Origin of the sequence: Providencia sp. PROV268, assembly GCF_028477805.1 — a bacterium.
GTDB classification, from domain to species: Bacteria; Pseudomonadota; Gammaproteobacteria; order Enterobacterales; family Enterobacteriaceae; genus Providencia; species Providencia stuartii.
This window is the reverse complement of sequence record NZ_JAMPLW010000013.1, coordinates 1-106713: the sequence shown is the minus strand read 5'-3', so window position 1 is coordinate 106713 and position 106713 is coordinate 1. Positions and strand designations below refer to the sequence as shown.

Genomic DNA, 106713 nt, shown 5'->3' with positions numbered 1-106713 from the left:
AGTTAAATTAGTAAATCATTCAGTTTCATGAGGAGGATTTTATGCAATCTAACTTATCTCCTAAAGAAATTGTTGGGAGCAATATACATAAAGCTCGCCGAGCTAAAGGGCTAAGTGGTTCTGAGTTAGCTGATTTACTTTTATGCTCTCAGCAACATGTTTCACGTATTGAGCGCGGAGTTATTCGACTACACCTAGAGCAGATTAAGCAAATTGCGAACTCGCTTGATATTGATATTAATTGTTTATTAGATGGCGTTGGATTTCAAAATAACTCAATAAATTATATCCATAATATGGAATGTTATTTTAAAGCTGAAGGATGGTTTTCTGGAACTAGTCAATTTATGAAATAGGCTTAACCTTATGTCAGGAAATATAATAAAACCAACATTTAATATTATTGTAGGAAAGAAAATAAAAAGATACAGAAAAGAAATGAATTTAACTGCTGAGGAGTTAGGGAGATATATCGGCGTAAGTCAGCAGCAAATTTCCCGTTATGAATCAGGAGTTAACCATATTAATATTGATTTTCTTTCTCAATTATCTGAGTTATTTAAAGTACCAATTCAAGTTTTTTTGATAGAAGACTAAATATGTTATTTTAATTATTAATAATTAAATTTTAATTTTTAGCATTTGATTTTTTTAAATCAAATGCTAGTGCTCTGCTTTTTTCCAGTTCATTGCAAATAGAGTGTCTGCAATGAGCAATGAGCAATAAAAATTGACACTCATTCTTTATTTAACAAAAAACATAGGACTTTATATTCATGAAAATGAAATCTATTGCAATGGCAACTTTTATGGCTCTGGGATTAGCTTCTGCAGCAAATGCAGCGGATCAAGGCCACGGTAAAATAACGTTCAAAGGCGCTATTATCGATGCACCATGCTCAATCTCTCCTAACTCAATCGACCAAACAGTTGAATTAGGCCAAATTTCTAACATGGCATTAGTTGATGGCGGTAAATCAACTCCACGTCCATTCGAAATCACTTTAGATAATTGTGATATCACTAAACTGGCTAAAGGTGTTCAATTAACCTTTAGTGGTGCTGCTGCATCTTTCGACAATACCAATAAAACACTGGGTATTGTTGGTACTGGTGCTGGCGCTGGTGTTCAGATCACTAATGGTAGCGGCAATGTGGTGACTTTAGGAACAGCTACACCATTCCAACAAATTCAAAATGGTAACAACACACTGAATTTCGCTGCTTACTTAAAAGGTAATGGTGGCGATATCGACACTATCACTGCCGGTGACTTTAGCTCAGTAGCGGATTTCACTTTGTCTTACGAGTAATTCATCTTGAGCCAACAAATTAATTTGTTGGTTCATTCCGACTGAATTGGGTGTAAGAGAGGAAGCAATGAATCATTCGATAACCAGTGGAGTGTTTTCATTGATCTTAAGTATAGGCACGTTGACTGCGGTATCAACTGCACATGCTCAAGGCTCAGTGAGTATGAATGGAAGCATTATTGAAACAGCATGTGCAATTGATGTCGGCAGCCGTGATCAAACTATTGATATGGGAAGTATTGCACTGACTCAAATTCGCCGTGATGGACAAGGACCGGCTCGCCCTTTTGTTATCCGATTAGTGAATTGTGTTCTTGAACGCCAAAATCCTGACAAACCGAATTGGCAATACTTTCGCGTAACATTCGATGGCTCCCATGACAGGGGGTTATTTGGTGTAAACGGACAAGCTCAAGGTGTTGGATTACAAATTCAACGTGAGGGAGATGGTGAAATTGCCATACCAGGCCAAGGAATGTCAGTGAGCGCACTAACAGCTGGAACAAAAGATCTCACCTATCGGCTACGGTTGGTGGCGAATAACCGCCCATTGGTATCAGGCCAATACTACAGTCAATTACGTTTCAAACTGGATTATGAATAGTCGGTTCCTCTTATAAATGAAACTCCCTTTGTAGGATGAGCTTCGTGAGCGAAATGACATTACGGATAAAAGAACGCAAAAGAAGGTCGAGATGATGACCCTGAATTTCATTCACACGCCTGTGTTACAGATAACTCGGCCTTGCAGATTAGGGCTTTTAGTCGCGTTGGCTATTAGCTTTGGTGGTCACGCATCCGATATTACATTTAATATGGATATGCTAGACGTCAATGATCGTAACAACATTGATCTAAGCCAATTTGCGCGTCCAGGCTATCTCATGCCTGGTGAATACAGTTTTACGGTCTTCTTAAACAAGCAAAGCATGCCGGAAGAAACTGTCTTTTACTATGCACCTGAAGGTGAGTCGAATGAAAGCCTCCCTTGCCTGAGTCCTGCTTTAGTTGAAAAATTCGGTATCAAACCTGAATTGATGTCGACATTGAAGTGGTGGCACGAAGGACAGTGTTTATCACTTGAAAGTTTGCCTGGAACTGAAGTTAAAGCCGACCTTGCGACTTCGGCTATGTATATTAGTTTGCCGCAAGCCTACCTCGAATATACCGCTGAGAATTGGGATCCTCCTGCACGCTGGGAAGAAGGATTACCCGGCGCATTGTTTGATTACAACTTAAATGCACAAGTGGGCCAACAAACCCGCTCAGGACAACAAACTAACTACAGTACCAGCGGTAATGGGGTTGCTGGTGTTAACTTGGGTGCTTGGCGTGTTCGTGCTGACTGGCAAATGCGTATTGATAAGCAACAAGGGCAAAGCACGACCACATCACTAGATTGGACTCGTTATTATGTCTACCGAGCAATCAAATCCTTAGGCGCAAAACTCACCTTAGGTGAGGATTATTTAACCTCTGATATTTTTGATAGTTTCAGGTTTACAGGGCTTAGCCTGATTACCGATACCAATATGCTACCACCTAATCTACGTGGATACGCACCAGAAATTACTGGGGTAGCAAAAAGTAATGCAACCGTCATCGTGAGCCAACAAGGACGCATTATTTATCAAACTCAAGTCGCTGCGGGCCCATTTCGTATCCAAGACCTAAATGATGCATTAGCTGGGCAAATCGATGTTGAAGTTAAAGAACAAGACGGCTCAACACAGAATTTCACTGTAAATACTGCAAGTGTTCCGTATTTAACACGCCCGGGGCAACTGCGTTACAAATTAGCCGCAGGGCGCCCAACAAATTGGCGCCATCATGTTAGTGGCGATACCTTTGCAAGTGGCGAATTCTCTTGGGGGGTTAACAACGGCTGGTCACTGTATGGTGGTGGAATTGGTGCAGAAAACTATGCATCCGCGGCTATAGGGATTGGTCGTGACTTAATGGTATTCGGTGCATTGTCATTTGATGTCACTCATGCTCGGGCACATTTAACCAACTTAAGTGGTATTGACGATAAAACGTATCGTGGGAGCTCGTATCGTTTAAGTTACTCTAAACGTTTTGATACCTATAACAGCCAAGTGACATTTGCAGGATATCGATTCTCTGAGCAAGGTTTTATGAGTATGTCTGAGTATTTGGATGCGCAGGAAACAGGTGCTCGCCAATACAACAGCAAAGAAATGTATACCATCTCTTATAACCAACAGTTTTCAGAGTTAGGGCTGAGTGCGTTCATCAACTATTACCATCAAACCTATTGGGATCAACCCGATAACGACCGCTATAGTATTTCGTTAGCACGCTATTTTGATATTGGTAAATGGAAGAATCTTAGCCTCAACTTGACGGCCTATCGAAATCGTTATCGTGAAAGTAATGATGATGGCGTATATGCGTCACTCACAGTGCCTTGGGGTGAAAAAAGCTCCGTTAGTTATAACAGTAGTTGGGATAAAAATGATAACTCACAGCGTGTGAGTTACTACAGTACCATCGATGAGAGAAATAACTATCAGCTAAGTACCGGATGGGCGCGTTCAGGTGCGCTCGTGAGTGGCTATTACACTCATCAGGGAGACTTAGCACAGCTCAACGCAAACGCAACTTACCAACAAGACCGTTATCGATCTGCAGGGTTCTCTTTGCAAGGTGGTTTCACCGCAACAGAGAAAGGTGCCGTACTACATCGTGGTAGTCAAATTGGTGGTACTCGCATATTTGTTGATACCGATGGTGTGCCTAATATCCCATTACGTGGTTACGGCTCCATTGTACGTACCAACCGCTTTGGACAAGCCGTTATTAGTGACGTGAATAGCTATTACCGCAACCAAATTAGCGTTGATTTGAATGCATTACCAGATGAAGCACAAGTGTCTCAATCTATAAAGCAAGGCACTTTAACAGAAGGGGCAATTGGCTACCGTCAATTTGATGTTGTCGCAGGAAACAGTGCGATGGCGTTGTTAAGGCTATCGGACAATAGTACACCACCTTTCGGAGCAATAGTCTTAAACGGTCGTGGTCAGCAAGTCGGTATGGTGGGTGATGATGGAAATACCTATCTCACTGGTTTAAATGCAAAAGATACCTTGCAAGTTCGTTGGGATGACCAAGTGCAGTGTGAAATCACACTCCCTAATACCTTGCCAGAAGATGATTATTTACAGGCAAGCTGGTTACTACCGTGCCACAAACCGGGAGCAAAAGCCGCATCGCCAGCGACCATAAAGACACAATCAGCCAGTCGTGCATTAGAAGCAATGCCGAAAACAGCAGAACTTGTTGTGCCTGTTGTTGAAAGAACGGCGCCAAAGGAACTAAGTCGCTGGTTACAAAAATAATAAAAATGGTGGTACGCAAAGAGCGATGAGTGTTCCTTAACCATAGAAGATAACAATATGATGAATAACATGATGAAAAACAAATTGATGAACAAAAAAAATGCCCATAGAGCAGTATTCGCATTGGCTAGCGTTGTGTTGACTTCAACAACGCTATCTTCTGCTCAAGCAGCAGTTGCCTTAGACAGAACTCGAGCGATTATTACAGGAGACGAAAAATCGATCAGTTTAAATATCAGTAATGAAAACAAACAATTACCTTATCTCGCTCAAGGTTGGGTGGAGAATGAGAAAGGTGAAAAAATAAGCGACCCATTTACGGTATTGCCACCGGTGCAGCGTGTTGAACCAGGGGCAAAAAGCCAAATCAAAATCCAAGCGCTGCCAAGTGCTGCTGCACTGCCGCAAGACAGAGAATCCGTGTATTACTTTAATTTGCGTGAGATTCCACCAAAAAGTGATAAGCCCAATACACTGCAACTGGCGTTACAGACACGTATCAAATTGTTTTATAGACCGAAAGCAATCATTCCGACACGTGAGCAAATGGATAACCCATGGCAGGAAAAAGTAACTCTTACGCGTCAGGGTAACCAGTATACGATTAATAACCCAACTGCCTATTACGTTTCTTTTGTCGATGCTGTTCCCAACAAAAATGGACAAACGGTCGCAGGGTTTGAGCCAGTGATGGTGGCACCAAAAAGCAGCAAAGCACTGAACGTCAGTGCAGACGCATTAGGTAATAAACCTGTGCTGACCTATATCAATGATTACGGTGGTCGTCCAACACTGTCGTTTACATGTCAGGGAAATAGCTGCCATGTGGTACCTGAAAAAAAAATAGACTGATTTGAAATGCGCGATGAGATAGCAGGAGAATATCATGACAAACACAAGCAGGATGCTCCGTTATGTGGGCTTAGGAAGTTTAGCGCTGAATTTATTCAGTAACATGGCGATGGGAACAGCCCTAAATAAAGTTGATAACTGGGATGTAGATGGTTCACATGGCTCGCTATATGTCCATGGAGCCTTGACGGAAAGTGCTTGTCGTTTAGCAATGTTATCAGCATATCAAACTATTAATTTAGGTACTGTGGGAACAGGACAGCTTCAGCATGTCGGGCAAACAGGTAACCCTGTTGCGATTGAGCTGCGTTTAGAGGATTGTTTAAGTGGTGAAAGCCGCAGCCGCACTGCACAGGGGAATCTTTTGTGGAGCCAACAAATGCCGTCAATGAAGGTCCGCTTTTTGGCTCCTATAGATATTCAAGACCCGCGCTTGGCAGCTGTTATCGGTGTTCAGGGGGTTGGCCTGCAATTAAGTGATGCAGCGGGTTCACCAATTAACTTAGGTGAGTACAGTACACCACAGTTGGTTTCACCTGGGCAAAACCAATTAACTTACTATGTAACGCCAGTACGTACCTCTGCTCAACTAAATGCTGGAGCTTATCAGGCGTTAATTAGATTTCAGGTAAGTTATGAATAGGAGCATGGAGATGAGAGGAGCTTATTTTTTTACTATAGGCTTGAAAGCGTGTGTTCTAGCTGAGGTAATTCTCTTTGGTACTCTGATTTCACTCAGCTTTTCTTACAATGCTATCGCTGCAAATCTAAGCTCTAATATCCAAATTCGCGTGACGGTATACGGTGAGCCGGAATGTACCCTTGGCGGTGCAACAACGACCTCTGTAGATTTTGGCGATATACATCAGGCAAAGATTGATGGTGCTTATGGGCGCTCACCTATTAATTATAACTTGATATGTAATGGCTTATATAAGAATACATTAAAGATGACGCTGAAATGGACTGATAGGCAAATTAATGGTGAGTCATCCGTGACGACCAATCTCCCGAATTTAGGTATTGCCATTTACCGTGATGGAACCCGCCTTAGTAATGGTGCGACATTCAATTTTAATTATGGGAGTTCGCCTGCTTTGTATGCCGTCCCTGTTAAACCTACAGGCGTAAACTTAACATCAGGTGGGGATTTTACGGGCAATCTCACGATGGTATTGGATTACCAATAGGATGATATCAATGAAATTATTCCGTTATCTTCTCTCGGTCTGCATGATTCTTAGCCTGTTTAGCCAAAGCCAAGCAGCAACACTTGGTATCCAGCTAAAAGGTCGATTATTGGTGACACCGCCCGTGTGCATTTTGAATAACAACCAGCAAGAAACTATACATTTTGGCGATATATTGCTTCCACGTATCGATGGAGTTCAATACAAGCGTACTGTACCAATGAGACTCAGCTGCACAAATCTAGCGAAAAACGCTATAAAGCTCACGCTTGTCGGCGATGGAACATCATTTAATAGCAATGGCGCATTAAAAACGAGTAACCCAAAACTCGGGCTTTCCTTTTATGTGAACAATGCTAAGCAAGTTATTAACCAGCCTTTCAATGTGTTATATACAGCGCTGCCAACCTTGGAGGTTGCTCCAGTAAAAAACAGTGATGCCAATTTTACGAATACCGATGGCGGATTTTTTACAGCGCTGGCAACACTGAAAATTGAGTATCAGTGAGAATGATTATGTGGAATAACAATCAAATTAAGCATTGGATGGCAGGATTTATAATGGTGATGTCCATATCTTCAGCGCAAGCAAATTGGGCTTGGGCATTTGATGGCACGTTAATTATTCCTCCTGTTTGCCAATTAAGCCATGACGACCCGATAAAAGTTTCATTTGGTAAAGTCGGTGTACGAAAAATCAATGGTACCGCCTTCAAGCAACCTATTCCTTTTCAATTAAATTGTGTTGGCGATATGACACAACCGTGGGATATCAGCTTGATATTCGGAGGAACACCTGCGGGAAGTGGATTTGATAATGCGACATTAAGAACGGTGACACCGTTGAATAATGGCAAATTAGGAATTCAAATTCAGAAAAATGGCCAACCTCAACCATTGAATGAACCCTTTTTGATTAATGCGGCTTCACTACCATCCCTTTCAGCAGTTCCTGTCATGCGATCAGGAAGCGAGCTCGTAGGGGATAATTTTACTGCATCAGGCACGTTAACCATTATTTTTGAATAGGAGGCGGCAGTCATAACTATGAATATTAAACGTAATATGAGCTTTGCCTTTGGCTTATGGTTTTTGGGGGTCACTGCCACTTTTTCTGCAAATGTGGAATTTGATGGCACGCTAATTGAAGATGCTTGTGACGTTTATCCTGGCGACGAATCGATTGAATTAGATTTCGGTACGATAGTGGATAAATACCTGTATTTGAATACTCAAACAAATAGCCAGCCTTTTACCATTCGCTTAATCAATTGCGATTTAGCATTAGGCCATGAAGTGAAAGTCACATTTATGGGCGCAGAAAGTTTGGCTTTACCTGGTTTATTAGCGTTAGATGCTGGAAGCCAAGCAACAGGTGTGGCGGTTGGTATTGAAAGTATTTCCGGTACGGCAATCAAAATTAATAGTGGCAGTTATACCCAAGGGTTGTATGCCGGAAATAATAATGACCTACGATTTCAAGCGTATGTGAGAGCTGAGCCAGTTGCATTGCAAAATAAATCAATTGTGCTTGGTTCATGGGCTGCGAGTGCCACGTTCAAATTAGATTATGAGTAAATCATTATGTATGCGAAAAAAGCAAAAATATACGGAATGTTAAATACAAGCCGTTTGAGTATTTTATTATTAATCATCGCATTAGCGTCTCTATTTCCTTCTCGCCCTGCCAATGCGATTGCGTATGTAATGCCTGTGAGTATGACCTCTGGAGCTTGGCCTCGTGTTGCGATGGACATTCTTTCTTGGAGTGAAGCAAGTGGTGTTACTAACCCTTGTTATGGATCAACCGAATGTTGGGTAGGCCCTGATGTTCTGTATGCATCTGGTGCGCCGTCGTTGAGTGGATCTTGCTTAGATTATGGTAACTGCATTCGAATTAACCAGTATCGAACAGCGGAAGAAGTCGCAGCGGCTTTTCGTAGCGCAAAAGGAATTCCTTATCGTGCATCGTTTGTCATTGATAGCCCAAATGCAACTTGTATTGGATTATTCTATGTTAACCATAAACCAACCCCAGGCGTTAGGAATGCAATCCAGTGGCCAGGTAGCGTCTGTGGTAAAATCCCACCTACAAATCAAACATGTAGTATTTCTTTGCCTGCTTTTGTTAATCACGGGGCTCTCAGTAACACAAGTTTGAATGGTAAAACAAACTCAGTTTCTGGCAATATCACTTGTACACAGGCTACAAATATCAATTTATTTGCTCGTTCAACCACGGGTGAGCGTTATGTATATTTAAATTCGACTTCTAACTTTTATTCAAATCCATTAATTAACAATCAAAATGGCTGGAATGGCGTGAACATGAACATTTCTGGAAATAATGCGGCGAATTCATTTACATTCACTTCTGAATTACATGCATCAGGAACGGTAACACCTGGGTATTACACTGGAAATGCAGTCGTCATTATTGCATTTAATTAGTTAATCAAAACCTTCGAACCCAATTCACTGACTTGATAGTTGAGCTTTACTGGTAGTTATGGGGGTAGTGTTCTTTTTATTGTATGAGTGCGGATCAATTGAAATTACTGGCTTATTTAGAAGCTCGTAATTGCGCTTTCCTTGATATAGATACACCCTCAGTACAAAGAAAGGATCAATTGACTGAATTGGCACAACGTTGGTTAGCTCAACGTTTGGAGGAGAATTAACGAACCACCTGCTAAACTAATAATTCTTTGCCATTGGTTGAGGAGTTCGTAGAGTTTTCGGACTCCATAAAAAAGGGTAGCTATTTAGCTACCCAATTCGGCCAGTTCTTTAACTCAATGCCACGGCTTTGTAATTCTTTTCTGATTATATGCTTAATCCAAGCCGATACAGACGATGTCCACTCCCTACTAATTGAGACACACCCATTTAGAATTTTCTAGTTGCTGACAATTTGCGTTTCAGTAAAACGAACGTTTTCATAACGGCTTCTGTAATTTTTGGGCAGAAACTCTAATTATAGCTATCTTATTTTAGGGGAAGTGGACAGTTGAGATATCGTTTTTTAAAAAGTAATAACTAAAAAATGCCAGACGCGTTACTTAAAAAAATCATGAACAGTATCATTCCATTCGTGTCCTAAAATAGACCATTTATGATTTGTTGGTGGCGGAAAACCACTACGACAATACCCATTTTTAGTCTCAAAATTAAATATACCATGTGGGTAATTATTAATTAACAGAACGCACTTAAGACTATCTTCTGACCAGCCAATTTTGACATCAGATGGAATGTTTCTATCTGAAATATCCTCTACATTGTAAATATGGAGGGCGTCCTGAATTGGGTTGCCTTCAGCAGATTCATCTAGCGCATAGAAGTATCCTGTTTCTCCATCATCTTCAAATACAGCTGCAAATGTACCTTCAGGGGCCAAGCTTTCGATTACTTTTTCCTGCCCCACGATAATTTGCTCTTGAGCTGTAACTAGTATTGTCATATGCGGTTCCTTAATTTATGCACCTGTAAAGTAAAAAAACTGTCAAAACTCAGTATAGAAAAAGCTCTTCATATGTAAAAATATTTATCTTACAATCCTACATATGTATAAATGCGCTAGTCTTAGTGGTGGCAGTTTTTGTTAGGGATTCATTTTATTATAATCGCTCAAATCTATTAATACCTGAATTTAATTGGTAATGAGTGGAAATGCCTATGGCTGTTTCTCCATTAGTGCAAAACGTTATCGACGGTTTACTTGGACGATAATTGTGATGTGCTTGATTAAATACTAATTACTCTTGTACCAATCATCGTGGCTTGCCCTCCAACTCTAACACGACGAATCGCCTGTGCTTGTCTATCAATCGTCACTTGGATCATCGAAGAACAGCCCATTGCTCGCCCTTGCTCTAACAGAAAGTGAGTTTCATTAGGTAAGACATGATTGACCAAATAGCACCCTAGCGCGCCGCTGGCACTGCCAGTTGCCGATTCTTCATCTATGCCATATAGAGGGGCAAAATTTCGGCAGTGGGCCGTGATGGGGGCATGGTGGCTCAGCTCAAAGACATGGAAACCGATAGTACCGAATTCACGACTTAAGTTTGCGATAGCGTCATGATCGGGGTACAGAATATCTAATTGGCCAGCCTGCACGGGAATGATGATATCAGGCAAACCTGTTGAAATGATTTCAATGGGAAAGCCAGTTCCTGTAATAGCCTCGGGCCGTATACCGATGGCAGCGGCGATATCTTCAACATCAGGCCCATGCCGCGTGATAGGTAAAGCTTGATCCATAACGATACTGTCAGGACTGACGGTTACGTTTAGAATACCAGCTTTGGTTTTTTGTGTATAAGAGCCTGGTGTAAGCAAATTAAGTGAGGCTAGAGTGAAAAAAACGGCTAGTGTTGCATGCCCGCAAAAATCGACTTCCCCTTCCGATGTGAAAAAATCCACTTCAAAATCCGTCTCCTCGCCAGTATAGACAAATGCAGTCTCGGAAAAACCAACTTGACGTGCGATAGCTATTTTTTGTGCAATGCTTAGGTTTGGGGGATTGAGAACCACCCCAGCAGGATTACCGCCAGAATTATTCTGGGTAAATGAGTTCACAAGGTATACCTTGACGCCGTGCTCAACCGAGTATGTTGCCTCGTTTTGCATTAACTGCTCCTGTGTAATAAATAGGTTCTATACGTTTTGTGTATCGTTAATAGGTTGGATATCTTCAATGTGAGGTTGGGCATGGTCGCTTTTGTGTCGTGCCTAAAACATAAAATAGATTACATAGACGTTGCGGTAGCTCGGAAAAGTACCAATATTTTCAAAGCAACCTCTGCCCCAATATACCCAGATATTTTTCAATGCCACAGACAGCTAAATGCTTTCTCTGACCATCAAGCCTTTTATTCTTGTGACAGAAACCCTTTCTATCATCTTTTTAGGAAGAAAGCTTGTAAAAACTAAAATGCTCGGACTTGTGCAGCTAAAGTAACATATAAAGCATCTCGATTTATGGGAGAGGTGCAATATTAGCTAGCACAACGAACGTTTAACTCAATATCAGCGTCACTCACCTCTTTCATCATATTGTTTGTCGGTATATTAATTAACATAAATGGAATTTTGCTATGAAAGAGTGGGGTAAAATCATCGATTAACTGCAATATTAAGAATAACTAGGTGGTAAAAGATAATCGCATTTTACTGTTACTCGACAATAACTTGTTGGTCATTATTAATAAATGTAACATTCGGTATGTAAAATATTTTATTATTCTGTCCATATAGGTATTTAGTTAAATGAGAAAATTATCAGTCTTATGTGTTTGTATGGTTGCCTTATCGGGATGCGCAGTTACGGAATATAACTATACCCCTTCTTCACATAAGGTGAGCGAGCCAAAAATAGGAACTGTAAACACGATAAGTATTGGGCAACCCTTAGTAAGGGATGGAGTAATTAGTGAGATTGATGGGATCAAAGTGCTCGATTCAACTCAGATAGATTTAGCCTATAAAGTGACGCCAGGAACCTTTAAAAAGGTAGGGGAAAGCGATAAAGGTGATTTTTATATGCCTACGAATACGAATGATTCTGGTAGTGTGGTCGTTGAAGTTATTGGGCAACCATGGACTTCATTATTAGTAAAAAAAGAGAGTCATGAGCTATGTGTCGTCACCGAATTTAATGTCTTTATCTGTAGCGATAAGGCTAAATTTGATAAGGTGAAATTAAGTAATCCTGCAGGAAATTCCTTTGAAGAAGCATTAATTTTCAATGGGAAAAATGGTGACTCTGTAAATATAGGCTATAGGCAAATAGGTTCTAATATTGAAAACCAAGGCTTTAATAATGATATCCAGTATGATTTAAAGAAAAGTAATATTATTTCATACAAAGGCGCAAAAATTAAAGTGCTTGATAGCTCAGAACAATCAATAACATATGAAGTATTAAGTCATTTTTAGCGTCAAGTTATTTTCGTCAAACAGCCCGTACAACGGGCTTATTGGCATATATCTTCTTTAATGCTGTCTCAATGAAAGGCTACTTGCTAAATCATAGAACTTGTCATAATTTTTGATAGATTAAAACTAGGGGGATCGATATGAAAAAAGTGATAGACAAATTATTCGTGGTCGCTACATTTTTGATTGTTGCTTTATCCTTTATTTTTGCTAACGGTCTACCGTTTGATCCTACTGAAAAAAGCGAGCAAAAATAATTTTCAGAGAGTTTAACAAAAGGTCACTATAGTGAAGTGGCCTTATAAATCTACCACATGGGCTTCTGTTATAGGTCATGACTTGAAGTTTACAACAACAAATAGCCGTCACTTGTAGAGTATACTTATATCTTCGTGTTATCTTATAGATGATGTAAGTTTGGTGTTTTTAAACGTAATCTGATAATGACCTATGGGGCAGAGGAATAAAATCTTTCCTAGCGACTTTTTTAAACATATTAAATGAATGCCAGTCAGTAGGTTATCTAATTGATTTTATACTCCTTTGGTCAAATAACGATAATTAAAATGTTATAGGAATGTACTGGCTCAATATGAAAGTTATCATTTATTGAAGCTAGATTATGAAAAAATTACAGCCCACTAATGAAAGGAAGTTATGAAATACGAAATGGTGACAGTAAGTTAAATATCCTGTATTCTTGTCTAAAATTTTTCGTAAGCTGATAAGGATATTAAGTGAAAAAACCTATTTCATTATGGATAATTCAGATAATTATTATAATTAATATATCTTCATTTTTGTTTTATTTTTTAAAAAACACATCTTTTTTATTTGTTGTTTACAAGATGAACATTCCTCTTTACTTGAAAATTGAAACTTACTTCCTTAACGCAATCATGTTATTAGTATTAGTCATTCAAGTTGCTGCTTTGTATTTATCATTTAAAAGAAATCGGTTAGCCAGAATATTTACCTTATTAGGATGGTTTTGTTTTCTTATTTCATTCTTATATTCTAATTTTAGTGGTGGGTGGGCCAGCATCCCAGAAGGTCCTATTCGTTATGATAGTGATCTTGAAAGGTTGGGGGCACTTTGGGGGAAGTATGAGGAAACTGCATTATGTTTGCTGTTAACTGCATTTTTGTGTTTTTCAAAAAAAATGAAACAGTATTTTCAATTTAACTAGTTCCTTCTTATTTTCTTAAGAAACAACCTTAATTTAAGGTCTTAATGATAGATGTGTTGATAGAGTTGGTGTTTTATGTTGTTGAAAAAACAGTACATTTATATGTTGATTTAGAGATGGCGTATGGTACTTCCACATGCGTAAATAAAGATGAATAAATGTATATTCACTGCAAATTTTCTAATTCGACAATTCTATCTATAACAGGTGTTGTGACATTATTCGCATATTCAAAAGTGTCGAGATAAATAATGTTTTTTCTGTCGAATCCTTTTCTATAAAACATGTATTTCAAACCTGGGGCGCAGACCAGAAGTCTAGCACCTTGTTCAATAAGTTTTTTTATATCTGATTCGGTGTCATCTCGGTAAACATGCCAGTCTAAATTTTTCTGTGCTATCGCTTTTTGTAGGGCTAATATATAGTTATCTTCGGTATATAAATTAAACAAAGCGCCGAAAATACCGGAACCTGTTACCCCTTGTATAGGGTTTCTGCCAAGTATAGGGCTAGGCATATAGATAAAGTATATTTTTTTCTTTTCCATTGTTGAATTATCAATATCGTAATATATAAACGTACCACACTGACTAGGAACATTGATATAAATTTATGCTAGTTTCAACCCTACTGATGGATTGAAATAACTGTTTTTGACCTTTGCTTGTAAAACATCACCTCTATAGCTAAAGAGGGGATACATAAGCGCTCAAGACGTGTCCTCGGTGTGCTCTTCATCTATGAACGTCGGGTGGCGCCATATTGCCATATAAAGAGGTGAATAGTGTGATGGCAATTTCTTCACATTTAGGTGCCTAATCTTCTGAACTGCGCAAATCACTTCGACCATAAAAAGTACCGTATGATATAGATTGGTGTGTGATAAGACGGGGAATTGCGGAAAGGATGATTTTGTCGCTATGCCATCATCACTCATCTCACTTTGCACATGTTCTGATGTTATCGATTTATAATGATTGTGCATTGAACATTTATGTTAATGAGTAGTAATTTTTTTATCAAATTAAATGATGAGCGATAAGCTATTTTATTACGCTTGATGGTGAGTAAATGAAAATATAGTTATTTTTACTTATATCAATATTCTGGGGTGTGAAAATTAAAGCCATTTAACCTTAACAACAGTACCTGTTTCTATGCATACTATGACTTCGGATTTATAAGAGTAAAGATATTTTTACAGTGCTTGGAATATTTCGTAAGTATAATATAATTAAAAGTTATTTTTCCTAATTCAAGTGTCTTTTTGCTTAAATTTTACTCAAATTTGCTCATCGGATGGCTCGAAAAGATGAGATAAATCTTATTTATTTAGGTGGTTACCATTAGCATATTTAGGGGCATACATGCTATTATTACGTGTAATGTTTTTTATTAACTAACTGATTTTTATGTAAAATATTATATTGATAATAAATTAAATTAATGATTATTGAAAATAAACCACAGCATACAAGTCGTTTAGAGGTATAAAATTAAAAATGAGTAATAAATACCTATTGGCAATTACACCGCTAATTACTTTTTTTATCGCTTCTGAATCTTTGGCATTTCAAAAGCAACAATATAATCCTGTTGTGTTCAACATGGCACAACTCTATGATTTTAATCCAGTTAAAGGAAATGTTAAAGAAATTAGGTCCGTCGTTTACAATAAAGACAAGTCTATTAACTATGAGTCATTGTTAAAAATTGGTCGTGATGGCTGCATAGATAGTTTTGCTTTAAACCAAAAAAAGGACGAATACCTCAGTGGTGTACATAATTATCTCTTTGTTGAGAGAGTTAAAAATAAATTAGTTGGTAGGGATAATAATGGCCCTGTAGAAATGGAAATCGGTAATAACTGTACGATATTATCAAGAAAGGATAATAATGGAAAACTGATATATCGATATAACAAAGAAGGGATTATTATCGGCTCTGTATTGGCAGATAATAAAACAAAGTTTAGCGAAAATAATTATAATGAGTTTAAACTACCAACAACGATAAAATATTACAAAGATAATAAAGTAATATCTGAAACCATTATTACATATGGGAAAGATATCACTAAGCCATTTGATCTGTTAATGAAAATTCGTGTGTTAGGTCAGACTATTTTACAAGTAGACTCTAAATGTGATTACAATAGCCAAAATATTGCACATAAGTGTCATTTTGAACTAACAATAAATGAAAATGGTCAGGACATTAAGTTAATCAAAGATAGTACGACGGAAGTGTCATTCTATTGATAGCGAAATTTTTATAAAGGATCTTTAGTCTGTGTCCAAGAATCGCCCTCTCAGAGTATAACTGGCTTTTAATTTTTAAAAGCCAGTTATAAGAGGGTATAAATTGTTATTTTAGCAACCTAACTTGAAATCTCGTGTTAGGCGTATCCCGTGAATGGCTACTATGGCGTAGTCTTAAGGAAATTTACCACGACCCTGAAGAGCCGCCTCCACCGGAGCTCCCGCCACCACCTCCGCTAAATCCGCCACCGCCTCGGCTTCCACCACTGCCGCCTCGGCCATTATTATTGCTCCCACCAATGTACACATTGATAAAACCAAAATAATGACCAATGCCAATGATGCAACCAACACTACTTGAAATAACGGATGAAATAACAAAATCACCTTCTGATATGACGAGTGCAAATAGAAAAATAAAACCAGTAAATAAGAAGGCAATAGTAATCGAAAGACGCTTTTTTTCTGACTTAATAATGAGGCCAAGTATTTTATAAATAATAGCAACAGCCAAAAATAAAAGTAGAAATATCGCAACAAACATAGTGAAAGCGAGGATGAACACCATCCAGGTGGGTAGTATTTTGAGAAAAAGGAATTGGCTCCAACGTGGTAATTCTGTATATAAAAAATCTTCTCCAAACTTCATGCCATTACCTGCGGGGTTATTAAAGCCGCCAGTGTAAGCAGTTAACAAGAGAATGATAGCGATTGGAATTGCAGCCTTAAGTTTATGTAATTTAATAAGATGATATATGATAAAAAGCCAGATATAAGCGCTTGCCGCTAGTACGATAGCAAGTGAAGCATCTAATAAACCAAAGGGAGCAGGTTGTTTAGAAATAAAAAAGCTAGGAGTTTTGGCGTCAGGGAGTGGCTCATTTTTTATTAAGGCGATTAGGGAATCAATAGTACGGTTGAGACCTCCTGCATAATTACCGCGCTTAAATTCAGGTATAAAATCATATTCTAAAATACGCTTTGCAAGGCTATCGCTGATTGCCCCTTCTAACCCATAACCCACCTCGATACGCATTGTACGGTCATTGACAGCGACGAGTAAAAGAACACCGTCATCAATATTTATACGACCAATCCTCCATTGATTGAATACTTTTTCTGCATAGCTTTCAATATCTAATGGGGAAGTACTCTTTACGATTAAAATGGCAATTTGCGACCCAGTTTGTTGCTGAAATAGCGCTAACCGTCGAGCTAAACTATCGCGCTGTTCTGTTGTTAATAAATGTGCTTCATCCACGACGTGACTGGTCATCGTGGGAATAGAAAGTGTATTCGCAAAAGTGGGAATAGAGAACAATAAGAAAAACAATCCCCATAGCCATTGTTTTGTTTGCTGAATTTTGCCAATCATCGTGGAATCCTTTCTGAAAGGGTGAATTTCATTATATTCGATAGTCATATAACGTCAGCATATACTGACTGAATAATACATAATCTTATTTAATTTGTAATCGTTTTCATAGGATGGAATAGCGTTTTGAGAAATAATGATTAAATTAAAATTAATTTAATCATTGAATATTGTTCCGATAAAATAAGAATATTCGTTAAAACCTGTCATTCATATCATTAAATGTTAATAGGCTACTCTTGAACTCTTGAGTAGCAAAGCTCACATATTGTCTAACAAAAGCTTAATTTCTAATCGCAACGAGGTGACATTACTCACATTCTTTAACTTATCTTGCTATTTAGGACATTTTTTTCTCGCACTTAATAGATTTATCGTCTTTATTAAATTTTATACAGAAATGTTATTGAATTGTGACAGACGGATAAAGAATAAAGTGAATACAGCTTATGTGAGGGCAGAATGGAACTGATAACAGCTTGGTTAGGAGAACTTAACGGTATTGTGTGGGGAGTTCCCATGTTGATTGGGATCCTCGGTGTTGGGATCTATATGCAGCTCCGATTGGCATTTTTGCCAATCCGTAAATTGGGTACAGGGTTTAAGTTACTGTTTCAGAAAAATGAGGATAGGGGTGAAGGGCAAATATCGCCTTTTAATGCGTTAATGACAGCATTATCGGCGACAATCGGTACTGGTAATATCGCAGGGGTTGCCACCGCTGTGGTGATGGGAGGGCCAGGCGCGCTGTTTTGGATGTGGATCACGGCATTGGTTGGTATGGCCACAAAGTACTCAGAAGCTGTGCTTGCGGTACGTTTTCGAGAAGTCGATAAGTATGGACAATATGTTGGTGGCCCAATGTATTACATCAAAAATGGTTTAGGGCCTAAATGGATTTGGTTAGGTACATTATTTGCTCTTTTTGGTGCTTGCGCCAGTTTTGGAATTGGGAATACTGTACAAGCGAACTCTGTTGCCGATGTGCTGGAAAGTAACTTCGGCGTGCATAAATGGTTGACTGCTGGGGCACTTGTAATCTTAGTTGGTGCTGTGTTAATTGGTGGATTGCGTCGTATCTCTGATGTTGCAGGGAAACTCGTACCATTCATGACCGTGGCTTATTTTGGTGCAGGTTTATTGGTATTAGGGCTCAATTTTACGGAGATCCCAGCTGCATTCTCTTTAGTGATTACCTCAGCATTTACACCGGTTGCGGCTCAGGGTGGGTTTGCAGGTGCTGCTGTATGGGCGGCAATTCGCTTTGGTGTTGCGCGTGGCGTATTTTCCAATGAGGCTGGTTTGGGAAGTGCACCTATTGCTCACGCTGCGGCAAAAACTCAAAACCCGATCCGCCAAGGGTTGATCGCAATGTTAGGTACTTTTATCGATACCATTATCGTGTGTTCGGTAACAGGTCTTACTATCATTATTACTGGTGGATGGTTAACAAGTGAAACAGGGGCGACACTAACCGCATCTTCTTTCCAATCAGCGATCCCCGGTGGGAATTATATTGTTGCCGTTGCGTTAGCCATATTTGCTTTTACCACTATCCTAGGATGGAGTTTTTACGGTGAAAAATGTGTGCAATATTTATTTGGGGTGAGGGCAATTAAGGTCTTTAGGGTGTTATGGCTTATTGCATTACCGATTGGTGCAACCCAATCTCTTGATTTTGTTTGGCTACTTGCAGATACCTTAAACGCGATGATGGCGATACCGAACTTGATTGCTCTATTATTGTTAAGTCCGGTTGTTTACCGTTTAACGCGGGATCATATTAAAGATGTCAATGCCGACAGCATTGATATGGAAAAATAAATAATATCACTGATGGCCTCACGCTCTGTGAGGCCACTCAACATTTAGGTGGTAGGGTATTTTCGTTTTTTATTTTGCTCTTATTCGCCCCTAATTCTTTTCCAACGCCTTTCCCTGTTAGACCTATATTTCTTATATGTAATATCGATTTTTTCTATTTATAAATAGAATAGCACTATGATTTCACAGGAAAAATATTGCAATTGTGTAGAGGCAATGTTTTCATAAAAACCCGAGTGGTGATGCGAGTAATATATTAATAAGCTAATAATACGGAGGGAAAATGCTAAAAAAGGGGATTTCGATTGCGATGTTGTGTGCGATTTGCTTACCCGTGCAAGCGATGAAAGAATATGATCTTAAATGCCCTGAAAGGGGAGTGATGACCGTACTACATACAAATTATTTAATTAGCACATTGAAGTGGGGAAGCCGCTTTATTGTCTCTCACCCGGCCATTAGTTATAACGAACACAATGTAAACTATAAAATTTATAATTTCTTAAATGGTGATTCATTAGTGAAAAAGGCAGGGGATCATAAACGTTACTATTTTATTTATAAGGATGGGGAAAAGGTCGAATGCACGAAAATAGGGGAAGCGGAATTGGAAATAACGAAATTACCGATTGTTCATAATGTGGGCTGAATATCGCCACCCAAAGTATGAGTGGCGATAAAAATAACTTACCTACGTGCGTCTAACAGTTGTTGCGCATTGGCTTTTGTGACTACAGTCCAAGGGATTTGGTAACGTTTATCTTTACCGTCATTCCATTGCAGTTGATCGGCATATTGTTTCCAAATAGCTGATTTGGGTTGATAGCTGTCGCCTTTGACTGACTTCATTGCGATATCAATCGAGCCCTGCATTTGAGCATTGGCATCTTGTAGGATAGAAACCATTTCTCCGTTCTGCACTGCTAGGATTGCATCAGAAACACCATCCACACCAGCAATAGCAAAGCTATTTACATCAAGGCCAGCACCTTTAATGGCTTCGATAGCACCTAAAGCCATTTCATCGTTTTGAGCGATGACGCCGTTGATTTTGCCACGGTGTTTTTGTAACCAGTTTTCCATGAGTGGCATTGCTTCTGCACGTGACCAGTTAGCCGTTTTGCGTTCTAATACTTTAATTTTTCCGGGGCCACATTCAGCGATAGCTTTATCGTTACCTTCACCTCGTTGGATCTCACCGCTACCCCCTTTAGGGCCTTCGATAATCACAACATTACCTTCACAGTTCATTTTATCGAGGACGGTTTTTGCTTCCATATAACCACCTAAAACGTCATCAGAAACAACTTCAGCGGTCATTTTATCCGTGTTGAGGCGTGCGTTAGTCACGATCACAGGGATTTTGGCATCATTTGCCATAGTGACGACATCAATGTTCGCTTCATAATCCATTGGGTTGATGATGATAGCATCTGCTTTAGTCTGAATTGCTGTTTCCGCTTGGTTGTTTTGCACCATCGGATCATAGCGCCCATCGTAAACGGTGATCACCGCTTCACCCTCTTTAACCGCAGGGTGCTCTTTGGCGGCTTTTTCCATTAATTGAACAAATTCAGCTTTCATGCCATACATCAAAATAGCAATTTTGACAGGCTCCTCTTTGGCTGCAAGCGCCATATTACTCATGAATAGTGCAGTGGTAAGAGCTGCAATTTTAGTCATTTTTTTCATTATGATACCTTTCACAGTGAGGGTCAGTGTTGTTTTAATTAGTCACGTCTTTGTTTACGTGAAGGGTCGAGCAGAACCGCGATGACGATCAACGCACCTTTAATGATTTGTTGGTAATAAGAGGGAACACCCAACAAATCTAATCCATTGTTCATAACGCCGATAATTAGCACACCAAAGAAGGTGCCAACCAGTGTACCAACGCCACCAGACATACTGGTTCCACCAATAACGACGGCAGCGATAGCATCTAGTTCATAGGCTCCACCGGCACTGGTTTGTGCAGAGCCAGTTCTTGCGGTAAGGATCAGCCCAGCAATACCCGCTAATGCACCACACAGGGTATAAACCAGCACTTTGACTTTGATGACACTAATACCGGATGTTCTTGCACTTTTAGGATTGCCACCAACCGCATAGACATAACGGCCAAATGTTGTTTTATTTAGCAATACCCAAGCGAGTGCAAAGATCACGATTAATATGACGACGGGCACGGGGATATCAAAGATATAACCATTACCTAACCATCTAAAGTCATTATTGAGTTGTGATACGGGGTTGCCGTCGGTAGTTAATAGGGTTAAGCCACGGGCAGCGGAGAGCATCCCCATGGTCACGATAAACGGTTGTAGGTTGAATCTTGCTAAAATAGTTCCGTTAATGAGACCACAGATGATACCAATGCCTAATGCGATGATCATTGGCATCATAACGGCATTCGCGGTGTCGCCAATGGATAGGCCTGCATTTGTGGTTGCAAAACGCGCTGCTACAATACCGCTCAGAGCGAGGACTGAGCCAACCGATAAGTCAACCCCCGCGGTGATAATGACGAAGGTCATGCCAATCGCTAAGATACCGTTAATTGATATTTGGCGTAAGACAATCAACATATTGTCTTGACTAAGAAAATAGTTGTTAGTCCATTCGCCGCGCGCAACTTGCACTTCACCTATCACAGCAACAATTAGGCAAAGTACAAAGAAAGCCATGATAATGCCGTACTTGTGCATGTTTTTCTTATTGCGGGCTAAAAAGGACATCCCCGTTGTTGGCGTAGAGTAAGTACTATTCATAGTTTTTCTCTTTATTTTTTGAATAAAAACCAATGTGCTGAATTAAACAGCAAGTTTCATTAATTCTGTTTGAGTTGCTTCAGTTGCCGATAACTCACCAGCTAATTCACCATCACGGAATACAATAATGCGGTCGCTCATACCGATAATTTCTGACAGTTCAGAAGAAACCATGATGATCCCTTTGCCTTTTAAAGCGAACTCCGACATATAACGATAGATTTCTTTTTTGGCTCCCACATCGATTCCACGGGTTGGTTCATCAAGTAGCATCACTTCAGGGTCGAGAAGCGCCCAACGGCCTAAGACAACCTTTTGTTGGTTACCACCACTAAGATTTCCTGCAAGTTGATCGGCATCTGGTGTTTTAATGTTGAAGAGTTTGATCATGTCATCTGCACGAGCTTGCTCTTTCTTTTCATTGATAAAACTCGCTCTGCTAATATCAGAGAATGAAGCGATATTAATGTTTTCGTTAATTGAACGACCCAGCATTAACCCCGTTTCTTTCCTGTCTTCAGTGACATAAGCAATGCCCGCTTTAATGGCATCTTGAGGGGAGTGTTTCCCTAATTGGATGTCATTAATTTTAATGGTTCCCGATGAGGCGTGTTCAATACCAAAAATAAGATCAAGAAACTCACTACGGCCCGACCCAACCAGCCCATATATTCCAAGGATCTCGCCTTTTTTCAGGGTGAGGCTGATATTTTTTATTTTATTGAGCCAACTTAATTGTTCGACAGTTAAAATAGTTTCATTAGTTGGTTGGTTGAATTTGGCGAATTCATCTTTAAATTCGCCACCGATAATATGCTCAATTAATTGTTCGCGAGTAATATCGGCAATCGCCCCTTCAGTGATAAATGTGCCATCACGGAAAATCGAAAAAGTGTCCGCGATTTGGAATATCTCGGATAGGCGGTGGGAAACATAAATAATCCCTTTGCCTTTTTGAGCTAAACGCGTAATCACATCAAAGATTTTTTGCGCATCCTCTTCACCTATTGCGGATGTTGGTTCATCCATAATGATGATGTCAGCATTTGAGTGAGAAAGTGCTTTAGCAATTTCCACCAGTTGTTGTTCAGCAACGCTGAGATTGCGCACTTTTTCTGTTGGCGAAAGATCAAAATGTAGGTCAGCCATTAAATCTGCTGTCAGTTGATTCATTTTTTTGAAATCAACGAAACCGAGTTTTTTAGGCTCGCGACCTAACCAAATATTCTCTGCAATTGTCAGATCAGGAATCGAACTCAGTTCTTGTTGAACAATCGCTATACCGGCATTGAGTGCATCCTTTGGTTGATGAAAGTGACACCGTTTTCCTTTCACAAAAATGTCGCCTGAGTCAGGCTGAATGAACCCCATTAGGATACTTAAAAAGGTCGATTTACCTGCGCCATTGCCGCCACATAAAGCATGAATAGATCCTTTTTTCAGGCTAAATTGCGCATTTTTCAGCGCAACGACTGGCCCAAACGATTTTTTAACCCCAGTAATATGTAAAAGTTCATCCGCCTGAATGCCCGCTGAGTTTGTCATACAGCCACCTCTGGATATTCAGTTTGGAGTAACGAAAGATAGTCTTGATATAAAGCTTCATAGCGAGAAACTTTTTCACTATCAGGATTGACCAGCGTGCTCTCATCAAGGTGAACGAAACGCTGGCAAATTTTTGCTAATAATTCTGTTTTATTATCTTGCTCTGTTAAGGTGTCGCACCAAACAGCTTGAATAGCCGCTCCCAGTGCGGCAGCTTCGCTGTTAGTCACACAAATAACAGGGGAATTCATAATGTTCGCGACAATTTGACGCCATTTGGCACTTTTAGCCCCGCCACCAGTTAGGCGGATTTCGTTGGTTTGTATCCCTTGTTTACGGAATAAATCAATGCCAAAGCGCAAACCATAAGTGGCGCTTTCTACGACAGCAAGGCTCAAATTTTGTGCATTTAAATTATTACTATCAATATTATGGATGCTCGCCTTAGCGAGAGGCAGTTGAGGAACACGTTCGCCATTGAAAAATGGCAGTATTTGTAACCCATTAGCACCCGGCTCTGTTTGCTCTAAGGCCTGATTAAAACCATTAAGATCAAGATTCAAAAATTTTTGTATCGTCGTGGTGGCTGATGTGACATTCATTGTGCAAATCAAAGGCAGCCAACCATTGGTTGAAGAGCAGAAACCGGCAATCATTTCTGAATCGGCGACAACAGGTGTATTCGAATAGGTAAATAGTGTGCCAGAGGTACCTAAGCTCATGGTGATGATACCCGGTATAATATTACCAGTACCAATTGCAGCCATCATGTTGTCACCCCCGCCTGATGCCACTTTCGTTTGGCTCGAAATGCCAAGTTTATGGGCGATTTCAGGAAGTACGGTGCCAATGCAGGTTTCAGCAGTGACAAGTGGAGGTAAAGCTCGTTGTAGACGGCCTGAATCATCAATTAGATTGATGGTATGAACATCCCATTCACGGGTACGAATATTTAACAGGCCAGTACCAGATGCATCACCAAATTCAGCCACACGAACGCCCGTTAGCCAAAAATTGAGGTAATCATGTGGCAGTAATACCGTCTCTAACTGTTCCCAAAGTTCAGGGTGGTGAGTTTTCAACCATAAAATTTTAGAAATGGTATAACCTGTTTGAGGCATGAGTCCGAGTTGAGATAACGCACCGTCAGTGCCACCTAAAGCATCAATGATCTTTTGGTTTTCTGCCGTTGTTTCCGTATCACACCACAGTTTAACCGGTGCGATCACTTTGCCTTGGGCATCCAAAGGCACAAAACCATGTTGTTGGCCTGAAACGGCGATTGCGGCTATCTCTTTACCATCAATACTGGCATTATTGAGCGCTTGGTGAAACGCACTGACAAGTGCGTCTGTCCACCAAGAAGCATGCTGTTCACGGCGCCCAGATGCTTCGCTAATGAGTGGGTGAGGCGCAGAGCCTTCACCCAAAATTTGTGCGCTTTCGCTATCCACGATAACGACTTTGGTACTTTGTGTACCGCAATCGATCCCAGCATACAATGTCATGTATTACTCCATTTCCAGCACAATCTTAATATCGGTTGGACGGCCTTCAGCTGCACGCTCATAAGCCTCAACACTGTCTTTAAACTTATAAGTGGCTGACAACAAAGGTTTTACGTTGAGCTTACCGGAACTGAGTAGGCGGATAGTACGTGGGTACATGTTTGCGTAACGGAAAATGGTTTTAAACGTAATTTCTTTCGCTTGCGCTGAAACAATATCTAAAGGCGCAGGATCAATTGGCATACCAACTAATACGGCAGTTCCACCCGGTGCCATATGCTCAGTGATATTAGCGATCACCGCTTTCGCTCCGCTGCATTCGAATAAGACATTCACCCCATTACCTTCAGTGAGTTCATTAACTTTATCGGCGATAGCTTGAGTATCTTTGCTATTGATAGGGTGTAGGCCTGAATATTGTTTAGCGACTTCCAGTTTTTTATCGAAGAGGTCACAGATGATGACATCTGAACAGCCGCCAGCGAGTGCAGACAACGCGGTGATAATACCGATAGTTCCCGCACCAATAACGAGTGCGATATCACCGGGCTTGATTTCAGCTTTGGTCGCGGCTTGCATACCGATAGCGAGTGGTTCAACCATTGCGCCTTCAGCAAAAGAGACATTTTCAGGTAATTTAAAAGTGAACGCAGCGGGATGAATAACGCTCTCGCGTAGGCAACCATCAACAGGAGGAGTCGCCCAAAAGCGTACAGCGGGATCGAGGTTGTACAGGCCAGCGCGCGATTGCGTGGATTGTAAATTAGGAATACCGGGTTCCATACATACGCGATCGCCAACTTTTAGATGAGTGACATTTTTACCAACAGCGGTAATTACGCCGGATGCTTCATGGCCCAAAATCATTGGCTTTTCAACGACGAAGGGGCCGATACGACCATGTTGGTAGTAGTGAACATCACTACCGCAAATGCCTACGGTATGAATTTTAATTTCGACATCATCCTCTCCAAGGACTTCAGGACTTTGCCAATCTTGAATAGAAATTTTCCCTGCTTTTTCGAGTACTAATGCTTTCATGATTACCTCTGGCTCATTTTTATGGTATCGATATCATTTTTATGATGCGGATATTAGATCGAATTTTATTATTTTTATGTGACGCAGGTTATAGTTTCATTAAATGAGTGGCATTTTTGTAAACAAAAGCGGAAGAATAGGCTACCTGATCACATTTTTTGAGGGGGGGATGCCGTTATAATGTTATCGGTATCATTGAGGAGAGCAGAGCATGAATAAAGCACACTATCGGCAGCAAGTCGTTAATTTTCTAGAAAAAGCACATATCCGTCTCACAGAAGAAGAAAAAGCACGAATTGAGATCGCCAGTTTTGGATTACCAGACTATCCACGTTCAGGCTTACAACTGTTAACTTATTGTAATAGCGAACGTTATTGTGCTAAAGAGTTGGTGCTGTTTCCCCATCAGGTTTGCCCTGAGCATCGGCATCCACCGTTTGGCTCTTCAATGGGTAAGCAAGAAACTTTTCGTTGTCGGTGGGGGGAAGTATACCTATTTGTTGATGATGATTCGTTAACATTGAATAAAAATGAATCGGGGGAACCGATTTGCCCTAAACCAGAAGGTGATGAGCAGTGGTATCAGTGTGACCGCTTTATTTTACTCAAACCGGGAGAGCAGTATACGATAAAACCTAATACATTACATTGGTTTAAAGCTGGCAGTATGGGAGCGGTTGTTTCTGAGTTCTCAAGTGAAAGTCGTGATGAATTTGATATTTTTACCGACCCAAGAGTACGACGTTTAGAAGGGATCGAATAATATTACGGTTTTGCATGACTGAAACGATTAAATGATACTATAATGGTACGAAATGATACTTAATTTAATAAGGAGATGAAATTGGCCGATCATAAGTCACAGAAAGTGACATTAGAAAATGTCGCAGCGCTTGCTAATGTCAGCAAAATCACCGCATCACGCGCTTTTTCTCAGCCAGATAAAGTTCATCCCGAGACGCTGAAAAGGATTTTAGAGGCGGCAGACAAAATCGGTTATGTCGTTAATGCCGTAGCGCGCAATTTACGTGCTAAGTCATCAAAAACGATTGGTATTGTTAGCCCCGATATGGGGAACCCATTTTTTGGTGGTTTAGCGAAGTTGATGACACAAGAAGCCTATCAAGTAGGGTACGACACATTGGTTTTTGATTCTTATGAGTCAAAGGAAAATGAGGCGCGTATCATTGAAAAGTTGATAGGCTATAATGTTGACGCCATCATTCTTTCTGTGGTTTCGTCTGATCGTTTTTATAAGCCCGATTATTTTCGGCAGCTTGAGCTGCTAAATATCCCTGTTATTTTAGTCGACCGAGAAGTTGATATTAAGCACTGTAGTGGTGTTTATATTGATAATTTAGACTGTGGTTTGCAAGCCGGGCGTTTTATACAGTCACAAGAGGCAAAAAGTGTTGTCATTGTTTCAGGACCCGAAGATTCTAATGTCGCACGGGATAGGGTGACAGGGCTTAAAGCTGCATTACAAGGAAGTGTCGATAAGGTTGAAATTTTATATGCAGATTTTCTGATGGATGAAGCTTATAAAGTAACGGATAGCTATCTACAAAAAAACAGTGCCCCTGATTTCTTTGTCGGCTGTAATAACCAGATTTCTTTGGGGATCATCAAGGCTTGTATTAAGCATCAAATTTCATTACGTGATGATGTTTCACTGTTTAGTATTGATGAGGTCTCTTATTCATCAATTTATGGTTTTAACTTCCCTTGTATCTCGCACGATTTGCAAGAAATCTCTTGGCAAGTGATTAACATGGCGGTGAGAAGGGCATCGGATGAAACAGCGAAGCCAGCAAAGGTTATTGTTAGAGGTAAACTCACCAATACGGTTTAGTCAATTTTCCTTTCATAGAATGGTGAAAATATTGTTGTTATCATAACTTAACGTGTCTGAATAAGACTATTATGGGTGATATTTCATGAGGAAATATCATTTTTATATCTCTATAGTGATACTTGCCAAGATAGACTAAAAGCCAATGTTTGGGGGCATTAGTGAGATGAAAGACCGTTATGACATCAAGTTTTCACTTTCTATTTCTGAAATACGAAAAATACAAAAGTATATAAAAGCAAACAAAGTGATAAGCGTGGCTAAACCCTATCATTGGGTCCTTAATATAGCCAATCTAAGCTTGTATAGTCTTGTCATCGGTTTATTATTCTTTTTTGCTATTGCATTATTGCTGTTGTTATCGACAGAGATAGACCCGAGTATGGCTCGCTTACAAAGAATGAGTGGCACAGCCCTAGCATTTATTGTCATAGCAGTGATGGCGCTCCTTCTTTCTAGTGTGTTAGAAAAATATTTTATGAAAAAATATGAACACAAAGAGCAAAACGATGAGACATATATTAGACATATTAAAATTAACCGTTATTTTATTGAGTTCATCCAAGATAACAGTATGTATAAGGTGTTATGGCCTCGAGTTAACAAGGTTGATGTGCAAGAAGATTTGATATTTGTCCATGTTGGAGATAATGATTTTATTATTTTCCCTACACGAGTGTTTTCTTCACAAGAAGAATTTCAGCAACTTTATTCGTTTATTAAAAAGCAAATCGAGCGACATACGGTGCCATAATAAGCTGTTAAGTGAAGAAAAGTGCACGATTGTTTCGCTTTTTGGTGGTTCAATGGCGTTATAATGTATCGGTATCTTTAATCGACTTTAATATAGGTTTTTATGGGCATAGAATACCGCAGTCTGCATACCAGCCAATTGACACTGAGTGAAAAAGAAGCGCTTTACGATTTATTAATTGAAGGTTTTGAAGGCGATTTTTCGCATGACGATTTCGCGCACACTTTAGGTGGAATGCACGTCATGGCTTTTGATCAACAAAAATTGGTTGGTCATGTTGCAATTATTCAACGCCATATGGCCCTAGATAATACGCCTATCTCTGTAGGGTATGTTGAAGCGATGGTAGTTGAACAAAGTTATCGTCGCCAAGGTATTGGGCGGCAATTGATGCTGCAAACCAATAAAATTATAGCTTCGTGTTATCAATTAGGGCTGCTGTCGGCTTCAGATGATGGACAAAAATTGTATCATTCGGTTGGATGGCAAATCTGGAAAGGTAAGTTGTTTGAATTGAAACAAGGGAGCTATATCCGTTCTATTGAAGAAGAAGGCGGAGTCATGGGCTGGAAAGCGGATGGTGAGGTTGATTTTACCGCTTCGCTTTACTGTGATTTTCGTGGCGGTGATCAGTGGTAATCAAAATTGATAATATAGCGTTATTATTCTGGATTACTGTTAATAATATTTAGGTTAGTTTTCATTTTATTGATAAAAATAAAACCATTAAATGGTAATCCAGTTTGACAACAAAATTGTTATATATAGAATACAGGCTGATTTTTAGTCTAAGGACTCGTAAGCGTTTACGTTAATCAACGCATATAACTTGTCATGCAACAGTTATATGCTGTTGTGTTCGTCTTATTTGGAGTCTGCACGATGTCTTCACAAAATAAAAATACCCTCTTTGGAATACCTAAACTTCCCACCAGAGCACTGATCTTTTTGATCCCTTTTTTCTTGTCATTAGTGATGAGTGGTATTGTTTCTTTAATCAGTACAGTTAAAGCGTTAGGGTTGAATAGTGAAATGCTAGCACCTTGGTTAAGTTCTTGGATGTTATCATGGATAATTGCTTTTCCTACCGTACTGGTCGTTCTGCCACTAGCGAAAAGATTCTCTCTATTTTTTGTTAAGAGTTAAGTAATCGCCATCCTTATGATGGATGGCGTATTGGTATTATTAAGTTATCTGCGCTTTTTGTGGTAATGCTGGTTTTGGGTAAGCCAAATATCTTGTCAAAGGCTCAATTAATAAAGAATGTGTAGATAGAGATACACATAATTAAAGCCAAATCCAATATCAGAACTTGTAACAAACTCATTGATGGCCACCAAATTCATACGAGATCAATAGTGAGTCGCTACAAATAAGGGCCATCAGCGACTGAATCCCTTATTTTCAATTCAGACGTAAAGATGTTTTCTTTTGAAAAATAGCCACCATCAAGCATCGAAATAGTGCGATGGATCGCCTCATTAATCATTGCACTTATGGGATCTTTAATGCTGGATAAAGCAGGTTTTAGGAAGGGGGCTAATGGAATATCATCGAAACCGATAACGGAAACGTGCTGTGGAACGGTTATACCTGCATCATCCAACGCTTTGATTGCACCAATGGCCATATCGTCATTACTGGCTAGAATAGCGGTGAAAGGCGTCGCTTGCTGCTGTAATTTTATTACGGCCTGAGTACCACAAGATGGTGTCCAGTGACCAGAAATAATTAGTGACTCATTAATATCAATACCATTGGCAGATAAGGCATCTTTATAACCAGACAGGCGTTCAATCGCGGTTGGCGAGTCCATTGAACCAGTGATAAAGGCAATTTCTTTATGCCCTCGGGAAATGAGATACTGTGTCGCATTAAAACTGGCACCCCTATGATCGCAGACAACACAGTGACTGTGATTTTTTCTCAGTTTACGGTTCACAACCATAATCGGTTGGGTATGTTGATCAATGATTTCATCTATCTGGCTAATACTCAGAAAGCGTGAATAAACAATAATCGCATCACAACGCAATCCGAGCAAAAATTGAATCGCAGCATGCTCTTCCTCTGCACTGTGCTTTCCATCAACAAGGAGCAGTTGCCGGCCATTGTCCTCTAGTTTTTTTGCTGCTTGTGACAGGATTTCATTAAAATAACTGCCCTGATAAAGATTATTGGTCACCACCAAACCAATGCAGGCGGATTTGCTGGTTGAAAGGTGACGCGCTAGTAAATTAGGACGATAGCCGGTTTCTTCAATGGCTTGATAGACCCGTACTTTGGTCTCCTCGCTGGTGTAGCCTTTTCCAGATAGTACTCGCGAAACTGTCGCTTTTGATACGTTTGCCCGTTTCGCTACTTCCTGCATTGTAGACATATCTTTATCCTGACAAATTGATATCAAAATCATTTTACACTTTTATATAGGGAGATGCAGAGGTCTATGTCACTACCAAAGCGGATCCCAGCCAAAACCCAATCCTATTACGTGAAAACTGTCACATAAAAACAATTAAAATAATAAACGTCTTGAACTACTTTCAAATATATTAAATATTATATGTAACCGGTTACCTATTTGTTGCCCAGTAATATAAACACTTAAGCAATGATATTAAATATCTATTAATACATAGGTTTAGGTGCGTTTACAAAAAACCAGAATATGTATTCGTTACGGGTATAGCTGCATACCGCTGAATGAAAAGTGTGATTACAAGAGAGCATTTAATTATGTCAAAGAACTATGTGGCTGTTTCCCGTGCAATTGTTGATGCTATTGGCGGGAGTGAAAATATCACTGCTATTACTCACTGTATGACCCGTCTGCGGCTTGTATTGAAAAGCGATAAGCCTGTTGACCTTGCACGCTTAAAAAGTATCGATGGTGTGCTGGGTGTAGTGAAGATGGACTTACAGTATCAGATCATCATTGGTAATACAGTTTCAAAGGTTTATGAGCAAGTGATCAAGTTGCTACCAGAAGGAGCTGTGCAGGAAACTCAACTTATCGCTAAAAAAAGCTGGTCCTTTCGCCGTGTAGGAAGCGGTATTCTCGATGCTTTAATCAGCACGATGTCACCGCTGATCCCTGCGATTATTGGCGCGTCAATGGTAAAATTACTGGCCATGATCCTCGAGATGTCTGGTATTCTGACAAAAAGTTCCTCCACATTTATTTTGCTCAATGTCATTGGTGATGGGGCATTTTTCTTCTTACCGATTATGGTTGCCGCCTCTGCTGCACTGAAATTCAAAACCAATATGTCGCTCGCCATTGCTATTTCAGGGGTGTTGGTGCATCCAGCATTTATTGAATTAATGGCTAAAGCAGCGCAAGGTCAACCTGTCGATTTTATTGGAATTTCAATTACTCCAGTAAAATACACCTATACTGTGATCCCGGCATTATGCATGACTTGGATCCTCTCTTATATTGAAAAGTGGATTGATAAAATCACCCCTGCGGTTACAAAAAATTTCCTTAAACCGATGCTCATTGTGCTGATAGCTTCGCCGATTGCCATTATCCTGATTGGGCCGATGGGGGTCTGGATTGGGAGTGGCATTTCAGCGCTGGTTTACACTATTCATGACTATCTTGGTTGGTTATCTGTCGCCATTATGGGAGCTATTTGGCCACTGCTTGTCATGACGGGTATGCATAGAGTATTTACTCCAACCATTATTCAGACAATTGCTGAGACAGGAAAAGAAGGCATGGTGATGCCATCTGAAATTGGTGCCAACCTCTCATTGGGTGGCTCATCGCTGGCGGTTGCTTGGCGGACGAAAAACCCTGAATTACGTCAGACGGCACTTGCCGCTGCGGCCTCAGCGATTGTCGCCGGGATCACAGAGCCTGCACTGTATGGCGTAGTAATACGTCTTAAGAAACCTTTAATCGCTTGTTTAATCACTGGATTTTTCTGTGGTGCAATTGCTGGAATCGGTGGTTTAGCAAGTCACTCTATGGCCGCTCCGGGTCTATTCACCAGCGTACAGTTTTTTGATCCACAAAATCCGATGAGTATCGTTTGGGTATTTGGAGTCATGATCTTGTCGGTGGTAATGTCATTTATTGTGACACTGCTACTTGGGTTTGAAGATATTCCTGTTGAAAAACAGGATGATAAACCAAAACAGCTAGCACAGGCTTTATCTCGTTCGTAACAAATAATTATCTGAGTGAATGAATAAATCAGGAGAAACACGTATGTCCACAGCAAAATTCCCCAAGAATTTCCTTTGGGGGGGAGCTATCTCAGCCAATCAAGCTGAGGGAGCATACCGTGAAAGTGGAAAAGGGCTGACCACGGTGGACATGATCCCTTATGGTAGTCATCGGATGCCGGTTAAACTGGGGTTGGAACAACGCTATAGCTTACGTAAGGATGAATATTACCCCAGTCACCAATCTATTGATTTTTATCATCACTATAAAGAAGACATCGCACTGTTCGCGGAAATGGGCTTTAGTGTGTTTAGAACGTCCATCGCATGGAGTCGGCTTTATCCTAATGGTGATGAGTTGGCGCCTAATGCTGAAGGCATTGCTTTCTATCGTGATCTGTTTAATGAGTGTAAGAAATACAATATTGAGCCACTCGTTACTTTATGCCACTTCGATGTTCCCATGCACTTGGTGACTGAGTATGGTTCATGGCGTAACCGAAAAATGGTGGGTTTTTTTAGCCGCTACGCGCGAACCTGTTTCGAAGAGTTTAATGGCTTAGTAAAGTACTGGCTTACTTTCAATGAAATCAACATTATGCTGCACAGCCCTTTTTCTGCCGCAGGGCTTGTTTTCAAGGCTGATGAAGATCCTGAACAGGTTAAATATCAAGCAGCTCATCATGTGTTAGTGGCCAGCGCTTTAGCGACATGTATTGCGCATGAAGTTAATCCTGAAAACCAAGTTGGCTGTATGTTAGCTGGAGGGGGATTTTATCCTTGGTCATGTCGTCCTGATGATGTATGGGCGGCACTGAATAAAGATCGCGAGAACCTCTTTTTCACGGATATACAGGTACGTGGATATTATCCAGCTTATGCAACTCGCTTATTTAAAGAGAAGAACATTTCGCTTGTTGTAGAGCCAGAAGATGAAGCGATTCTCACCAATACCGTCGATTTTGTCTCTTTTAGTTACTACACTTCCCGTTGCACTTCCGCAGAAATGAGCGAGCAGAATAGCAGCGAAGCCAACGTCGTTAAGTCCTTGAAAAACCCCTATATCAAGGTTAGTGATTGGGGATGGGGTATCGATCCCTTGGGCTTACGTATCACGATGAATATGATGTATGACCGTTATCAAAAACCACTTTTTTTAGTCGAAAATGGGTTCGGTGCAAAAGATGAAGTGACGGAAGACGGCGAAATTAATGATGATTATCGGATTAGCTACTTACGTAGCCATATTCGTGCTATGGCTGAGGCTATTGGGGATGGTATTCCGGTAATCGGCTACACAGCATGGTCTTGTATTGATTTGGTTGCTGCGTCCACTGGGGAATTAAGTAAACGCTATGGCTTTATTTATGTTGATCTTGACGATCAAGGTAGGGGAACACGTGAACGAAAGAAAAAAAAATCCTTCTACTGGTATCAAAAAGTCATCGCGAGTCATGGGGAGGATCTGGAATAACAGAATCCCCTAGTTCAGTGTTTAACTAGGGGCTATTAAAACGGTGAAAACGTTCTAGTGTAGCCAAAAAAGTCATTTATGACCGTTACAGAGAAATAGGGTAATTCATGATGGCCTCATTTCGGTGAATTACCTTGAAGCGATGGTTGTTGATCAAAGTTATCGTCGCCAAGGAATTGCGCGAGTTTGATTCTGTATACCCATGAAATCATGGAGGCATGTTACCAGCGAGGAATGTTATCCGCTTCAAAGGAAGGGAAAACGCTCTCTCATTCAGTTGGCTGGAAGGTAGAAAGCGGCATTGTTTGAACGACAACAGTCACTCTATTGAAGAAGTGGGTGGAGTAATGATGGGATGGTCAGTGAATGATAATATGATTGGCTAGTGTTTGCGGGTTATTCTAACTATTTCGTCAACAACCAAATAGCCATCCTTATTTAGGATGGCTATTTGAGTTAGCTCATTAATGACTGTGCTCCTGTTGCGGCAAGGCAGATGCCGGAAGCCCAAATATCTTGTCAAAGGCCCAATTAAAAAAGAATGTGTAGATAGGGATAAAAATAATTAAAGCAAAATCCAATATCAGAGCTTGTAACAAGCTAATTGATAGCCACCAAGCAATCAATGGAATTAGAAAGATCACCAAGGTTAATTGAAATAAAACCGCATGGGCAAACCGGCGGCGAAATGTGCGAATTCGGGATTTCTGTTTGGATTCCCAATATTCAAAAGCGACATTGAAAATAAAGTTCCAACTAACGGCGATAGTGGTTATTACCAAAGCCAATGGCCCAGTTGTACCCGCTGAATTCCCCGAAAGAAATGCGAGTGCTAATGATGAAATCACCCAGCCAATCACTTCATAGGCGGTGATAAAAACAATTTTACGCTTAATACCTTGCATGTTTTATCTCATTTACTGTGTCGTCAGGTCTGGTAAATTAAATCAAGATTGATGATAATAAAAGTCAGCTACTATCAATATTATTGAAAGGTTAGAGATGCCATTTAACAGTGATAATTTAATGATCTTTTTAACGGTATTAGAAAAAGGATCTTTTTCAGCAGCGGCAAGGGCATTACACCGTGTGCCGTCCGCGGTGAGTATGGCTATCGCCAATTTAGAGGCGGAGTTGGGCTTTTTGCTGTTTGAAAGGCATACAAGGGAGCCTAAACCAACCGAAAAAGCGCTGGCCTTAGCACCTTATGCACGTAATATTGTGGATAATCTATGGCAGTTGAATGTATTTTCTCGCGAGTTGACTCAAGGGGTAGAAAGTACGTTAACGATTGGAATTGCGGAAGGAATTAACCCTGATTTATTATTTGATGCGCTAAAAATATTGAGTCAGCGCTACCCATTAATGCATGTGGAATTAATGACCGCGCCTCAAGATGATATTTTACCTTTATTGCATCAAAATCATATTCAATTAGCCATTGCATTTGGTGGTATATCGGTCAATTCACAAGAACAGTTTCACTGTATTGGCTATGAGTCTTTAGTCGCAACCATCTCATCAAAACATCCATCAATTGGGCATTCAGCTTCCTTATATATGGAAGATCTCGTGCAAACTCGTCAAATAATTATTACTAGTTTTCAGCATCAGCTCAGCGATATTCGTGCTGTAGTTGCGACTAATTATTGGCGAACAGATAATTTTTCAATGGCATTGGGATTAGTTGAAGCTGGAATGGGATGGGGAAATTTACCCCTCTCTTTAATTAAAGATAAATTACAGCAGGGTTCACTGAAACGATTAGAGTTTAAAAATACGCCGAATGGCTTAGAGCTACCGATACATATTGTTTGCTTGAAAGGTCAGGTGTTAAAGCGTGGTGCACAGGAATGTATTGAATTATTAAAGGCAAATAATCAATTAATGCAATCTTCCCGTGTTTGAAAACGGTTCTAATGTAGAGAATACTTTTATGTCACTAAACATTATTGGTTTATTCTTTTTAACGGCGCTAGCTGAGATTGCAGGTTGCTATTTCCCGTATTTATGGATGAAAAAGCAAGGTGGTGCATGGTTACTTTTGCCTGCTGCACTATGTTTAATGTTGTTTGTTTGGTTGCTGACGCTCCATCCTGAAGCAAGTGGGCGAATTTATGCAACATATGGGGGGATCTATATTGCAACTGCATTGATATGGTTGCGTATAGTCGATGGTGTATCATTAAACACAACGGACTGGGTGGGGGCTGTAGTAGTATTTATTGGTGCTGGTATTATTATTAGTGGTTGGAAATAGCGTTTAATTTTAAATTAATATAATTAGTTAACGCTTATTAATGAAAAGGGATTTTTGTTTTTAGTTGGATGATTATTTGAATTAAAGTAAAATTACGTATTCCTAAAGTTAAATTTAATAATAATGATAAATAGCGCGTTATTTGGTTTAAGTTTTATTTTTGTTTGGTCTTGTGGTTTTTATATTTTGATCTGAATTGTGTTTTTGCAATTTATAAATTTATCGTTAATTGATCTGTATCAATATTTAAAATAGCTACTCTATTGGTAGTATATTTAATTGGAGATTAACTACTCAGTTAATATTAATTTACCTTTTATTTTCACATTCATTGATTTTAGGCAATATATAATTATCATACGCTGATATTCTGCGACCGACTTATACCCATTTTGTTTCAAGTTGCTTAGTGTTGGACTGCACCGATTAATTCGAGTTATAGAATTTATCTTTGTCTCGAAATAGCGTTGTTAGCCACCTATCGCATGCTTGGATTATTTAGGGTAATGACAATAAATATAAAGAGGGAAGCAATGAACGTCAGTCGCAGAAAGTTTTTTAAAATCTGTGCCGGCGGGATGGCAGGTACTACTGTAGCAGCGTTAGGTTTTATGCCAGCAACGGCAATGGCCAATGTACGTGAATATAAATTACTACGGTCTAAAGAGACTCGTAATACTTGTACTTACTGTTCTGTAGGGTGTGGATTATTAATCTATAGCATGGGCGATGGTGCCATGAATGCTAAATCCGCTATTTTCCATGTTGAAGGAGATCCTGATCATCCTGTTAACCGTGGAGCTTTATGTCCTAAAGGGGCGGGCCTACTTGATTACATCCATAGTGAAAATCGACTACGTTATCCTGAATATCGCGCACCAGGCTCTGATAAATGGCAGCGTATAAGTTGGGATGAAGCTTTCACCCGTATTGCTCGGTTAATGAAAGATGACCGAGACGCAAATTTCATCGAAAAAAATGAACAAGGAACAACGGTAAATCGTTGGTTATCGACAGGGATGCTTTGTGCATCCGCGGCGAGCAACGAAACCGGTATGTTAACTCAGAAATTTGCACGCTCCCTCGGGATGTTAGCGGTTGATAACCAAGCGCGTGTCTGACACGGACCAACGGTAGCAAGTCTTGCTCCAACATTTGGTCGCGGTGCGATGACCAACCACTGGGTTGATATCAAAAATGCTAATGTCGTCGTTGTGATGGGCGGAAATGCTGCGGAAGCACATCCTGTTGGATTCCGCTGGGCAATTGAAGCGAAAAATAACAACGATGCCACACTGATTGTCATTGACCCACGTTTTACGCGTACGGCATCAGTGGCTGATCACTATGTGCCTATTCGCTCAGGTACTGACATTACCTTCTTGTCTGGGGTACTACTGTATCTGATAGAAAATAACAAAATTAATAAAGAGTACGTACAACACTATACCAATGCGGCACTCTTGGTAAGGGATGATTTCAGCTTTGAAGATGGTCTATTTAGTGGTTATAACGCGGAAAAACGCGCTTATGATAAGACCACGTGGAACTATCAATTTGATGAAAATGGTCATGCGTTGCGTGATGACTCTTTACAACATCCTCGTTGTGTATGGAATTTGCTCAAACAGCACGTTTCTCGTTATACACCCGAAATCGTCGAACAAATTTGTGGTACACCAAAAGATGACTTTTTAAAAGTCTGCGAAATTTTGGCTTCAACCAGCGCTGCCGATAGAACAACAACGTTTTTATATGCGTTAGGTTGGACTCAACATACTGTTGGTGCACAAAATATTCGTACTATGGCGATGATCCAATTGCTGCTCGGCAATATGGGTATGGCTGGTGGTGGGGTGAATGCGCTTCGTGGTCACTCAAATATTCAAGGGCTGACGGATCTCGGTTTGTTATCAACAAGTCTACCGGGATATCTCACTTTGCCTTCTGAAAAAATGGTGACAGTAGACAGCTATTTAGCTGCTAATACACCAAAAGCAACGTTGCCAAATCAGGTTAACTATTGGAGTAACTATCCAAAATTCTTTGTCAGTTTGATGAAGTCTTTCTATGGTGATGCTGCGCAAAAAGATAATCAATGGGGCTATGATTGGTTGCCAAAATGGGATCAGGCTTATGATGTCATGAAGTATTTTGACATGATGAGTAAAGATCAAGTTAATGGCTATATTTGCCAAGGTTTTAACCCTGTTGCATCGTTCCCGGACAAGAACAAAGTAGTTAGCTGCTTAAGTAAATTGAAGTACTTAGTTATTGTTGACCCTTTGGTGACGGAAACGGCTAATTTCTGGCAAAACCATGGTGAGATGAATGACGTTGATACGGCATCTATCCAAACTGAAGTGTTCCGTTTGCCATCAACCTGTTTCGCCGAAGAAGATGGTTCGATTGCTAACTCAGGCCGTTGGTTGCAATGGCACTGGAAGGCAGCAGACGCACCGGGTGAAGCACGTAATGACGGCCAGATCTTAACCGGTATTTTATATAAAATCCGCGAGCTTTATGAGCAAGAAGGCGGGAAAGGTCGTGATCAATTAATGCAGATGCGTTGGGATTACAAACGCCAATTCCATCCTGAATCAGAAGAAGTTGCGAAAGAGAACAATGGCGTTGCATTGGTCGATTTGTATGACGCTGACGGTAATTTGCAAGCCAAAAAAGGTGAACTGCTTAGCTCGTTCGCGCTGTTACGCGATGACGGCTCTACGGCCTCGTCTTGCTGGATTTATACTGGTTGCTGGACCGAAAAAGGGAACCAGATGGCAAACCGTGATAACAGTGACCCATCAGGACTCGGAAATACATTAGGTTGGGCGTGGGCATGGCCACTGAATCGCCGCGTGATTTATAACCGTGCATCTTGTGATACACAAGGTAAGCCATGGGATAAAAAACGGATGTTGATCGAGTGGAATGGGAAAAAATGGGTCGGTAATGATATTCCTGACTTTAATGCTTCGGCACCTGAAGTCGGTACTGGGCCATTTATCATGCAACCTGAAGGCTTAGGCCGTCTATTTGCAATTGATAAAATGGCGGAAGGGCCATTCCCTGAACATTATGAGCCGTTTGAAACCCCATTAGGTACGAACCCGCTACATCCAAATGTCGTTTCTAACCCAGCGGCACGTATTTTTGAGGACGATAAAAAGCGCCTTGGAAACCATGAGCAGTTCCCTTATGTCGGAACGACTTACCGCTTAACGGAGCATTTCCATACGTGGACGAAGCATGCGCGTTTAAATGCGATTGTGCAGCCTGAACAATTCGTTGAGATCAGTGAAACCTTGGCGAAGGCAAAAGGTATTGTAAATGGCGATAGAGTCAAAGTGAGCAGTCAACGTGGCTTCATTAAAGCAGTAGCCGTTGTGACACAGCGCTTACAAACGTTGATGGTCGATGGTAAACCGATAGAAACGATTGGGGTACCGATCCACTGGGGCTTTGAAGGTGCAACGCAAAAAGGCTTCATTACGAATACGTTAACACCATCCGTTGGTGACGCAAACTCTCAGACACCTGAGTATAAAGCGTTTTTGGTTAATATAGAGAAGGCGTAAGGGAGGGAACGAATGCAATCTCAAGACATTATTAAACGTTCCGCGACCAACAGTATTACGCCTCCACCACAAGCGCGTGATGACAAGTTTGAAGTTGCGAAACTCATTGATGTAACGTCCTGTATTGGTTGTAAAGCCTGTCAGGTGGCGTGTTCGGAATGGAACGACATTCGTGATGAGGTCGGCCATTGTGTGGGGGTTTATGACAACCCTCTGGATTTGAGCGCTAAGTCATGGACAGTGATGCGTTTTAGCGAAACGACTGAAAATGGCAAGTTAGAATGGCTTATCCGTAAAGATGGCTGTATGCACTGTACGGATCCTGGTTGTTTAAAGTCTTGCCCTTCAGCAGGCGCTATTATCCAGTATGCAAATGGTATTGTGGATTTCCAATCTGAGCACTGTATCGGTTGTGGTTATTGTATTGCGGGATGCCCATTTAATATTCCTCGTTTAAACCCGAAAGATAATCGAGTTTATAAATGTACTTTGTGTGTGGATAGAGTCGCGGTAGGCCAAGAGCCAGCCTGTGTGAAAACCTGCCCAACAGGGGCTATTCATTTCGGTACTAAAAAAGAGATGTTGGAATATGCCTCTGAGCGTGTCGATAAACTACAAAAACGTGGTTTTAAAAACGCAGGGATCTACGACCCTAAAGGCGTGGGCGGTACACATGTGATGTATGTACTCCAACATGCGGATAATCCAGAGTTATATCATGGGTTACCAAAGGATCCACAAATTGATACACCGATTAACTTGTGGAAGGCAGTCTTGAAACCACTTTCAGTAGTCGGCTTTATTGCCACTTTTGCAGGGTTGATTTTCCACTATGTTGGAGTTGGCCCTAATAAAGAAGTGGATGATGAAGAGGAGGAAGATGGTCATGAGTAAAAAGAGCAAAATGATTGTTCGGACAAAGTTTATTGACCGAGCATGCCACTGGACCGTGGTTATCTGCTTCTTTTTAGTTGCTTTGTCTGGGATAGCGCTCTTTTTCCCAACATTGCAATGGTTGACTGAAACCTTTGGTACACCACAAATGGGGCGGATCCTACATCCATTCTTTGGCGTATTAATCTTTGTGGTGTTGATGTTTATGTTTTTCCGTTTTGTAAAACATAACATTCCAGATAAACAAGATTTACCTTGGATCAAGAACATTGTGGAGGTTCTTAAAGGTAACGAACACCATGTTGCAGATGTAGGCAAATATAACGCAGGACAAAAAATGATGTTCTGGAGCATCATGAGTATGATTTTTGTACTCTTAGCAACAGGGATCATTATCTGGCGTCCATATTTTGCGCATTTATTCCCAATGTGGTTAGTACGCTGGAGTTTATTTATCCATGCGGCGGCGGCAATCATCTTAATTCACGCTATTCTGATCCATATGTATATGGCATTTTGGGTTAAAGGCTCGATTAAGGGGATGATTGAAGGGAAAGTCAGTCGTCGTTGGGCGAAAAAACATCACCCTCGTTGGTATCGAGAAATTGAAGCAAAAGAGGCGGAAACGGAAAAAAACAAATCGTAACGCTTTCCATTTTTAATTCAAAGCCACTGCAATAATGCGGTGGCTTTTTTTTGGCGATTTTTTTGTTAGTGTTAATGGTTCGTGCATATGCAGAGGAAAAAAACATGCGGGCTGACCAATATATTGCTTACTGTTCCGTTCGAGCATTAAAACGAGAAAAAGACCGTTCATTATTACGTAAAATGTCTTATGTGAAATATTGGGTTTTATGTAACCAACAAGGCGCAGAAGTTATCCGAGAAACTCAGGTGGATGATTTTATCGAACAGTTACGCCGTTATTTAAATATAACAAGAAACAGCCAATACTATTTTAATCAACAGCAACAAATCGTCATCACTTGCGATAAGCCTACTTCAATAGTTTTAACTTTAGAATGGGCAGATGAAAGTGCCATATTTGTTGAGTCAGTATCAGAGCAATCTCTGTCATCATTGCAAAATGAAGGGAATAACTTGCAGGCATTTTTGCTGACGCTGCAAAAAATTGAACAATTAGCTGAACAAATCGGTGAAACAGGATTTGCTGCTATTTTTAAATCGCAAGCAGAAAAACTCCAAAAGCCAGTTGAAGATAATGAGATGCTTTGTGAACGATTATTTGATGTGGCATGTGGCGCTTGGGTATTCGGTGGTATGGGGTCATGGAATGATTCATCCCCATTTTTAGCTTATGAAAAAGGGTTAGAAGCAGAATATGATAGGTTAACCAATGAACTGTATCACCATATAAACCTTGCGCTTCGTTATTCAGCAAATCAATGTGCGTGTGACCCATTGAACTGAAACAGCACTTTTTCTGAAAAACAAACATAAAAAGCAGCATAGCTTAGAACAGCGACTTCAATTATCGGAGCGAAGTCAGCGACATACATTAACAATCACTTGCAAACAACAATAAAAGAGTACGACTATGAGTATTGAATCTGTTAGACGCTTTATGGCTCAACATGCGCCAGATATCGACATTATTGAAACCGATGGCGTGACGGCTACCGTTGAGCAAGCTGCCATCGTTCATAATGTTGAGCCTAACCAAATAGCGAAAACCTTATCATTGAAAGTGAAAAATGAGGTTGTGCTTGTGGTTTGTGCTGGAGAAGCTCGATTAGATAACCAAAAGGTTAAACAGGCTTTAGGCTCGAAAGCGAGAATGCTCAGAGCCGATGAGGTGGTAGAGCTAACCAGTCACCCTGTTGGGGGTGTTTGTCCATTTGGTTTGCCTTTCGAACTCCCTGTATATTGCGATATTTCATTGCAACAATACAGTGAGGTACTGCCTGCTGCTGGCTCTGTAAACAGTGCGCTGAGAATATCGCCTCAACGGATGCTCGAGCTGACCAAAGGTGCTTGGATAGATATTTGCCAATAGTTGTATCGATTTACAAATAAGGGTTTTGTAGGCGATATAACACATGTTCTTGTAGCCAATGGCCTTCAGGGAGTGCTGGATGAGCGAAGTTTTCAGCCTCCTTGGTCATCCCTAATTTTTTCATCACGCCTTCAGAAGGGGTATTGGCGACCGCAGTGAATGCGACAATTTCTTTTAGTTTAAGTTGATTAAAAGCGAATTGGATAACAGTCTTGGCCGCCTCTGTTGTATAGCCTTGCCGCCAATATTGCGGAAGTAATCGCCATGCGATTTCTGTGCAAGGGGAGCAAGGAAGCGGATATTCTGGAATATTTAATCCAACAAACCCAATCAGTGAATGGTTCGATTTTAATTCAACGGCCCATATGCCCCATCCTCCTTGGGTGGCAAATCGTTCCATAATCGTGTCCATCATTTGATCACTTTGTGATTTATTTAATACCGAAGGGAAGTAGCGCATTACCTCCGGTGAACTATTCATATCAAAAAAACGCTCTTTATCTTGTTCGGCCCAGCGTCTTAAACGTAAGCGAGGCGTTTCAAGTTCTATGATTGACATGTGAAACCTTGTATTATTTTGTGGTTAATTGCATGTGGAGAATGGGGAAGGGGTTACCTTCACTATCCGTTTCAGAACGAGCAAATTGTGTAAACCCCATATGTTGGTAGAAACCAACAGCTTGTGGATTCTGCTCATTGACATCAACTTCATTAATGCCCAGCTCTTTTATGGCAAAATTGAGGAGTTGTTTACCTATTCCTTTACCCCGATGAGCCGCTGAAATAAATAACATTTCAAGTTTATGTTGATCAACGCCAATAAACCCACTTATTTGATTATTTTCATCTATTGAGACATAAGTTGCCAATTGGGGAAGATATTGTTCACGGATTGCCACTTTTAACGTCTGTAATATATTTTCAGGTAAAAAATCGTGCGTTGCTCTGACGGATGACTCCCAAACAGCCATAATTTGCTGGTATTGTGCAGGAGTAGCAGGTTGAATACCCATGAATGATGCCTTTAGCCCAATGTCGTTTCTTTGAGTGTATTGATTAATATGCCGTAGCGCAATTTTAAAATAGCTTTCATAGAAATAGCGTATTTATCCTTAATTGAGGGAAAAACAGCAGGCCAAGTCTATTTTTGAGATATTAATCGCAGAAAAAAAAGTCAGTTACTTCATTATAACGGAATGTTAATTTTATAGAAAAATAATCATAATGGGATTGTTTTTATAGAATATTAACGGCAGGAATCATAACGATAATATACAACAACAAAATGGTAGGGAGCTTTCGATGAAATATAAAGTTTTAACAGTTTGTTTATCAGCCGCATTGCTTACCCCAATGACTCCAGTACTTGCAAATACCGATAATGTCGAAAATATGCAACTTGACCAAGTTTTATTATTAAGTCGTCATAATTTGCGCACACCGATTGTGAATACGGGGATCTTAACCGAAGTTACCGATAAAAAATGGCCAGCTTGGGATGCGCAAAGTGGCTATTTAACAACAAAAGGTGGTGCACTAGAAGTGTATATGGGGCACTACTTTAGAGAATGGATTGAGCAAAATAAATTAGTTCCCGATGAATTATGCCCAACGGGTAATGAAGATCTTTTCGTTTACACGAATAGCTTACAAAGAACCATTGCAACGGCTCAATTTTTCACTGCGGGCGCATTTCCTGGGTGCACAGTGAAGATCCACCACCAACCTGAAATAGGTAAGATGGATCCTGTTTTTAATCCAATCATTACTAACGATAGCCCTGAGTTTAAACAAAAAGCATTATTAGCCATGGAGGAGCATTTAAAGGGCCTCAACCTTAAACCTGGTTATGATGAATTGGATACCGTGCTCGACATTAAAAATTCGGAGAAATGTAAGACCGATAAACTCTGCGAGCTTTCATCGCAAACAAACAGTTTTATTATTGAAGCGAATAAAGAACCGGGGGTTGTTGGCTCACTTAAAATAGCGAACTCGGCAGTAGATGCTATCGATTTGCAATACTATGAGGGTTTTCCTGAATCACAAGTGGCTTGGGGTATGGTCAACACGGATGATAAATGGACTAAATTAAATACCCTTAAAAATGGTTATCAGGAAACGCTATTTTCCCCCAAATTGATTGCGAAGAATGTGGCTCACCCATTATTAAATTATATCAATAAGGGCTTTGTTTCCGCTGATAAAGGTGAGACTGCTAAATTTATTATGTTGGTTGGGCATGACTCAAATATTGCTTCCTTAATGTCAGCAATGGATTTCAAACCTTATAAACTACCTGATCAATATGAATATACGCCTATTGGTGGAAAATTGGTCTTCCAACGTTGGCATGATAAGAGCGATAAGAAAGACTATGTTAAAGTGGAGTATGTATATCAAACAGCAGAGCAACTTAGAAATAATAGTTACCTGTCTTTAGAAACGCCACCAAAACATGTCACGCTAGAAATGAAAAATTGCCCAATAGATAAAAATGGATACTGCTCTTGGGAAGATTTCCAAAAAGTGATGAAATCAGCATTAGATCAATCAAACTAAAATAGCCTCTATTTATTGCCCGTGGCCTTGCGGGCAATAAATATCATCTGTATATATACTTTATATTTCGCATGTTAAAACTCACGGAATGGACCCCAGTGTGTGTGTTAGCATTTGTTTTTTACACAAGATAAATCGATAAAACTGGACAAAATGAATATCCAATTACAACGTTTAAGTCAAATTAACTGTCATGACATCATCGCATTAAATACTCACCCGCTTGTATTAGCGCATATGCCGCTAGGTGATAATCAATTTGATGAGACTTTTTGCAAGGAATGGGTCAAACAGAAAGAGCAACACTGGCAAACACATGGCTTTGGTGTGTGGGCATTAACTTTTGATGGCGTATTTGGCGGCTGGGGTGGTTTTCAAGATGAAAATGGAGACGCAGATTTAGCGTTAGTGCTTCATCCAGATTACTGGGGATACGGTAAAAATATTGCTAAAAAAATAGTTGAGCAAGCGGCGGCTCAACTGTCATTAACGTCGATAACTATCCACCTCCCACTAAGTCGAAAAAAACTGGGCGCAATTAGGCGCTATGGTTTTATCGAAGAGGGAGAGGTGGATTTTGATGGGGTGGCTTTTAAGCGTTTTCGATTGAAACTATCATCGTTAATGAAGAAAAAACCCTGCTAAAAAGCAGGGCGTGAAAGCCACGAAAATGTTTATGAGCCTTCAATTTAACTGATAATCTTGTGTAATAGTCTTATAAATTGTGTGTATTTATTATCTCTTGATATCATCGTAAAAAGATGATCTTGATGAGTTTAAAGGCTGAATATTTTATTAAAAAATCTATTTTTTGCTATCGCATTTTTATTATCGAACGACTAAAACTGAAGTTTTTGCATAGCGTACGACAGATGCTGCATTAGACCCTAACAGGTATGTTGACATACTTGGATGGCGAGAGCCGATTAAAATGAGATCTGCATTGATTTCCTCAGCGATAGCCAAGATTTCATCTTTCACGGAGCCGACAGAAGAGGTGACGTGGATCTTATTTTCTGGGATAGAGAAGCGTTTAACTTTCTCTTTTAATTCATCGAGAATCACTTCGGCTTGCTTTTCTTCGTCAGGGAAATCACTAGGAAGAATGGTTCCACCATAGCGCAAATAGTTAGAAATAGGTGCTGTGACAGCAAGGAAATGAACTTCAGCGTCATTTAATTTCTGAATTGCATTAACATGGGGTATGACGAGATCAGTCAGTGCATCTTCGCTAACGTCGATCGGAACTAAAATAGTTTTGTACATAAATCCTCCTTTTTATCTTTTATTTTATAAGTTTAGAACATTTCAAAGCATATTGAAATTAATCATTAATATTTTAAATGTAATTAGCTATTTTGGTTAAAAATGAAAGGGGATAGCTGTTCAGTGTTGAAAGTAGGGGAGGAAAGTATCACTGCTACGGCTTGTAGCAGTGAATCAAACGAATAGATTACTTTTTACAAGCTTCTTTTAAACCACCTTTACAGGCTTTATTTAAATATTCGCTCGCTGCTTTATCATCCATTTCTGTACCCTCGCCATTTTCATACATTTTACCGACTTGGTATTGTGCTGGTGGGAACTTTTTATCGGCTGATTTTTTAAACCAATCAAAAGCAATAATGTAGTTTTGTTTCACTCCAACGCCTTGATAGTATATCTGCCCAAGGTAATTCTGGGCTTCTGCATTGCCTTGATTGGCGGATTTTTCAAGCCAGTTGATTGCGGTTTCAATGTTAGGTTCAACGCCATTACCATTTAAGTACATGTCGGCTAAAAAAAGCTGTGCATCTGCGTTACCCTTATTGGACGCCATAGTTAACCATTTTTTAGCTTTAGGATAATCTTGTTTTATCTCTTTGCCTAGGTAATAGCCAATACCTAGCATAACTTGCGCTTTGATATCACCTTTTTTGGCTTCATTCTCCACAATTCTTAACGTCTCTTTTGGAACTTCCGCGAAACTTGAGTGAATAGAAAGAATGAAAAGTAACAGTAATGAGTAGATTTTATACATAGTGCTATTAATATCTTATTGTGTCAGTGAGCAAGATAAAGATAGTGATTCGTTTTTATATGAAGACATAGATCAAGCGAATAATAACATTATCAACAATCGTTGTTAGGGTTAACCAATAAATTTTACGTTAAATACTCTACGTCGCCAAACATAGAATATCAATGTGTTTTAACGTTTTTTATATGATGGAAGATATTTCAATGTGATGAATCGATATCACGCAGATTATGTGTATTTTTAATATAAAACAAGGCATGGGGTGAGTTAAATTCAGATGGTGACGGAGTGGGAGTATTTTATAAGTTTATTATATTGTAATTAGCATATTATATAGTATTTTTCGATATGCTGGTTTTTTTTGCTAATGCTGGATTGGGATAGTTTTTTTGAAATATCAAGCATGGTAAAGAATAAATAAAAATCAATTAACAACCCCTTAAAAACGGCATTTAAAGCAGGGTATTTTTAGGCATTTTCTTAAACGTATAATTATTTAAATATAAGTTAAAAATCGTTAACACCCCCTAGCAATTTAGGGGATGTTGTTATTTAGACGTTATTTTACCAGGTGTTAGTTACCATCATTAGCCCAGGTAAGGTGCAAGTCACAATACCGATTACCAAAGTTAACTCACCGAGATATTTAATGGTTTTATTAAGTGAAAATACGCAGAAAAATAGAAACCATAGAATAGCCCAAAGCAACCATAGTCCAATCATTCGAGCATCAGCACTTGTGTAGTAGGCGTAGAATAAAGCATTAAAAAAGACGAAAAGGCAGTACCAACCAAATAGTTTCCCTGATAGTGAATATATCTTTATAAAACTGAGAAAAATATAAGTGAATGTAAATAACATTGATTGGGCAATGGCAAGGTATGCAGTATTTTCTTTAGCATTTACCATTAAAACAATATTGCCAATTAAGCAGAAAAAACCAATAATGCCATTGAATATTCCTGTTTCTTTATTGTCATATCCTTTAATGATAGAAATACCGTTAATGATTAAAACGCTACCAATAAAAATGAGTAATAGGCCATTCATTTATCACCTCTTGAGGGAGAATTGATTTTTTTCGACAGTAAATTCTATGTGCTCTCTGCTTTTTTCATGTAATATTACATCGGCAACTAATGGTTCAATATGAATTTTAAATATTCGCTTGATATCTCTTACCCCGTAGCGACGATCGCACATTGAATTTATTTTCATTTTTGTTGCAGTATCCAGTACTACTGTGACGGCGTTTTTAGCGATTCTTTTATTGAGTTTTGAAAGTTCAATATCAATAATTTTACTCGCTTGTTCTGAATCTATTTTATTAAAGCTAATCTTTCTATCGATACGGTTAATAAATTCAGGTTCAAATTTATTTTCTAACAATTTTAGTATTTTTTGCTGATAATATTTTTTAGTGAATAAATGTACTAACCCCTGTTTTTCATTTAAAATATCTCTAGAGCCTAAATTGGAAGTCATAATAATAATGGCATTTTTGAAGTTAATAACTTTCTGACCATTTGCAAGGCTCAATTCACCAGTATCAAGAATATTGAGCAGTGTTCTAATCACTTCTTTGCTTGCTTTTTCTATTTCATCAAATAAGACAATACCTGGTGTACTATAGCTTCCTTCGATTTTATCTATATCAAACAAGGAATATGATTCTTTACTCCCAGCGTAACCGGGAGGTGCACCAGATAAAGATGCGGCATAATGATCTTGAGACAACGTATTCATATTTATGCGACAATAATGCGCTTTACCATTATTAAGCGCTTTTGCTAAAGCGATCACTGTTTCTGTTTTACCAACACCAGTTGGCCCAAGAAATAGCATGGTACTTAGTGGCCTTTCGGGATCAAAAATATTGGTTTTAATACAATAAAGAATATCCTTTAACTGTTTTAAAGCCTCCTCTTGGCCAATAATAGTATTTTCAATATATTGAATGACTTTATCAGGATCAAAAATAAACCGGAAATGGCCCATCTTTTTTTGGGGCTCTGAAATGTGTTTTTCTTTATGACTTTCAGCTAGCATATCATTAATAAAGGGCATGGATTATTCCTAAATAGTGATAATTTATTAAGTAGTAAATCAAGAAAAACTATTTATATAAAATACGATAATATTCCCCGTTGTTGACGCATACGACAACGTTTAAAAATAACAATTTATATTTAGTAAATTTATAATTTATTCATTAGCCTACAATTTTTATTTTATTGCCATCGGTTGGTAAATTGTAAACTTGGCACTCTGAAACACCGATAGTCTCTCTGGTTATGCTTTCAACTTGCTGTTGAGTTTTTTCTGCATCTAGAACCCAACTACGATAAAACTCAAACGGGCACTCTGCGAGACCTTTATCACCATCACCTGATTGATAAATACCGGTATAACCACGATGTAATATTTTAAAGAGGTGGTTTTGTGATTGGTCATATCGACGCGCATCGCGAATTTCCGTGACAGAAAGTTGCGCGTATTGGACGCCCATCTCTTCTTCACCACATTCGCCCAATGTGTGACCATCAAAACCAATAATAGCGGAATGACCAAAGTAGGTATAAACACCGTCAAAACCTGTTCCATTCGCCACGGCGACATAACAGTTATTTGCCCACGCCATGGTTTTTGCCATCATAATTTGCTGCTCTTTGGCAGGATACATATAGCCTTGGCAGCGAATAATTAACTCAGCGCCTTTCATTGCACAATCACGCCATATTTCAGGGTAATTACCATCATCACAGATGATCGGACTTATTTTTAACCCTTTAGGTCCTTCTGAAACATAAGTTTTATCGCCGGGATACCAACCTTCGACAGGGCACCACGGGATAATTTTGCGGTATTTTTGTACAATATTCCCTTTGTCATCAATTAAGATAAGTGTGTTATAAGGGGCTTTTAAGGGATGTTCTTCGTGCTGTTCACCTGTGATTGAAAATACGCCCCACACACCATTTGCTTTACATGCAGCTGAAAAAATTTGTGTTTCATCACCCGGTACAGTTGCTGCCGTTTCCATCATCTCTTCATGATCATACATAATGCCTTGAGTGCTGTACTCAGGAAAAATAATCAGATCAAGTCCTGGAAAACCGGTTTTCATTCCTGCAATAACATCTGAGATTTTATTTGCATTTTCAATAACTTCTTTTCGATTATGCAAACGAGGTATTTTATAGTTCACAACCGCAACACCCACTGATGTTGGACTACTTGAAATATCACCATGTCTCATAAGTTTCCCCTTTGTGTCATTTTGATGTTCGTTTTACGACTAAGTAAATATAGTTATTAAGTTACAAGTGGGGGGAGTAAATGGCGACGAAATGTGATTTACGTCGCATTTTTATAATGAATTTTGTGGAGTTATTTAATTGTTTGATTTTATTAGCTAATTTTTTCTTAGAGAGTGTGTTTTATCGTTTATATGGGGTTTTACTTGGTCAATCACAGAAGAGGTAATGGGGGATAATAACGAAAATTTGTGTAACAAATTTATTTTTATATTATGACTTTGATTTAAATTAATGATAAATGTTGGTGATGGGTGCGCTTAGCTGTTTTTTAAAGTTTAATCTTTAGTAGAGGGTTGTCGTTCTTATTTGTAAAAAATCAGCACAACTAACTGATCAATGTCATGATAAAACGGCAACCCCGTAAAATTGAAATGTCACTTTAATTTTTCAGATAACCATAAGCCACTTTTTTTCATTAAATAACCGAATAAGACCCCCACCAATAATGAAGGAAGGGCGGCTGTCCATTCGCCTTGAGAGGCAAAAAGAGCACATGCGCCAATAAATGTGCCGGGAATATATGATAGCCATTGCTGCCTTGCTTGAATGCACATCATAAAAGCCACAATACCCGTGATCAAATATTCCAATAAATTAGGAATACCATTAAACAAGGTATCGCTGTGGAGCATAATGAGACCCCATGCGACTCCGCTGGCGGTAGTGAAGAAGGTAATGAACAACCCTTTAATGCCTTCTTTTGGATAAGCAAAATAAGCGGTACAGCCTAAAAAACCAGCCCACCCAATCAGCCCTAACGAATTCGCTAACCACGCCCAAACGGCTGACAAAATCGCGGTTGTTAAAGAAATAGAAAAAAGTATTTTCACAGTGATTCTTAAATAATGATTAAAGTTAAACCAGAATAGAAAATGAACCCGTCATTCTCTTGACATGTTTATCGAGCCATCTATCGGGAGAGGTTATCGAAGGGAGGGGATTCTATCATTAGCTAATCAGGTAAAAAAAAGCATTTGATCAAGATATACGCGGAAATTTTCCTATCTAGATTGAACGTGTTGTTTTTAGACAGCTAGGTAGCAGGTGAGTGCCTGTTGAACGGGTTCGATTGACAGCTTGCTACCTAGATATACACTATTCCATATCAAATAACGGTGTTGGTTTTCCGTTATCATCAACGGCAACAAAATTAAATTGACCATGGATCACTTCTTCGCGTCCTTCACGATACATATCTTCTAAGAATATCGACACATTGACAGTCAAACTTGTTCGACCAACGCGGCTAACTTTACCGACTAATTCGACGATGGTGCCAGAAGGAATCGGGTGAGTAAAATTGATTTTTTCGGTTGAGACTGTCACTAAGCGTTTACGGCAAAAACGTGTTGCGGTAATAAAAGAGACCTCATCCATCCAAGCGAGAGCGGTACCACCAAATAAGGTGTCGTGGTGGTTAGTGGTGGTTGGAAAAATAACCTTTGAAACACTTGTGATAGAACCTTCAATTTTTTGCGTGATTATCTCATCAACGTCAGAACGCATAATATGGCCTTACAATAATTGCTGTGGAGACGATATTCGTCATACTTCAAATGGCAGCATTGCTGACGGCATTGATGCAATAATGGCATACATTTGTATGTATTTAGTGGCATATGCGTCGTCGCCTAGCTGCCTTTCATCTATCAACTCAGTGTAATATGCTTTTAAAATAAATTACACCGATGATATTTCAAGGGTAAATATATTAGTGATCATAGATGTATATGACCCGTTAAAAACAGTGTTGCCTCACCCGTTAATTTTACCCGCTGATCTTCAACCGCACATAGTACGACACCACCACGAGCCGATATTTGATGGCCGACTAACTGATTTTTATTTAAGCGAGCCGCCCATAATGGGGCAATGGCACAATGCGAGGTACCTGTGACGGGATCTTCATCCACGCCTTTAGCTGGGGCAAAATAGCGTGAAACAAAGTCGATATGTGGTTCATGACTTGCTGCTGTAATTGTTAGGCCAGGTAGAGGCAGTGCAGCTAAAGCAGACATATTTGGAGAGCAGTGTGCCACTTGGTCAGGGCTACTTAAGAAACAGACATAGCGATCTTTAGCTAGCCACAATGCTTCAATTTCAACTCCCAAAATATCGGCTAGCTGTGGGTAATCTGCAATTGAAGCAGGTTGTGTATTGAGAATAGGGAAATCGAGAGTAAACCCACTGCCATTTTTATAAAGCGTCAGCTCCCCTGAGAGGGATTTAAAAATAAAAGGGTTAATGGGGTGTTGCCTAAACTGATTAAGGACAAATGCAGTCGCTAATGTGGCATGCCCACAGAGATTGACCTCTACCGCCGGTGTGAACCAGCGAATATGATCCCCAACTAAAAATGCGGTTTCTGATAAATTAATTTCAGCCGCAATCGCAATCAATTGGTTATCTGGTAACCATTCATCAAGTAATACGACCGCGGCAGGGTTGCCTTGAAACTGGGTATTGGTAAAAGCATCAACATAGAAAACAGGCAGTGTTGAAAGACTCATAACGGTTTCCAAAAGCAGGTTAAATAGGGGAAAAGTATAGCGTTAATTAATCACTAACATAATAGTTTTAAGGATGAAATAAAAACGCCCGATAGGCAATTCTGCATATCGGGCGTGGGGATGATTGATAACTAACGGAAAATTATTTTGCGTTTACTTCGTTATCATCTGCATTTTTTAACATTTTTCTAACTGGAATGATTAATGCAGCTAGCACGATTGCACAGATAACTAATGCGATTGAAACATGTGAGAACAACTCAGGCATTGAATTTAGTTGTTCTTTATTGATGTTTCCGCCCATGATACCAGCAGCAAGGTTACCTAATGCGCTTGCACAGAACCAGAGCCCCATCACTTGGCCACGCATCTTTTGTGGTGCCAGCAGAGTCATGGTTGCTAAGCCAATAGGGCTTAGGCATAGCTCACCGAGAGTGAGTAAAAGAATACTCGAAACTAACCAGAACGGCGAAACCCCTGTTTGTGTGGCAAGAACTTGGTTGGCTGCCATCATCATGACCGCAAAGCCTGCCGCAGCAAATAAGATACCGATGACAAATTTAGTCATGCTGCTTGGGTTGATATTGCGTTTGGCAAGAGAAGGCCAGAACCAGCTAAAGACAGGTGCCAACAGGATAATAAACAATGCGTTGATAGACTGGAACCAAATGGTTGGGATCTCAAATGAGCCCATTTGGCGATCGGTATAGTCACGCGCAAAGATATTAAATGAGGTTGGTTTTTGTTCAAACGCTGACCAGAAGAAAGCTGCTGCAATGAGCAGTATCAAACAAGCGAGGAGACGTGAACGCTCACTGCTATTAAGGCCGGCAAAGAAGAACATGAAAAAGAAGTAGATACCCATACACGTGGAGATGATGTAGGCTGAGCTTTTTGCGATTGTCGCCGCATTAAAGGGGATAACGCCATTGTCGATAAGGATCACTAACACCGCGAGGATTGCCATAGCGAGCGTTACCCATTTACCGACATTTTTACGCTCGACAGTTGGGCGGTTCCACGTTGAATCTAACCCGACTTCTTTGTCGTAGCGGCGCATTTGTGGGATGGCATAGAAACGGAAAATCAAGAGTGCAATCAGCATACCGATACCGCCAAGACCAAAGCCAAGATGCCAGCCGTATTTTTCATGCAAAGGGCCGATGATCAGTGGAGCGATAAACGACCCCATGTTAATCCCCATATAGAACAAGGAGAAACCACCGTCACGACGAGTATCTTCTTTTTTATAGAGTGTTCCCACCATAACCGTGATACAGGTTTTAAACAAACCAGTTCCTAACACGATTAATAGGAGACCAACAAAGAAGAAGGTATTGCTTAAAAACGCTGACATTGCGATTGATAAGTGGCCGAATGCAATGATTAACGAGCCGTACCAAACCGCTCTGCGCTGCCCTAGCCAGTTATCTGCTAGCCAGCCACCAGGAAGTGATGTGATATAAACCCCACCAGCAAAGATCCCGACGATAGCGGAGGCTTGCTCAATAGGTAACTCCATTCCCCCTTGTAGCAGTGCGGCACTCATAAACAAGATGAGCAGTGGGCGCACGCCATAGAAAGAGAACCTTTCCCACATTTCCGTGAGGAAGAGTGAACTCAGTGGGTATGGATGCCCAAAAAAGGTTTTTGTTTTAGTCGCAGAATGACTCATCTGTGAACTCCGATAAATTATATTTTGATTAGTTGTGCTTGAAAAAACACCTGACAAAGTGGTAGGTGCCAAAATTTAGAGATATGTTAACTTCATTTTGTAAACATATTTTTAACATACATTATTATAAAAACACTGAAAAACAGAATATATTTATTGTGAAAAGTGTTTTTTTAAGGTGAAAAGTCGATATCACTCGCATTTTTCACGATAAGGTAGGCGACAATACAGGAATTTTGTTGACAAGAAAAGAGGTGATTATAAAAGAAACATAGTCTTATAAAACATAAATTTATGTTATGTTTTCTGTGTTTTTTGCATAAAATGCTGTTATACCTACAATAAATGAGGGAAATGAATAAATAACTCTACCGATTATTCACAGTGAACGTGATGGGATGTTTTGTTCAGCAGCGAGAGAAGGCTTAGCCCTCTCTTTTCTATTAGGCCGATGGTGATTTACAATCCTGAGATTGACGTTTAATGATGTACCATGAATAAAGTAAGTTAAATAGAACTAAGGCAGCGGTAAAGAAAAAGACGGCTCTAAAGCCATAGCTTGCGGCCACAAACGAGCCCATTAGCGGGCCAGTCACGTTCCCAACATCCCGCAAGGCTTGGTTGTAGCTGAAAATGCGCCCTGTCACTTGATGTGAGATGTTATAGATAATTAATGTTTGTACTGCGGGCAATAAAGCGGCGTTTAATGCACCGAGCAAGAAACGCAGCGCCCCCAACTCCCAGTAATTACTCACCAATCCCATAGGGAATAAAACGAAAATAGAGGCCGCTAATACTGCAAGTAGCACTTTTTCTGGCCCGATACGATCACTTAGTTTCCCCAATCTAGGCGCACTGAGTAGCGCTGCAACCCCTGGAATTGAGGCAATTACCCCGCTAATAAAGGCTAAATTCTCAGTCGTGCCTGCAAGATCACGAACATAGAGTGTAATGACAGGGTTGATGGAACCAATCGCAGCTTGAATAATCATGGTGGTAAAAAATAAGCTAATCACCAAATTCTTATTTTTGAGGGAGGCAAATACTTGTTTGTTATTCAGCGCGTCTTTACGTGAAACAGGGGTAAAACGTTCACGAACATAGAATAAGGTCACAATAAAACAAATAAAGAGGACCGTTGCAGTAATAAAGAAAACGGGGCGTAAGCCATATTGGTCAGCAAGTAACCCGCCAATCAATGGACCGATCAGGGCACCACTAACGGCGCCCGTCGCTAATACGCCCATTGCCCAACCACTTTTTTTCACGGGAACTTGTGTGGCGATGAGGGCATTTGCATTGGGCACAAATCCACCGAGTAATCCTAATAAGGCCCTTAGTATCAATAATTGCCAAATGTTTTGAGCGAAACCAATGAGCACCATCACTATTGCCATACCGAGTGCTGAGCGTAGTAGCATCAACTTTCTGCCTTTGCGGTCAGATAAACGCCCCCAAAATGGAGCGGCAATAGCGGAAAACAAAAACGTAATACTGAAAACGGCCCCTGTCCATAGGTTTAATGAGCTGTGATCGGTAACCCCTAACTCCTCAATATAAAGCGGAAGAAAAGGCATGATCAGGCTAAATGCCGCACCGGTTAAAAAACAACCGAACCAAACGACATAAAGATTACGTTTCCAATAACTGTTTCTGTTTAACATAGACTCCTTGCTCAACTGTTTATGCTTAAAACACAACGGCTGCCAGATAACTGACAGCCGTTGTGTTTTATCTAATGATGGATTTTGTCTAAATCACCGTACAAAGAAGTTTCTCCTTTGGGGCGCGTTTTAAAACGTCGGTGTAGCCACATATATTGTTCGGGGGCTAATAATATCGCTTGCTCAATAAGTTGATTCATTTTGGTTGCAACCGCGACTTCATCATCGATAGGGAAATCATCGACAGCAGGTTGAATAACCAACTCATAACCTTTTCCTGCGGGTAAGCGACGTGGAATAAAAGGAACAATAAGCGGATTCGCTAAGCGCAATAAGATCGCTGAGCCATTGGTGGTTGCTGCATTTTTTACTGCAAATAGTGGGGCAAACGAGCTATTTCGAGGACCATAATCATGGTCGGGGGCATACCACAATATTTCCCCTTGTTTGAGACTGCGTACCATCCCTTTGACGTCTTTGCGGTCCAACATATATTTGTTAGAGCGTAGGCGTCCTCGGGTCTGAAGCCAGTCCATTAATTTATTATCATTTGGGCGGTAAACGCCAATGCCGGGGTTAAGCATACCGAAAGCTCTTGCACCAAGCTCTAATGTCAGAAAATGGATCCCTAATACAATAATGCCACGACCTGTCGATTGAGCCGCAATCATATGTTCACGCCCTTCGATTTTGAACCAGCGGCGTATGCGCCATTCAGGCCAAAACCATGCCATGCCTGTTTCAAAAACCCCCATACCCACGGACTCAAAATTTTTATCAATGTAGTGTTGGCGTTTTTCTAAGCTCATTTCAGGAAAACAGAGCGCTAGGTTGCGATCGGCAATTTGGGCGCGTTTTTTTAGCAAATGTTTGGACAATAAGCCTAAACGGGTTCCCATCCAATAAATCATGGGATAGGGCAAAAGAACCAGTACGTAAAGCAGACCGATACCAAACCAAGTGAGCCAGTAACGTGGGTGTAATAAACTTTTATCAAACTTTGGAGCTTGTATCATTGGTTTCCAAAAAATTAGGTTAGTGACTGAAGGCTGTTGTGAGTTGTTTAAATTTTTATGACAACAGCGATTAACAGATTGATTTTAGCGACTAGAAGGCCATGAGATGAGCAAGCAAGCCAGTGCTAAAAGCAATCAAATTATCAATAGTATCTATTATATACTCTAAATAATTTGAGGGGCAGGTCAGTAGAGACCTAAGGCTGTAATTTGAGTAAATTCACTTAATTAACAGCGTTGCCACCTAAAGTATGGTGAGTATAACAAATTATTCATTTAATAAATTGGCCGTCTGTAGGGTACTCATCAGTTCGGCCAAATTCCGTACTGCCATTTTTTCCATCATGCGAGAACGATGCACTTCGACGGTTCGAACAGAAACACAGGCCACATCGGCGATTTCCCGGTTAATTAAGCCTTGCAAAACGTATTTGCAAATCTCTTTTTCTCTTGGTGTCAGTGTTTGGTAACGCTGCTGAATAAGATAACTTGCCGTGGCTTGTTGGGTTTTTTCTTGTGCTTGCTCAAGTGTTTTTGCTAATAGCTGGCTATCAATTGGTTTTTGTAGAAAATCGACAGCGCCTAGTTTGACTTGTTCGACGGCCATAGGAATATCGCCATGACCAGAGAGAAAGATCACCGCTAATGTGCTTTGTTGGGCTTTGAGCAGTTGGTGAACTTGGCGACCATCCAGTTTTGGCATACGCATGTCGAGGAGTACCACGCCCTCTTGGTGAAGGTCGGCTTGCTGAACAAATTGTTCACTGTCATTCCAAACAACGACGGTATAACCGAGCGTTTCAAGGAGAAATTGGCAAGCATCGGTAACTGCCGGATCGTCGTCCACCAGATGGATAACAGGCATGAATAGAACCTCACTTCATCAAATTGGGATATCAATGTTTAAATTCATGATGAATGTATTTTTACATATTAACATAGTTAATGTTATCAATAGTATGCGAAAGTCCTATTTATCGTTACTGAATAAGGCTATGTTTCGCTCGATTTTCCATGATGGTACGGGAAAATGAGGGTTACTCTTAGCCCATTTAAGCCAGCCTCACTCACATTATTTTCAATGCGAATGTCGCCCCCTTGGCTTTGGATCAATCGCTGGCAGATCACTAAACCTAGCCCTAATCCCTCTTTTTTAGTGGTTGCAAAAGGCGTGATCCCTTGAGTCAGTTGTTCAGGCTGCATGCCGCCTGCATCATCTTGTAGTACGAGTAAAAACCGTTCTGGGGCAAAGTGAAAGCTAAAACATAATGTTGTCGCGCCGGCTTGCAAGCTATTACTAATGAGGTTTGATAGCAGTTGATCCAGCAGTGTTTCAGGTAGCTTCAATGAAACGTCACGGCTATCCGGTAACATGAGTTTGACCTGTGGATAATGTTGCGATACCCGTAGTAATTGCCAAATATGTTGTATCGTCGGTATAACATGCTGCTCACTCAGTTGCAGTGCGACCTCTTGGTGAGGTTTCCCAGCCCATAGGCGAAGATTACGAATAATATCGGCCCCGCGTTGCGCTTGATTATCAATTTTTGTTAAGGCATTAATCAGGGGATGATCATCTGACTCTTTTTTGAGACGTAAAATACAACCTTGTGCGTAGTGGCGGATCGCGGAAAGTGGCTGGTTAAGCTCATGGGCAAACCCTGAGGCCATTTCACCTAATATATTTAATCGCTGAGCTTTTTCTAAATTCGCTTCCTGTTGGCGTAAGCGATTGTGAGCCTCTTCTAATTGGCGGCTACGGCGGCGAACTAGGAAGGCTATCCAAACATGATTGACCCCAAGTAAGATAAAAAAGAGTAAGACGAGGCCTAGCGATAGTTGATGCTGGATCAACCAACTCATAATGTCTTGCCAAATTTGTCGTTGCTGTGGATGTTGGTTTACATCACGTAACAAGGTTTCGACTTGGTTCACTGATGCTGGGGCTCCCCAACGCATTCCAGATTTATCGGATGAAAGTAATGTTTTGGTCACCTTATCAACTAAATTATCGGGGACATCATTCAAGGCAGCAAATGACCAGTTAGGGTAAAGCTCAGTGCTGGTCTTACAAGGTAGAGTGCTCGCATGCTCAATTAAAGGCCGAAACTGGTTTTTATCAATTAATCCTTCACTGTCCATATTTTCCAATAAGCAAACAGGGATGATAGCAGCCGAAAGTGAGCTATCGCGTAAGGCATATAAGAGCGCATCGGCGGGGAAACCGAGAAACTGCATACGAAAATCTTTTTCTGCGTCATACCCCATATCTCTGAGTACCTTATAACCTAAAAGGTAGCCGCCGAAAGCGTCTGGAGAAATTGCCCCCACTTTTTTACCAATTAGGTTTTTTACCTCGTTAATATCACTGTCTGCCCGCACTAAAATAAGGCTTCCGATAACGTTACGAGTGGCGCTATCAGGCTCTACGGATGAACGCAATGAAAGTAACCAGCGTAAATGATAGCGACTATCGAGTTGGATAAATTGAGCAGGGTTTGTCAGCAGAAAGTCTATCTTACGCTCTGCAATTGCATCACGCATCTCATCCAAGTTAAGTGGCTGTAACGTGAAATGTTCACCCGGTAGAGACTCATTTAATGTGTCGGCTAATATTTGCCAGTGGGATTGTGTTGAGTTTGCACCGCGTAGTGCAAGCACCCCGATTTTCCATTCAGCCGCCATAGCAGGAAAACTGCCAGCAAGAAGCAAGATGAACAGTAGGCGATACAAAGACATAGATGATTTCTTTAACATATTTGGGTTATTCGTTGCGTTAGATCAATTTAGTTACGGGTATGTGGTAAACCACAATAGGGTCGTTACGCAGCCCCTCATACAATAAAGCTAATTAAAGATAACACACCGTTTTTAAAGAGAAATAAGAATTACCGTGGTTATCAAAAATAGGTTGAGGTAACGGTAAATAAAGCCTGTAAAACCAAAAGCATACTAATATTTACCATCTGTTTTTGCATTAGCAATGTCCTACTGGAGCCAATTATGGATCTGAGTAAACGAAAATTTCTACAACAATTAGGGGCAGTCACCGCGGGGGCATCGTTAATACCGATTGCCGAAGCTGGACTCAATTTCTCCCCAACTCGCCGCGAAGGTAACCCTGAAAAACGTTATGGCATGCTGATTGACTTACGCCGTTGTATCGGCTGTCAATCCTGTACCGTTAGTTGTTCTGTTGAAAATCAGACACCGCAAGGTCAGTTTCGTACGACGGTTAACCAATATCAAGTTTCTTTAAAAGGGCAGGAGGGCGTGGCAAACGTCCTATTACCACGTTTGTGTAACCACTGTGATAACCCGCCTTGTGTGCCCGTTTGCCCAGTACAAGCCACGTTTCAACGGGAAGACGGAATTGTGGTTATTGATAATGAGCGCTGTGTTGGCTGTGCTTATTGTGTACAAGCTTGCCCATATGATGCGCGTTTTATCAACCATACGACCCAAACCGCAGATAAATGTACATTTTGTGCGCATCGTCTTGAAGTCGGCTTACTACCAGCCTGCGTTGAGTCCTGTGTTGGTGGCGCGCGAATTATTGGTGATTTAAGAGATCCAAACAGTACGATCCGGAAAATGCTCGAAGAACATAAAGCCGAAATTAAAGTGCTGAAACCGGAAAGTGGCACATTACCTCAAGTGTTTTATTTAGGCTTGGATGATGCTTTTGTTGAACCGCTAGCCGGTAAAGGGCAACCCGCATTATGGCAGGAGGTATTCTGATGAGCGAACAAGTGACCTATATTTCGGAAATTATGGCACAGCCACAAGAGTTTTTCTGGTTGCCTTGGGCCGTTCAATACTTCTTTTTTATCGGTATCGCAGCTTGCGCGACACTTTATGCTTGTTACTTGCACTGGCAAGGTAAGAGTGAAAATAGCCGATTAGAGATGATTGCCGTCTTTATCACGATAACGATGGGGATCACGGCTCCATTAGCGCTGACCGCCGACTTACACCAAACGGCGCGTGTTTGGCACTTCTATGCTCATCCAACTATTTGGTCATGGATGTGGTGGGGCTCAGTTTTACTGCCATTGTTTACCACTTTTAGCGGCCTCTACTTTGTTGCATTGTTGGTGAAATTAATTTGGAAAAAAGAATTTAAAGCAACACGTTGGGTGGCCTTACTGTCAGCGCTGTCTGCGGTAGGTTTATTGTTATATACCGGTCGTGAAGCCTCGGTGCTGATCGCACGACCTATTTGGTTTAGCTGGTGGATCCCTGTACTGCTGTTCTTTAGTGCAATGCAAGCGGTTCCTGCGTTAATTAGCTTGGGGGCTCGTCGTGAACCTCAATATCAGCAGCGCTTAGCACGTCTTCAGGCAATTAGCTTGCTTCTGTTAGCTGTCTGCTTTGCATTGTGGTTATCGGGTGACACTGTTTCAGGTATTGCTGTTCGTCATCAACTAGAGGTCGCAAGCCCTGGCTGGTGGATGCTCATGGGGATATGCGCACTGTGGGTTGTGGCATTGGCAATGTCAATCATGACATTAAAGGCTACACGCTCAATGGTTTATATCACAGTAGCGGCATTAGTGGCGATGGGGCTAACGTGGAGCTTGCGCTGGGTTTTCCTAATGGAAGTTCAAGCGGTGCCAAAATATAACGTGTTAGTTAATCCATATCACTTCCCGATGGGAACGGACGGACTGTTAGCTCTACTTGGTACGTTTGGTTTGTGGATCGCTCTGATTATTATTATTCGTGAAGGTGTTCGTTGGTTTGCTAGGAGAGTGCAACATGGCTAAATTCTCAAGACGTCAGTGGCTCAAAGGTGGTTTAGTTGTCGGTGGTTTAGCACTATTTGGTGCAGGTTACCGTGATGTGGCTAAGCGTGCAGTTGATGGCCTCGCCAATGGCACTTCCGGTAAAGTCACATTAGATCGTATTCATGGCAACTCATTGCGCCCAGAGGGGCAAGCTAACGGTGGTTGGAAAGAGGATCCTAGCCAAGTTATTGCGATGACCCAATGTTTTGGATGTTGGACTCAATGTGGGATCCGTGCTCGTGTCGATACGGCAAAAAACGAAGTGCTACGTATTGCGGGGAATCCATATCACCCTCTGTCTCACGAAAAACATTTCCCGTATGGTATGCCACTGAAAACGGCGTTTAATAAAATGGGCGGCGAAAGTGGGTTAGAACATCGCTCCACGGCGTGTGCTCGCGGTGCAACCTTAATGGAAGGGTTAACTAGCCCATTGCGTATCCTAGAGCCGATGAAACGTGTTGGTAAACGTGGTGAAGGTAAATGGGAACGTATCAGTTTTGAACAATTAATCAAAGAAGTGGTTGAAGGGGGCGATTTATTTGGTGAAGGGCATGTTGATGGCTTACGGGCGATCCGTGACCTTGAAACGCCTCTCGATCCATCACAACCTAAATTAGGCCCCAAAGCCAACCAACTGCTGGTGACTAACGCGGGGGATGATGGTCGTGATGGTTTTATACGCCGCTTTGCCCAAAATGCTTTTGGCAGTAAAAACTTTGGTGCCCATGGCTCCTATTGTGGTCTGGCATACCGTGCTGGCTCTGGGGCACTAATGGATGATCTGGATAAAAATGCGCACGTCAAACCGGATTGGGATAATGTTCGTTTTGCGCTATTTATTGGAACATCGCCAGCACAGTCGGGTAACCCATTTAAACGCCAAGGTCGCCAACTGGCATCTGCACGTTTACGTGACAATTTTAACTATGTTGTGGTTGCCCCTGCATTGCCACTTACAACGACTTTGGCGAATGATCATGGGCATTGGGTTCCTGTGCAGCCGGGAACGGATGCGGCATTAGTCATGGGAATGATCCGTTGGATCATCGAAAATGAGCGTTACAATGCCGCATATTTGCGCGTACCAAGCGAAAAATCGATGAAAGCAGTTGGCGAAAAGAGCTGGACCAACTCAACTCATTTAGTGATCACTGATGACGAGCATCCATTAGCAGGGCAATTGTTGATCGCTTCACATCTTAATGGCCAGATGGCGGAAGATGATGACAGCAAAAAAGCATATTTGGTTCAGGATGCGTCAGGTGAGCTAAAACCCGCAGATGATGTGACGCAGGCAGAGCTGTTTGTCACGCGTCAGGTGACATTGCACGATGGTAGCGAAGTCACGGTTAAATCTAGTTTCCAATGTTTGAAAGAAGCGGCTGAGCGCATGACGTTGGAAGAGTATAGCGAACGCTGCCAAGTTCCAGTTAAAACCATTGAGTCACTGGGGCGTGCATTAACCTCTTATGATCGTAAAGCTGCGGTGATCTCGCATGGCGGTATGATGGGGGGTAATGGATTCTATACCGCGTGGTCGGTCATTATGCTGAATGCGCTTATTGGTAACCTGAATTTGAAAGGTGGGGTATCAGTAGGTGGTGGTAAATTCAACGGTGAAAGCGATGGTCCTCGTTACAAGATAACGAGCTACGCTGGCAAAGTGAAACCAAAAGGTGTTGTGTTATCCCGTAGTAACGAATCCTATGAAAAATCAGATGAATTCAAGGCTCGCGTTGCTGCTGGTGAAAATCCTTATCCTGCAAAAGCACCATGGTATCCGTTTGCTAAAGGTCAGTTAACTGAACAATTAGCGTCAGCGTTGATGGGTTATCCGTATCCACTTAAGGCATGGATCACCAACATGACTAACCCTGTTTACGGTATTGCAGGCATTCGTCAGGTGATGGAAGAAAAGCTGAAAGACCCAAAACATCTTCCACTTATCATTGGTATTGACGCCTTTATGAATGAGACAACAGCGCTGGCGGATTATATTGTGCCGGATACCCATAACTTTGAAAGTTGGGGCTTTAGTGGGGCTTGGTCGGGGGTTCAAGTGAAAGCCAGTACTGCTCGCTGGCCAATTGTTGGAGCACGTACCGCGAAAACGGCCGACGGTCAGCCTATTTCAATGGAAGCATTTTGTATCGCAGTGGCGAAAGCGCTCGACCTTCCTGGGTTTGGTGACAACGTGATTGAAGATATGGATGGAAATAAATATCCACTTAATTGTGCTGAAGATTATTACCTACGTGTCGCTGCAAATATGGCATGGTTAGGTGAAAAACCAGTGCCAGAAGCAGCAAATGAAGACATCCAAATCAGTGGTGTGGAACGGATTTTGCCTGCAATGGAAAAAACACTCAAACCGGAAGAGATCCGTCGTGTTGCCTATATCTATACTCGCGGTGGTCGTTTTGCGCCTTATGAAAAAGCGTGGGATGGTGATGCAACAGGGCCTCAGTGGAAGAAAGGGTTGCAGATTTGGAACCCAACGGTGGCGGTGAACCGTCATGCGATTACGGGGGAGCGCTATAGTGGTTGTCCAACTTACTATCCGCCTCGTTTAGCGAATGGGGAAGATGTGAATAAGGTTTTCCCACCAACAGAATGGCCGTTAAAGCTTATGTCATTTAAATCCCATGTCATGAGTAGCTCAACGACAATGATTGAACGTTTACGCCATGTGAAACCTACCAATCTTGTGGCTATTCACCCTGATGATGCCCAAAAAATGGGAGTTAAGCATGGAGATTGGGTCAAGATAACTACGCCAGGTGGTCATGTTGAAGCACAAATCAGTGTGTTAGACGGTGTTATGCCAGGGGTTTTAGCCATCGAACATGGTTATGGTCATAAAGAAATGGGGGCTAAACAGCATTACCTTGATGGTGAGCCAATGCCAATGAACGCTGCGAATGGTTCAGGCATTAACCTAAATGATTTAGGTTTTGCCGACCCGACGCGTGAAGTGGCGAATACTTGGTTAGATTGGGTATCCGGTGCCTCAGTGAGACAAGGCTTACCGGCTCGAATTGAATTAATCGGTTAAAAGTAATAACAGACCAGCGCACTTTGCGCTGGTCACCATAAGTTTAGACAGTTGACATTGCGCTTTACGATGTGGCTACCTCATCGTAACTTCGGCAGATGCCTAGGAGGGGGAGCCCTCCTTTTTTTCGTCTTTTGATCAGCGTATTCGTGGCGATAGCAAAGGTGACGCTGTTTCAGTGAGCATCACACTTTGATACATCAAGACACCTAACAGAATAAAAATTAACCCTGTACACAAATAAAGGAGCGCGCGCCAGTAAGGCGAAAAAGAGATCCCCTGAGTTTTGGTCAGCCGCATTGCGTGATGACGCATAAAATAGACAAACAAAGCAAGAAGGCTGATGGTAAATGCGGTTCCCATTGCCATGGCTAGTGCAGCGAAGATCCCCCACGTATACACCCCAATCACATAAGAAAAAAGCAATACCAATAATGCACCGGAGCAAGGTCGCAGCCCCATAGATAGCACCAAAATGGCTTGGGTGCGTAAAGAGGCTTGTAACTGCTGATTTGAGACAACATGTTGGTGACCACACTGGCAAAGAGGAGCCATTTTAGGCGGTGTCTTGATAGCGGATATTGAGGTTGAATTTAACGGCAAAAGGCGCTGGATATGTAAGACTGATGCTGTCCGTTTATTTCTGGCTTTTCGCCATTGATGAAATGCTTTGTAGCAACATAAGGCACCCAGCAAAACAACGAAACCATAACTGAGTTTTTCGCTGTATAAGCTAACCATATTCAAGTGGCGAGTAGAGAGCTGGAAAACCACTAATACAGCTGAAACTAACACAATCGCTACGGCACCTTGTAATAAAGAAGCGAGTAGACTAAGGATAACACTTTGTTTTAAACGTGTTGGGTGGGTGGCGATATAGGTGCTAATGATCAGCTTACCATGACCTGGGCCTAGTGCATGAAGGAGCCCATATAAAAAGCTGACAGCGACTAGCAAGCTACCTGCTTGTAATGGGTCGTGCTGAGTCGATTGCAGTAATTCCGAGAGTAAAAGATTGAGTTGGCGCTGCCAAGCAACACTGGTTTGTAACCAAACTGACCAATTTTGGTAGAGATAAGCGCCGGCGGCGCAGAGAGCGATGAAAACTACACCAACGATGATTAAGTTTAGGTGCTTGGGCTTATTATGTTGAATTACTGGCATGCAATCTTCACCTTTTGAGCAAATTGCAGCCCTAATGTGGTGTCATCTTCAGGTGTTTGATTGATATCGAGCGAGTAGGCATAAAAGCGTAACTCATCAGTGACATTAGGCTCGTTGAGCGTCATTTTACATTGGGAGTCTAGCGTGTTAGATAGAATAACCGCCTGTTGATTGGGATAGGTCATGCTGACAAAAAATGTCGGGTCATAAGTCATAAACTCGATATCCAATCCTTTTATCGGCACGGGTTGTTTTAATCGCGCCGTAAATGAAAAAATAAGCTGTAGCCCTTCACGTTGTAAGCGGTAGTGGCTTGGTATCGCTTGAAAAGCTATTTTTTTACCTTGTGAATAAAAGTCGGTGAAATAGTCTTGGGCAAGAATATTTGCCATTAATGTTGCCGCTTGCGTTTTCCATTGAATGTCATCTTCTTGGCTATTTTTTAACTCATAAGCAATATCCGCAGAGGTCATTGGATCCATCTTCCACGTGAATGTCAGGCCGATAACTTGCTGTTGCTTGATTTCGGGTATGACCTGCATATCGATAAAGCTATGGGGGTGAGCAAAACTCTTGAAAGAAAAGACTAAACACAAACTGAGGAATAACACATTGAATTTCATAAGCGGTACATTTCAACGAGTAAGTCAAATAGGCGAAAAATGTTATAACATAACTTAATTTCAATGTGAAATAAATTTATGGTGCAACTTACTATCGAGAGGGCATTGTAATATTCAATATAAAACCTTTTAACATTCAGGGTTTTTTATTCACAAAATAACAGCGATAATAGTCATAATGGCTAGTGTGGGCACTATGTGGACACTGGTACATTTTATTAAATTAATCTCAATGAGTTATAAGGGTTTAAAGAACACCATGCCAGTGTTACATAATCAAATTTCAAATAAAATTCTTAAAGAGCGTATGTTGGCGGAGACTGAGCCACGTACCACAATTTCGTTTTATAAATATTTCAACATCCACGACCCAGTAGAATTTCGCAACGAGTGGTATGTGAAGTTCAAAGCACTTAATGTGTTTGGTCGTGTGTATATCGCTAAAGAGGGTATCAACGCTCAAATCAGCGTGCCTTCATCAAATGTCGAAGCGTTGCGCGAACTAATTTATAGCACTAGCCCTGAACTGAATAATTTACGTCTTAACATCGCTATTGATGATGATGGTAAATCTTTCTGGGTCTTACGCATGAAAGTCCGTGATCGTGTGGTTGCGGATGGGATTACTGACGATTCATTTGATGCCTCAAAGACAGGGCAATATCTTAAAGCACATGAAGTGAATGAGATGATTGATGACCCGAATACCGTATTTGTAGATATGCGTAACCACTATGAATACGAGGTTGGTCATTTTGAAAACGCGATTGAAGTGCCTTCTGATACTTTCAGAGATCAGCTGCCAATGGCTGTAGATATGCTACAGGAACAAAAAGATAAAAATATAGTCATGTATTGTACAGGTGGGATCCGCTGTGAAAAAGCGAGTGCTTACATGCTGCATAATGGCTTTAAGAACGTATACCACGTTGAAGGCGGTATTATTGAATATGCGCGTAAAGCCAAAGAGCAAGGTTTGCCGTTACGTTTTAAAGGGAAAAACTTTGTGTTTGATAACCGCATGGGGGAGCGCATTACTGATGAAGTATTGGCTCACTGCCATCAATGTGGTGAACCTTGTGACACGCATACGAACTGCCGTAATGATGGCTGTCATTTATTATTTATTCAGTGCCCTTCATGCGCAGAAAAATATGAAGGCTGCTGTAGTGTTGCCTGTACTGAGGAGATGAAACTGCCAGAAGAAGTGCAACGCGCACGTCGAGCAGGGCGTGAAGTCAGCAATAAAATATTTAATAAATCACGTCATCGCTTAAGTGATGGCCTATTAAATAACGATAATTAGTCACTCATAAAAAAGCCCGATTAAGGGCTTTTTTTAATAGAGATATTTAAAAATATTATAAATAAAAAATAGCTCAATACGATTTTTAACATAGACTTTGGTGACAATATGTCTTTTTTGTGAATAAACGGTGCTATTACTGATCCCCAGTTTTTTTGAAATAATATGATTCGGTGTTTCATTCATCCAACTATTAATAATGCATTGTTCTTTTAGTGTAAATATTGATGAGTTTGAATTATTAGTTAGCCTTATTGTTTTTTCTATTTGTTCCGCATCATTGATCACTTTATCTAACGTAGGGATAATGATTTTCTTAGACATAATAAAATAATTATCTTTAAGTAATAGTGGCTTATCAGATATTGGATAAGGGGCATTAATGTAGATATAGAATCTAATCTCATTTGATGTGCTTAATAGCTTTTTTAAAGTTAAACAGTAATTGGAATGGTGACAATAATAAGTTAAATTCACGAGTATGATATTGGGTTTACTATTGTTAATACAATGAATAGCTTCATCAATACATCCTACACTAATAAACTCAAGTTTTTTATTTGAAGATAAGTATTCAGTAATACCAATTCGAGTATAATAACATTCATCAATAATGAGTATTCTCATAAGGAACATCCTTGTTCGAAAGAGGATTACAATAAATTGGAATGGATATTAAAGTCAATAAACTAGTGATAAAAAATAATTAATTTAGTTTGTTTTTGCAATTAATATAAAAATAACTATTATTATTTTTATATTATGAATATTAATTATTAGAAGTATAAAAATTTAATATACTAAAAAGATATGAATTATTGATGGTGTTAATGGATATTTGGTTATTACCAAATATCCATTATTTTCACTAGTGCGTTTTAAAGTCAGGCTCTACATAATCACCGGACTCTATTTTATCAATACCGGCTTGTAGAATATCAATAAGTTGTCTGGCTACATCGGTTGTTAACCACATTGTTTTATCAACAATGGCGTTCTCACTGTTTTCACTTTTTTCTGGGAGATAATGCAAACGCAACATCATTGCATCATAGGCATCAACAGTACTGATGTCCCAGCCAACAACAGGGTGAGTCTGAATCACTTCATTTTTTCTATTCATAAACACCTCCTAATCATACTGCGTGATAAATATATATCGATAACTGACTAAGAGCGAAAAACTCATAACGAGTATCAATCAGTATAAGGGGATTTTGCCAATTGAAAAGAAAAATACGCTTTTTTTTGCATCCAAATGACAGATTATGCAAAAAAGTGACAAAAAAGGGAAAAGGACTAACGGGAAGTGATGAGCTTCCCGTCGATATGACTAGTCAACAACGCGTACAGACCAGCGAGCATCCTCACCTGCAAGGAAAGGGATCAGTGCATCATGGCCGCACTCAATGGATGAGGTGGTTATATTTTCTTCTTTAGTTAACTGAATAAAGCCATCATTAACAGGTAAATTATAGAACTTAGGACCATTTAATGAGCAGAAGGCTTCAAAATGAGCAAGTGCGCCGAGTTCTTCAAAAACTGTTGCATAAGCTGCAAGTGCTGTTGGAGCATTAAAAACCCCAGCGCAGCCACAGGAGGACTCTTTACGATGTTGAACATGAGGTGCTGTATCCGTTCCTAAGAAGAAACGATCACTGCCTGAAGCAACGGCTGCACGCAATGCTTCTTGGTGAACATTGCGTTTTAGAATAGGCAGGCAGTACAAATGTGGGCGCACACCGCCAACTAACATGTGATTGCGATTAAACATTAAATGTTGTGGTGTTAATGTAGCTGCTAGATAGTCATCGCCCCCTAGTACATATTGGGCAGCTTCTTTAGTGGTGATGTGCTCAAAAACCACCTTTAATTTAGGGAATGTTTTTCTAAGAGGTTCCATGACTTGCTCAATAAAACGAGCTTCGCGATCAAAGATATCAATCTGACTGGATGTGACTTCTCCATGGATCAATAATGGCATTCCTGCTTGCTCCATTGCCTCAAGTACAGAGTAGATATTTTTTATATCAGAGACTCCGTGGCTTGAATTGGTTGTTGCATTGGCAGGGTACAGTTTACAAGCAGTAAATACCCCTTCATGAAAGCCGCGTATTAGTTCATCAGCATTCGTGGTGTCAGTTAAATAACACGTCATTAATGGCGTAAAGCGATCACCTTCAGGAACTGCTTGAATAATACGTTCACGATATGCTTTAGCCATCTCTATTGTCGTGACAGGGGGAACGAGATTTGGCATGACAATGGCGCGACCGAAGAATTGACTGGTATAAGGCACAACAGTTTTTAGCATATCACCATCGCGAAAATGAACATGCCAATCATCTGGGCGGCGGATCGTTAAAGTTGTTGCAGTTGTCATGAAACCGGCTCCGTAAAGGGTAAATAGAGTAATGAGCGAAATGCTCAAGCCGGAGCAGAATGATAAAACGAAAACGATAAAATAGCTATGTTAATTCACAATTATCTTGAAAAAGAATGGTTTTATGATAGGACAGAACAAATATAAATTTAAGATAAGGTTGGGTGAATTAAGATGAATTAAATAAGAAGAGATTGGCTCCTCCAGCTGGACTCGAACCAGCGACATACGGATTAACAGTCCGCCGTTCTACCGACTGAACTATGGAGGAACGCCTTAAAGCGAGAGGAATATTAGCGTTACTGATTCTAAAAGTCAAAGAAGAAACAGCAATAAAAGTTCGATTGCTTGTTATGTGATCGAATTGCTGTAACTTTCATCGAATAAGGGATCTGACAGGTGCTAAAAATAAACTGATCGCTATAATTGTGGTATTTGCGATGAATGGTCATTGCTATTTTTGTGGCTTGGTTTGCATATTTTAGTATGGATAACTGATTTAATAATAGTAGGCACGTTATCTTAACGTACGATAAAACTAAAAATGGAATAGAACAAGGAGGAGCATGTGCCAAAGGATACTACGGTCATTGAGGTACAGTTTGACCGATATGATATTCAACAAATTTGTGGTGATGACATTATAAGGATCATAGCATCAAATAAGGTTTTATATTGTTATAGCTCTCAATTTCCCCAAATACTTCCCAAATTAGACAGTATCAAAAAAAATGAAAAATTAAAGGTTTGTGTTAGTCAACTCGATAGTGGTGATTATTGGTTATATTGGTTAATCGCTGAAAATGGATGTGAATTGACGACTGATTACGAGCGAGGAGAGGGAGATTTTGTATTTATCTTTAATTTTTTTGTGCTAATTATCATGGCGATCCTGATAATGATTATAAAAGCAGATATATTCCTATCAGGAATAGCATTTATTCTGATGGCAATTGTTTACATAGGTTTGATTTATGGGGTAAAAGGATTGTGGATAATGTTATGTTCTCCTTTTAATTCGGCGATTCTAAATTTACAAAAAGAAAAGGGACAAAGTGAAACTGGAATATTCAATAAAAAAGCCTATTTCTATATGTTTTTTCTGTTAAGAAAGATAATTAATAAATTGAGTTTCACTGAGCATTATTATATAGAAAGTAATCCTGATATAAATATTAATCGTATAAAAAAATTAGGTTTGCATGTTAGTCATTTTGAAGTTGAGGAAAAGGAAACTACTAATAAGAATGTACATATAAGTAACTATGTTGCTGATAAAAGGGTAGAAATTGATGTATCCAATAATTACCATTATATTCACAGTAAGGGCAATATTTACTATTGTGGTACTCATGAACGAAGAAAGGAAAATAGTATCTTTATGAGGAGCCAAGCGCCATTTATTGTTGCAAAAGGGGATGATGTTGAGATTATCCATGATGAGAAAAAAGCGGTGATTGGTCTCATTAATAATACGAGTCAATCAGCTTACCTATTTACTTCAATATATTTTTTTTTCTTCAAAAGATATAGCGTAATGTTTTCATTAAAATTCGCCATTCTCTTTGGTTTCACTATGACATTCTCACTAATGCCTTTTTCTTTTTCCCTTGCTCCTGAACTTATAGCTAATCTACATATGCTGCTGTTATTCTTAGGACTCAACTTGGCACTTTTTGTGCTCTATTTTTTACTAAGAATGGTTTATGTGAAATATGCTAACAATGACCGTTATGAAATCACTCAGCAATATTTACAAAATCGAGTGTTAGAAATGAATAAAAAGCACTTGACCATTATTGATTTCTTAGATCTCTCATAACGTTTTAGGCAAACCATAGAGAAGGGAAATAAAGAGTTATTAGCTAACGAACGCGATTTATTCAAATAATGTTAGAACAAGTCTGCATAACGAAAAAGCCCGCTAAAAAGCGGGCTTTCAAAATTTGGCTCCTCCAGCTGGACTTGAACCAGCGACATACGGATTAACAGTCCGCCGTTCTACCGACTGAACTATGGAGGAATTGCTGTGTTCCTGAGAACGAGGCGCATATTACCCATCCTGTTCATGCTTGTAAAGTATAAATATGAAAAAAAATGCCAAGTGATTGCTAAGTGAGCAATGCGGTGGTTATGTCGGCGAAAAACATTACCTGTAGATATCATACCTAAGAACGATAGTCATAAAGCAAAACTATATTTAACGTTAATGATACAATAAATTAACAATATGGTGATGTGATGAAAAAAACACTGCTAGCAATTGCATTAAGTTCCGTGATGTCGGGTGTGGCATTGGGGGAAGTCGATGATAGGCCTAATGTTCTGATCATCATTGCCGACGATATGGGGTATTCGGACATTAGCCCTTTTGGAGGGGAAATCCCAACACCAAATTTGCAAAAAATGGCTGAGCAAGGTGTCAGGATGAGCCAGTATTACACTTCGCCGATGTCTGCTCCTGCACGCTCAATGTTAATGACTGGAGCCACAAACCAACAAGCGGGAATGGGAGGGATGTGGTGGTATGAAAATACGGTCGGCAAGCCAGGTTATGAATTACGCTTAACGGATAGAGTGGTAACCATGGCTGAACGCTTCCAAGATGCGGGTTATAACACGTTGATGTCAGGCAAATGGCATTTAGGTTATACCAAAGGTGCGAGGCCAACAGACCGAGGTTTTAATCAAGCATTTGCTTTTATGGGAGGAGGAACCAGTCATTTTGATGATGCTAAACCGCTTGGAACGGTTGAAAGTTTCCATACGTATTATACGTTAAATGGCGAGAAAGTTTCGTTGCCGAGCGATTTTTATTCAAGTAAAAACTATGCGCAGCAATTGGAACAGTGGATTAAACAGACTCCGAGTGATCAACCAATATTTGCTTACCTCGCTTTCACCGCACCTCATGATCCTATCCAAGCGCCTGATGACTGGATCCGTAAATTTGACGGAAAATATGACGAAGGATTTGGCAAAATTTATCGGCAAAGAATAAATCGCTTGAAAGAATTAGGGATTATTAACGATAAAACACCGATGCCGAAATTAAATTTGGATAAGGAATGGGAACAATTAACCCCTGAAGAAAAGCGCTATGCAGCTAAAACGATGCAAGTATATGCTGCAATGATTGCCTATATGGACGATCAAATTGGTGGCGTTATTAATACGCTAAAAGAGACGGGGAGAGATAAAAATACGATTATTATTTTTGCGACAGATAATGGTGCAAACCCTGCATCCGGTTTTTATTATGAGTCAGACCCTGAATATTGGAAACAGTTTGATAATAGCTATGAAAATCTTGGGCGTAAGAATTCGTTTGTCTCTGTGGGGCCTCAATGGGCGAATGTCAGTAATGCACCTTATGCCAATTACCATAAAACGACCAGTGCTCAAGGGGGGATCAATACCGATTTAATTATCACTGGGCCGGGTATTGGTAAGGCGGGGAGTATAGATAAAACACCGATGGCGGTTTACGATATTGCCCCAACGCTATATGAATTTGCTGGTATTGATGCTAATAAGCAGATCAAAAATATCCATCCATTACCGATGTTAGGTACGAGCTTTAAATCCCATTTCCTTGGCAAATCGACTGTTAATCCACGGCAGCTATTTGGTGTCGAATTACATAATCAAGCGGCGTTAGTCGAAGGCGATTGGAAATTAAGGCGTTTAGTGAAAGCCTCTCCAAAAGCAGAAATGGCTCCTTGGCAACTTTTCAATTTAAAAGAAGATCCACTTGAAACCCGTGATTTAGCGGCAAAACACCCTGAAATTGTGCAAAAGCTGCAAAAGAAATACGAACAATTTGCCAAGACCGGCATGATTATTGAAGCGAAAGGAGAGGCTATCGATTACATCGGTGTCGATGAGTCTACAGGGAACTATATCGGCATAGATCCGAAGACAAATAAGCGTATTGAGCCTGCAAAGGTGAAATGATGGGAGGTTAATATGAAAATTTCTTTTTATGATCCTCCCAGATTGCAGGGGAAATCATTAAAATCAGCAATTCCTTTTCATATTTTATTAAAGCCTGTTGGTTCGGGATGTAATTTAAAGTGTGATTATTGTTATTACCCCCAGCATAATGAGCAGAAAGCGGCGCCAATGCTCAAAGCCATGTTGGAGCCATTTATTAAAAATTATATAGCTGCCCAGCCGGCTTACACCAAAGAGATCAATTTTGTCTGGCAAGGTGGAGAGCCGTTATTAGCGGGGTTAGATTTTTATAAGCGCGCGATTGCGTTACAGCAAAAATATGCGCCTCACGGAGTGCGTATTATTAACACGTTGCAAACGAATGCGACGTTATTAACGCCTTCTTGGTGCCGTTTTTTGAAACAACATGATTTTGTTATTGGCGTGAGCCTTGATGGCCCCGAATCTATCCATGATCAATACCGTCATGATAGAAGGGGAAATAGTGGTAGCTATGCCTCCGTAATAAAAGGGATCGCACTACTGCAACAGTTTGACATTGAATTCAATATATTGACGGTGGTACACGATGGTGTCGCTCATTTAGGCAAAGAGATTTACCTTCATTTTGTACAACTTGGTATTCGCTATATTCAATTTCAACCCCTTATGCTGGAGGGGGATGCTATCCATCAAGGATTCACGCTCAGTGCGAATAATTGGGGGCTATTTTTAAGCTCAGTGTATCAACAGTGGCAAGCGTCAGGGCATATCGGGCGTGTTTTTGTGATGAACATTGAACAGGTATATAGCCAATACTTTACTCAGGTGAGCAGTACTTGTGTTCATTCAGAACGCTGTGGCACGAATATGATGATGGAAACTCAAGGCGAGATTTACGCTTGCGATCATCAAGCAAATCAAAGTCACTATCTTGGTCAATTTAATGGGCAGCAAGGATTTAGTGATTTTGTTGAGGCATCTATCTCGTTGCCTTTTGGGCAAAATAAGAGTCGACGCAAAGAGTGCCAACAATGCTCGGTTAAAATGGTTTGCCAAGGCGGTTGCCCGGCTCATTTGAATCAATTTGGACGTAACCAATTGTGCGAAGGCTACTTTGCCTTTTTTAGTTTGGTGCTAGCGCCGATAAGGCAATATCAGCGAAATGCGCAGGGGGTTCAGCATTGGCGTAATGCATTCTTAAAAAATGCGGTTGCTTAAATAGCAAAAGCCCGCTATAAAGCGGGCTTTCAAAATTTGGCTCCTCCAGCTGGACTTGAACCAGCGACATACGGATTAACAGTCCGCCGTTCTACCGACTGAACTATGGAGGAATTGTTGTGTTCCTGAGAACGAGGCGAATATTAACGGTATCGCCTCAGACTGTCAACGATAAAAACACAAAAATAATCTGTTTGATTACTGACTGTGCATTATGGTTGATTTTCATACTAGCTTATTGATATTGCGCTTTATTCTGAGTCATTAAAGGGGCCTTTGCCTGTGATGGGATCTCAGGATAGGCAATATGATAAATATCATAAAATGAAAGCATCCCTTTAAGTTCTAGCAAACGGGTTATTTCTTGCTTAATTGCATGATTGACTTCATTTGAATCAAGTATCTTTTGAATTGATGCATCAGAAACTTGCTCGGTAACAAACCACTCGCCATTATAACAAACACGCAGGTCGAGCACGCCAATATCTTCAAAACGGTAAACAGGTTTAATATCAAATAATAAGACAGCCGCTAAAATAACAAATAGTGCGGTAAAACCTAGCATCCAATACAGACCAAAATAAGGGGCATATAAAACCAAAATTGCTAATGGAATATAGGCCGCGACCATACCGATACACAGGTAAGGATGATTTGCGATGAATTGACTGTTGAAGTAAGGTTTGCCATCGCGTTTTTCTTTTTTATTGATGGTGTCTAAATCTTCAATAAGTATTTTTTTGATGATATCCATAATGTGATAGCTCTCTGTAAAGGCATCTATACCTTGAAGAGTATCATGCGTAAGTTGAATTGTTATATATCAGTTGTAAAAAATTTTGAGTGTAATTGTCACTGTATAAGAATAATCTCACTGACAAATGGGATATTTGTTCAATAAATCTTTTAATCTATCAACAAAATGCGAAAAAATTTGTTCGGTTAACCGCGTGAAAAGTGACGTAACTTAAAAAACAGCATTTTTTTAGGGGTAATCTATATAAAATAGTTGCTATTATCCTTAACTCATGAGTTAATGAGTCTCGGCCTGTTTAGCAGTCCTATTTGATGTACGATTACTGAGTTTGTGTTCTAAAGAAGAAAGTTATCCCAGATAGCCTTTGACCGTGACGCTTCATCTTGGTTTTTTCCTGATTAAATAGTTGACTCTGGCCCATATATGCCGAAAAGGCAAGTTTTTTTGATGTTATATAGGAAAAGTCAAATGTCCGACAAAATGAAAGGTCAAGTTAAGTGGTTCAACGAGTCTAAAGGCTTCGGTTTCATCACTCCTGCTGATGGTAGCAAAGACGTTTTCGTTCACTTCTCTGCCATTCAGGGCGCTGGTTTCAAAACTCTGGCAGAAGGCCAGCAAGTTGAATTCACCATTGAAAATGGTGCGAAAGGCCCAGCAGCTGCTAACGTAACTGCAATCTAAGCTTAATTGCTTAACTGATTTTCTAAAGCCCGTCATTTTTAATGACGGGCTTTTTCATACCCGCTAAACTAGGCTTCAGAGGATTTTTTTTACTGGAGACCGCCATCAATGAAAATTCATGATCGTGTTTATGTTAAAACAGACGGACAGAGTCGTCGTGAAGGGAAGATATTGTTAATTGAGCCTTTTAATGAAGGTACAATGTATTTAGTTTCCTTGCCAGAGTACCCGGGCGGTATTTGGTTTTTTAACGAAAAAGAGGGTGGTGAAGGCGTATTTGTCAGCCCTATTGAAAGTTAAATTTGTTAAATATTTTTTTAAAGCTTTACTTCATAAATGACGCAATCTATACTTCTTGCAAATTTTCTTAGGAGATAATTACTTGGACAGTCAGAGTTGTAATACAAACACTAAATTTATTGGCAAGTAATTAATTACCTTTCTATTTAACTGCTTGCCACCATGGCGGGCAGTATCGAGCGTAAATGCACGCGATACTCCTTAATATAAAGTGATGAGCTATCAATAGCTTATTGTTATTTTGTGAGTAAAAATCATGAAGCTCTATTTCTATTCATTATTTCCTCCGGGTATATGCCTATAACGTCTGAATAATTATTTTATTATTCACTTTAAGGCTATATGGAATTTATTTTCCATATTTTCATCTACCCAAAATAATTTGAGATGCAGTGGAGCAGCAAGAGAATACATTGCCAGAGGTATAGCTAATGATGCCTCTGCGGTGAATAAATATTGTTAAAAACACTGCGGCTTGAAATATGACTGATATATCCAAATTATTTTTGGAGGAACAATCATGTTATTTACTCCTGATATTTTCAATTTAGTTTCTGCAATGTGCCTAGGAGCATTAATCGGCGCTGAGCGTCAATGGCGTCAACGTATGGCAGGGCTACGCACTAATGCCTTAGTTGCAACTGGGGCGGCTGTATTTATTTTAAGCTCAGTGACAACTTCACCTGATAGCCCCGGACGAATTGCGGCACAAGTCGTGTCAGGGATCGGTTTTCTTGGCGCTGGTGTCATTATGCGTGAAGGAATGAATATCCGTGGTTTGAATACGGCGGCAACCCTTTGGTGCTCAGCGGGGATTGGTGTGTTATGTGGACTTGGCCAATATTCTTTAGCGACCATGGCAACCATGCTTATCTTGTGCGCCAATATCTTACTGCGAGAGGCAGCACAACGTATTAACAAACAGCCACAGCAGCAGGCGATTGATATAGCGCAGCGCTATAAGATCCGCGTGATGTGCCATCAAGAAGACGAAATCTTAGTGAGAACTTTAATTTTACAGGCCATCAATGGGTTAAATATTCGTCTACAGTCATTAAGCAGTGCCGATACATTGAAACCTGAACAGTTAGAGGTGCTCGCGGAGTTTTTAGCGACGCCAGCGGAACAGAAAGAAATTGAAGCGCTAGTGTGTCGGATCAGTCTTGAACAGAGTGTTAGCGCAATCAATTGGAAAGTCGCATCAGAGCTGCCAGCCTGAATGCCAGATCATCATTAACAAAAGGAGCCGCAATGGACGATCACCCTCCGTCATGGAGCCAATACAGGAGCTATCTAACTATGAATAAATAATTTATTTTCAGTTAGATAGCGTTTTAAGCCGCACGCAAAGTGCCTAGTAGAGATAAACGTTATGACTGAAATCAGGCATCAACACAGAACTGGCAAAAATGCCAAAGTGACTGGACGCCAAAAATTTATTGTTGGCGAACAAGCAAACAAAACAGTAGAGCAAGTGCTGAATGCGTATCAAACTCATTTACTTGGTTTATCCGAGAATGAAGCACTCGACCGATTAGTCTCTGTGGGGGAAAATGAAGTCGCTCATGAAAAGGCCCCTCCAGCATGGAAACAGCTACTCTCTTCATTTAAGAATCCCTTTATTTTTGTTTTAATGACGTTGGCTGTAGTGAGTTTTTTCACCGATTACCTGATCCCAGAGCGACACGGTGAAGAGACTGATTTAACGGGCGTGATTATTATTGTCACGATGGTTTTGCTAAGCGGATTATTGCGATTTTGGCAGGAGTATCGAACTAATAAGGCCGCGGAGGCGTTAAAGTCACTTGTTCGTACGACAGCAACCGTATTTCGTCGTGATAACCAAACAGGGCGCTCAGTCCGTAAAGAAATTCCAATAAAGTGTTTAGTGCCGGGAGATATTGTACTGTTATCGGCAGGGGATATGGTTCCAGCAGATCTCAAACTCGTTGAGTCTCGCGACCTCTTTATCAGTCAGGCCATATTAACAGGGGAATCAATTCCTGTAGAGAAATATGACACTTTGGGGGATGTTAGTGCTAAAAGTCTTGAAACGGTTTCACCAACGGAAAATGAATTATTGGAGATTTCCAATATTTGTTTAATGGGAACCAATGTTACCAGTGGGGCAGCAAGAGGTATTGTGGTTGCCACAGGGGCAAAAACTTACCTTGGCTCATTAGCAAAATCAATCGTAGGAACCCGTGCACAAACTGCATTTGATCGTGGAGTCAGTAGTGTGAGTTGGTTACTTATTCGCTTTATGTTGGTGATGGTTCCGATTGTTTTGTTGATTAACGGTTTTACAAAAGGCGATTGGTTTGAAGCGACACTATTCTCTCTTGCTGTTGCAGTCGGCCTCACACCTGAAATGCTGCCTATGATTGTTAGCTCTAATTTAGCCAAAGGGGCGATCGCCATGTCTAAACACAAGGTGATTGTTAAAAGGCTTAATGCGATTCAAAATTTTGGGGCAATGGATGTCCTTTGTACAGATAAAACAGGCACGTTAACGCAAGATAAGATCATATTAGAGCATTATTTAGATAGTGCAGGGCAGAAAGATAACCAAATCCTTCAGCTCGCGTGGTTAAATAGTTTTAATCAAAGCGGCACGAAAAATATGATGGATCAGGCAATTATTCGCCGAGGAAGAGTGAAACAGGAGATTGAACAGTTACGTGCTTATCAAAAAATCGATGAGTTACCGTTTGATTTTATTCGTCGTAAACTTTCTGTCACGGTAAAAACAGCGGAAGGTGAGGCTCTGTTGATATGCAAAGGTGCGGCGGAAGAGATGCTAGCGGTATGCACAAGCTATCAGCAAAATGGTCAATCGCTCTTATTAGATTCACAAGCTAGGAAGCAAATCAGTGAGTTAGTGAGTGACTATAATCGTCAAGGTTTTCGCGTTTTATTACTTGCAACTCGTCACTTAAATGAAGATGAGGCTTGTTTACCTCTTTCAGCCCAAGCTGAGCAGCAGCTTGAATTACGTGGTCTTTTGACATTCCTCGACCCTGCAAAAGAAAGTGCAATTTCAGCAATTGCCGCATTGCGAGACAATGGGGTAACCGTAAAAGTATTAACAGGTGACAATGCCATCATTACGGAAAAAATTTGCCGTGACGTTGGGATAAGTATTAGTGAAATTATGACTGGCCTTGAAGTCGAGGCAATGACCGATGAGGCGTTAAAACAAAAAGTAGAGCAGGTATCGGTATTCTGTAAATTAACACCTTTACAAAAATCCAAAATTTTAAAATTACTACAGGCGAATGGCCATACAGTAGGTTTTTTAGGTGATGGCATTAACGATGCGCCCGCACTTCGTGATGCGGATGTCGGAATTTCTGTTGATACAGGCAGCGATATTGCGAAAGAATCCGCTGATATTATTCTGCTAGAAAAGGATTTAATGGTTCTTGAGCAGGGCGTAATTAAAGGAAGGGAAACGTTCGGCAATATCATTAAATATTTGAATATGACCGCGAGTTCCAATTTTGGAAATGTCTTCTCGGTATTGATTGCAAGTGCATTTATTCCTTTTTTGCCGATGCTAGCCATCCACCTGTTAGTGCAAAATTTATTGTATGATATTTCCCAGTTGGCTTTACCTTGGGACAAAATGGATAAAGAGTTTTTAAAACGTCCCCGTAAATGGGATGCAAAAAACATTGGCCGTTTTATGGTTTGGATTGGGCCAACATCATCCATATTTGATATCACTACATTTGCACTGATGTGGTATGTATTTCAGGCCAATACGGTTGCTCATGAAGCATTATTCCAATCAGGCTGGTTTGTCGAGGGATTATTATCACAAACATTAGTCGTTCATATGTTACGGACTCAAAAGATCCCATTTATCCAAAGTACAGCAGCATTACCTGTATTATTAACCACAGGGTTTATTATGGTACTAGGGTTATATATTCCATTCTCACCATTTGGTGAAATGATTGGATTACAGCCATTACCAATTGAATATTTCCCTTGGCTGGTGTTAACTCTAGTCAGTTATTGTATTGTCGCTCAGTTAATGAAACAGTTTTATATTAAACGGTTTGGTAATTGGCTGTAATATAAGGGGCATAATAAAGCAGTAAAGTGATATAAGATTACTTTACTGCTTTTTATTTATCAAACAAAAATTAATGGTTGTTGCTTGGACTTCTCGATAACAATATTATTGATGAGGGTTGCCGTATCTTCTCTGATCTTGCTTAATGAGATATTCGGGTAATAGTGTGAGAAAATATAATCACTAATTGTGTTTAAACATAGTTCTTTAATTTGGCCTCTCACTAGGCTATTTCCGTCCGAGAACTCTTTTGCGAGAGTGTGTAGCTTGCTTTCTAGCTCTTTGACAGAGATAACGGCTCCCTTAATTGAGGGTTGAGCTAGCGTATCAAAGTCGACACCAAGGTATATGCCATGAGACTGCTCTATCTGTGAAAATATTTTGGCTTTATCCGCTTTAGTAATAATATTTTCTTTTTTATCGTTAACTTGATTTTTTGTTAAAATTTGACTGTTTATTTTATCTATTTCTTTGTTAATAATTGAGCAAACATAGGTTTTTTGTTCTTGCAAGATAAATTCATCAACAATCTTTTCATAGATCTTCGATTTTTCTTTTTGATTAAAAAACGGAAGCTTCCCTCGTGTCAAACTCGATAGGGTATCTTGGAAAGATGCTGAGATGGAATGATTCACACTATCATGAATATGATTAATATCAAATTCTAATGTTTTCTTTAATTCAAAAGGGGTGTTTTTAATATAGTTTATTTTAGGTGCTATTTGAGGGGTAACTTTTAATTCATTATTATCAGACTCTACAGTGACAATAAACTTATCTTTACTGTTAATTTTTCTTAAAAAGGTATCACTTTCGTAAGCTTTAGTGGGTGTGGATGTTAGATAAAATTTCATATTTTCCCCTTTTGAATAATCTCTATTTAAAAGAACCTTAAATCTAATCATTACGTGGTTATTTAGATTACGATTAAAATGAATCTTAATAGGTTAGTTTCGTATTATCTAAAATAGCGTCTAATAGCCACACAATGACTGTTTTTTCCGTATAATTTATAGTAGGTAAATAGAGATGAAATTACTTTCAAAAAACAATAATACGTTTCGTGGATGTCATCGATTGGAAGATATGAAGAGATTCGCTATGAGTGATGGAGCCAAGGATTAATGGCTCCATATTTTCAAAGATATCTGATTATTGCAGACCTAATACAGATTTCATTTGTTTCAGTGCATCAATACCTTGTTGGCAAGCTTTATCTTGCTGATCTTTAGGTAATGCTGCAATTTGCTTTTTACCTTCTTCCAGCTGGCCTTTCATTGAGTCCAGTTGAGTTTTTGCTTGTGGATCTTCAGAAGCTTTAGCGATTAAACCATCCACTTCAGCAAAATATGCGTTACAAGTCTCAGTTGCACCTGCAACTACTTCTGCTTTTTTCTCTTCTTCAGAGCAAGCAGTGATAGTCAATGCCATTAAACCCATACCGCAAGCTAAAATTAACTTTTTCATAATCAACCTTAAAATTATTTGTTATTGAAGTAGCAAAATCGAGTATATAAGAGATTGCTGCAATATCAAACGTGACAAATCCTAAAAAATAACTCGACAAATCGTTTATAAGTTAATCAAAAATAAATATTTTTATCGTTATAAATTTACTATTTGGTTTTTTAGTCTAAATAATACGAGTTATTCATTAAATAAGGCTTGGAATAAGAACAATGAAAATGTGTTATTGAAAGTACGATATGTGTACCTGCTCCACTTGTTGGATATTGAGAGCCGTTAGAACAGTTGCCGCGAGTCGCTTGTTTTTCATTCAGATAATGCAAAGTGCCATTTCATCACTTACCAAGAAAGTTATCCACAGATTGAAGGGGGTTTTACCCACAGAAAATGTGGATGGCGTGACATTTTCTATGATGCTTTTTTCATCGTTCGATGAACTCACTATCCTTTTCTATGAGTAAGTACGTAGAGGAATATACTTGCTGTATATCATTAAGTTACTGGTTTTCTGGAAGAACATTAAGTAAGTTCTATAAACCTAATAGACTTTTTTGCTATAAACTATAACTATTTTGCATATAATCAGAAAATAAATTCATATGTGTAATTGTCATATAAATGTAAAAAATAATTTACATCTTAGTGTTTATAGTAGCTTATGGACTATTTAAAAAATAAACAACTACGGCATAAATAGTTAAATTTTAGTTATGCTAAGTGATTTGCGTCACACTTTTGCTATTTTAGCGTCAATTTATCTATAGAACTGATTTTTAAATTAAATTTCCATTGAATGCACTGGTGAATATCAGTAAAGTTTCTGTCCTAGTGGTTGGTATGGTGAGCGTCTTATAAAATTTCATCGTGCTTTGATTTTATGCAAAGACAATAAAAGACTGGTTTAATAGGTTGACGCTAAATCAAATTCGTACCAAACTCTAGTCTTCGCAGAAATTCGCCAAAGAGCGATAGACGCGATAGAATGCATTTCACAGAGGGAAGTAGTGCATACGGTGTTTTTTTAGTATGAATGCTTACCTTAAGTGAAAGTAAATAGCTTGATATAGGTATATCTGTATCACTATGCAACATAGCGGATAATAATAATGCTATGGGCATAATCAGAATGTAACGTGACATGTCACGCTACAATTTTAATTTTAGACTTACACACAGGGCTTTATCATCATGTCTGCTTCTATTGTTAAGAAACGGCCTCTGAGTCGTTATATTAAAGACTTTAAACACAGCCAAACACATTGTGCACATTGTCATAAAACATTGGATCGTATCTCTCTCGTTTTTAACGATAGTATCTTGAATAAAGAAGCTATTGCTGAGATGACTGAGTTGGTCGATGAAAATACTTGGCTTGAGTTACAGGATAAATTTACTGCACTTTGTCGTTTCTGCAGCGAAATTTATTGCAATAGTAATACTGACTTCTTTGATATTATGTCATTTAAGCAGTATTTATTTTTACAGACTGAAATGAGCCATAGTACCGTTCGTGAATATGTTGTTCGTTTGCGCCGCCTAGATGAACTACTCTCATCATCAAACTTCTCAATGAAAGAGTTCACTACAAGCAAAATCCAAGAGCAATTAAGCGATAAAATGACTGAATCGGCTTTCAGTAATTATAATATTGCGCTCCGTAAATATGAGCAATATTTATACTGGGAATCAGAGAAAAATTAATCAATAGCATCAGAGCAAGTCAAGTGCTTGCTTAAAATGTTATAGTTAAAATATGTCAGGTGTCCATTTTGGGCACCTTTTTGCTTTTCCCTTTAAATAAGCCCACTTTTATTATTCAATTACCAATTACACTGCCAAATATTTATTAGTTTAATACTCCTGAATCAGAATATAGATATTATTTTGATCAATTAAGTCATATAAAGAATAAGCAATAATGACTATTGTTTATTGAGCATAATTCGCTCTTAGTTAACCAATATCATAAAGCGCCAGTAATAATGGTAAGTGATTAAAGCGTGAATAGGAGCGTGTTATTGAGGGTAGGGAGTCTGATCAATTGAGGTATTCTGAAAACCAAAAAAACAGCCTGACCCCAATATTTTTAGGCTCAGGCTGTGGTTAATTAGCCAATTGTCATTAAGCTTGCATTACCACCAGCAGCAGCGGTGTTGACGCTTAGTGAGCGCTCATGAACTAATCTTTCTAGCAGTAAGTTAGTTTCACCTCGTTCAAAGCCTTGGACAGAGATAATCGGGCCTTTACGTTTGGCAACCGTTTCACAGACGATTTTGAGTTGATCGCTGTCACCATGGTAAATAACCGCTTCAATATGTCCGTTATACTCTTGCCAATCTTTGGTGATTGAAACTGCGTTACGCACTTTTTCAGGTAGCGACTTATACAGTTTTTGGTGTATTTCGCTTTCTGGCCATAATGCTTGGCAGCCACTCGCAAGAACTCCCGCCAATTGCACTAAGCAGTCTTTCTCGTTATCACTGAGACATAAAATAGTGCCTCGAGGCGTTAAAGTATAAGTGTTTCTTTCCCCTGTAGGCCCAGGTAATAAACGCGAAGTCCCCGCCTGTGCATGACGTGCAAACTGCTCAAAGATAGCCGGTTCGATGCGATTTTCTTGCTTCTCCAACCATGACGAGAAGGCATCAAAAGGTTCGAGGAGTTGTGGTCTTGCGCTGGCATCCATTGCTAACTCATTGTCTTGTCTTTCGAGTGTACGTGATACCGCATTATCAGGGCGTTCACTTAACAACCGATAGAGATAAAGTGGGCCACCGGCTTTAGGTCCGGTACCAGAGAGGCCTTCACCACCAAATGGTTGAACGCCAACTACAGCACCTACCATATTGCGGTTGACATATAAGTTACCGACTTTTGCTTTCATAACGACTTGATTGATAGTCTCATCAATACGGGTATGAACACCAAGTGTTAACCCATATCCTGCCGCATTAATTTGTTCAATAAGATCGGTGAGTTGTTCGCGCTTGTAGCGCACCACATGTAATACAGGGCCAAAAATTTCCTTTTTCAATTCGCCAACGTTGTCTAACTCAATCAGTGTTGGTTTAACATAAGTACCTTCGGACTGCTCACGTAGGTCATCAATATTGTCAAATACAGCTTGGAAGACCTCTTTACCTTTGCTACGCATTTGCTGGATATGCTGTTCAATATTCTCTTTAGCTTCATTATCGATAACCGGCCCGATATCCGTAGAAAGGTGCTCTGGATTACCCATACGGCACTCTTCCATCGCACCTTTTAACATACGAATTGTGCGATCAGCGACATCTTCTTGGATACATAAAATACGTAGGGCGGAGCAGCGTTGACCTGCACTATCAAAAGCAGAAGCGACAACATCTGTCACGACTTGCTCTGTTAAGGCCGACGAATCGACGATCATCGCATTTAATCCGCCAGTTTCTGCGATGAGTGGGGTTGGACGTCCTTGAGCATCCAGCCTTCCCGCAATATTACGTTGCAGCAATCCAGCAACTTCCGTAGAGCCTGTAAACATTACACCACGAACTCTTGCATCACCCACTAATTTCGCACCAATCGTTTCCCCTTTACCCGGTAAAAATTGCAATACTTCACGTGGAATACCGGCTTGATGGAGCATTGATACTGCAATTGAGCCGATCAGTGGTGTTTGCTCTGCGGGTTTCGCTAATACCGTGTTACCTGCTGCGAGAGCTGCCGCAATCTGTCCGGTGAAAATTGCTAGAGGGAAGTTCCATGGACTAATGCAAACCACAGGGCCTAACGGTCGATGGGTATTGTTATCAAAATCATCGCGGACTTGAGTTGCATAATAATTCAAGAAATCAACGGCTTCACGAACCTCTGCAATCGCGTTAGCATAGGTTTTCCCCGCTTCACGAACCAGTACATCAAGTAGAGGCTGTAATTGTTGCTCCATGATGTCTGCGGCACGTAAGAGGATAGCTGCACGCTCTGACGGTGGAGTCGCAAACCAAATAGCTCCTGCATCATTGGCGATGTTTAATGCATGCTCTGCTTCTTCCAACGTTGCTTCACGAACATGACCGACAATGTCAGAATGGCATGCTGGGTTAATCACTGGAAGCGCATTTTCGGCTGATTTAGCCAGTTGATATTCCCCACCAAGTAGTGGTTGAGCTAATTTTTCTTGCATCGCTGCGGTTAAAAGTGCGCTAGAAAGCGATGCTAAGCGATGTTCATTGGAGAGGTCTAGCCCCATTGAGTTGACACGATTCTTTCCATACAAGTCACGAGGAAGGGCTATTTTAGGGTGAGGTAACCCAATTTGTCCTTCTGCTTTCGATAACTCTAATACGTCTTTGACAGGATCAGATACTAGTTCATCAAGTGGAATGGTCGCATCAGCAATGCGGTTCACAAATGAGGTATTCGCCCCATTTTCGAGTAAGCGACGGACTAAATAAGCCAATAAGGTTTCGTGTGTTCCGACAGGTGCATAGATACGACAAGGGCGGTTGAGTTTACCATCAGCAACTTTCCCGACAACTTGTTCATATAATGGCTCACCCATTCCATGTAGGCATTGGAATTCATATTGACCTGGATAGTAGTTTTTACCTGCAATTTGGTAAATTGCAGCCAGCGTATGGGCGTTATGAGTTGCAAATTGTGGGTAAATCAGATTTGGTACTGACAACAATTTGCGAGCGCATGCGAGGTATGAAACATCGGTATACACTTTACGCGTATAAACAGGGTAGCCTTCTAAACCATCAATTTGAGCGCGCTTAATTTCACTGTCCCAATAAGCCCCTTTAACTAGGCGGATCATCAAGCGGCGTTTGCTTCGTTCAGCAAGATCAATAATTGCATCAATCACGAATGGGCAACGTTTTTGGTACGCCTGAATAACAAAACCAATACCGTTCCAACCTGCAAGTTGCGGCTCAAAGCAAAGTTTTTCGAGTAGGTCGAGGGAGATTTCTAAACGGTCTGCCTCTTCAGCATCAATATTAATTCCAATATCATATTGATGGGCTTGTAATACGAGTGATAGCAAACGAGGGTATAGCTCTTCCATTACGCGAGAGTATTGTGCTCTGCTGTAACGAGGGTGTAAGGCTGATAACTTGATAGAGATCCCCGGTCCTTCATAGATACCGCGGCCATTCGATGCTTTACCGATAGCATGGATCGCCTGTTGGTAGGATACCATATAATCTTGAGCATCTTTTTCTGTTAACGCCGCTTCGCCCAACATATCATAAGAGTAGCGGAAACCTTTTTCTTCCAGCTTCCTTGCATTCGCTAATGCTTGTGCAATTGTTTCGCCAGTAACAAATTGCTCTCCCATTAAGCGCATTGCCATGTCAACGCCTTTGCGAATTAATGGTTCGCCACTTTTACTAATAATACGGTTCAATGAGCTAGATAGCTTGGCTTCATTGTGAGTCGAAACCAGTTTGCCTGTAAATAGTAATCCCCAAGTTGCTGCATTAACAAACATGGAGCTACTTTGGCCCAAATGAGATTGCCAATTACCTGTACTGATTTTATCGCGGATGAGTGCATCTCGTGTTGCTTTATCAGGAATACGTAATAAAGCTTCAGCCAAACACATGAGTGCAACACCTTCTTGTGAAGAGAGTGAAAACTCTTGCAATAAGCCTTGAACTAAACCAGAGCGGCCGATCCCATTTTTTTGATTACGTAATTTTTCTGCGATGGAATAAGCTAACTTATGGGCGGCATCTGCTTGCTCTGCGGGGAGTTGTGCTTGTTGTAGCAACATCGGCAGTGCTTGTGTTTCAGGAATACGATAAGCAGATGTAATCGCTGAGCGTTTAACCGATTGAGGTAAAATATGTTCAGCGAAATCCAAAAAAGGCTGATAATTCGATTCAGTAACGGATTCTTCTTCTGATATTTGGCCATCTTTGTTATCTTGTCCCGAGGAAATCTCAGGGATGAACTGTTGATTATCAAGCTGTTCAAGATAATTAAATATGGCTTGTTTAATTAGCCAATGCGGCGTGCGGTCAAGACGTTGAGCAGCAGTTTTAATGCGTTCACGAGTCGCTTCATCAAGTCTCACACCCATAGTTGTCGTACTACTCATCCCATTTCCTCTAAATAATTAGCTACTAGAAACAAAAAAGTTACACATCAATAGCACGATGTTGCAACTTTGTGCAACGTTGTTAAAGCCTATTCTAAAGGAATTGTGAAATATATCGTATTTTTATTTGTAAAATGAGATGGTTAGAAATGGATTTTGCTAGTTTTGATTGAAAATCAATAAGTTATTGATTCTCTTTGCTAGGTAAGTTGTGAGTGAATTGATTAATTCTCGCATCAAAAATTTAACATTTGTGATACGGATATCGTTTATTGAACAAAATAACGTTAATTTCTTGTTAATCGGAAATGAGATTGTCTAGCATGCTAAGGTAGCATTTTTAATCAAGTGCAACTAAATACAAACACAACACACACTATATTTATTATTTAATTTGCTTGCGTGCAATTTAGTGCAACAACCAAAGAAGATAACTATTCTATGGAGAAGACGGATGACTGTAAGCACTCCGATGATCATTATGTTCATCGTATATATTACTGGCATGTTACTTATTGGTTATTTAGCTTATCGTTCAACGAAGAATTTCGATGATTACATTCTCGGTGGACGAAGTTTAGGTAGTGTAGTCACAGCACTTTCAGCAGGGGCCTCTGATATGAGTGGTTGGTTGTTGATGGGGCTACCTGGTGCTATTTTCCTCGCTGGGATTTCAGAAAGTTGGATTGCTATCGGGCTGAGCTTGGGGGCATATCTTAACTGGTTATTTGTTGCTGGGCGTTTGCGGGTTCAAACGGAAAAAAATAATAATGCATTGACGCTACCTGACTACTTTACCAGTCGTTTTGAGGATAATAGTAAAATTTTACGCATTATCTCTGCTGTTGTAATTCTTGTTTTCTTTACTATCTATTGTGCCTCTGGTGTTGTTGCTGGGGGATTACTGTTTGAAAGTACTTTTAATATTAGCTATGAAAAAGCTATGTGGCTTGGTGCGTTAGCAACTATCGCTTATACCTTCCTTGGTGGCTTCTTAGCTGTCAGTTGGACTGATACAGTGCAAGCCTCATTGATGATATTTGCACTTATTTTAACGCCTATTGTGATCATTTTCTCATTAGGTGGACTAGATACTGCAATCGATGTTATTCAAACGAAAAACCCTGAATACTTAGATATGTTTAAGGGTTTGAATTTTGTTGCGATTATTTCATTATTAGGGTGGGGGCTAGGTTACTTTGGTCAGCCTCATATCTTAGCGCGTTTTATGGCTGCTGATTCACATCGCACGATTCGCTCTGCGCGTCGTATTAGTATGACATGGATGATCCTTTGCCTTGGAGGAACAACTGCGGTTGGTTTCTTTGGTATTGCTTACTTCGAAATTAACCCTGCGCTAGCCTCATCGGTGATGGGAAATAACGAACGTATTTTTATGGAGCTTGCAGGAATACTGTTTAACCCATGGGTTGCAGGTATCTTACTCTCCGCTATTTTAGCGGCGGTTATGAGTACATTAAGCTGTCAATTACTTGTGTGCGCAAGTGCGTTAACCGAGGACTTATACAAGCCGTTCCTGCGTAAAAATGCGAGCCAAAAAGAGCTGGTTTGGGTAGGGCGGATCATGGTTCTGGTAGTGGCTGCGATTGCTATCTATATTGCACGTGACCCGAATAACAAGGTGTTAGCATTAGTGAGTAACGCATGGGCTGGCTTTGGTGCCGCATTTGGGCCAGTCGTCTTGATTTCTGTGTTATGGAAACGAATGACTCGTACAGGTGCACTTGCGGGGATGGTTGTTGGTGCCGTTACCGTATTAGTCTGGATGAAATATAAATGGTTTGATCTGTATGAAATCATCCCTGGTTTTATCCTTGCAACAATTGCAATTATTGTGGTCAGTATGATAACTAAAGCGCCAAGTGCCGCTGCTCAAGCCCGCTTTGATGAGGCTGAAGCGGAATATAAAATGAAATAATTGATAAAATAAAGTAACCCCCAATAGTTGGGTAACCAACTATTGGGGGGTTTATGAGCAAATATAAAATGACTAATGGATCTTTTTCATTGATTTTATTTTTTAAATAGTCTCATTTCATGAGCATTCAAATTTGAGTTTTTTGGTTGTTTTTTCACGGTAAATGACAGTAAAAATAATCGGAACAAATAAGCCAATTGAGTATTTTCTTTGAGTAAGGCGCTCAGCTTGCTTCCTCTAGGCTTGTTTAAATCGCTTATCTGCTTTTGTTACCCGATGACTTTCTCACAAGTATCCGCAATCCACTCTGGAGACCCCTTAGACCCACCGTTTAGTGCCAATATTTGCGGAACAATATGATCCCATGCTTTATGTGAAAGCTCATAACTTGGCCTTGATTCAAGTTTTGTTAACCAGCCACGGATATTGGGGTATTTTTCTATCATTTGCTTAAAATTGGGGTCAATCCTTAAAGCAAAAATATCGCAAGCGTAGAGTAAATCTGCGGCGGAAATATCACTTCCTGCTAAGAAATTTTTGCCTTCAAGCAGAAAATCTAAATTTGCAAACATATCATGAAGTGCATTTAATTTGGCTTCAATCTCATTGACCGATGGTTTTGCCACCCCAAGATATGCAGGCATTAACAGTACGGGAAGAAAATATTCCAATGTTGATATTTTACGAAGATTCGTATGATACCAAGACAAATGTTTATTGATGACAGCCTTAGCTCGATGGGTTGCTCCAAACCATTTATCACTGCAACCGTGAATATCTGTAAGATAGTTCATGATTGCCGTTGCTTCGGAAAGGCAAAAATCGTCGTGCTGCATTGCGGGTATCTGATGCAACGGATTGACGGCTAAAAATTCATTAGAAAGATGTTCTCCCCGCGTCAACCATGTGTATTTGATATTGATGGGAATATTAGCTTCAATACAAAGCCAGTGAACGGCTCTGCTTGGCTCTGAAGTAGGATCATGAAAAAGAGTTAATGTGGATAAATCTGCCATTTTTTTACCTTTAATTTAACGTTGCCCATTAGAGATAAAGTGAACTTTACTGGCAAGTTCGTGACTTACCTCTTTCAAAGTAATATCAAAATAAATTAATAAATAACAGCTCAAATTCTTAATAGTCCGTAGATATAAATTCTCTATGCTAATTTAAGTCAATGGCGTCATTAACAGAAGGTGCTTGCATGGCTAGGCAAAAGTGCATTGAAAATGTACTCGCACAAATGAAGAAGTTTGAGCTGAGCATATTTGGCACAGAAATATGCCATATCGGTAGGCTATGGATAAGCCATTACGACACAGATAAACGTTAAAAGGCCTGAGTTCAGAAGTGTATTGAAATCAGGCCTGATAAGTTATTTGAACAAAGTATCTAATTTTATGGGAACACTTTGCTATCTGGTCTTTAATGGGTCTGCTTACGACGTTTAACTACTTGGTAACCAATGAATAGAATAATAAACCAGACAGGCGTTGCGATAAGAGCTTGCCTTGTATCGTGCTGGAAGGCGAGCAGGATCACCATAAAGACAAAGAAAGCCAAGCAAATCCACGACATCACAATACCTGCTGGCATTTTATAATGCGAGGCCTGATGAAGTTGTGGGCGGTTTTTTCTGAACTTGAGATAGCTATATAAGATCATGCTCCAGATAAACATAAATAGGATTGCTGACACGGTAGTAACCAACGTGAAAGCGTGCATGATATCTGGGATAAAGTAGATCAAAATAATACCGAAACTTAGGCAAATGCAGGTAAATATTAACCCCGTTGCAGGCACGGCTTTTTTCGATAAGCGACTAAACTGTTTTGGTGCATCGCCTTCTTTTGATAGGCCAAATAGCATGCGGCTCGTAGAAAAAACGCCACTATTGGCAGAGGATGCCGCAGAGGTAAGTACGACAAAGTTGACAATACTTGCTGCGGCAGGAAGGCTGATCAGGACAAACATCTCTACAAATGGGCTTTTATCCGCCAAGATGGTGCGCCAAGGTGTTACCGCCATAATAACTATCAGCGATAGCACATAGAAAGCAATAATTCTAAAAGGGATGGCGTTAATTGCTTTTGGTAATGATTTTTCGGGATCGCGGGTTTCCGCAGCAGCAGTTCCCACTAATTCAATACCAACAAAAGCGAAAATAGCTATCTGGAAACCAGCAAAGAAGCCACTAATCCCCATAGGAAACATTCCGCCGTCATTCCAGATATTGCTTAGTGATGCCGTATGACCAGCCGGTGATTGGAAGTTCATTGCGATTAAAGTGCCGCCAACGATAATTAACGCGATAATGGCGACAATTTTGATCATAGCAAACCAAAACTCCAGTTCACCAAATAATCTGACTGAGACTAAATTAAGTGTTAACAGCGTCACAACACAGATGAAAGAGGTCACCCATTCAGGGAAATTAGGCACCCAAAAGCTGACATAGGATGTGATAGCCACAATATCAGCAATACCAGTAATGACCCAACAAAACCAATAGGTCCAACCAACAAAGAAGCCAGCCCATGGGCCAATCAGGTCGGCAGAAAAGTCGCTGAATGATTTGTAATTAAGATCGGAAAGTAATAATTCACCCATCGCTCGCATAACAAAGAACAAGATGAACCCAATAATCATATAAACGAAGATGATAGAAGGGCCAGCTAGCGAAATAGTTTTACCTGAGCCCATAAATAGGCCCGTTCCGATCGCGCCACCGATAGCGATAAGTTGGATATGTCGGTTGCTGAGGCTACGTTTTAGCTGATTCCTCTCTGTGGGAGGATTTGTTGATGTTGAGGGTTGATTTTCTTCCATAGTATCTATCCAAAGAAGTGGTTATGTGCAGTCACAGTGTATTTTTAATTGTGTGACAGTGTTTGCATAAAATATTGTGACACAAATCTCAGTCAGTGTAAGAAAAACTTAACTGACTGTAATCAGAGTGGTGATATCTTAATCTGAATATAACACCAAGTTAACATTAGCAACCAAAATTTAATTGGTTAAGTAAAATTAGCAGAATAATGTTGACTGTGCTAAATGAGAGGCGTTAAATAAGTGCATCGGGTTGTTAGCTCAGTTGGCAGAGCAGTTGACTCTTAATCAATTGGTCGGGGGTTCGAGCCCCCCACGACCCACTAATTAAATCAGTGCGTTATGTGTGAGTGAGTATTTTTAAATTATCTTGCGTGTCATATTCGTGCCATTCGCATTTAAAATATCATCAATGTTTTCCCAGTCGCCCATTTCTTGAAGCGCGGATAGAGCCTCCCCAGATTACCCAAGTGTGATGTAAGTCTTCGTTGAAAGTGTGTTGGTGCGGTAGGCTACTGCTGATGTATTTCTTGGATATCTAGCGCTTAGCTCGAATGATAGCCCATAAATATATATGCGCTGCGTAAACTTCCTCATTTTCTGCGGTTATTTTCTTTTCCTAATACTCCTCACTATGCCATTTACAAATGATTCTAATCATACCCTCTCTATGATTAACTGATATAATCCATGTGACTTAAAAAAATGAGTTTATGATTATGAAGTTACTAGCTGTTGCTGCTTTATTATTCTCTACATCGACAATAGCGGCTAATCAATGCAAACCTGATAATGAGTGTTTGTCTTTTAAAACCAGTGAGAGTGAAATCTCTATAGCTTGTAAAAATATAGAATCAGCGAAACTCAATACATATATAGATACAAACGACTCATTAGCTATTATGCTAAAAAGCGGTACTGGGCTGAGTGATTTTTCTGTTAAAAACACTGGAAAAACAATAGATATTTACATTAGTGGCGTAAAGTATCATCGAGCTGTTATTACTGCACGAATGGACACTTCGATTCGAATTCCAATTACAGTACGCCCTAATTTTAAATTAGTAGATGATTTGATAAAGTGTGTGAATTAATATTAATCCAACATGCTTTTAGATTAGGTGATCTTCCTTATTTTCTTCTATCGTATATATCTTGTGGATGAGCATCTTTTTCACAATTTCCACGGTGGTATCGAAATCGAGGCAGAGGACATTAATCGAAGTATGGCACATTCTAACTCATTATTTAGATTTTGCAGGTTCTATTGCGATTTGAATGCTCTCGATAGCTTCAATGCTAGGTGGCGACGAAGCAATAGAAATCGTGCTTGCTTGCCTGCTAGTTTACGGCTGCAATATATGGTCAGCGTTAAATATTAATTTTATGAAAAAGTATCGAGCCACCACCAAGGGTGTTCAATGCCTTAATTTATTGTGATAACCATAACGAACCCCAATGTTAGAGGGATGACAAAATAGAATGTGCGAATGTAAAAAATAAATATCCATTAAAAATAATATGGAGAATGATAAAAATAGTAGTCAGCAAGTAAATAATTGAGAATTTTCTTCTTAAAAAGGATATGAGCCCAGATAGAACACAAACGGAGAGAACAACTTTTAAGCCGTATGACGCAATTATTGAATATAAAAGGGATTCTTCAGGGTGTTTAATCAACCACAACGGGATCGTTTTCAATAACGCCCCAATTAAAAATTGAGAAATAAACCAAAATATAGCAACAGATATAAGAGGGTATTATCCAGTGATCAATTTTTTAAATGGGTTCATAAATAATCATCAGTATTGGATGGGTTTACAGAAAATACTACAGGTAAATGACTAACACAAATATTAAAAGGCGGTTTAGTATGAATTAACTAAAAAACCCCTGTTTTGTAATTACATTTTCATCGCAACTTATGAATATGAAGATAGGCAAATTTACTACAAAGTGATATGCAATCCCCTATAAATCTGCCGATTTGCCTTTCATTAAATATCACTGCTTAAACGCTCACTTAGCTCAATAGTTAAACGTTATCAGCTTTCAGTGTGGAATGACGTGTAAACTAACATAGTCCATTAAGGCAATATACGCGCTTTATGTCAATGATAAATCGACATTTATGCTTCTAAGATCTATTCACTATCACCATTGTTAAGTATTTAAAAGCCATCAATGCCTAAAAATTTAGTGCAATCAGCATGAGCGAAATTGTTATATATTTGTCACAAAATTGTTTCTATTTGTTATTTTTAATAGTTTGTTGTGATTTTAATCACAATAATCCCGTCTTTTTTTACATATAAATCGCTCATCTTTATGTCGTTTTAGTCAATGAAGGATCATCATTATGGTATTTTCCATTCGAGATACACTTTTTTCCTTACTGACCTTGGACGGTATTTCAGGTCATGAAGCCCCTATTGCCAATGTTATGCAAAAACATTTTACAGAGAGCGCTAAGGAAGTTTGGCAGGATCGCCTCGGTAATATAGTTGCTCGTTATGGAAGTGACGACGCAAAAGCGCTGCGTTTAATGGTATTTGCGCATATGGATGAAGTGGGATTTATGGTGCGAAAAATTGAACCGTCGGGGTTTATTCGTTTTGAACGAGTCGGAGGGCCTGCACAGGTGACGATGTCAGGATCTGTTGTCCGTCTTGCGGGAGAGCACGGCTCAATACCTGGATGTATCGGTATTAAATCCTATCACTTTGCTAAAGGTGATGAACGTACGCAATCACCCTCGATTGATCAATTGTGGATTGATGTCGGAGCGAAAGATAAGGCTGACGCTGAAAGAATGGGCATAAAAGTCGGTACGCCAATCACACTGTATAACCCGCCTCAAGAATTAGGCAATGACATGGTGTGTAGTAAAGCATTAGATGATCGACTTGGATGCACTGCTTTACTTGGTTTAGCTGATGCGATTAAAGATAAAAAGCTAGAAATCGCACTATTTATTGTCGCGTCAGTGCAAGAGGAATTTAATATTCGTGGGATTTTACCAGTATTACGCCGTGTAAAACCCGACCTTGCTATTGGGATCGATATTACGCCTTCTTGTGATACGCCCGACCTTCAAGACTATTCGGATTTAGTGATTAACAAAGGTGTCGGCATTACTTGCTTAAACTATCACGGTAGAGGCACGCTTGCGGGATTAGTAACTCCTGTTCGCTTAATCAATATGTTAGAAAAAACAGCTTCCAAAAATCATATTCCGGTACAAAGAGAAGTTGCACCAGGTGTCATAACAGAAACGGGATATATTCAGGTTGAACAAGATGGCATTCCTTGCGCAAGCCTATCTATTCCTTGCCGCTACACACATTCACCGGCTGAAGTTGCTAGCTTACGAGATCTCAGTGACTGCATCCGGTTATTGGCTGCATTAGCGACACTTCCCGCTAATCAGTTTCCTATCGAGTCTGACTCAGACAATAACCAAGAGGTTACATTAAAATGAAAAAAGTCCTCGTTGCATGTGGAACGGGTATGTCTACGTCCACAATGATTGCTCAAAAACTCCAAGATTACTTAGCTAGTGAAGGCATCTTAGTGGCGACTTCACAATGTTGTTTAAACGAAATCCCACTAAACAGCCACGGTGTTGATTTGATCATCACCGCAATGAAAACGGATACAGATTATGGTGTACCGACTTTGAATGGAGCCGCTTTACTAACAGGAGTTAATGACGATGCATTAAAACAAAAAATTAAAACGTTGTTATCACAATAAACCTCATAGGTGACGTTATGTTTGACTATATACTTTCTCTAGGCGGTACAGTATTTGTCCCAATCGTCATGATAATTATTGGCTTAATCTTTCGCATTCCATGGCTACAGGCCATTAAAGCTGGGGTTACCGTCGGTATTGGTTTTGTCGGAATGGGGCTAGTGATCGTGATGGCTATTGATAGCCTAAGCCCCCCCATCAAAATTATGATTGAACGTTTTGGCTTATCGCTACATGTACTTGATGTAGGGGCAGGGCCAGCATCCGGTGTTGGCTATGCAACGGCGATTGGTGCAGTCATTATTCCCGTTATTTTCTTACTTAATATCACGTTATTGTTTACTCGCCTAACGAAAACAATGAACGTTGATATTTATAATTATTGGCACTATGCAATTACCGGAACAGTTGTTCAAATTGCGACGGGGAGTTTAGTTTATGGTATCGCTGGTGCTATGTGTCATGCCATCTTATCGCTAAAAATGGCAGATTGGACGGCAAAACGCGTACAGACGATTGTTGGTTTGGAGGGTATTTCAATTCCTCAAGGGTATGGCTCTAGCTCAGTTCCTCTATTTGTACTTCTTGATGCTATCTATGAAAAGATCCCTTTCCTAAAAGGAAAGAATATCGATGCACAAGCTATTCAAAAACGCTATGGCATGGTGGGTGATCCGGTTATTATCGGTGTTGTACTGGGATTATTATTTGGGCTTGCAGCAGGAGAAGACTTTAAAGGTTGTGCGACTTTAATGATTACGGTTGCCGCGATCATGGTGCTATTCCCTCGCATGATCCGCTTAATTGTTGAAGGCTTACTTCCTATCTCTGAAGGCGCTCGTAAATTTTTCCAGAAACATTTTAATGATCGAGAAGTGTTTATTGGCCTAGATACCGCCGTAACGCTGGGTCATCCAACCACAATTGCAGTGGGTTTGCTTCTTATCCCTATCATGTTGATTTTGGCAAGTATCCTGCCATTGAACAATGTATTACCACTCGCTGACTTGCCAGTTGCTCCTTTCTTTATCTGTATGGCCACGGTGATCCACCGCGGTGACTTATTACGCACATTACTGAGTGGTGTGATTGTTATGAGCACCGTTTTGCTCATCGCAACGCAGTTTGCCCCTTTCTTTACCGAAATGGCACGTAATGGCGGATTTAACTTTGCCGAAAATGGCGCGCAGATTAGCGCACTGTCAGTTGGCAATATGTTTGGTTGGTCTATTTACGAATTAATGTCATTTGGTCTTATCGGTGTCGTGTTAACTGTTGGCATTGTTGCCTGTGTCGTTATTTTCTTACGTAATCGTGAATTACCTGAATAAGGAGTATAGAAATGAGTTGGTTGAAGGATGTTATTGGAACAGAAAAAGCAGTCATTGCTATGTGCCATTTACGTGCATTACCTGGTGATCCTGATTTTAATGCGCAGCATAGTATGCAATGGGTAATTGATAGGGCATATGAGGATTTAATGGCATTACAAAATGGCGGTGTTGATGCAGTTATGTTTTCAAATGAATTTAGCCTGCCTTATCTCACTAAAGTGAAGCCGGAGACAACTGCGGCAATGGCACGGATCATTGGTCAATTAATGAGTGAGATCCGTATACCATTTGGTGTAAATGTTCTTTGGGATCCGATCGCTTCGTTCGATTTAGCGATGGCGACAGGAGCGAAATTTATCCGAGAAATATTTACGGGTGCCTATGCAAGTGATTTTGGCGTATGGAATACCAATGTTGGTGAAACTATTCGCCATCAACATCGTATTGGGGCAGGGGATGTAAAAACGCTTTTTAATATTGTACCTGAAGCCGCGGTATATCTAGGTGGACGAGATATCTGCTCAATAGCAAAGTCTACCGTTTTTAATAATAAACCAGATGCACTATGTGTTTCGGGATTAACTGCTGGAGCAAAAACAGATAGTGCAATTTTGAAACAAGTGAAAGATACGGTGCCGAATACTGTGGTCTTTGCCAACACTGGGGTTTGCCTCGAAAACGTTGAAGAGCAGCTGAGTATTGCTGATGGCTGTGTCACCGCGACGACTTTTAAAAAAGATGGCATTTTTGCCAACTTTGTTGATCAAACTCGAGTGGAAAGATTTATGGAGAAAGTGCATAGCATAAGGCAATAAGAAAGGAGATAAGCAAAATACTTATCTCCCTCGTGATACTAAGAGTCCTCGCAAGCTTCGCCAAAAGTTAGGCGAGGACTCAATAATCAAGCATATACCGAACCTTAAAGGAGTCAATATACAATGATTGATGATGCTAAATGGATCCAAATAAATCAAGTTGCAGCCGATTGGAAAGAAGCGCTTAGCATAGCTTGTACGCCTTTAATTATTCATGGTGCTGCTGAGCCTAACTATTTACAAGGCATCATTAAAAACACCCAAAGTTGGGGGCCTTATTATTTAATTGCTCCGGGCATTGCTATGCCACATGCACGTCCGGAACAAGGGACTATCTATAACCAAATTACTCTCACAACCTTAAAACAGCCCGTTGTATTCGGTCATGAAGATTGTGACCCTGTATGGTTATTAATGACTGTTTGCGCAACTCAAAGTGATGATCATATTCGACTCATACAGTACATCGCTGAACTTATTGATAATCCATTATTACTTGATGAAATTCGTTGTGCTAAAACCAATGATGATGTTTTGCGGTTGCTAAATTCATATTGATTTATCCATGAAGGAGTGATGATGATATTACACCCGTCTTTGGCTTCTGCTGACCCACTTTGGCTGGGTTCAATTATTAATAAACTGGCTAATCAGAATATTGGGTCATTACATCTGGACATTGAAGATGGCAATTTTATCAACAATATTACTTTTGGTATTAAGTTGGTAAAAGCAGTTGCACAAGCTACAGAACATGCATTATCTATTCATTTAATGGTGTCTCAACCGTTATTTTGGATAAGGGAGCTTGCTCCTTTTAGCCCCAAATGGATCTTCTTTCATCCTGAGGCGGTGCAAAACCCTTCAGAAATTATTGCTGAAATAAAAAAGATAAAGGCAAAAGCAGGCATAGCATTAAATCCAAGTACACCAGTTGCTCCTTATCAATACCTCATTAATAAATTAGATGCTTTGATGTTGATGACTAGCGAGCCGGATGGTGAAAATCAGCAATTTATACCATCAATAGTGGATAAAATTCAGCAAATACCACCACTCTTTAGCCAACTGGAGTATTGGGCTGATGGTGGGATCAGTGCAGATAAAATTCAGTCATTAAAAAAGGTTGGTATTAATAATCTTGTCATAGGAAGAGCACTGTTTTCGACAGACGATTATGAAAATACGATAAAACAACTTAGCAATTAAATTCGGAGAGAAGTCGCTTATGAGTCTGTATAAATCTGATCGGATCCAACAGATGCTGCACTATCTTTGGAAATGTCGAGAGCTTTCAACACAACAAGCGGTGGAGTTGTTTGGTTGTGCAGAAGCGACAATTCGTCGCGATTTTCAATATATCGCTGAACATTATCCTGGTATGACGCGAACTCATGGGCACTTAAATTTCGACGACAGTACGACAGATAAAGAGTCTCAATTTGATGTCAGACGCTCTTTAAATTGTGCATCTAAACGTGAAATCGCACTCATTGCTCGCAAATTAATTCATGAAGGCGACTGTTTTTTTCTTGACTCAGGCTCTACTTGTTTAGAATTAGCGAAGTGTCTGGGGGATATTAGCGTTAAAGTCATTTGTAATGACATCAAAATAGCTAACCAACTTGGAATGTTTCCAAATGTAGAAAGTTATATCATTGGGGGGTTAATCAGGCCTGGTTATTTTACGGTTGGTGAAAGCCTAGCATTAGAGACGTTAAATGCTTTTGCCGTTGATCGTGTCTTTATGTCTTGTGATGCATTATCGATTGAGATGGGAATAACGAATGCTACTATGTTTGAGGTGGGAGTTAAACGCAAACTAATAGCGCGTTCACCAGAGGTTATTTTGCTAGCGGATCACACAAAGTTTGATATGTTCGAACCTCATGCTGTTGCAACCCTATCTTGTATTAAAACAATTATTAGCGATAGTGGGCTATCGAGTGAAACTCAGCAACGGTATCGCCAAGCAGGCTGTGAATTAAAATGTGGTTATTAGGGAATAATAGGCGTATTTATTACGGCTATATGTTTCCGTAAAATTGCTGTTCATATGATCACTTAAAAGGATAGGGTGAATCTAGTTGTCGCTGTCTTATTTTAGGATAAGTAGTAAGTGAATAATTTCAGATTTATAGTATTATTTTAGATGATTATTAATTTTCAGCTATCATCATGATGCGCTCAGTTAGCATTGAGATATAGCATGATTTAATTTTTTCGATGTTCAATATCTATTTTATTGTTTTCGAGTTTACTTGGTTTTTATTTTATTATATATCTTCTCATTGAATTTAAGTGCCTTCATTTTTTATTATGAGGTAAAAAAATCCAATTTATATATATTGATTTTGAAGTAAGCTCTGCTCTAACTGAGTTGCTGAAATTTTATTTGATGAAGAGATGAAATACTCTTTTCAAGAGAAAAATGTATCTAATAAAATGAGTAAAGTAATATAAATGAGAATGTCTAAATCAGATTTTTGAATAAGCCGTAGAGGGGAGTAAACTGCCTGTATTATGTCAGTTTGATGCTGAGTGTTTCGTAATATTTCGTTTTTTAATATAAGTATTACACCGTAGACTGTTTTTTAACCTAATTTATAAGATATTGAATAAATCTTAATGATTTTTACCTTTTTTTGTAATATATACTTTATCAATTAAATTTAAATGCTTTTTTTTGTAAAAATCGAATATTTAATCTGAATATATTCCCTCCTGAGTTTTCTTTTGGTTTTTATTACTATTCAATAATGATGGTCTTTTTTGGATTAAGAGCTATTAAGGCTTATAAGTTCAAGAGAATTCATTAGTTTTTACACTTATTTGTTGTTTTTTGGGTTTCTATAATCAATGGATATTGTTTTAGGATAATTTGATTTAATCAGGATAATTGATTAAATTACCGAAGAAATATTGAATGATTCAGACTTTATGTTTCGTTCTGTACTCGGGGTTAAATAAAAATGAAAATTAGTAATTTAGAATTTGAACAAATTGAATTAGATTTGAGCCATAGGGAAGTGTTTATTAAAGCTGTAGGAATAGAATTAAGAAAATTGAGGAAAAGTTATTCTTTAAGTGGTAGGGAATTAGCTGGAATTATGAATGTATCTCAGCAGCAAATATCTAGATATGAGTGTGGTGTTTGTGCGATCCCTACTGATGTTTTGATTATAATTTTAGGTTTTTTTAAAATTACACTGTTTGAGTTTTTTAAAGGGGTTTATCTAAATGCTTTTGATATAGATATGAATATGGTTCAAGATAAATACTATAATGTTTTTATTTCTCATTGAATAATCATAAGTGCTCCTGAAATAAAACTCATCTAATGATTTTTTAGTCTTATTAGCATGTTTAAGTATTTTATATTTTTACTTTAAGTTATAAAGTAGAGTTTAATTGTTATTTCTTAAATTTCCCCATCATGTTAAGTGATCATGATGGGGAGGTATTCGTGGTACTTATATGGGGGATATCAGATAAGTGATTTTGTACAAAAAGAGCATATAAATAGTAGTAATATATTAAATATACTTCAATTTCACTAAGCACTCAGACCTCCATTTTTATTTAGAGTGTGAGTTTTATTTGAGCGATAAAAATAATAACCTATTATGATAATTTATTGGTATATCTGTAACTAAATAGTGTCCCCAAGAGCCATTCTAAACTCATCTTTTTCTCTTTTAGTAAAAATTAAGCTAGTGATTATTACTTCTATTCAGTATTTTTATATTCTCTAAATCTGCTTTTATCGCTGTAGTAAAACTGATATCAACATTCATGCATACTCATTTAATTTTTATATAAAACCGGTGTTAAATGGTAAGTTTTCAGTCATTATTAATACCTAAACGTTAGTAAACTCCTTCTATACAGCGGGGAAGGGGGAGAGAAACAGGCCATCAATTGGTGTTAGGTATTCCAGTGATATCGCCACTCTTTAGGGCGATAACTGTGTTGATGCACCAAAACTGGGGCTGATGTAGCCCTTAAATCTCAAAAAATAGAACGTTATTACACGGTAGGGTATGCCCTGAGTGGCAGCAAAACCAACCCACTGCCGGCAATCCACTTAACAGGGTATTGGTTAAAAGACGCAGGATTTGAGATAGGCTTCACTTTTATCGTCAAAATCTTAAACAGCTGTTTGGTATTGATACCGAACAGCGAAGACATTCGAGCGATGAAGCAGCAAAACCAACAACAGCAAGCGCAACTTGATGGCTGAGTATGTGAGCGGCTAAAGGGTAAACTGAGCAGCTCTCAAATAAAGCCGGAAAATCATGGGGGGATCTTTCCGGTCTATTACTCAATATAATCGTTTTTACTTGTTTATATGCTATTGGTTATTAAACTTTACGTAATTTTTACTCTCTATATTTAATTGATGTTTAAAAAATTCAGTATTTTTGTATTCATTCATGGAACTATGGTTACAGCTACTATAGTCATCTCCAGAGCTACCATCATTTTGCCATCTGCACACCGGACAAATTTCATAAAATGCATCTTCTTTGTCTTCAAAAACAATATAGTTACAGGCGGAACAAGGAACACCACGAATTAAATTGTCATCACGGTCTATAATTATTATTTCATTTCCTGTAATATCTTTGATAATTTCTTCAAAAAAACTATTTTTTAGTAATTTTGAATAATTAAAATTATCAAGTATTATATCATTATACTTTTGTTTTATTGCCTCTAGTGGTTGCTTATCTTCTATTTCACTCAGCTCAAAAAGAAATTGAACCCGCCCATCAACAGTCTCTTTAAATAATGCATGAAGTTTCAAGAAATCAATCACTTCTGAATATAAAAATTCAATCTTCATTATAAACTCTTCGCTAATTCAATTGCAGTTTGGAATGCATCGCTATCCCGACCATCATCTATATAATAAGTCCGCATTTCTCTTTTACCAGCATGACTGACAAAGATCTCATCAGTACTCTTATCATGTTTAATAATAATGTTATTAACCTTAGCTTCCTGCATGCTTTCCGTAAGCGGTTTTTTAGAAAACTCTTTGGCTTTATTTAAATATTGAGGCTGAGTGATATCACCGAATTCTTACCATGCTTAAGATAATGATATTGTAAACCAGATAAGTTATTATGTGTCACACCATCAATTTGGTAATCTCTCTTCTGAGGATTGAACCCCTTCCAGTTAATGGATGCTGTGAGCCCAAGGCAACACCCCGCCAACCCAAACGGGTCCACCCAACCTGTCGGACAGTGCACATACCCATACGGATTCACACCACCCAGTAGCCCTATTGGGTCAGGACATAGATATTGTCCGGTATTCTTATCCTAGTATAGAAATCGGTTATAATACAAGCCGCGTTTCGCGGTCTTCATATTGCCCCGCAAAACGAAAATGGCATTCGGTATAATTTGGGTCATTGTCGGCTCGACCGTCTTGAGACTGCCAAAACGCCATTTGACCCCATGTATTGAGGCGTCCTGCCCAACTGGCTATCCCTTTTTCAGTAAAAATCTCTCGGGGTGTACCTTGATGGTCAGTGACCACATAGTGCAATTGCCCCTTTTGATAGCGAACAGTAGGGGTGATGGCCCCGGCTGATAGAGCCATTGAATGCCAGCATCATATGCCACGGTACCGTCGGCATAGACGGGGGCCTCTTCCACCATTTGGTCACCGGACCACAAGTAGTGCCACGCGGTCACACGAGGTTTTAACGCGGGGAAGGCGGGATGCGCATTGTGTTTTTCGTTATCCACCGTTTTAGTTTTACTGAGCCGCCGCCCAAAGGCATCGTAGGTGTAACGCCAGACATCGCCACTGGGGGTAAAGCAACGGATAAGTTGGTTTTGGGTGTTCCACAGATAGCGCTACTCTTGAGGGCGATAGCCGTGTTGATGCACCAAAACTGGGGCTGATGTAGCCCTTAAATCTCAAAAAATAGAACGTTATTACACGGTGGGGTATGCCCTGAGTGGCAGTAAAACCCGCCCACCGCCGGCGATACACCTTAAAGGTCAGTGGCTAAAAGCTGCGGGTTTTGAGACAGGCTTCACTTTTACCGTGAAGATTTTATGTCCACTCCCCATTAATTAAGACACTTCAAATTAGAGATTTCTAACTGTTTACGGTATGTCTCCGGTGGGAGGTTATTTAAACTTTCGTGGGTTCGATTTAGATTGTAATCTTGCTGCCAAAACCACACCATCTCTCGTACTT

At 39.9% G+C, this 106713-nt stretch carries 97 protein-coding genes, 4 tRNA genes and 3 pseudogenes; 60 read left to right on the top strand and 44 right to left on the bottom strand.

The features are described from left to right. Positions 1-41 precede the first annotated feature (41 nt). The 13 genes and pseudogenes from PR699_RS11625 to PR699_RS11565 form a co-directional block, all read left to right on the top strand. Positions 42-356, top strand: a complete 315-nt coding sequence (locus PR699_RS11625) for a helix-turn-helix domain-containing protein (protein WP_004918238.1) — start codon at positions 42-44, stop codon at positions 354-356. A 10-nt stretch (positions 357-366) separates the two neighbouring features. Then, a complete protein-coding gene (locus PR699_RS11620; protein ID WP_004918240.1) occupies positions 367-597 on the top strand; it encodes a helix-turn-helix domain-containing protein in 231 nt (76 codons plus the stop codon). 179 nt (positions 598-776) lie between these two features. Next, a complete protein-coding gene (locus tag PR699_RS11615; protein WP_014657973.1) occupies positions 777-1313 on the top strand; it encodes a fimbrial protein in 537 nt (178 codons plus the stop codon). A 67-nt stretch (positions 1314-1380) separates the two neighbouring features. Beyond that, positions 1381-1917 carry a fimbrial protein gene (locus tag PR699_RS11610; protein WP_014657974.1) on the top strand — a complete coding sequence of 179 codons (537 nt, stop codon included), beginning with the start codon at positions 1381-1383 and terminating at the stop codon, positions 1915-1917. A gap of 91 nt (positions 1918-2008) precedes the next feature. Next, positions 2009-4678 carry an outer membrane usher protein gene (locus tag PR699_RS11605; protein WP_004918248.1) on the top strand — a complete coding sequence of 890 codons (2670 nt, stop codon included), beginning with the start codon at positions 2009-2011 and terminating at the stop codon, positions 4676-4678. Between the two features lie 69 nt (positions 4679-4747). Beyond that, positions 4748-5530 (top strand): fimbria/pilus periplasmic chaperone, encoded by a 783-nt coding sequence (locus tag PR699_RS11600; protein ID WP_230084752.1) that lies wholly within the window; start codon positions 4748-4750, stop codon positions 5528-5530. A 34-nt stretch (positions 5531-5564) separates the two neighbouring features. Continuing rightward, positions 5565-6173 (top strand): fimbrial protein, encoded by a 609-nt coding sequence (locus PR699_RS11595; protein ID WP_014657976.1) that lies wholly within the window; start codon positions 5565-5567, stop codon positions 6171-6173. A gap of 10 nt (positions 6174-6183) precedes the next feature. Further along, positions 6184-6720, top strand: a complete 537-nt coding sequence (locus tag PR699_RS11590) for a fimbrial protein (protein WP_014657977.1) — start codon at positions 6184-6186, stop codon at positions 6718-6720. Between the two features lie 10 nt (positions 6721-6730). After that, positions 6731-7228: a fimbrial protein gene (locus tag PR699_RS11585; RefSeq protein ID WP_014657978.1), complete on the top strand. Its 498-nt coding sequence runs from the start codon at positions 6731-6733 to the stop codon at positions 7226-7228. Positions 7229-7281: 53 nt separating this feature from the next. Beyond that, entirely contained in the window at positions 7282-7749 is a 468-nt protein-coding gene (locus PR699_RS11580) for a fimbrial protein (protein ID WP_223854715.1), read from the top strand. 18 nt (positions 7750-7767) lie between these two features. Then, the gene (locus tag PR699_RS11575; protein ID WP_004918261.1) at positions 7768-8298 is read left to right on the top strand and encodes a fimbrial protein; all 531 of its coding nucleotides are present in this window, start codon (positions 7768-7770) and stop codon (positions 8296-8298) included. Positions 8299-8304: 6 nt separating this feature from the next. Continuing rightward, positions 8305-9171: a hypothetical protein gene (locus tag PR699_RS11570; protein WP_004918264.1), complete on the top strand. Its 867-nt coding sequence runs from the start codon at positions 8305-8307 to the stop codon at positions 9169-9171. 83 nt (positions 9172-9254) lie between these two features. After that, positions 9255-9401, top strand: a pseudogene (locus PR699_RS11565) (phage antirepressor Ant); the annotation flags it as partial. A 377-nt stretch (positions 9402-9778) separates the two neighbouring features. Here the strand turns inward: PR699_RS11565 and PR699_RS11560 are convergent. Beyond that, positions 9779-10183, bottom strand: coding sequence for a DUF2251 domain-containing protein (locus PR699_RS11560; RefSeq protein ID WP_004918269.1), 405 nt, complete (start codon positions 10181-10183; stop codon positions 9779-9781). Positions 10184-10467: 284 nt separating this feature from the next. Then, the gene (locus tag PR699_RS11555) at positions 10468-11355 is read right to left on the bottom strand and encodes a PhzF family phenazine biosynthesis protein (RefSeq protein ID WP_014657980.1); all 888 of its coding nucleotides are present in this window, start codon (positions 11353-11355) and stop codon (positions 10468-10470) included. A gap of 639 nt (positions 11356-11994) precedes the next feature. Here PR699_RS11555 and PR699_RS11550 point away from each other — a divergent pair. Then, positions 11995-12663 (top strand): hypothetical protein, encoded by a 669-nt coding sequence (locus PR699_RS11550; protein WP_014657981.1) that lies wholly within the window; start codon positions 11995-11997, stop codon positions 12661-12663. 737 nt (positions 12664-13400) lie between these two features. Further along, a complete protein-coding gene (locus tag PR699_RS11545) occupies positions 13401-13853 on the top strand; it encodes a hypothetical protein (protein WP_014657982.1) in 453 nt (150 codons plus the stop codon). A 166-nt stretch (positions 13854-14019) separates the two neighbouring features. On the opposite strand, the gene PR699_RS11540 is transcribed toward PR699_RS11545, so the two are convergent. Next, positions 14020-14400, bottom strand: coding sequence for a nitrogen fixation protein NifS (locus tag PR699_RS11540; protein WP_072197195.1), 381 nt, complete (start codon positions 14398-14400; stop codon positions 14020-14022). A gap of 955 nt (positions 14401-15355) precedes the next feature. On the opposite strand from PR699_RS11540, the gene PR699_RS11535 reads away from it, so the two are divergent. Next, on the top strand, positions 15356-16114 hold the full coding sequence (locus PR699_RS11535) for a YnfC family lipoprotein (protein WP_004918281.1): 759 nt from the start codon (positions 15356-15358) through the stop codon (positions 16112-16114). Between the two features lie 184 nt (positions 16115-16298). Here the strand turns inward: PR699_RS11535 and PR699_RS11530 are convergent, their stop codons facing one another. Beyond that, positions 16299-17489 carry a YgcG family protein gene (locus tag PR699_RS11530; protein WP_014657984.1) on the bottom strand — a complete coding sequence of 397 codons (1191 nt, stop codon included), beginning with the start codon at positions 17487-17489 and terminating at the stop codon, positions 16299-16301. A 462-nt stretch (positions 17490-17951) separates the two neighbouring features. Between PR699_RS11530 and PR699_RS11525 the strand changes: the two genes are divergently transcribed. Beyond that, on the top strand, positions 17952-19313 hold the full coding sequence (locus PR699_RS11525) for a sodium:alanine symporter family protein (RefSeq protein ID WP_004918286.1): 1362 nt from the start codon (positions 17952-17954) through the stop codon (positions 19311-19313). A 283-nt stretch (positions 19314-19596) separates the two neighbouring features. Further along, positions 19597-19962: a hypothetical protein gene (locus PR699_RS11520; protein ID WP_014657985.1), complete on the top strand. Its 366-nt coding sequence runs from the start codon at positions 19597-19599 to the stop codon at positions 19960-19962. 38 nt (positions 19963-20000) lie between these two features. On the opposite strand, the gene PR699_RS11515 is transcribed toward PR699_RS11520, so the two are convergent. The 5 genes from PR699_RS11515 to PR699_RS11495 are packed head-to-tail and all read right to left on the bottom strand — an operon-like array spanning position 20001 to position 26178. Continuing rightward, positions 20001-21005: a substrate-binding domain-containing protein gene (locus tag PR699_RS11515; protein WP_014657986.1), complete on the bottom strand. Its 1005-nt coding sequence runs from the start codon at positions 21003-21005 to the stop codon at positions 20001-20003. A 38-nt stretch (positions 21006-21043) separates the two neighbouring features. Further along, positions 21044-22084 (bottom strand): ABC transporter permease, encoded by a 1041-nt coding sequence (locus PR699_RS11510; protein WP_041705245.1) that lies wholly within the window; start codon positions 22082-22084, stop codon positions 21044-21046. Positions 22085-22126: 42 nt separating this feature from the next. Continuing rightward, positions 22127-23629 carry a sugar ABC transporter ATP-binding protein gene (locus PR699_RS11505; protein ID WP_004918294.1) on the bottom strand — a complete coding sequence of 501 codons (1503 nt, stop codon included), beginning with the start codon at positions 23627-23629 and terminating at the stop codon, positions 22127-22129. After that, a complete protein-coding gene (xylB, locus tag PR699_RS11500) occupies positions 23626-25137 on the bottom strand; it encodes a xylulokinase (protein WP_004918297.1) in 1512 nt (503 codons plus the stop codon). The genes PR699_RS11505 and xylB overlap by 4 nt, the downstream gene beginning before the upstream one ends. Before the next feature lie 3 nt (positions 25138-25140). Beyond that, entirely contained in the window at positions 25141-26178 is a 1038-nt protein-coding gene (locus tag PR699_RS11495) for an NAD(P)-dependent alcohol dehydrogenase (RefSeq protein WP_014657988.1), read from the bottom strand. Between the two features lie 211 nt (positions 26179-26389). On the opposite strand from PR699_RS11495, the gene PR699_RS11490 reads away from it, so the two are divergent. From PR699_RS11490 to PR699_RS11470, 5 genes are all read left to right on the top strand, one after another. Next, a complete protein-coding gene (locus PR699_RS11490) occupies positions 26390-26941 on the top strand; it encodes a D-lyxose/D-mannose family sugar isomerase (RefSeq protein ID WP_014657989.1) in 552 nt (183 codons plus the stop codon). 81 nt (positions 26942-27022) lie between these two features. Next, positions 27023-28030 carry a LacI family DNA-binding transcriptional regulator gene (locus PR699_RS11485; RefSeq protein ID WP_014657990.1) on the top strand — a complete coding sequence of 336 codons (1008 nt, stop codon included), beginning with the start codon at positions 27023-27025 and terminating at the stop codon, positions 28028-28030. A 166-nt stretch (positions 28031-28196) separates the two neighbouring features. Continuing rightward, complete coding sequence (locus tag PR699_RS11480) at positions 28197-28784, top strand: YcxB family protein (protein WP_230089751.1); 588 nt, start codon at positions 28197-28199, stop codon at positions 28782-28784. Between the two features lie 102 nt (positions 28785-28886). Continuing rightward, on the top strand, positions 28887-29423 hold the full coding sequence (gene aac(2')-Ia, locus PR699_RS11475) for an aminoglycoside N-acetyltransferase AAC(2')-Ia (protein ID WP_004918308.1): 537 nt from the start codon (positions 28887-28889) through the stop codon (positions 29421-29423). 243 nt (positions 29424-29666) lie between these two features. Continuing rightward, positions 29667-29930, top strand: a complete 264-nt coding sequence (locus PR699_RS11470) for a DUF2798 domain-containing protein (RefSeq protein ID WP_014657992.1) — start codon at positions 29667-29669, stop codon at positions 29928-29930. A gap of 220 nt (positions 29931-30150) precedes the next feature. Here PR699_RS11470 and PR699_RS11465 read toward each other — a convergent pair whose 3' ends face one another. After that, positions 30151-31164 carry a LacI family DNA-binding transcriptional regulator gene (locus PR699_RS11465; RefSeq protein ID WP_014657993.1) on the bottom strand — a complete coding sequence of 338 codons (1014 nt, stop codon included), beginning with the start codon at positions 31162-31164 and terminating at the stop codon, positions 30151-30153. 356 nt (positions 31165-31520) lie between these two features. Between PR699_RS11465 and ascF the strand changes: the two genes are divergently transcribed. Beyond that, positions 31521-32960, top strand: a complete 1440-nt coding sequence (gene ascF, locus PR699_RS11460; protein WP_014657994.1) for a PTS cellobiose/arbutin/salicin transporter subunit IIBC — start codon at positions 31521-31523, stop codon at positions 32958-32960. Positions 32961-33003: 43 nt separating this feature from the next. Then, the gene (locus tag PR699_RS11455) at positions 33004-34434 is read left to right on the top strand and encodes a 6-phospho-beta-glucosidase (protein ID WP_272572897.1); all 1431 of its coding nucleotides are present in this window, start codon (positions 33004-33006) and stop codon (positions 34432-34434) included. A 464-nt stretch (positions 34435-34898) separates the two neighbouring features. Here PR699_RS11455 and PR699_RS11450 read toward each other — a convergent pair whose 3' ends face one another. Continuing rightward, positions 34899-35339, bottom strand: coding sequence for a PACE efflux transporter (locus PR699_RS11450; protein WP_004918323.1), 441 nt, complete (start codon positions 35337-35339; stop codon positions 34899-34901). Between the two features lie 97 nt (positions 35340-35436). Between PR699_RS11450 and PR699_RS11445 the strand changes: the two genes are divergently transcribed. From PR699_RS11445 to PR699_RS11415, 7 genes are all read left to right on the top strand, one after another. Then, the gene (locus PR699_RS11445; protein WP_004918324.1) at positions 35437-36342 is read left to right on the top strand and encodes a LysR family transcriptional regulator; all 906 of its coding nucleotides are present in this window, start codon (positions 35437-35439) and stop codon (positions 36340-36342) included. 28 nt (positions 36343-36370) lie between these two features. Beyond that, on the top strand, positions 36371-36694 hold the full coding sequence (locus PR699_RS11440) for a YnfA family protein (protein WP_014657996.1): 324 nt from the start codon (positions 36371-36373) through the stop codon (positions 36692-36694). Positions 36695-37227: 533 nt separating this feature from the next. Then, positions 37228-40275: a formate dehydrogenase-N subunit alpha gene (fdnG, locus tag PR699_RS11435; RefSeq protein ID WP_104011699.1), complete on the top strand. Its 3048-nt coding sequence runs from the start codon at positions 37228-37230 to the stop codon at positions 40273-40275. 12 nt (positions 40276-40287) lie between these two features. Further along, complete coding sequence (gene fdxH, locus PR699_RS11430; RefSeq protein ID WP_004918334.1) at positions 40288-41169, top strand: formate dehydrogenase subunit beta; 882 nt, start codon at positions 40288-40290, stop codon at positions 41167-41169. Continuing rightward, the gene (fdnI, locus tag PR699_RS11425; RefSeq protein ID WP_004918336.1) at positions 41162-41815 is read left to right on the top strand and encodes a formate dehydrogenase-N subunit gamma; all 654 of its coding nucleotides are present in this window, start codon (positions 41162-41164) and stop codon (positions 41813-41815) included. The genes fdxH and fdnI overlap by 8 nt, the downstream gene beginning before the upstream one ends. A 104-nt stretch (positions 41816-41919) precedes the next feature. Further along, a complete protein-coding gene (locus PR699_RS11420) occupies positions 41920-42600 on the top strand; it encodes a hypothetical protein (RefSeq protein WP_014657999.1) in 681 nt (226 codons plus the stop codon). Between the two features lie 127 nt (positions 42601-42727). Next, a complete protein-coding gene (locus tag PR699_RS11415) occupies positions 42728-43186 on the top strand; it encodes a YbaK/EbsC family protein (RefSeq protein WP_014658000.1) in 459 nt (152 codons plus the stop codon). Positions 43187-43196: 10 nt separating this feature from the next. Here PR699_RS11415 and PR699_RS11410 read toward each other — a convergent pair whose 3' ends face one another. Continuing rightward, positions 43197-43745, bottom strand: a complete 549-nt coding sequence (locus PR699_RS11410; RefSeq protein WP_080998005.1) for a GNAT family N-acetyltransferase — start codon at positions 43743-43745, stop codon at positions 43197-43199. A gap of 13 nt (positions 43746-43758) precedes the next feature. Continuing rightward, positions 43759-44199, bottom strand: a complete 441-nt coding sequence (locus PR699_RS11405; protein WP_014658002.1) for a GNAT family N-acetyltransferase — start codon at positions 44197-44199, stop codon at positions 43759-43761. 289 nt (positions 44200-44488) lie between these two features. Here PR699_RS11405 and agp point away from each other — a divergent pair, with 289 nt between their 5' ends. Continuing rightward, positions 44489-45748, top strand: coding sequence for a bifunctional glucose-1-phosphatase/inositol phosphatase (agp, locus tag PR699_RS11400; RefSeq protein WP_004918346.1), 1260 nt, complete (start codon positions 44489-44491; stop codon positions 45746-45748). A 153-nt stretch (positions 45749-45901) separates the two neighbouring features. Then, positions 45902-46393: a GNAT family N-acetyltransferase gene (locus PR699_RS11395; RefSeq protein ID WP_014658003.1), complete on the top strand. Its 492-nt coding sequence runs from the start codon at positions 45902-45904 to the stop codon at positions 46391-46393. Between the two features lie 183 nt (positions 46394-46576). Here PR699_RS11395 and PR699_RS11390 read toward each other — a convergent pair whose 3' ends face one another. The 13 genes from PR699_RS11390 to ttrS all read right to left on the bottom strand — a co-directional run bounded on the left by PR699_RS11390 (position 46577) and on the right by ttrS (position 60692). Beyond that, positions 46577-47014, bottom strand: coding sequence for a universal stress protein (locus PR699_RS11390; protein WP_004918350.1), 438 nt, complete (start codon positions 47012-47014; stop codon positions 46577-46579). Between the two features lie 187 nt (positions 47015-47201). Then, positions 47202-47768: a tetratricopeptide repeat protein gene (locus tag PR699_RS11385; RefSeq protein ID WP_004918352.1), complete on the bottom strand. Its 567-nt coding sequence runs from the start codon at positions 47766-47768 to the stop codon at positions 47202-47204. A 564-nt stretch (positions 47769-48332) separates the two neighbouring features. Further along, positions 48333-48818 carry an AmiS/UreI family transporter gene (locus PR699_RS11380; RefSeq protein ID WP_272572898.1) on the bottom strand — a complete coding sequence of 162 codons (486 nt, stop codon included), beginning with the start codon at positions 48816-48818 and terminating at the stop codon, positions 48333-48335. A gap of 3 nt (positions 48819-48821) precedes the next feature. Further along, positions 48822-49835: an AAA family ATPase gene (locus tag PR699_RS11375; protein WP_004918356.1), complete on the bottom strand. Its 1014-nt coding sequence runs from the start codon at positions 49833-49835 to the stop codon at positions 48822-48824. 145 nt (positions 49836-49980) lie between these two features. After that, positions 49981-51027: an aliphatic amidase gene (locus PR699_RS11370; RefSeq protein WP_014658005.1), complete on the bottom strand. Its 1047-nt coding sequence runs from the start codon at positions 51025-51027 to the stop codon at positions 49981-49983. Positions 51028-51462: 435 nt separating this feature from the next. Further along, a complete protein-coding gene (locus tag PR699_RS11365; protein WP_014658006.1) occupies positions 51463-51918 on the bottom strand; it encodes a DUF1097 domain-containing protein in 456 nt (151 codons plus the stop codon). A 265-nt stretch (positions 51919-52183) separates the two neighbouring features. Beyond that, a complete protein-coding gene (locus PR699_RS11360) occupies positions 52184-52594 on the bottom strand; it encodes an acyl-CoA thioesterase (RefSeq protein WP_014658007.1) in 411 nt (136 codons plus the stop codon). A 212-nt stretch (positions 52595-52806) separates the two neighbouring features. Further along, positions 52807-53598, bottom strand: coding sequence for a PhzF family phenazine biosynthesis protein (locus PR699_RS11355; RefSeq protein ID WP_004918489.1), 792 nt, complete (start codon positions 53596-53598; stop codon positions 52807-52809). 142 nt (positions 53599-53740) lie between these two features. Beyond that, positions 53741-55273 (bottom strand): peptide MFS transporter, encoded by a 1533-nt coding sequence (locus tag PR699_RS11350; protein ID WP_014658008.1) that lies wholly within the window; start codon positions 55271-55273, stop codon positions 53741-53743. Positions 55274-55716: 443 nt separating this feature from the next. Next, positions 55717-56937 carry a multidrug efflux MFS transporter MdtG gene (gene mdtG / locus PR699_RS11345; protein WP_004918491.1) on the bottom strand — a complete coding sequence of 407 codons (1221 nt, stop codon included), beginning with the start codon at positions 56935-56937 and terminating at the stop codon, positions 55717-55719. Positions 56938-57008: 71 nt separating this feature from the next. After that, positions 57009-57953: a Kdo(2)-lipid IV(A) acyltransferase gene (locus PR699_RS11340; protein ID WP_004918492.1), complete on the bottom strand. Its 945-nt coding sequence runs from the start codon at positions 57951-57953 to the stop codon at positions 57009-57011. Between the two features lie 268 nt (positions 57954-58221). Continuing rightward, positions 58222-58818, bottom strand: a complete 597-nt coding sequence (ttrR, locus tag PR699_RS11335) for a tetrathionate respiration response regulator TtrR (protein ID WP_004918493.1) — start codon at positions 58816-58818, stop codon at positions 58222-58224. A 128-nt stretch (positions 58819-58946) separates the two neighbouring features. Further along, the gene (ttrS, locus tag PR699_RS11330; RefSeq protein ID WP_014658009.1) at positions 58947-60692 is read right to left on the bottom strand and encodes a tetrathionate respiration histidine kinase TtrS; all 1746 of its coding nucleotides are present in this window, start codon (positions 60690-60692) and stop codon (positions 58947-58949) included. Positions 60693-60956: 264 nt separating this feature from the next. On the opposite strand from ttrS, the gene ttrB reads away from it, so the two are divergent. From ttrB to ttrA, 3 genes are read left to right on the top strand one after another with little or no spacing between them, the layout of a single operon-like run. Further along, positions 60957-61694 carry a tetrathionate reductase subunit TtrB gene (gene ttrB / locus PR699_RS11325; protein WP_004918495.1) on the top strand — a complete coding sequence of 246 codons (738 nt, stop codon included), beginning with the start codon at positions 60957-60959 and terminating at the stop codon, positions 61692-61694. Then, positions 61694-62722: a tetrathionate reductase subunit TtrC gene (gene ttrC, locus PR699_RS11320; RefSeq protein ID WP_014658010.1), complete on the top strand. Its 1029-nt coding sequence runs from the start codon at positions 61694-61696 to the stop codon at positions 62720-62722. The genes ttrB and ttrC overlap by 1 nt, the downstream gene beginning before the upstream one ends. Continuing rightward, positions 62715-65801, top strand: coding sequence for a tetrathionate reductase subunit TtrA (gene ttrA, locus PR699_RS11315; RefSeq protein WP_014658011.1), 3087 nt, complete (start codon positions 62715-62717; stop codon positions 65799-65801). The genes ttrC and ttrA overlap by 8 nt, the downstream gene beginning before the upstream one ends. Positions 65802-65939: 138 nt before the next feature. On the opposite strand, the gene PR699_RS11310 is transcribed toward ttrA, so the two are convergent. Both PR699_RS11310 and PR699_RS11305 read right to left on the bottom strand, forming a co-directional pair. After that, on the bottom strand, positions 65940-66965 hold the full coding sequence (locus PR699_RS11310; RefSeq protein ID WP_014658012.1) for a nickel/cobalt transporter: 1026 nt from the start codon (positions 66963-66965) through the stop codon (positions 65940-65942). Beyond that, positions 66956-67588 carry a DUF1007 family protein gene (locus tag PR699_RS11305; protein WP_040132990.1) on the bottom strand — a complete coding sequence of 211 codons (633 nt, stop codon included), beginning with the start codon at positions 67586-67588 and terminating at the stop codon, positions 66956-66958. Before PR699_RS11305 ends, PR699_RS11310 begins: the two co-directional genes overlap by 10 nt. A gap of 259 nt (positions 67589-67847) precedes the next feature. Between PR699_RS11305 and PR699_RS11300 the strand changes: the two genes are divergently transcribed. Continuing rightward, positions 67848-68894, top strand: a complete 1047-nt coding sequence (locus tag PR699_RS11300; protein WP_014658015.1) for a rhodanese-related sulfurtransferase — start codon at positions 67848-67850, stop codon at positions 68892-68894. Between the two features lie 33 nt (positions 68895-68927). Here PR699_RS11300 and PR699_RS11295 read toward each other — a convergent pair whose 3' ends face one another. The 4 genes from PR699_RS11295 to PR699_RS11280 all read right to left on the bottom strand — a co-directional run bounded on the left by PR699_RS11295 (position 68928) and on the right by PR699_RS11280 (position 71548). After that, positions 68928-69521 (bottom strand): LuxR C-terminal-related transcriptional regulator, encoded by a 594-nt coding sequence (locus tag PR699_RS11295; protein ID WP_014658016.1) that lies wholly within the window; start codon positions 69519-69521, stop codon positions 68928-68930. Between the two features lie 241 nt (positions 69522-69762). Continuing rightward, entirely contained in the window at positions 69763-70017 is a 255-nt protein-coding gene (bssS, locus tag PR699_RS11290) for a biofilm formation regulator BssS (RefSeq protein WP_004918503.1), read from the bottom strand. A 210-nt stretch (positions 70018-70227) separates the two neighbouring features. Further along, positions 70228-71277 (bottom strand): dihydroorotase, encoded by a 1050-nt coding sequence (pyrC, locus tag PR699_RS11285; protein ID WP_004918504.1) that lies wholly within the window; start codon positions 71275-71277, stop codon positions 70228-70230. Between the two features lie 195 nt (positions 71278-71472). Further along, positions 71473-71548 (bottom strand) — tRNA-Asn (locus PR699_RS11280). Positions 71549-71845: 297 nt separating this feature from the next. Here PR699_RS11280 and PR699_RS11275 point away from each other — a divergent pair. Then, positions 71846-73099: a hypothetical protein gene (locus PR699_RS11275; protein WP_230494575.1), complete on the top strand. Its 1254-nt coding sequence runs from the start codon at positions 71846-71848 to the stop codon at positions 73097-73099. 125 nt (positions 73100-73224) lie between these two features. Here the strand turns inward: PR699_RS11275 and PR699_RS11270 are convergent. Further along, positions 73225-73300 (bottom strand) — tRNA-Asn (locus PR699_RS11270). 218 nt (positions 73301-73518) lie between these two features. Here PR699_RS11270 and PR699_RS11265 point away from each other — a divergent pair. Continuing rightward, the gene (locus PR699_RS11265; protein ID WP_004918507.1) at positions 73519-75234 is read left to right on the top strand and encodes an arylsulfatase; all 1716 of its coding nucleotides are present in this window, start codon (positions 73519-73521) and stop codon (positions 75232-75234) included. A gap of 12 nt (positions 75235-75246) precedes the next feature. Continuing rightward, positions 75247-76434, top strand: coding sequence for an anaerobic sulfatase maturase (locus PR699_RS11260; RefSeq protein ID WP_004918509.1), 1188 nt, complete (start codon positions 75247-75249; stop codon positions 76432-76434). Positions 76435-76471: 37 nt separating this feature from the next. On the opposite strand, the gene PR699_RS11255 is transcribed toward PR699_RS11260, so the two are convergent. Together PR699_RS11255 and PR699_RS11250 are read right to left on the bottom strand one after the other, a co-directional pair. Then, positions 76472-76547 (bottom strand) — tRNA-Asn (locus PR699_RS11255). 122 nt (positions 76548-76669) lie between these two features. After that, positions 76670-77188 carry a YlaC family protein gene (locus PR699_RS11250; RefSeq protein ID WP_004918510.1) on the bottom strand — a complete coding sequence of 173 codons (519 nt, stop codon included), beginning with the start codon at positions 77186-77188 and terminating at the stop codon, positions 76670-76672. A gap of 471 nt (positions 77189-77659) precedes the next feature. On the opposite strand from PR699_RS11250, the gene cspE reads away from it, so the two are divergent. The 4 genes from cspE (at position 77660) to mgtA (ending at position 82256) form a co-directional block, all read left to right on the top strand. Beyond that, the gene (cspE, locus tag PR699_RS11245; RefSeq protein ID WP_008911725.1) at positions 77660-77872 is read left to right on the top strand and encodes a transcription antiterminator/RNA stability regulator CspE; all 213 of its coding nucleotides are present in this window, start codon (positions 77660-77662) and stop codon (positions 77870-77872) included. 108 nt (positions 77873-77980) lie between these two features. After that, on the top strand, positions 77981-78172 hold the full coding sequence (gene dsrB / locus PR699_RS11240; RefSeq protein WP_004918512.1) for a protein DsrB: 192 nt from the start codon (positions 77981-77983) through the stop codon (positions 78170-78172). A 520-nt stretch (positions 78173-78692) separates the two neighbouring features. Further along, entirely contained in the window at positions 78693-79391 is a 699-nt protein-coding gene (locus PR699_RS11235; protein ID WP_004918513.1) for an MgtC family protein, read from the top strand. A gap of 153 nt (positions 79392-79544) precedes the next feature. Further along, positions 79545-82256 (top strand): magnesium-translocating P-type ATPase, encoded by a 2712-nt coding sequence (mgtA, locus tag PR699_RS11230; RefSeq protein WP_014658020.1) that lies wholly within the window; start codon positions 79545-79547, stop codon positions 82254-82256. A 59-nt stretch (positions 82257-82315) separates the two neighbouring features. Here the strand turns inward: mgtA and PR699_RS11225 are convergent, their stop codons facing one another. Both PR699_RS11225 and PR699_RS11220 read right to left on the bottom strand, forming a co-directional pair. Continuing rightward, the gene (locus PR699_RS11225; protein ID WP_014658021.1) at positions 82316-83110 is read right to left on the bottom strand and encodes a hypothetical protein; all 795 of its coding nucleotides are present in this window, start codon (positions 83108-83110) and stop codon (positions 82316-82318) included. Between the two features lie 298 nt (positions 83111-83408). After that, complete coding sequence (locus PR699_RS11220) at positions 83409-83723, bottom strand: DUF5339 domain-containing protein (protein WP_004918520.1); 315 nt, start codon at positions 83721-83723, stop codon at positions 83409-83411. A gap of 1188 nt (positions 83724-84911) precedes the next feature. On the opposite strand from PR699_RS11220, the gene fliZ reads away from it, so the two are divergent. Then, a complete protein-coding gene (gene fliZ / locus PR699_RS11215; protein ID WP_004918523.1) occupies positions 84912-85424 on the top strand; it encodes a flagella biosynthesis regulatory protein FliZ in 513 nt (170 codons plus the stop codon). Positions 85425-85830: 406 nt separating this feature from the next. Here fliZ and putA read toward each other — a convergent pair whose 3' ends face one another. Further along, a complete protein-coding gene (gene putA / locus PR699_RS11210) occupies positions 85831-89814 on the bottom strand; it encodes a trifunctional transcriptional regulator/proline dehydrogenase/L-glutamate gamma-semialdehyde dehydrogenase (protein ID WP_014658022.1) in 3984 nt (1327 codons plus the stop codon). A 454-nt stretch (positions 89815-90268) separates the two neighbouring features. Here putA and putP point away from each other — a divergent pair, with 454 nt between their 5' ends. Further along, a complete protein-coding gene (gene putP / locus PR699_RS11205; RefSeq protein ID WP_014658023.1) occupies positions 90269-91753 on the top strand; it encodes a sodium/proline symporter PutP in 1485 nt (494 codons plus the stop codon). A 269-nt stretch (positions 91754-92022) separates the two neighbouring features. Here putP and PR699_RS11200 read toward each other — a convergent pair whose 3' ends face one another. Further along, positions 92023-92769, bottom strand: coding sequence for a glutathione S-transferase family protein (locus PR699_RS11200; RefSeq protein ID WP_004918526.1), 747 nt, complete (start codon positions 92767-92769; stop codon positions 92023-92025). A 188-nt stretch (positions 92770-92957) separates the two neighbouring features. On the opposite strand from PR699_RS11200, the gene PR699_RS11195 reads away from it, so the two are divergent. Continuing rightward, complete coding sequence (locus PR699_RS11195) at positions 92958-93086, top strand: hypothetical protein (protein WP_265113114.1); 129 nt, start codon at positions 92958-92960, stop codon at positions 93084-93086. Between the two features lie 92 nt (positions 93087-93178). Here PR699_RS11195 and cycA read toward each other — a convergent pair whose 3' ends face one another. Next, positions 93179-94582 (bottom strand): D-serine/D-alanine/glycine transporter, encoded by a 1404-nt coding sequence (gene cycA / locus PR699_RS11190; RefSeq protein WP_004918527.1) that lies wholly within the window; start codon positions 94580-94582, stop codon positions 93179-93181. Between the two features lie 250 nt (positions 94583-94832). On the opposite strand from cycA, the gene PR699_RS11185 reads away from it, so the two are divergent. The 11 genes from PR699_RS11185 (at position 94833) to PR699_RS11135 (ending at position 104731) form a co-directional block, all read left to right on the top strand. Beyond that, a tRNA-Lys gene (locus PR699_RS11185) sits at positions 94833-94905 on the top strand. A 396-nt stretch (positions 94906-95301) separates the two neighbouring features. Further along, complete coding sequence (locus tag PR699_RS11180) at positions 95302-95676, top strand: hypothetical protein (protein ID WP_014658024.1); 375 nt, start codon at positions 95302-95304, stop codon at positions 95674-95676. Positions 95677-96942: 1266 nt separating this feature from the next. Further along, on the top strand, positions 96943-98064 hold the full coding sequence (locus PR699_RS11175) for a M42 family metallopeptidase (RefSeq protein WP_004918530.1): 1122 nt from the start codon (positions 96943-96945) through the stop codon (positions 98062-98064). Further along, positions 98061-98339 (top strand): PTS sugar transporter subunit IIB SgcB, encoded by a 279-nt coding sequence (gene sgcB / locus PR699_RS11170; protein WP_004918532.1) that lies wholly within the window; start codon positions 98061-98063, stop codon positions 98337-98339. Before PR699_RS11175 ends, sgcB begins: the two co-directional genes overlap by 4 nt. 17 nt (positions 98340-98356) lie before the next feature. Further along, a complete protein-coding gene (gene sgcC, locus PR699_RS11165) occupies positions 98357-99670 on the top strand; it encodes a PTS sugar transporter subunit IIC SgcC (protein ID WP_004918533.1) in 1314 nt (437 codons plus the stop codon). 11 nt (positions 99671-99681) lie between these two features. Next, positions 99682-100488 (top strand): BtpA/SgcQ family protein, encoded by an 807-nt coding sequence (locus PR699_RS11160; protein ID WP_004918534.1) that lies wholly within the window; start codon positions 99682-99684, stop codon positions 100486-100488. Between the two features lie 123 nt (positions 100489-100611). Next, positions 100612-101046: a PTS sugar transporter subunit IIA gene (locus tag PR699_RS11155; RefSeq protein WP_014658026.1), complete on the top strand. Its 435-nt coding sequence runs from the start codon at positions 100612-100614 to the stop codon at positions 101044-101046. Positions 101047-101067: 21 nt separating this feature from the next. Beyond that, the gene (locus PR699_RS11150) at positions 101068-101697 is read left to right on the top strand and encodes an epimerase (protein ID WP_014658027.1); all 630 of its coding nucleotides are present in this window, start codon (positions 101068-101070) and stop codon (positions 101695-101697) included. Positions 101698-101716: 19 nt separating this feature from the next. Continuing rightward, positions 101717-102490, top strand: a complete 774-nt coding sequence (locus PR699_RS11145; RefSeq protein ID WP_004918537.1) for a DeoR/GlpR family DNA-binding transcription regulator — start codon at positions 101717-101719, stop codon at positions 102488-102490. Positions 102491-103460: 970 nt separating this feature from the next. Then, complete coding sequence (locus PR699_RS11140) at positions 103461-103793, top strand: helix-turn-helix domain-containing protein (protein WP_004918538.1); 333 nt, start codon at positions 103461-103463, stop codon at positions 103791-103793. A gap of 713 nt (positions 103794-104506) precedes the next feature. Next, a complete protein-coding gene (locus PR699_RS11135; protein ID WP_071821180.1) occupies positions 104507-104731 on the top strand; it encodes a SymE family type I addiction module toxin in 225 nt (74 codons plus the stop codon). A 111-nt stretch (positions 104732-104842) separates the two neighbouring features. Here PR699_RS11135 and PR699_RS11130 read toward each other — a convergent pair whose 3' ends face one another. The 3 genes and pseudogenes from PR699_RS11130 to PR699_RS11120 form a co-directional block, all read right to left on the bottom strand. Next, complete coding sequence (locus PR699_RS11130) at positions 104843-105337, bottom strand: CPCC family cysteine-rich protein (protein WP_004918541.1); 495 nt, start codon at positions 105335-105337, stop codon at positions 104843-104845. Continuing rightward, the gene (locus PR699_RS11125; RefSeq protein ID WP_154610408.1) at positions 105337-105501 is read right to left on the bottom strand and encodes a hypothetical protein; all 165 of its coding nucleotides are present in this window, start codon (positions 105499-105501) and stop codon (positions 105337-105339) included. The genes PR699_RS11130 and PR699_RS11125 overlap by 1 nt, the downstream gene beginning before the upstream one ends. Before the next feature lie 200 nt (positions 105502-105701). Next, positions 105702-106385, bottom strand: a pseudogene (locus tag PR699_RS11120) (RHS repeat-associated core domain-containing protein); the annotation flags it as partial. A gap of 49 nt (positions 106386-106434) precedes the next feature. Here PR699_RS11120 and PR699_RS11115 point away from each other — a divergent pair. Next, a complete protein-coding gene (locus PR699_RS11115) occupies positions 106435-106590 on the top strand; it encodes a SymE family type I addiction module toxin (RefSeq protein WP_071821181.1) in 156 nt (51 codons plus the stop codon). Here PR699_RS11115 and PR699_RS11110 read toward each other — a convergent pair. Further along, positions 106583-106713, bottom strand: a pseudogene (locus tag PR699_RS11110) (IS3 family transposase); the annotation flags it as partial. The gene PR699_RS11115 and the pseudogene PR699_RS11110 sit on opposite strands and share 8 nt — an antisense overlap.

What these genes read in the sequence shown, in the direction of transcription:
- PR699_RS11625 (WP_004918238.1), top strand. Translation starts at nt 42, where the DNA reads ATGCAATCTAACTTATCTCCTAAAGAAATTGTTGGGAGCAATATACAT.
- PR699_RS11620 (WP_004918240.1), top strand. Translation starts at nt 367, where the DNA reads ATGTCAGGAAATATAATAAAACCAACATTTAATATTATTGTAGGAAAG.
- PR699_RS11615 (WP_014657973.1), top strand. Translation starts at nt 777, where the DNA reads ATGAAAATGAAATCTATTGCAATGGCAACTTTTATGGCTCTGGGATTA.
- PR699_RS11610 (WP_014657974.1), top strand. Translation starts at nt 1,381, where the DNA reads ATGAATCATTCGATAACCAGTGGAGTGTTTTCATTGATCTTAAGTATA.
- PR699_RS11605 (WP_004918248.1), top strand. Translation starts at nt 2,009, where the DNA reads ATGATGACCCTGAATTTCATTCACACGCCTGTGTTACAGATAACTCGG.
- PR699_RS11600 (WP_230084752.1), top strand. Translation starts at nt 4,748, where the DNA reads ATGATGAAAAACAAATTGATGAACAAAAAAAATGCCCATAGAGCAGTA.
- PR699_RS11595 (WP_014657976.1), top strand. Translation starts at nt 5,565, where the DNA reads ATGACAAACACAAGCAGGATGCTCCGTTATGTGGGCTTAGGAAGTTTA.
- PR699_RS11590 (WP_014657977.1), top strand. Translation starts at nt 6,184, where the DNA reads ATGAGAGGAGCTTATTTTTTTACTATAGGCTTGAAAGCGTGTGTTCTA.
- PR699_RS11585 (WP_014657978.1), top strand. Translation starts at nt 6,731, where the DNA reads ATGAAATTATTCCGTTATCTTCTCTCGGTCTGCATGATTCTTAGCCTG.
- PR699_RS11580 (WP_223854715.1), top strand. Translation starts at nt 7,282, where the DNA reads ATGGTGATGTCCATATCTTCAGCGCAAGCAAATTGGGCTTGGGCATTT.
- PR699_RS11575 (WP_004918261.1), top strand. Translation starts at nt 7,768, where the DNA reads ATGAATATTAAACGTAATATGAGCTTTGCCTTTGGCTTATGGTTTTTG.
- PR699_RS11570 (WP_004918264.1), top strand. Translation starts at nt 8,305, where the DNA reads ATGTATGCGAAAAAAGCAAAAATATACGGAATGTTAAATACAAGCCGT.
- PR699_RS11560 (WP_004918269.1), bottom strand. Translation starts at nt 10,183, where the DNA reads ATGACAATACTAGTTACAGCTCAAGAGCAAATTATCGTGGGGCAGGAA.
- PR699_RS11555 (WP_014657980.1), bottom strand. Translation starts at nt 11,355, where the DNA reads ATGCAAAACGAGGCAACATACTCGGTTGAGCACGGCGTCAAGGTATAC.
- PR699_RS11550 (WP_014657981.1), top strand. Translation starts at nt 11,995, where the DNA reads ATGAGAAAATTATCAGTCTTATGTGTTTGTATGGTTGCCTTATCGGGA.
- PR699_RS11540 (WP_072197195.1), bottom strand. Translation starts at nt 14,400, where the DNA reads ATGGAAAAGAAAAAAATATACTTTATCTATATGCCTAGCCCTATACTT.
- PR699_RS11535 (WP_004918281.1), top strand. Translation starts at nt 15,356, where the DNA reads ATGAGTAATAAATACCTATTGGCAATTACACCGCTAATTACTTTTTTT.
- PR699_RS11530 (WP_014657984.1), bottom strand. Translation starts at nt 17,489, where the DNA reads ATGATTGGCAAAATTCAGCAAACAAAACAATGGCTATGGGGATTGTTT.
- PR699_RS11525 (WP_004918286.1), top strand. Translation starts at nt 17,952, where the DNA reads ATGGAACTGATAACAGCTTGGTTAGGAGAACTTAACGGTATTGTGTGG.
- PR699_RS11520 (WP_014657985.1), top strand. Translation starts at nt 19,597, where the DNA reads ATGCTAAAAAAGGGGATTTCGATTGCGATGTTGTGTGCGATTTGCTTA.
- PR699_RS11515 (WP_014657986.1), bottom strand. Translation starts at nt 21,005, where the DNA reads ATGAAAAAAATGACTAAAATTGCAGCTCTTACCACTGCACTATTCATG.
- PR699_RS11510 (WP_041705245.1), bottom strand. Translation starts at nt 22,084, where the DNA reads ATGAATAGTACTTACTCTACGCCAACAACGGGGATGTCCTTTTTAGCC.
- PR699_RS11505 (WP_004918294.1), bottom strand. Translation starts at nt 23,629, where the DNA reads ATGACAAACTCAGCGGGCATTCAGGCGGATGAACTTTTACATATTACT.
- xylB (WP_004918297.1), bottom strand. Translation starts at nt 25,137, where the DNA reads ATGACATTGTATGCTGGGATCGATTGCGGTACACAAAGTACCAAAGTC.
- PR699_RS11495 (WP_014657988.1), bottom strand. Translation starts at nt 26,178, where the DNA reads ATGAAAGCATTAGTACTCGAAAAAGCAGGGAAAATTTCTATTCAAGAT.
- PR699_RS11490 (WP_014657989.1), top strand. Translation starts at nt 26,390, where the DNA reads ATGAATAAAGCACACTATCGGCAGCAAGTCGTTAATTTTCTAGAAAAA.
- PR699_RS11480 (WP_230089751.1), top strand. Translation starts at nt 28,197, where the DNA reads ATGAAAGACCGTTATGACATCAAGTTTTCACTTTCTATTTCTGAAATA.
- PR699_RS11470 (WP_014657992.1), top strand. Translation starts at nt 29,667, where the DNA reads ATGTCTTCACAAAATAAAAATACCCTCTTTGGAATACCTAAACTTCCC.
- PR699_RS11465 (WP_014657993.1), bottom strand. Translation starts at nt 31,164, where the DNA reads ATGTCTACAATGCAGGAAGTAGCGAAACGGGCAAACGTATCAAAAGCG.
- ascF (WP_014657994.1), top strand. Translation starts at nt 31,521, where the DNA reads ATGTCAAAGAACTATGTGGCTGTTTCCCGTGCAATTGTTGATGCTATT.
- PR699_RS11455 (WP_272572897.1), top strand. Translation starts at nt 33,004, where the DNA reads ATGTCCACAGCAAAATTCCCCAAGAATTTCCTTTGGGGGGGAGCTATC.
- PR699_RS11450 (WP_004918323.1), bottom strand. Translation starts at nt 35,339, where the DNA reads ATGCAAGGTATTAAGCGTAAAATTGTTTTTATCACCGCCTATGAAGTG.
- PR699_RS11445 (WP_004918324.1), top strand. Translation starts at nt 35,437, where the DNA reads ATGCCATTTAACAGTGATAATTTAATGATCTTTTTAACGGTATTAGAA.
- PR699_RS11440 (WP_014657996.1), top strand. Translation starts at nt 36,371, where the DNA reads ATGTCACTAAACATTATTGGTTTATTCTTTTTAACGGCGCTAGCTGAG.
- fdxH (WP_004918334.1), top strand. Translation starts at nt 40,288, where the DNA reads ATGCAATCTCAAGACATTATTAAACGTTCCGCGACCAACAGTATTACG.
- fdnI (WP_004918336.1), top strand. Translation starts at nt 41,162, where the DNA reads ATGAGTAAAAAGAGCAAAATGATTGTTCGGACAAAGTTTATTGACCGA.
- PR699_RS11420 (WP_014657999.1), top strand. Translation starts at nt 41,920, where the DNA reads ATGCGGGCTGACCAATATATTGCTTACTGTTCCGTTCGAGCATTAAAA.
- PR699_RS11415 (WP_014658000.1), top strand. Translation starts at nt 42,728, where the DNA reads ATGAGTATTGAATCTGTTAGACGCTTTATGGCTCAACATGCGCCAGAT.
- PR699_RS11410 (WP_080998005.1), bottom strand. Translation starts at nt 43,745, where the DNA reads ATGTCAATCATAGAACTTGAAACGCCTCGCTTACGTTTAAGACGCTGG.
- PR699_RS11405 (WP_014658002.1), bottom strand. Translation starts at nt 44,199, where the DNA reads ATGGGTATTCAACCTGCTACTCCTGCACAATACCAGCAAATTATGGCT.
- agp (WP_004918346.1), top strand. Translation starts at nt 44,489, where the DNA reads ATGAAATATAAAGTTTTAACAGTTTGTTTATCAGCCGCATTGCTTACC.
- PR699_RS11395 (WP_014658003.1), top strand. Translation starts at nt 45,902, where the DNA reads ATGAATATCCAATTACAACGTTTAAGTCAAATTAACTGTCATGACATC.
- PR699_RS11390 (WP_004918350.1), bottom strand. Translation starts at nt 47,014, where the DNA reads ATGTACAAAACTATTTTAGTTCCGATCGACGTTAGCGAAGATGCACTG.
- PR699_RS11385 (WP_004918352.1), bottom strand. Translation starts at nt 47,768, where the DNA reads ATGTATAAAATCTACTCATTACTGTTACTTTTCATTCTTTCTATTCAC.
- PR699_RS11380 (WP_272572898.1), bottom strand. Translation starts at nt 48,818, where the DNA reads ATGAATGGCCTATTACTCATTTTTATTGGTAGCGTTTTAATCATTAAC.
- PR699_RS11375 (WP_004918356.1), bottom strand. Translation starts at nt 49,835, where the DNA reads ATGCCCTTTATTAATGATATGCTAGCTGAAAGTCATAAAGAAAAACAC.
- PR699_RS11370 (WP_014658005.1), bottom strand. Translation starts at nt 51,027, where the DNA reads ATGAGACATGGTGATATTTCAAGTAGTCCAACATCAGTGGGTGTTGCG.
- PR699_RS11360 (WP_014658007.1), bottom strand. Translation starts at nt 52,594, where the DNA reads ATGCGTTCTGACGTTGATGAGATAATCACGCAAAAAATTGAAGGTTCT.
- PR699_RS11355 (WP_004918489.1), bottom strand. Translation starts at nt 53,598, where the DNA reads ATGAGTCTTTCAACACTGCCTGTTTTCTATGTTGATGCTTTTACCAAT.
- PR699_RS11350 (WP_014658008.1), bottom strand. Translation starts at nt 55,273, where the DNA reads ATGAGTCATTCTGCGACTAAAACAAAAACCTTTTTTGGGCATCCATAC.
- mdtG (WP_004918491.1), bottom strand. Translation starts at nt 56,937, where the DNA reads ATGTTAAACAGAAACAGTTATTGGAAACGTAATCTTTATGTCGTTTGG.
- PR699_RS11340 (WP_004918492.1), bottom strand. Translation starts at nt 57,953, where the DNA reads ATGATACAAGCTCCAAAGTTTGATAAAAGTTTATTACACCCACGTTAC.
- ttrR (WP_004918493.1), bottom strand. Translation starts at nt 58,818, where the DNA reads ATGCCTGTTATCCATCTGGTGGACGACGATCCGGCAGTTACCGATGCT.
- ttrS (WP_014658009.1), bottom strand. Translation starts at nt 60,692, where the DNA reads ATGTCTTTGTATCGCCTACTGTTCATCTTGCTTCTTGCTGGCAGTTTT.
- ttrB (WP_004918495.1), top strand. Translation starts at nt 60,957, where the DNA reads ATGGATCTGAGTAAACGAAAATTTCTACAACAATTAGGGGCAGTCACC.
- ttrC (WP_014658010.1), top strand. Translation starts at nt 61,694, where the DNA reads ATGAGCGAACAAGTGACCTATATTTCGGAAATTATGGCACAGCCACAA.
- ttrA (WP_014658011.1), top strand. Translation starts at nt 62,715, where the DNA reads ATGGCTAAATTCTCAAGACGTCAGTGGCTCAAAGGTGGTTTAGTTGTC.
- PR699_RS11310 (WP_014658012.1), bottom strand. Translation starts at nt 66,965, where the DNA reads ATGCCAGTAATTCAACATAATAAGCCCAAGCACCTAAACTTAATCATC.
- PR699_RS11305 (WP_040132990.1), bottom strand. Translation starts at nt 67,588, where the DNA reads ATGAAATTCAATGTGTTATTCCTCAGTTTGTGTTTAGTCTTTTCTTTC.
- PR699_RS11300 (WP_014658015.1), top strand. Translation starts at nt 67,848, where the DNA reads ATGCCAGTGTTACATAATCAAATTTCAAATAAAATTCTTAAAGAGCGT.
- PR699_RS11295 (WP_014658016.1), bottom strand. Translation starts at nt 69,521, where the DNA reads ATGAGAATACTCATTATTGATGAATGTTATTATACTCGAATTGGTATT.
- bssS (WP_004918503.1), bottom strand. Translation starts at nt 70,017, where the DNA reads ATGAATAGAAAAAATGAAGTGATTCAGACTCACCCTGTTGTTGGCTGG.
- pyrC (WP_004918504.1), bottom strand. Translation starts at nt 71,277, where the DNA reads ATGACAACTGCAACAACTTTAACGATCCGCCGCCCAGATGATTGGCAT.
- PR699_RS11265 (WP_004918507.1), top strand. Translation starts at nt 73,519, where the DNA reads ATGAAAAAAACACTGCTAGCAATTGCATTAAGTTCCGTGATGTCGGGT.
- PR699_RS11260 (WP_004918509.1), top strand. Translation starts at nt 75,247, where the DNA reads ATGAAAATTTCTTTTTATGATCCTCCCAGATTGCAGGGGAAATCATTA.
- PR699_RS11250 (WP_004918510.1), bottom strand. Translation starts at nt 77,188, where the DNA reads ATGGATATCATCAAAAAAATACTTATTGAAGATTTAGACACCATCAAT.
- cspE (WP_008911725.1), top strand. Translation starts at nt 77,660, where the DNA reads ATGTCCGACAAAATGAAAGGTCAAGTTAAGTGGTTCAACGAGTCTAAA.
- dsrB (WP_004918512.1), top strand. Translation starts at nt 77,981, where the DNA reads ATGAAAATTCATGATCGTGTTTATGTTAAAACAGACGGACAGAGTCGT.
- PR699_RS11235 (WP_004918513.1), top strand. Translation starts at nt 78,693, where the DNA reads ATGTTATTTACTCCTGATATTTTCAATTTAGTTTCTGCAATGTGCCTA.
- mgtA (WP_014658020.1), top strand. Translation starts at nt 79,545, where the DNA reads ATGACTGAAATCAGGCATCAACACAGAACTGGCAAAAATGCCAAAGTG.
- PR699_RS11225 (WP_014658021.1), bottom strand. Translation starts at nt 83,110, where the DNA reads ATGAAATTTTATCTAACATCCACACCCACTAAAGCTTACGAAAGTGAT.
- PR699_RS11220 (WP_004918520.1), bottom strand. Translation starts at nt 83,723, where the DNA reads ATGAAAAAGTTAATTTTAGCTTGCGGTATGGGTTTAATGGCATTGACT.
- fliZ (WP_004918523.1), top strand. Translation starts at nt 84,912, where the DNA reads ATGTCTGCTTCTATTGTTAAGAAACGGCCTCTGAGTCGTTATATTAAA.
- putA (WP_014658022.1), bottom strand. Translation starts at nt 89,814, where the DNA reads ATGAGTAGTACGACAACTATGGGTGTGAGACTTGATGAAGCGACTCGT.
- putP (WP_014658023.1), top strand. Translation starts at nt 90,269, where the DNA reads ATGACTGTAAGCACTCCGATGATCATTATGTTCATCGTATATATTACT.
- PR699_RS11200 (WP_004918526.1), bottom strand. Translation starts at nt 92,769, where the DNA reads ATGGCAGATTTATCCACATTAACTCTTTTTCATGATCCTACTTCAGAG.
- PR699_RS11195 (WP_265113114.1), top strand. Translation starts at nt 92,958, where the DNA reads ATGGCTAGGCAAAAGTGCATTGAAAATGTACTCGCACAAATGAAGAAG.
- cycA (WP_004918527.1), bottom strand. Translation starts at nt 94,582, where the DNA reads ATGGAAGAAAATCAACCCTCAACATCAACAAATCCTCCCACAGAGAGG.
- PR699_RS11180 (WP_014658024.1), top strand. Translation starts at nt 95,302, where the DNA reads ATGAAGTTACTAGCTGTTGCTGCTTTATTATTCTCTACATCGACAATA.
- PR699_RS11175 (WP_004918530.1), top strand. Translation starts at nt 96,943, where the DNA reads ATGGTATTTTCCATTCGAGATACACTTTTTTCCTTACTGACCTTGGAC.
- sgcB (WP_004918532.1), top strand. Translation starts at nt 98,061, where the DNA reads ATGAAAAAAGTCCTCGTTGCATGTGGAACGGGTATGTCTACGTCCACA.
- sgcC (WP_004918533.1), top strand. Translation starts at nt 98,357, where the DNA reads ATGTTTGACTATATACTTTCTCTAGGCGGTACAGTATTTGTCCCAATC.
- PR699_RS11160 (WP_004918534.1), top strand. Translation starts at nt 99,682, where the DNA reads ATGAGTTGGTTGAAGGATGTTATTGGAACAGAAAAAGCAGTCATTGCT.
- PR699_RS11155 (WP_014658026.1), top strand. Translation starts at nt 100,612, where the DNA reads ATGATTGATGATGCTAAATGGATCCAAATAAATCAAGTTGCAGCCGAT.
- PR699_RS11150 (WP_014658027.1), top strand. Translation starts at nt 101,068, where the DNA reads ATGATATTACACCCGTCTTTGGCTTCTGCTGACCCACTTTGGCTGGGT.
- PR699_RS11145 (WP_004918537.1), top strand. Translation starts at nt 101,717, where the DNA reads ATGAGTCTGTATAAATCTGATCGGATCCAACAGATGCTGCACTATCTT.
- PR699_RS11140 (WP_004918538.1), top strand. Translation starts at nt 103,461, where the DNA reads ATGAAAATTAGTAATTTAGAATTTGAACAAATTGAATTAGATTTGAGC.
- PR699_RS11130 (WP_004918541.1), bottom strand. Translation starts at nt 105,337, where the DNA reads ATGAAGATTGAATTTTTATATTCAGAAGTGATTGATTTCTTGAAACTT.
- PR699_RS11125 (WP_154610408.1), bottom strand. Translation starts at nt 105,501, where the DNA reads ATGCAGGAAGCTAAGGTTAATAACATTATTATTAAACATGATAAGAGT.